The following is a 115,343-nucleotide window of genomic DNA, read 5'->3' as shown; positions in this document are numbered from 1 at the left end:
CATAGGGAAAGCTGTTTTCTTATCCGCCCTTGCTTTAAAAAAGTTATTCTTAGGGTATGAGCGTCAAAATCCATTACTGCCATGTCGGGTACGCCCCAGCTGAATCAAAAACTTTTCTGATAGCCTTTTCTGAAGGTGACGTATTGACCGTTGGTAAATCTGCCGTATCGGTTCGGTTTAAAATATTGGATTTTGAATCGTGCGTGGTCTACGAGGGCCTTGCCGAAAAAATTGGTACGCCCGAATATACGGGTGAACTTTTGTACAAAGGCGATTTTTCGCCGGTGAAAAATCCTGGGCAATATCGGATCGTCCTGGATGATTTTAATTCCGAATCGCATTTGTTTGAAATCTCGGACGAGTGGCTCAAACGCGAAGTCAAGGCGAACATCAAGTCGTTCTATTATCAGCGGAGCGGCGTTGAGCTGCCTGCAAAATATGCTGGCGCCTGGGCTCGCCCGGCAGCGCATTTGGATGATGCGCTTGAGTTTCATCCGACGATGAACCGTCCTGGCGTCTGGAATGCACATGGCGGTTGGTACGATGCCGGCGATTACGGCAAGTATATTGTGAATGGCGGCGTAAGTGTTGCAACTTTGATGCTTGCCTGCGAATTGCGTAAGGATTCTGGATTTGTTGGTGGCGCCTCGTTTAAGGAATCGTTTGAACAGCCGGTGAGCTTGCTTGACGAAGTCCGCTTTGAGCTGGAATTTTTCTTGCGTATGCAAGATGACGATGGCGGCGTTTTCTTCAAGGTGACTCCTTACCGCTGGGATGGCTTTGTGACTCCGTCTGAATCGGATGCATCGCAGAAGCGCTACATTCTTGGCAAGTCAACGTCTTCCGCGCTCAACTTTGCCGGGGCCTTGGCGCAGGCGCATCATGTCTATGCAGATGTCGATAGTGAATTTGCGGAGAAGTGCTTGTTTGCAAGCATTCGCGCATACCTCTGGGCCGAAAAGAATCCTGAAGTCGAATGGCCGCACAATACCGAAGGCAGCGGCGGCTATGGGGACCCTGATCTGGGCGATGACTTTTTCTGGGCGCGCGCGATGCTGTACCGGGAACTGAAGAATGTCGAAAGCATTGCCGATGTCGGAGTTGCGGGCTTGCTGGAACGATTGGAATTCCAAATCCCTGTTGATATGGATTTGTACTTGCCGACGTACGGAATGCAGTGGCGTTCGACGCAGAACTTGGCTTGGTATGCTCTTGCGACTATGGACTGCAAGTGGTGTGACCGTGCGCGGATGGCTTTTAAATACACCGCTGACGAAATCTTGCATTTGCAAAATGAAGATCCTTATCGCCTTTCGATCCGCAAATTTATTTGGGGGAGCAATGGCGATATTGCAAACCATGCGCTTACTTTGTATTTGGCGTATGAATGGCTTCACGATTCGAAGTACCGCAATGCTGCAATGGAGCAGATTGAATTTGTTTACGGTAAAAATCCGGTTGACGTGTGCTTTGTAACGGGTTCTGCATGGAGTTCCCCGAAGTTCCCGCACCACCGCATTAGCCATTCTGATGGGGTTCTTGAACCTGTGCCAGGGCTTGTTGTTGGCGGCATTAACGAGGACCGCCAGGACATGCACAGAAATCCGCATTACTTGGGCGAGGCCCGCGGTATGTCGTATGCTGATGAACAGAGTTCTTTTGCAAGTAACGAAGTCGCGATCAACTGGAGTGCGCCATTGACCGCAGCACTGTTGCTGCTCAGCGTTTAATTGAAGTTGACGCATCCTGCGCCGCTTCTCCGTCATGGGGCTTTGCCCCATCCAGTTAAGTCTTGTCGCTGCAACACTTGATTTTACTGGGTTCTTCCACCTTCGGTGTCAGAACGACGCTATAGTGTTTCGCTATTTGCGCTTCTTGGCTTCTGCCTTCTTGTCTTTCGGCGTTTCTTTAGCCGAAGCTTTTGCCGGAGCTTTTTCTTGCGTCTTGCTCGAATCTTTTACAGCCGTTGCGACGGAATCCTTGATGATCTCTTTCTCCGATTCCGCTTTTATCTTTTCTTCGATCTTGGGAAGAATCTTTTGCAAGTTCACCTTGGGGCGCCATTCTTTTTTGTATTCCGCGTAAGAACGGATGGGCTTGTAGTAAGAAGAATCCGCAACGCTTAGCGTGTCGATATTGAAAAGGTCTATGTACGATGCAAACAAAGCCGCCCAGCTGCGGAGCCAGTCCTTGCGCGATTCTCGGTTGTTGTACCAGCATGCAGGATCGTATGTGATGTGGTGGATATTTTTTGTGAGGTAAACAGGGCTGTTCCCGGAAAGCTTTTGGAAAATTCTTTTGACACGGTACGTTGAAGTTGCGCCCGTTAGCAAAAGGACCGTATCGATGTTTCGGCTCTTTAGCCATGGGATAAGCGTGTAGGCTTCGGCGATTGTGGACGGATCGTTGTGCGGAACGAGATAAATGGCTTTTTCGTCAAAAGCGCCAAGCTTCATGAAGTCTTCGGCGTAAAATTCGGAATTGCTGCGATCGCGGTAGGCACGGCGTCCGAGGATGAGCACGGAATCCACGACCCCTTCTTTTAAAAGGTTGGCGGCGTAGTCGCTGCGTTCCAGGTCGGGCGTTTGTCCATCAAGAATGGCTACCCACTTCACGTGCTCGAGATCGTCATCTTCGACAAGCCAGAGTCCGCTTTTTTCAAAAATGACATAAGTCAAAACGGCTATAGCCAGTAAAATCAGCAATGCCAAACCGATGCTGAAGCTTTTTTTCTTATGGTCAATTTTTTCTGTTTTTAGGATTTTTGACAACGTTTTTACCTGCTGAACTTGTACAATGCGGCGTCTTCGCCATCGGAATAATATTTCTTGCGGACGCTATACAACTTGAATCCGTGCTTCTCGTAAAAGGCTCGAGCCTTGGCGTTCCCGTCGCGGACTTCCAAAAAGCATTGGTCGCCGCTTTCGGTGAGTTTGTCTAAACCCGCTTTCAAAAGCTGACTGCCGATGCCCTTGCGCTGTTCAGATGTGCGTGTCGCAATGCTCAACAGTTCGGAATCGGGGCCGAGCAAATGGAATATTGCGTAGCCTAAAAGCTTGTCGGCTTCTTCACAAACAACGCAGTACGCGTAACTTGCGCGGATTTCCGACAGAAACTGCTTTTCGTTCCAATCCTGAAACGCAAGTTCCCGTTGCAGTTCGAGAACTTGTGGCAAATCGTTTTCATTCATCTGTCGTAACTGCATTTAAAAGTCCTTTTACTCCGGCTTCTCCGTCATTCCGAACGAAGTGAGGAATCCAGTTAAGTTTCATTATTGCAATCTCAAGACTTTACTGGATCCTTCGTCGCTTCGCTTCTCAGGATGACGCTTTCATCCTACAGCCAACATTCTTCTGTCTACTTCCTACCGCCTACTACACCTTCAGCTTCTCGAAGTACGAGGGCTGGATGTAGTTCGCTTCTTGAATGAGCGAGGGCTTCACCGTATCAAAAAGCGGGGTCCACATGTCGAGCTTCTTGTCGGTGTCGAGAGTCGTTGCGATTCCCTTGTCCTTGAAAACGGCGACGAGTGTTTCGTCTGCAAGTGCGGCTGCATCGACAACGGCGTTCTTCACGGAGCTTGCCTGGAGTCGAGCCACAACGTCTGCAGTTTCGATAAAGCTCTCTTCGTTGTTCAAACGCAAGTACCAGAATTCATTGCGAGCGCGAATCACGACGGCAACGGATTCATCGGGAACGCCGGCAAAGCAGGCGAGTGCTTGCAATGTCGTCACGCCGTACAAATTGCGCTTGCCGCTAAAGCAAAGCCCCTGGCAGAATGCGACGCCCGTGCGCAGTCCGCTGAACGAACCCGGCCCTACTGTCACCATGACGCGCTTCACGTCGTCGAGTGTGGCACCGACCTTAGCCAAAAGATTGTCGAGGCTTGCGCTCAGGATTTCGCCCTTGGCAGACGGATCGACCATTTCCTCGTACACGGAGTCCGCGCACAGCGCCATTGCAATACCCTTTCGGGAAGTGTCTACTATTAAGTTATAGTTCATAGTTACTAATTTATAGTTACTAGTTCGTAGTTACTAGTTACTAGTGATGCTAGAATTTATCTAGTAACTAGTAACTTTTAACTCAGAACTGCCGCGAAGCGGCCTACCGCTTAATCTCCAAGCTCTTGTCGATGATGAGGTCGATGAGCTGGCTGTAGGTGATGCCAATGCAGGCTGCTTGTTGCGGTAACAGCGATGTCGGGGTCATGCCCGGGAGCGTATTCGTCTCGATCGCAAAGAGTTCGCCATCCTTCGTGATGCGCACATCCGTGCGGCTGTAGCCGGCGCCACCCAAAGCGTAGTGGGCGTTTTTCACAAGTTCCTGGATGCGGGCCGTGAGTTCCGGTGCAAATTCGGCCGGCGTGACTTCCTGGCATTCGCCGTTGTACTTCGCTTCGAAGTCGAAATATTCGCGGGTCGTCATGCGCATTTCCGTCGGCGGCAAGGGCTTTTCACCTTCGATGTAACCGCAGCTGGCTTCGCCACCGGCGATGAACTTTTCGCAGAGCAGACGGTTGGAATCTTTGAACAAGTCCTGGGCAATCTTGCCGGCTTCGTCAATGTTCTTCGCGATGCCGATACCGATAGAAGAGCCTCCCAGCGGGTCCTTGATCACAAGCGGGAATCCGAGTTCGTCGGCAACGCTTACGAGCGTGTCGCCGGTAAAGTTGTGTTTCCAGATCACGCGGTAAGGCGGAGTCGGGATACCATTTGCACGGTAGATTTCTTTGGACTTGATCTTGTCCATGGCGAGAGCAGATGCCAAAAGGCCGCAACCCGTGTACGGAATGTTCCAGTTTTCGAGCATGGCCTGGATGTGGCCGTCTTCGCCCCACTTGCCATGGAGGGCGAGGAATGCGATGTCCGCTGACGGGAGCTCCGAAAGTGCCGGGGATTTCTTCTTGTTCGCTGCCGTGCCTTCGAGGCTGTGGAAATAGTTTTCTGAGAAATTTGCCTTCTGGTACGGAGAAAGTTCACGGGAAGACCAGTGCCAGGTGCCGTCCTTGTCGATGAGCACCGGGTGGATATTGTACTTTTCCGGATCCATGGCGCGCACAACGCCAGTACCGCTAACGACAGAAACATCATGTTCGGTAGATGGACCGCCCATCAATACCAAAACGCGTAAACGGGACATAAAAACCTCACTAGAATTTTTCCGTGATTTAATCTAGTAAATTAGTTATTGGTCAATAGTTGTTGGTCAATAGTTATTAGTTGATAGCTGGTAGAAATCGCAATGTTAAAATCCTTAAAAACTACCTGAAAAGCTCCCTAAATCAGCAAATAAATTTTTATGAATCTTGCCGAATTGAGGTGACAAAATCTATATTGAAAAAAATAGGTGTTAAAAAGGAGTTCTTATGCGAGTCTTTGTAACGGGTGGAACCGGCTTTATTGGTCATTATGTGGTCAAGGCCCTCTTGGAAAAGGGGCATGAAGTTGTTGTTGCAACGCGCCACCCGAACAAGGTGCCGACATTAAGGGCTAATCCGAATGTGTCGTTTGTCGAAGCCGCTCTGACAGATTTCGAAAAAATGGGCGAAGGCTTGATTGGCTGCGATGCATGCATTCACGTAGCTCTTGGCTGGGGCGATACGCCGAGCGCCATGCTCATGAACGATACCCGTGCAACGATTGCGCTTCTGGAAATGTCCGCCCGTGCAGGCTGTGAAAAGTTCATCATGACGAGCAGCACTTCGGCTATGGGCCGTGTGCGTTCCGAAATGCGCGAAACCACGAGCAATTTGCCGATTGATTTGTACGGCGCCACAAAGGCTGCGGGCGAAGCTTACGTGCTTGGCTTTAGCCACGGCTATGGGAGCCAGTTCCCCGAAGTCAAGATGAAGCGCAATATCATTCGTCCGGGCTACACGTTCGGTAATCCGGCGTTCCCCGATGGCTGCTCGCAGCCGGACCGCCGCTTCTTTGAAATGGCATACGCCGTCAAGGAAAACCGCGATATCAATATCATCAAGAACGACGGTACACAGTTTATCCATGCTTCGCAGCAGGCTGAAATTTATATGAAATTGCTGGAGTCCGACTACAACGAAGAAATCTTCTTGGGTCTCGGCTCTGAATGGATCAGCTGGAAGGAAATCGCGCAGAAGATGATTGCCCTCAAGCCGGGTTGCACATCCAAGATTGTTGAAGCGGACATGGGCTGGGGTGAAGAACCGATGCTCTATGACGTTCAGAAAATCAGGGATTGCTTTGGCCTTGCGTTTGACGCGCACGACCTCCTTGATGACCATATCCGCTGGACTTTCGAAAACGCATAAAAAAACGCCCTTCGGGGCGTTTTTTTTGTTGCTGTCATGCCGGAATCCGCTTCTCCGTCACCCTGACGCCGTAGGCGGAAGGGTCCAGTCAAATTTTTCGTCTATCCGCATCTCGTCTTTTCGGCGTGGGCGCCGATGTAGTCGGGGTAGCAGTTGTCAAAGCAGGCGGCGCAGTAGTTTTCGCCTTCGCCGGTGCAGTTCTTCATGCCTTCGACGCTCAGGTAACCGAGGCTTTCTACGCCGAGCATCTTGGCGATTTCGTCGGGAGTCATGGAGCTTGCGGCAAGTTCGCCCTGGCTCGGGAAGTCCATCCCGAAGAAGCACGGGTGTGCGACCGGAGGCGATGCAATGCGGATGTGCACTTCGAGGGCGCCCGCATCGCGGAGCATTCTGGAGAGGATGCGAAGCGTTGTGCCACGGACGATGGAGTCTTCGACAACGCAAACGCGTTTGTTCTTAAGCACACCTTCAATCGGGTTGAACTTTAAGCGGACTTTCTGTTCGCGCACGTTTTGCGTCGGGTCAATGAATGTACGGCCCACGTAATGGTTTCTCAAAAGTCCAATTTCAAAACGGATGCCGCTAGCTTGTGCGTAACCGAGCGCGGCTGTGGTCGCGCTATCTGGCACAGAAATAACGATGTCGGCATCGACGGGGCATTCCTTGGCGAGCTGCTTGCCCATCTTGCGGCGAATCTTGTCGCAGCTCTGCTCGAAAATCTTGGAGTCCGGACGGCTGAAGTAGATGTATTCGAAAATGCAGTGGGCGAGGCGGTCTTTTTGCGTAAAGCGTTCGGAATGGAGACCGTTCTTGGTAATGGTCAGGAATTCGCCGGGCTGGATGTCGCGAACGTAGTTTGCGCCGAGCAAGTCGAATGCGCAGGTTTCGCTGGCGACGCACCAGGATTTCCCCATGCGGGCAATTGAGAGAGGCCTAAAGCCGTAACCGTCGCGGGCGACGTACATCGTGTCTTTGCTTAAGAATACGAGGCAGAAGCTGCCGGTAAATTTAGTAATGGCGATCTTGATGGCTTCGCCTAGAGTGTCCGCCTTGGTGCGGGCGATTTCGTGCAGGAGAATTTCAGAATCGGATGTGGTCTGGAAAATGTGGCCGTCGGCTTCCATCTCGGCGCGGAGTTCGGGAGCGTTTGTGATGTTCCCGTTGTGGGCGACTGCGATTTGTCCCCACTTGCAGCTGATCAAAATCGGCTGAGCGTTCGCGAGGGTGGAGGCACCTGTGGTGCTGTAACGCACATGGCCAATGCCTGCAAAACCTTGCAGTTCGTCGATGTTGTAATCTCTTAAAAGGGTGGAAACCAGACCCATGGACTTGCGGACTCGGACTTTGTCTCCGTCAGAAACAGCGAACCCGGCACTTTCCTGGCCGCGGTGCTGCAATGCGTAAAGTCCCATGGCTACATTGCGGGCAACATTGTCACCGTTATAAATACTGATGACGCCGCATTCTTCATGCAATTCTTCGAGCATAACGCCTCTTTGAAGTGGAGCCTCCCTTGCCTCGAGGGCCTTAGCTCACCGAAACGGGTGCAAGCCGGGAAGCGGACGCCGCGGATTAGCAAAATATGTGCCAATGGCGAAAATTGCGGTTTTTGCCAGGTGTATTACAGGAATTGTAAAACTAAAAATGTAAAGATTTACATAAAATGTAAATCTAGGATGGAAGCAGAATGCAAATCATCAGTGCCAAAAGCCCGAGGAACATTGCAATCTTTGTAACGGATTGTGCCCGACGGTAATTCTTGCGGTGGGCGCTCAAGATGGCGACGACAAAGCATGGGGTTAGTGTCACCAGCGTTATGGCAAGGAAAACCGGCGGATAATTGTGCCCAAAGAGCTTGTCCAGGAAGAACACGGGAACCGGGAGCGATATCCACGTGAATATGATGATGTTTGCGGCAAGCCGTCTGGCGACATTGTCTCCGGCGACGAGCGGGAACGTCATGATGCCTGCTTTGAGGTCTCCAGTCGTGTCTTCGAGATCCTTGTAAATTTCCCGTGCTGTGGTCAGCAGGAATGCAAACGGAATGGCGGGGATGATGGCCCACATGTATTCTTCTGGGTTTGCGGTCAGTGAAAAATTGAAGAAGTGCTGCACGGCGTAAAGCAGGGGCGTTGTGCAAAGGAATGCTACGGTTATGTTCTTGAATATGGGGGAGCGTTTGAGCTTGCGGTTGTAGGCGATGAGGAGTGCGCCGAGTAATGCGAAAAACCACACCGGGAACGACAGGATGACTGTACCCATCCATCCGAATTCCTGCGCGAGTGCTGGGTCTTTGACGATTTCGATGAACTGTATGTTCTGAAAGATGCTGTCGCCAATTCCGCAGAGGAGCATGATGACGGCGAGAGCGTAGCAAGCTCTACGAGCGGTCTTTACGGAGACCTTGCCTGTTACGAGAGGGCGTTCTGGACGGTTCAGCTTGTCGCTTTCGAAATCAAGGATGTCGTTTTGGATGTTGGCAAAGCCAATAGCTGTTGCAAACCCGAGCATCTGCAAAATCAAAACTGGAACGGCAGGGTAATGCTGTAAAAGCATGTAGCCTACAACAAGCGTGATTGCTGCAATCACGATGTTTACCGGACGGGTCATTTTAACGAGCATGCTGAATGTGGAAATCATTGATTTTCCCTTCGATTACGACTGAATAATAGACAAATAATGCGTTTGCGAAAAGAGTCTTGTCTTTAAAATGTCCTTAAATGTGCGGAAAAGTACATCTGTTGGTTCCATACCTTGCCAATATCTTTCTTCTTCCTACTTCCAACTTCCTACCGTCTACTAATTTCTATCTTTATACTATGCCTTTTTTTACGAAGAGTAATCTGGAAGATTTGAGGAAGGAAGCGGAACAGCTTTCTATTTGCGTCGAACATTTTCTGTACGCCTCGGAACATATTCCCGAAAGTGACTGGAAAACGAAAGGTTTTTACGACAATTGCATCGAAAAGTGCAATGGCCGCCTGAAGGCGATTCATTTCTTGATGGAATCGATTCGCCGTGGCCGCCCTGTGACTGAAGAGGAATTGGAAGAAGCGCGGGAACTCGAAGTCGAAAAACTTTCTAAATTGAAGAAAGATGCGAAATAACGATTTTGATTCCGACGAAAATGAAGCTCCATTGAAGAGTGTCCGCACGTCAAGGCGCGAACACAGAAGCCGCCGTATCGACGTGATGCGTGAATTGGAATCGGGAGTCGTTGATGAACGCCCAATCAAGGAACGTTTCAGCCGCGAATTTAAAAAGGCAAAAATCAAGCGCATCAAGAATCCGGTCGAAAACATCGGCGAAGAAAATTGCGTGGAAGGGCTTGTGCTCGAAGTCCACCGCCGCACCTGCGAAGTGAGATTAGACGAGAAGGAGGTGCCCTCCCCATACGCGGATCATGCTCACATAAGTGCTAAAGCACTAAGTGATCAAAGAGCTCAAGGCGGGCATGACAACCTTCCTACTTCCGACTTCCTACCGTCTACTGTTACAGCCATGTACCGTGCGACGACGTCCAAAACACTCGGGGAATTCCCGGCCGTGGGCGACCGCGTTTTGCTCGGGCTAGTGAACGATGGCGATGACGAAGGCGACGGTGTCGGTTCGCAGAAGTATTGCGTTGTGCGTGTGCTCCCGCGAAAGAGCGAACTCAAGCGCCCGGGCCCGCGTGACAGCTTCTACAAGCAGCAGACGCTTGCCGCAAACATCGACCAGGTCGTGATTGTCGCGAGCGTGACGCAGCCGGAATTCAACTACGGATTCATGGACCGCTTTTTGCTTGCTGCAAACTTGAACGACTTGCCGTTTGTGCTCGTGCTCACCAAGATGGACTTGCTGCCGAACGGCGAAGCCGATCTTTCGAGCGATATCCGCGACTTCATGAAAATCGTGGACAAGGTGATTCCCGTGAGCGTTAAAAGTGGGGATGGTCTCGAGGTCTTGCGCAATGAACTCGTCGGAAAGTCTTCTGTCTTTAGCGGCATGAGCGGCGTCGGAAAGTCAACGCTTATCAATGAGCTTGTGCCCCATGCTGAACTGCGTACGGGAGATGTCCGCGAACGCGATGGCAAGGGCCGCCATACGACGACTTCTTCGAGCTTGTTCGATTTTCCGGGTGGTGGCTATGTGATCGACACGCCGGGGATCCGTAGCATCGGCCTTATGGACATGGAACCCGAAACGCTCGCCAAGATTTTCCCGGGATTTTTTGAAGATGACCATTTTACGTGCAAGTTTAGCAACTGCAAGCACCTCAAGGAGCCGGGTTGCGCCGTGCGCGCCGCTGTTGAATCGGGAAAAATATCTGAAGCGCGCTATGCTAGTTATGTGCGAATTTTGAATTCAGGAAAGTAAATTTATGTCTGATTACGTTGTGAAAATTGCGCTCATCGCATCGATTGTCATGATGGGCTATAACATTTCCGAATTTTGTGCAAGCTTTAAAACGGTCTCCGAAAAAGCGGGCGAGTTTTTGAGGCTGGCTAAGGACAATGCTGCAACAGACGCTGATTTGAGAAGGTCCAATCTTCTATTGTCCAGTGTGCTGTCTATTGGCTATTCCGTTCTGATCTATCTTTCGGATATTGTGGTTTGGCTTGTGGCCTTGCTCGTGATCAAGTTGCTCTTGACTTTGTTTCTTTCCGATAAAATGTTGATTGAGCTTTTGCACGACAGGTCGCTTTCTAAAAGGAACTATCTGATTTCAAAATACGATGCTCTTTTTAATGCGGTTATGGGTGTTGCTTTTGCCTTGATCCTGGTTTTCTAATATGAAGAATATTTTTTTGAATCGTTTCCTGCTTGTCGCTGTGGTCGTGCTGTTGAGCGTGACGGCCTCTTTTGCTCAAAGAGTCCCGGCTGCGAATACGCCTACGATTTCCAATCCGCTAGGGCAAAGCTCTGCTGGAACAGGGCCGAGTATGCAATGGCCGCTCTTTTTGGGCGGTTCTTTGGGGATCGGCTCCGGGGCTGGAGTTGGTGATGGTCACGGTGTTGGCGTTTGCCAGATCAAGCCGATGATCGGGGCCTGGATGCCGGGACTTGCCTTTGTACGCTTGGGTTATGGATTTTCGAGCTACGAAGAAAAGGATAGTGATGACAATAAAAACGAAGTGAAAACTTCTGACTTTAGTGTCGATATCGGCGCACATCTTTTGAGCGAATTTTATTTGACGGGGTCGTATTCCAGAGTGAGCGCTTTGAGCGAAAATGGCGATATTGCCTGGAATGAATGGAGTGCCGGCTTTGGTACTTTCTGGGTTGTTTTTTCAAGGACCTTCTTGACGCTCGATATCGGTTATCACTGGGTGCTTGAACATTATGATCCGTTCCTTGATAAGGATGTTTCGGGCGGGCGCTGGCAGATGAATCTTGGATTCTCCGTGTTCGTCTATTAATCTGTAATTGCTTGTGAGTTGCGTAATGAAGAATGTTGCTGTTTTGGGTGGTGCGTTTGATCCGGTCCATAAAGACCACATGCGTGTGGCGAGAACTTGTTTGGACCGTGGTTTCTGTGATGAAGTCTGGTTTATGCCGAGTCCTGACCGCTGGGACAAGCAGCTGAACGCTTCGCCAGAAGACCGCTTTGCGATGCTCGAACTTGCATTCTCGGGCGACAAGCGCTTGTTCCTTTCGGACTTGGAAATTGAACAGGGCGATTACCGCGGTTCGTACGTGTTCTTGATGAGCCTCAAGGAAAAATTCCCGGATATCAATTTCCGCTTGCTCACGGGTGCCGATACCTACGAAGGCATCCCGCATTGGCGCGACCCCTTGAACTTTTACGGCACGAACTACAACGGCCATTTGCTGCTCCGCGATATCGAACTGATTGTCTTTGCCCGCAACGGCTACCCGCAGCCGGATATGGAACAGCATAAGCGAAACGGTTATGCACCGCTTTACTGGCTTGGGCCGGAGCAGGGATTTAACGGCGTTTATTCTAGCACTGCCATTCGCAGGTCGCTTTTGCTGAACCGCAGTGTGTGTCCGCAGGGGCTGGAACAGTCCGTTTACGATTACATCATCAAGCACGATTTGTACAGGGAATAAAATGGGCAAGGCTCCGTCAGATATGTTCTTTGAAAGCGAGGTGCGACCGGAATACGAAGGTCGCCTTTTGCTCGATTCCCTCTGTGACCGCTTCACGTACCACAGCCGAGAAGACTGGGTGGACCGCCTGACGCGCGGGCTTGTGACGATTAACGGGGCTACGGCCAATGTGGAGACTGTCGCGCATCGTGGCGACAAGGTCGTTTACCATGTCGAAAACTACAGCGAACCTGAAGTGCCGACCGATTTTGAAACGGTCTTTGAAGACGATGAATTTATTCTAGTCGCAAAGCCGGCAGGCGTACCTGTGCACCATACGGGCCGCATTTTCTACAACACTTTTGCGGCGATTATCCGCCGAGAATTTGATTCCGAGACGGCGACGCCGATGCACCGCCTGGACCGCGATACGGGCGGACTTATCTTGTTTGCAAGGTATGGCGAAACGGCGGCCCGCTTCCAGAAGAATCTCGACCGCATTTTGCTCCGCAAGTTCTACCTCGCGGTCGTGCGTGGAAAGTTCCCGGAAGGCGATGTGGAATGCCACATGCCTTTGCGCGAAGACCCGGAAGACATGATCCGTTTGCGCATGCACCACCGCGAAGATGGCAAGGAGTGCTTTACGCGCTTTAAGCTTTTGCGCCATCTGGATTGCCCGGAAATTGCTCCGGAACTTTCGCTAGTCGAAGCAGAACTCATCACGGGGCGTAAGCACCAGATTCGTGCGCATCTTGCCGAGATGGGCTTCCCGATCGTGGGGGACCGCCTGTATTACCGCGATGGTGAATTTTACCAGAAGCTTGCGCAGGGCGGAGAACTCACCGACGAAGATATCAAGGTGCTTGGCGCCCACAACCAGATGCTTTTTGCATACAAGGTTGAACTCCAGCTCCCGTACTGGAAAGAACCCCGCACCTTCGAAAGCCACGCATACCCCGCTGACATGAAACGACTGCTGAATGGCGATTAAGTAGTTTTTTATTCTGTGAAAGCGGGATTATTATTCAAAAAAAGATAATAGGAAGTCGTTGAGAGAATAAAGCGTCGGCCAAGGATGGGGAGGGTGCAGGGAGGGGCCCGTGCGGCCTTCGCAACTCCGAGCTGGGGCCCCGCCCGCATGAAGTTTTCGTTGCTTTTTAAAGCTTTAAATATTGATTATATGCTAAAAATCTCGATTTTACGTTGTTTTTGACAAAATCCTAAATTTTTTAGTCAAACATCTTTGTATTTTATGCACATGAAATTTTCATTCCTTCCTAAAGTATTGTTGTGTCTGGGGCTTTCTGGCGTTTTTGCCGTGGCCCAGGAAACGGTAGAAAGCGTTCGTCGCCAAATCAAGACGGTCGAGGCCGAAACCGCTCGCGAAAAATCTATGCACGAAGCCGAAAAGAAGCGCCATGCCGAATTCGTTGAAGTCGGTCGCAAAAAGGTGCAGAACCTCTCGGCCCAGAACAAGTCCTTGAAAGCCGAAATCGATTCGCTCAAGGTCGAACTCAAGAAAATTTCAGCGGCCCGCGCGAAGACGAACGGTTCGATCCGCTACTTCGAAAACCGCAAGACGAAGTACGCTGATTCTCTTGCGACGGTCATCGATTCTCTCGTGCCGTTCTTTGAATCGGATTTCCCGTACCGCACGGACGAAGCCGTCAAGAATATCCAGGAAATCGCAAGCATGTTGCACAAGGGCCTAATCGAAACGGACGATGCTTTGAACCGCACGATGGAAGTCTTTTACGACCGCATCCGCCTGGGTTACACCACCGAAGTTTGGAAGGGCTTCTTGCAGGTGGACGCTCGCAACGTGGCTGGAACGTATTTGCGCTACGGTGCTGTTGCCTCGATTTTTGTCAGCAATGACGGTAACGATGTTTTGTTCCTCACTCGTAACGGCCTCGGCTACTCCTGGAAGAACGTCTCCGAAGACCTCACGATGCGCACGGTCCTCAAGGACGTGATGAAGGTCGCCGAAGGCAAGACCGCTCCAAGACTTGTGACTATCCCAGTATCTTTCCCGAAGGAGGCTAACTAATGTTTAGACGAAAGAACGGTGCTTCGCCCCTTCAGACGAAAGACGAAAGAGTGTCTTCTAGTAGCGGTTTTTTGAGGCGTTTATCTCTCGTCTCTCGTCTCTCGCCTCTCGTCTTAGTTTTGCTTCTCGCTCCTTCTTCTCATGCTCAGCAGAACGTAACCGTCGATGCCGTCAAGAAACGCGCCGAACTCAACAGCGCTAAGGCTGACCTCGAAGAAGCCCGCCGCAAGCGCGACATGGCTGTCGCCGCCCGCTGGAAGGACCGCGAAACGTTCAACAAGGAACGTGAACTCTTCAATGAAAAGTATCAGCTCGGCAAGGAACGCGTAGACGCCTTGATGTCCGAACGCACCCGCTTGCTCGAAGACGTGCGTGTCGCCCGTGAAGACTTGGCCCAGGTCAAGCTCCAGGCCGAAAAGGCCCGTGCCGAATACCTCTCGCTCGCTGCAGGTCCGGAACGCTTGGAAATGCTAGCCAAGTTCCAGGAACAGGGCGTGCCGTTCAAGGTTGCCGATCGCGTCGAAGCGCAGAACAAGGTCAAGAAGGAAATGGGCCTTTACCGCGATGACCCGCTCCGCATTGCCCGCTCGATGCTCGAAGTCGCCAAGAAAGAGATGAAGTTTACGCGTGAAGTCCGCACCGAAAAGGCGGACCTCATGTTCGGTAGCTCGGTTGCCGAAGGCGATCGCATGCGCTTGGGCGGCCTCTTTGCTATGCAGATGGCGAAGGTTACCGACGTGAACGGTTTCCACCCCTCGGCTTTGATGCTCCCGGTGGCAGGCGAAAAGAAGCGCGTCTATAGCTGGCAAGAAAATCTCTCTCCCGAAACGCGCAAGGACGTGGCGAAGGCTTTTGCTAGCGCTAACGATTCTGCTTTCGTGATGGTGCCGGTCGATGTCCTCCTCAGCACCGAACTTTCGAGTGAACTTGCAAACCATCAGGAAACCACGTGGAAAGAAGACTTTGCTGAATTCTTCCATAACGGCGGCATCCTGATGTACCCGATCGCAACGCTCTTTATCCTCGGCCTTATCATTTTCCTCGTGCGCCTCGTTTGGCTCCTTGTCCTCGGCTTTGGTGGCCGTGGTGCTCGCAATGCGGTAAAGGCTCTCGCGAATCGCGACCTCCGTCTTGCAACTGCTGAATCCCAGAGGGCTCATGGCGAAGTGGGCAAGGTGTTGCGCTCCGTGCTTGGCAAGAATTTCAAGGACCGTGCGAGTGCCGAAAAGTCTCTCGAAGTCCTGTTCGCAGGCGAAGTGCCCAAGCTCGAAATGGGACTCAGCTGGATTTCCGTGTTTGCCTCGACGGCTCCGCTCCTCGGTCTCTTGGGTACCGTTATGGGTATGATTGAACTTTTCAATGTCATCACCATGCATGGCACGAGCGACCCGAAGCTTTTGGCTGGCGGTATTTCCATCGCCCTCGTGACGACGGAAGCTGGCCTTATCGTGGCTATCCCGCTCCAGCTCTTGCACACGCTCCTCGTGAACATCTCGGATTCTGTCCGTACCCGCATGGAAAAGACGGGCCTTGCCGTCCTCAACGCTATCTGGATTAAGGAAAAGTAATGGACGAATATTCCGTCATCGAAGCGACCATGAGCATCCTGCTGCGCGGCGGTTGGGTGTTGCTCCCGCTATTCCTGATTGGGTGGCTGGGCTGGTTCTTGATGTTTGAACGATACGGCTATTATTTTATGCTGAAGGGCACTTCGACCTCGAAGTTTTTCAAGGACTTGGACACGGTGGGCGAGGAGGCTGCTTTTGCAAAACTCCGCAAGCGCCGCTTTGGCTACTTCTTGGCTCTGGTCGAAAACGTGCGGAAGTACCGTAAAGATGGCCCTGTGGCTGTGCGCAATGCGATGCTCGCGACGCGTCACGAACTGGACGTAAGCCTTTCCAAGTCGCTCAAGACGATTGTAACTTGTGCCTCGATTGCTCCGCTCCTCGGACTTCTGGGAACGGTCTCTGGCATGGTGCATACGTTCGAGACGATTAAGCAATTTGGCTTTGGAAATCCGGTGCTCTTGGCGGACGGTATTTCCGAAGCGCTCCTCACGACGCAGGCGGGCTTGCTTGTTGCGTTCCCGCTGATGCTCGTTTATAACTATCTCGAAAGACGAGTAGATTCTATTGGTGATTTTGCCTGGAGCGAAGCGCTCAAGTTCGAAGAACGTTGCTTTGCCAAGGAGGTTGAATGAGTTTTATCCGTAAACGTTCGAGAAGCGGTGGAGGCATTGATGTCTCTCCGATGCTCGACATGGTGTTCATCCTTTTGATCTTCTTCATCGTGACCTCGACGTTCACGCGCGAAACGGGCGTGGATGTGACGAAGCCGAAGGCGAGTACCGCAAAGGAACTTGCGAAGGAAAGCATTTTGATTGGTGTTACCCGTCAGGGGACCATCCACATCAACGAGACGCAGGTGAACCTCTCGACTTTGCAGACCGTGCTCCGCCAGATGATGGCCGAAGCGCCGGACCGCCCGGTGATTATCGTGAGCGACCGTGACGCCCCCAACGGAGTCGTGGTTGATATCCTCGATGAATGTAATTTGGCGAAGGTGAGAAAAGTCTCCATCTCCGCGAATAAGGAGGAGTGAATTTAGTAGACAGTAGACGGTAGGCAGTAGACAGTGAGTCTTACTTCCTACTTCCGACTTCTAACTTCCTACTGCTTATGCTTGATTTTTGTGCGAAATATTTCCGATTCCCGGTGGCGTTTGTGCTCTCGTTTGTCGTGGGCGCTGTGTTCTTCCTTGCGATCCCGGTCATCAACGTGTTGTTCTTCGATAAAGGCGAAAAGTCCGAAAAAGTTCTCGAAGAAGTGACCGAAGTTGAAGTCCTCGTGAGTGAGAAAAAGCCCGAAGTGAAGCAGAAAGTCATTCGTACGGTGGCGACTCCGAACACGTTCAAGGTTTCGGCGCACATGGGTGTATCCCGTAGCCAGAATTTCCAGATGGATTTGTCGCTTGCTCGTGGTGCCGCTGGCGATGGCGTTGCCGTGGATGCTGGTTCGATGGAAAACGTAATTTACGAGGCTGGCGAAGTGGATGAACAGGCGCAGGTGTTGCGTGAAATCCAGCCGAAGTTCCCGGACCGCGCCAAGAAAATGGGCGTCTCGGGTTACGTGAAAGTGTTTATTGTGATTGATGTGAACGGTGACGTGGCTCAGGCTCAGGTGCTGACGCAGGACCCGGCAGGCTATGGCTTTGATATCGAAGCGCTCAAGGCTATTCGCCAGTGGAAGTTCTCTCCGGCGCAGTTACGCGGCTTCCCAGTAGCACAAAAAGCTACAAAGGAGTTCCGTTTTGTTAAGTAATTTTAATTACAAATTTGGGAACTCTTTGTGTGACTGTCATTCCCGACTCGATCGGGAATCTCCTATTTCTTTCGCAAAGAAGCTCTTCCTACTTCCTACTGTCTACTTCCTACTGCTCTTTTTCCTTGCACTCCCGTTGCATGCTGCGGATGATTTCTTCTTCAAGGCGAACGAGCTTTACGACCAGGGGCGTTACAAGGAATCGGTGAAGTATTACCGTGCCGCTATTGACGATGGCCGTTACGAGCCGTTCGCGTGGTTCAACTTGGGCAATGCCCTTGTGCAACTTGGCAAAAAAGAAGTCGCGATGGTTGCGTACAAGCGCACCGTTGAACTCCTCCCGGACTTTGTGAAGGCTTGGATGCTTCTCGGCGATTTGTACTACCTCGCTGAATCTCCGAGCGATGCGATTGTCGCCTACAACCGTGCGATTGAACTCGGGACGGAAACGGACCACATCCATTTTGCCCTTGCGGAATGTTATATGAAAGGCAGCGACTGGACGCTTGCGCAAAAGCATTTTGAACGTGCGCTAGCGCTAAACCCGGATCGCATGGATGCTTGGTACGGCCTTGCCGAAGTTTATGAAAAGCTTGGCGATTACGAATACGCCGTGAAGACGCTCAAAAACGCGCTCCAGATGACAGCGACTGCTGGCGCTGACGTGCATTACACGCTCTCGTATTACTACCGCAGCATGGATTCTACGCGGCTCGCCTTGAACGAAATGGAAAACGGCATCATGATGGATCCCGAAAACGTTTCCGCTCGCCGTTATCTTGCGCAGATGTATGTCAAGAATGAATCCCCGTGGATGGCAATTTTCACGCTTGAAGAAGGCCTCCGCCACAAGAAAGGGATTGCTGACTTGAATCTCGACTTGGGACAAATTTACTTTACGCAAAAGCGCTATGACGAAGCGTTTGAATGTTACATGAAGGCTTGGCGTGCTGGTAATTCTCAGGGCCGCATCGGTGCTGAAAACGTTGGCCACATATTCTCGAACGCAGGCGATACCGAAAAAGCTGAAGCCCTCTACGCCCGCATCCGTGACAAGAAATAATTTTTACATTGTCATCCTCGCGAATTTATCTCGTCATCCTCGCGAAGGCGAGGATCTTAAGGCATTGTCATCCTGAAGCCAACGGCTGAAGGATCTATGCTGCCAGAAGTGTCATCCTGAGCGTAGTCGAAGGAGCCTGTGGCATTTCTACTACAGACTCGTTATATGAAAAATTTCGCATTTTGCGTTACGCATTTTGCGAAATTTGATTATATTTAGAGTATGAATATTAATCCGTTCCTTCTTTATGGGTATAATGGTCCTGAATACTTCTGTGACCGTGTCGAAGAGACCAAGTACATTCTGTCGGCTCTCCGTAATGGGCGTAATATTACATTGCTTTCTCCACGACGTATGGGCAAAACAGGGCTGATATACCATATTTTCAATGTTATACAGAAAGATGAAAAAGATGCAGCTTGCTTCTATATCGACATTTTCCCGACGAAATCGCTGGATGATTTCGTTCACAACTTAGGTACGGCTGTTGTCGGAAAATTAGATTCGTTTGGAAAGAAGGCTGCAAAAACGGCCTTGTCGCTATTCAAAAGTTTTAAAGTAGTTCTGTCAACAGATCCGGTTTCTGGCAATCCGCAGCCGTCTATTGAATTTGCTCCGCAAGAAACAAAGAATACATTGGCAGAAATTTTTGCCTACCTTAAGCAATCGAAGCAAGAATGTTACATCGCCATTGATGAATTCCAGCAGATTGCAGAATATAAGGATGAAGGCGTTGAAGCACTGCTTCGTTCGTACATCCAGTTTTGCCCGAACGTCCATTTTATTTTCTCTGGTAGCAAACAGCACTTGATGACGGAAATGTTTGGCTCAGTGTCACATCCGTTTTACCGCAGTACGGAGATTTTCAATTTAACGGCGATTTCCGAAGACCATTACTATGCATTTGCAAAAAAATGGATGTCGAAAAACTCCATCAAATTGTCCAAAGAAATCTTCGGCGAACTCTATCATAAATTTGATGGGCATACTTGGTATATGCAACGCGTGTTGAATCGCCTGTACGAAACTGCACTTGCAACTATAGAAATTGCAGATGTGGAACTGTGTATCGCAGCTATTGTCGAATCAGAAAAGGAAATTTATCAGAGGCTGATCGCCTTGCTTACACGCAATCAATGCCAGTTGCTCATCGCGATTGCGAAAGAAGGCTGTGCTAAGGCTATAAATTCATCAGCCTTTGTGCAAAAGTATCACCTGAAAAATGTTAGCAGTATTAGCCGTGCCATTGATATGCTTTTGTCGCAAGAATTCGTGATGAAAACTCAAGAGGGCTACATCGTTTATGACCGTTTTATGGCGTTGTATTTGAAAGGACTGTAGGGTAGAATAATGCGATTGAATTAGAATGGCTAAAGCTTTTATGAAAACGAGAAACATCGTCATTACAATTTTCGTTACACCATTCTTTGTCTTGATGCTGCTTGGCGTCGTTTTTTTCGCTTATGCGTCATATAAGGATTCCTCTTCGAAGGCCTTTCGCGAAAAGACGGTCTATCCTGCGGAATTCGAGGACTTTCATATTGAAGAAATGGTTGTGCGGGGACCCGATTCGCTTTTTTTATTCGGTTCGTATGGTATCATAGAGCAACTCCCCGCAGTTCTTGGAACATACGATGGGGGTGCCACCTGGACAAAAAGCGAAATCAGGAGCTTGACGTCGATTGCAATGTTCTATTCCATGGATGACCATATGATTCTCGAGTCCTACGAACGTGATGCCGACTTCAATGCGGTTTATGTGTCGGGTGAGGACTATATGACGTGGGATTCCATTGGTAAATATCGGGATTATCGCAAGGTTCGTATTGTTCGCGTGAACGATTCGGTTCCGGATGGGGGACCGAAATACAAGTTGGAAAATGGGGAAAGGGTGTTTGCGGGTGATTTCGTGGAAAGTACTCTTCCGATTTTTGCCCGGAATGACAAAAGCTGGATACTCGGTTCTTCGGGAAACCGGGTGCTCGTTTATCGGATAGAAGACGGGAAGGCTCAACAGCGGCACGAAACGAGCTATGGCAGCAAGGGTACGCAATGTCTTTGGATGCAGGATTTCCTTGTAAAAGGCGATGTCTTTGCAACTGTCGTTAGTGATGGAGTCTGGTTTACCGATAATTTTGCCCTGCTTTATAGTACCGATGGTGGACAAACGTGGAAACAGGAACGCGTGTCTGCGGAAGCGAGTGTGTACCGTCTTGACATAAGGGACGGAAAAATCTTTTTGGCTTATTACCATGTGGGGCGTAAGTCCGTTTCTATCTTGACCCTGCCCGTGGAATAGGCTGGTTTTTGGGCTCCCTTCTACCCCGTTTGGTTGTACAAACGAAAAGAATAGAGTATATTCTCTTATGCAAAATTGGGTGTATGACAACATAGTCAATCTCAAAGGATGCGGATCGAAATCTTTCTTTTACCTGTGCAATTGTTGTTAAAATGGTGAACGTGAATGAACAAAAAAGCAAAGAAGAAAATAAGTAAAAACCCATTCAGAATTGCCTTTGGGATAATAATGCTGATAATAATCGCGATAAAAGCGTTTTTCTTTGATTGGATAATCGAATGGTTATTCAGTAAAAAAAGTCAATATCTAATATTGAAAAATTTTGACAAATCCTTTGAAATTTCAATTGATTTATTTAATGCGATTTGTGCATATCCAACAATTGCGTTAAAGCCTCGTCGATATCACTGTCTTACCAAGATATACTATGGATATAAAAAATTTGCTGCAAAATCCATCTCGAAAGCAAATTTAAAATCAATGGTCAGTGCTTGGATAGAAAATCCTAATGATCCTTGGAATCCTCTGATAAGCATTTTCAACGGGGCTCCTTCTACTTACAATAGTTTAACGATTCGCTTTGAAGACTCCGAAATTCCAAAATTCGTCAATTATTTGAAGAATACGTTCATTGTTGATTACGGCTATGTTTGTGAAGTTTGGAATTGTCAGAGCAAGTGTATCCATGCATCGCGAGGAAGCTCTGCTTGGCAAACCGGCGACTCTAAAAAAGTTTGTGAAGGTTTCTTGAAGGATGTCTATACAGTCAATATTTTGAATTCCGCCCATGTCCAAGACTCTCTGATTAGTAAAATCAAAGAAGATGAACGGATGGGTAAAATAGATTCATCCGTTGATGGATATATTATATGGAACGTTGACCCATCAAACATCCGCTACGCCCGCCGCGTCTGCAAGAAAATGGGATTGTTGATATGAATAGGCCTACAGTCATAAAAATTTTTTTCGGTGTCCTTGCAGTTGCCTCCTCTTTGAGTTCTCTTGTTCTCACGTCTCTAGCGTTGCTTATTCCGCTGCGCCCGTATGACTGGGGCCCTCCTGACGCTCTCTCTTTGCAGACTGATGACGATTGTGCCTGCTTTATTTTTGTGTCATGTTTTTTAAGTACATTCCTATTGGGAATCTCTTTGATAAGTTTGAAATTCGCGAAAATTGGCATCTCCAAGAAAATGGCGACTAAAATCGTGTATATGTTTTGGATTGTAGTTACTATGGCAAGAATGTTTTACGTACTCCCTTATTATCATGGTTGATTATGAATGAAAAAGAAACTTACCCAACCCAACGGAAGTGGATTAAAATCCTTCTTCTGCTTGCGCCGTTGTGCCTTGTCGTGCTGTTGGCAACTCTGTCTAATTGTAGCGACAATTCAACTACGATAAAAGCTCTTGCCAGAGATGTCATCGAAAAGGAATGCAAGGACTCCCTGAATTGCATCATATCTATTCCGATGTTGACTCCTTATGAATGGGATAGGATGTATGTTTTTGAATATAATATGACAGATGAAGAAATTAATCAAGTAATTCATCAAAAGTTTAGAAGACATCTTGAACTTACAAAAGTATGGCTCTTTATGCGGGGGGACAGTATTGTTTATTTTGAAGAACATGAAATAGACTTTGAACGCCCGACAAAGAGAGATCTTATTTTCCCAAAAGGTAGCGAAAAATTTGCCGAGTTTACTCCATCGTCAGCAGTATTCAATGTAAGTACAAAATGGTGGAAGGAATATGGTTATTCTTACTACGTATTATCATCCATATTGTATGACAAAATTGAACAAATTAAATATAGGGATACGACCGTCATCTATGCGGAATTCCTAGATGATGACCACGCACTCTTATATCGTTCAATCTTTCCTGACGTGCTGTTCTTTGTCAGATTATCAGATTCAGTTTTATATGAAGTCGATAGCATTGTAGATTTCAATCATGATTTTGTTGTGTATCGAACAGAAGCAGAATTGATAAAAGAGATGGGAAATTTTACGGCAAAAGATATCAATAAAAAAGATTTCAAAAAACTTGTAGATTATGAGTTAAATCGAAAAAATTATTTAAGAAATCATTTTCACAAACCCACAATGGGGCGTTTTGCGGGTGATTTATTTATGCTGGATGATGGTGGTGTTTATAAGCTGTCTTTATCTAAAAGATTGTTTGATAAAGTAATTTATTATAGCATAGCTTTGAATATACCAGATAGTTGTGACGACAACATTCTTCGCAAACCTTATCCGAATCCCCAAAAAAGTATTTCATCATCAGTCATTAAGGTTTCGTTTGATGATGGAAGCTTTTTTGAACTTACGCCGAATGGCTCATTGAACATACAAGTCGTTGATCGTAATACTTGCCTAATAATTGAAAGTGATTTTAATAATGAACTTGTGAAATACAAAGAAGGCAAAAAATGCGATAAAGCATTTATGATATGCGAATAACGCCCGCTGTGTTTGCAAGATAATTGGACTGCTGATATAAGTGAATATGGAGATTCTTAAAATGGTTGAAGTGAAATACAAATCCTTCTTTGAAATGTCGTTCCTTTTCATGACCATATTTTCGCTTTTGGGCTTTGTTGTTGTGCCCATTTTGGGGATGCTTAAAGCTCTTTGGGATGTCTTCAATGTAGGTATGGACATTGAATCTATAAAATTGTTTGTTCTGTGTGCTATCATACTTATCGCTTTTGGAATAGCTGTTGCTTCGTTCAAGCCGAATATAAAATGGGTTTTTGACGATACCGGAATTACAATGAAATGTTCAGTGAAACTATTCTCGAAGACTTTGCTCGATAAAGTCCAATGTTTTCGTTGGGATGAAATTGACGAACTGGATTTTTACCCGTTCGGCGTTTTTTCTTTTTATAAATTAGAGAATAAATTGTTACGCATGGTTTCTTTAAGCTATTTTCACACAAATAAAAAAGAAGCTTTGGAGTTTGCTGTCCCGAAACTACCATACTATAAGATTTCCGATGTAGCTCGCCAAAAACTGCAAAAGAAATATGGGATTGTTGTAAAAGAATATTCAGCTAACGATGGCTCCAACAAAAATGCAGAAGCCCATCTTAACCACTAATCACTGTTTACTTCCGACTAATCACACCCTTTCTTTCTGTCTTGCCAGACGCTTTGGTTGAACAGTTGGCCTTCGGAGAGTCCGTACTTTTCTTCGACGCCGGCCTTTGAAATGGCTGTGTCGATGTCGAGCTTGCCGCGGATGGCTTGCGTGTAAATGTCAATTTTGCGGCGGACGGATTCGGGTTCTTCGTCCAAGAGTTCCAGGCGGTAGCTGCTTACGTTTTGGGCGATGAGCCTTGGCAATAGCTTGAGGGCGGATTGCGGCTTGCCGACAAAGAGCGTGTTGCGGCATTCGGCATCGGATTGCAAGAAGTGGCGTTCGCCTTTATGGTCCAAGATTTCGACTTTGTGCTGTGTGCAAATCTTTTTGCATTCGGGGAAGCGGCGGCCTGTTGTGAGGGCACGTGCGAAGGCGCAGTATTCCGAGTGGAATGCTGGCATGTACTGGTGCAGAGCGAGTTCGAGCTTGCTTCCGTCAATGTTCTTGAGCAAGTCAAAAAGCTGTGTGCTGTTGAGGTCCCACGACGGGTGCAATTTTTCGAGGCCTTGAGCCAAGAGCCAATCGTAGCTTGCGCTGTTGGTGGCGTTCAAGCTGTAGTCGCCGACCATCGGGATTCCGGAATCCTTGAGGAGAGCGAGCGAACCGAGGTTACGCACCAGTGCAAATTCTGGCATGAGCGTGAGAATTTGCTTGATGTAATGGTTCTCGCCGGGCTTGTGGATGCGGAGGGTCGCGATGCCTGCTTCGAATCCGAGCTTGTGAATGCGCTCGAGCGGTTCGTCGTATTTCACGCCCCAGTCAAAATCCATGACGACTTTATCGATGTCGAGGCCTTGGAGTGCGTCGATTTGTTCAGGACGGCGAACGAGAACAGTGATGTTCATGCGGCGGGGTGTCGCGCGGTTTTCTGTTGCTATTGCGGCGTTGTCGCTGTTGGATTTGCTCGCGACTTTAACGATGCTGTGTAGGAATGCGCGACCATTGTCCGCAGAAGGTGCGAGTTCCTTCCACTGCAAGCGTTTTTCGTCCAAGGCTTGAACAGCTTCTTGGCGGAGCGTACGCAAAACTTTGCCGGGGAGGAATGCGTTTGGCGGGAGCTTGATTTCTAGCTTGTCGAGAACGTAGGCCGTAGCAGAAAGTGCCGAAAGTTCTTTCTTGGCGATTGTCTGGAGTGTGTCTGGTGCGACTTCGTTGCGGGAGGCTTCGAGGATGGCGCCTTCGACGGTGACCGCGCGCGTCTCGGCGGCGACATTCGAGTTTTCGCAAATCGTGAGCTTGAGCGGTTCGCCGATTTTGCCTTCGAGTGTCATGCAAACAGGAATGTGCTTGGCGAAACTCTTGTCGGTAAAAGTCTTGTGGAGTTCTTTTTCGAGAGCGGGGGAGTCGTTGCGGTACGCCTTCATGCCGTAGGTGACTTTGCGCAAATTGAATTCGCGACCGAATTCCAGGCGAACTTTCGATTTTGCGGGCGTCTCGGAACGCATGTTGTTTCCGCGCGCATTTTCCCTTGCGCTCCCGGCGCATCTCGAATTATGCGAAAACATTTCCGATTTTGCGGAATGTCTCGAATTTTGCGTCGAGGCACTTTCGCTGTGCGAATTTCGGGCGAACGTTGCCTTGTACAGTCGGCTTCCCGTTTGACGCGGTTCGGGCTCTGCCCTATATTCCTCAAATAAAATCCCGTCGCCAGGCAACAATGTGCACGGAACAGGTTTGTCTTCAAGTTCTACAATCACGCCGCCGCGTTCCACCTGAACGACGGTTCCGATAAATTCACCATGGTGGTTCGAGAACGAGCCATCGACGAGTTCCTGGTGGTTTACGCCATCGAGCCAGCCGGTGTTGAGTCCGCGCGAGAACAAAACTTCAAGCGGTTCCAAGTCCTGCGCGGTAAGCTCGGCGGCATTTCCATTCGCACACTCGGCATTTTCTTTATAACCTTTTTCGCTCAGAATTTCCAATGCCTTGCGATACGCGTGCGAAACGGCGGCTACGTATTCTGGGCTTTTCAAACGCCCTTCGACCTTGAGCGATTCCACGCCGATTTCTCTGAGTTCTTCAAGTTTCGGGAGTGCACACAGGTCTCGCGTACTGAACAGATAACGCGCTTTCGGGTCTTTCCATTCCTTGCCGTCCACAAAAATGCGGTAGGGGAGGCGGCAGCTTTGGGCGCACTGCCCGCGGTTTGCGCTGCGACCGCCAAAGTTTTCGCTGGTGAGGCACTGGCCCGAGTACGAGACGCAAAGCGCCCCGTGGATGAAAACTTCCAGTTCCAAGTCGGTGAGGCTCTTGATTTGTGCAATCTGCTTTGCGGAAAGTTCGCGTGCCAAGACCGCTCTTGAAAATCCGATGTCCTTGACCAAGTTCACGGCTTCGGAACTCGCGAGTGTCATTTGCGTACTTGCATGGATTTCCTGTTCCGGGCTAATCGCCTTGATGAGCCTTGCAAGCCCGATGTCCTGGATGATGAACGCGTCCGGCTTTAACGCAATCAAGCGTTCCAAAAATTCCGGCAACTCCTGAATTTCACGCTCGAAGATGAGGATGTTCATTGCAAGGTACGTCTTTACACCGCGAAGCCTTGCGTAGCGGATCATTTCTTCGACATCTTCAAATGAAAAATCTTCGGTTCGACCGCGTGCGTTCCAGTGTGGCACACCATAGTAAACCGCGTCCGCCCCGTTGTTGATAGCGGATTCCAGCATGTCGCGCGTACCGACAGGCAAAAGAAGTTCAGAATTGTTCATACCCGCAAAAATAGAATTTATTGAATGACTTTAAAAAAGTCTGAAGAATAACTTTAGAAAAGTACGTCATGCGGGCGGGGCCCCAGCTCGGAGTTGCGAAGGCCGCACGGGCCCCTCCCTGCACCCTCCCCATCCTTGGCCGACGCTTTTATTCTCTCGACGAAATTATATGCGTTACAATTGTTTTTTTGTCACGCTGTTTTCATTAGGAAATGTTAATTAAATGTCTTCTAGCTTGTAGCCGAATTGCACAATGGCGCCGGTATTGGCTTCACGGAAAATGCGCAAGTGGGCAAGCCCTTCGAGGATGGCGTTGTCGAGCGTGTCTTGGTTTTGCGTCGCATCGTACCCAAGTCCAATAGTAGGTATGTCAAGCGAACCCTTGTAACCCTCGTGGATGACCTTCACGTAAGTGTATTCCGGGTCCATCTCAAGGACTGCATCGTGGATATGCTTGTCGTTATAGCCCGGATCGCTCTCGAATGATTGTTCGGAACGGTTACGGATCGTAAGAGAACCGCAATAGCCATCCTGTTTAAATTTCAACCATTTTTGTCCGACTGTCATAATTCCCCCAAAAAATAATCTAATTTTGCGGTATGTTCAAGAAATCCCTTATTTTGTCGTCTTTAGTTTGCTTTTCGATGTTTGGTTTCTCGGGCTGCTCCAACCAGGAGGCTGAGTACAAAATTGCAACTCTGACCGAAGAAAACGCCCGTCTGGCACGTCAAGTCCTTGTTCTCAAGGCTACTTTGGATTCATTGAACGCCCACAACAAGGCCGTGGATCACTCGCTCAAGTCCTTGGACATGAAATAAGAGAAACTTTGGGCGCATGTGCTCAAAAAAACATACAATTTTCTCTCATTTTCTTACAATAAACCGAATTTCTGCACGAAAAATTTGTTAAATTTGCGCTCGTGACTGGCCCCGGTTTGTCGCCACGGCGAAAACCATTTTTGCTTCCCACGTGAAGCCTTGCGACCGTCAAGTCTCCAAGGAGGCGCTAGTAAGATGGTCTTTAATTAACCCACACATTCCAGTCACCCCGCCTGCAGGTTATTTTCCAGCCTGCTCGTGTGGTTCAACCCTTACTTTATGAGGTGCCCAGATGGAAATAATCGCTCTCGCACTTTCACTCCTCGCAGTGATTCTGTGCATTGTTATCCTTGTTAAGGTTAATAAGCTTCTCACGATGCTTCGTACCCCGATTTTCAAGAAGCTCACCCCGGACATGAACTTGAAGCCGTCCGCCCGTCGCCCGATCAGCGCACAGGAAATGGCTCAGCGTGGTGGCAACAATAAGGAAAATCGCCAGAACAAGGAACGTCCGAACAACAATAATAAGGACAACCGCAATCAGCAGCAGGCTCAGGCTCATGCCCCTGCAACGCGTGATCGCAATGAACAGCAACAGCGTCCGGAACGTGGCCCGCGCCGCGAACGCCGCCCGGAACGCCCGCATCGTGAAGCTAACGCTGAAGCTCCTGTTGCAGAACAGGCTGCTCCGGTTGCACCGGCTGCTGAAGCTCCGGTCGCCGAAGCTCGTCGCCCGCTCGCTCCGCGCATTCCGGTTGAAACTCCGGCAGCTCCGGCTGTCGAAGCTGCCCCGGTCGCTCCGGTTGCTGAAGCCCCGGCTGAAGCTGCTGCAGAAAACGCTTTTGATCCGTCCAAGGTCCGCTATGGCCGCCGCAACGTGATCAAGAAGGCTCCGGAACTCTCCGAAGAAGCTTAATTCTCACGAGAATTTGCAAAAAAATCCCAGTCCAACCGGACTGGGATTTTTTTGATGTTTTCGTAATCTTTCAAAGCATCAGGCTTGCCGATACCCTCGAAATGGTTGCGTTCGATATATTTTACAAGTAGGTTAACTCTTTTGAGTTTTTTTGTGAAAAGTTCTTTCGCTGTTTTTACTGGTGGACGCAGTAGCCTTCTTTGTATTCAACAGGTAAGCAGGAAATCAGCATATTTGATGGTACTAAATTGAAAACTTTGTCTTTGAATTTGACGTATTTATATTCTGTTTTATTAGGAACTTTGAAGGTGAGGCTTCTGTAGCAGGTGCATTCGGACTTTGATTGTATGTTCGCGTATGATATAAACAGGGTATCTTGGGTTATGTTTAAGGCTACATCGGCAGAGATTTCGCAAAAATCGCGAATCGAAAGTGTTAAGTTTGTGCAACCGGCGCAATCACCGATATATACCGCATCATTCGGATTGTTGCGATCAAGATATATTTTAGAATCTTTGGCGGTTTCTAAAGAGTCTTTGCATTGCATTCGGGTGACTGAAGAGTATAAAGTTGGATTTTTTTCTTCTGACGTTGTTGGCGCGGATGAGGTTGATTCATTACATCCGGCAACGAATAAAATTGATGCCCAAAGACAAAATTTGCTAATTGTGGCCTTCGTTATAATCATAAGCTTATCAAATTTGTAGATAAATTGTGTTTGTATAAATTTAATATATATAAATTCTGTATTAAAATTCTGTAAACGCAAATAATCCCGCCTCGATGGGCGGGATTTTTTTACCTCATTTCAGGAGTGAATTTGGACTATTTTTCCGGCGTTTTCAATTGGGAATCGTCGGGCATAACACCATATTCGGCTACGGGCATGTATGGAATCGAGCTGGAGCTGAAATCCTCGGAACTGCTGGAGCTTAAGGATGGAACGCCGTATTCACATTCTGGGCATTCGTTCACGCTGCTGGAGCTTTCGTTTGGAACTTGGACGACTCCATACACGGGCTGGGCGTTGTCGGTGCATCCCGCCCAGAAGAACGAGGCTAGGGCAAATGTCAAATGCCCCCAATGCTTGCGGATGAAAGATTTCATAAATAAATTCCTCCTTTTTTTCAAGATTTAACTGTATGGATCCTCCTAACGGAGGATGACCGTGGACGCGCGCGACTCTCGCCTTACGCATTTGTCATCACGCCCCAGCAGCCTCCAATCTCGCTACATGGCAGTAAGCCAGTTCTTTTGTTTTCTGTACTTTCGCTTCGCGAAAGTACCAAATGCTAGGCTCGGTCATATCCATACAAGTATGGCTGCGACGCTCGCCTTACGCATTTGTCATCACGCGCCGGCGGCTTCGAGGCGATGCACGTGGCAGTAGGCGAGTTCCTTCGTTTTTTCATCTCTCAAGTGCAGGCTGGAGCCTTCGCAGTAGCGCCAGTACTTGCACGTTTTGCAGTCGCCGATTTTGGCCCAGCTGCGGTCGCGCATCACTTGGTAGCGGTTCTGCCACACGTCCCAGAGGTCGTCCTTGTAGATGTTCCCCTGGATGTAGTCGCCGCGCAAGCTCGGGCAAGCCGAGATGCTTCCGTCGCAAAGCACGGAAGAGACGTTTACGCCGGCGCGGCAGAAGAACGGGTAGTTGCGCGCGTCTTTCTCGTAGCTACCGAGGAACCCTTCGCAGCCGTAATTCACGTTGATGACGTTCAGCTTCTTTACTTCGCGGATGAAATCGAACACCTGGCGGAATTCCTGGTTCGTGAGCTGGAACAGCGGATTGTCTTTTGCGCGGCCCTTCGGGAACACGGTCGCAATGCGCCAGCGCTTCACGCCGATTTTCAAAAGCAGGTCGAGAATCTTCGGGAGTTCTTTGAGGTTTTCGCGGTTCACGCAAGTCATCACGTCGAAGGTGAGACCTTTCGTGTGGGCCGCCATGTCAATAGCGCGGAGCGCGCGTTCAAAGCTATGCGGGTCGCCACGGAAATGGTTGTGGTTTGCTTCGAGGCCGTCAAGGCTGATCGTGAGCGAGCGGAGGCCTGCGTTCAAAAGGCGCGAGTATCGTTCGGGAGTCATCGCAAGCCCGTTCGTGACCATTCCCCAGGGGTAACCGCGCTTCTTGATTTCTTGGCCGCATTCTTCGAGGTCCGGGCGCATCAAGGGTTCGCCGCCGGTAATGACCACGATAAAGTGCTTCGGATCGATGTGCGGGGCGAGCTTGTCGAGTACGTTCATAAAGTCTTCGCGGGGCATGTCGGGGATGGCGTCCTTGACGCAGTCGCTACCGCAGTGCAGACAGTGCAAGTTGCAGCGGAGTGTGCATTCCCAGAAAAAGTACGTGAGCGGGTGTGCCTTGATTTCGTTGTGGCGGTAAAGACGGTAAGCTTCGAGAGCGAGTTTCTTTTTAAGCGAAAGTTGCATAATAGTAGTAGACAGTAGGAAGTAGGCGGTAGGAAGTATAGAGTTGAGAGTGAAAAGTTAAAAGTTGGCGGGTGATAGGGTTAGTGTTTCTCGGGGCAGTCGATGGTCGGAATGCAATAATCATATTCTCGCACAGTTCCTTCCAAAGTTGTATAGGATTCCTTGATGCAGTAATCGGGACCTTTGTTAGTGCAATTAGTTGCACCGCATGAACCTGCTGGAGGCGTCGTTGCTTCAACACCCTTAGGTAAATTATCTTGCAATTCTGGATGCTCGTAATAAAATCCTGGCTGTCTCAGGTATTTATATCCATCTTCACATTCGATGATGTCAAAGACTTCACCCAAATCGTTTGTGGCCGTGGCGTTGTGGCAGATTGTCGAGAAACAGCCGTAGGTGGCGGCGACTTCGTCTTCGTTTTCACAACCGCTCCAGAAAAGAGCGAGTACCGAAAGTAAAAATTTTTTCCAGTGTTTGTAGAACATTGTAATGAGTTGATTATGTTTAGGGCTTTGGTTCTTTTTCAGGACAGTCGATAGTGGGGTAACAGCCTCCGATGGGCTTGAGATTCCCGTATTCGTCTTCTTCGACTCCGTCAATGCAGGTGTCAGGGACTCTTTGACAGTTCGATGCTAATCCGCCTTGACCGGGGATCGGGGCGTTGACCTGGACGCCTTCCGGGAGTTCCGATCTAGATTCGGGGAGGTCGTTGTAGAGTTGAGGAGTCCTTAGGAACTTTTCGCCATTTTCGCAACTGATCGTTTCAAAAACCTTGCCGGAACTGTTTACGGCCGTGTCGTTGTAGCAAAAGACCGTAGGCGGAGCGTATACAGCTGAAAAACTGGAACTGAACTTGTCCATTTCGCTGCTTGAGCTGGATTCGCCGATGCTGCTAGAGCTTTGATCGATGGTTTCGGACGAACTGCTCAGCAATGGCACCCCGTAACTGGGCGTTTCTATATAGATTTCTGATGCGTCCGCTGAATTGTCGCAAGCGCTCCACAAAAATGCGGTCAGCGAGACCAGGAATTTTTTCCAATGATAAAGAATGCTTGTTTTCATAATTTATTTCTCAGATTCTTCGCGATCCAGAATGCCCGTTTCTATGCATTTCTTGATTCGCTGTTCGATTTTACTTAGTTTCTCGTCGTGGATCCTTTTGCATTCTTCGTCCAGGGCGGGCTTGTTTCTTTCCCATTCCTCTTTCATTTTCAGGTAGTCGAGGTATTCCTGGGTCGGGCGTGTCGTGCCGTCGCTACAGACTTCGTCGAAATGCAGATTGACTGGGGCGCCATACAGCACGGGAAAATTGCCAAGCTCGTTGCTCAAGTCGTCAAGGCATTGCGGCTTTTCTTGCAGGGTTTGCTTGATGCTGTCGATCTTGCCTAAGGCATCGCGTTTTGCTCTTCCTTCGGCATTCATCTTGGCGACATCCGCCGAATAAGAGGGGCTATAGTAACTGACGATGGAATCTCCGGGAGTGCATGTGACTTCGGCGGAGCTGGCGTTTGCCTGGCTGCTGGACGAGGCTTGTTCCGTTGAACTGGACGAGACCGCTTCGCTGGAACTTGTGCCTTGAGTTTCCGTGCTGCTGGAGTACTGGGGAGGCGCTCCGTAAAGGGGAGGCTCTGTAGTGGTTGTTTCACAGCTGGCCCAGAATAATCCGGTCAGTGCAAGTGATATCTTTTTCCAGTGTTTGTAAAACATTTTTAACTCCTAACGACCTTCGGTACATCCTCTTTTTTCAAATATATACAAAATAACCCCTGAAAGTCTATGAAACGCGCATAATACAGCTGCTTTGAAATTTTTTTGTTGCATCTGTTTCATATAGGCATGCAATAATAAGTTTTGGTCAAAAATTCTTTAATGATTGGTTGAAATTTGCGTATAAAAGTTATATTTAAGGCACTATGAAAAAAGAAAAGTTAGGAAGGGTTGATGTGAAGCGTAAGTCTTTACGTCAGTCTTTGATGGAATGGAAGGATTCTCTTCATTGGGATAAACCTCAGAATGTCATGTTGGCGGTTACGCTGTTTGTGCTCGTCTCCGCTTTCCTCATTTTTAACAATTTATCCGTGTCTTATGCGCGCCATTGGGATATCGAGTGGGGGTATTATTCGATCCTCCTCACGTTCCTCTTGCTTGTGGCGGGTGTCGTTGTCAACGCGCCATTTATCGCAAAGCATTTTCGCGGGTTTATGCCGAGTGGCAAGAGCTTCTGCGGGCTTACGCTTTTGCTCATTGTGTTTTCTGTATTCATCTTTGGAAACATCGGCAATACGCACCGCGTCCTGAGCGACGAGACGAGCTGGGAATCGATGGGCCTCCAGATGTATTTCCAGCATACGGGCGGTGTCTGTAACGAGGGCGTCTGGACGGATGGCGTTCTCGACTGCAAGACCGAGGTGAACAACTTCAAGGGCAAGGCGCTTGGCTTTGTCTACTCGCTCGTGTTCAACTTCATGGAACCGAACCGCGATTCAGCGTTGATGGTGAACTACCCGTTCTACATCTTGAGCTTGATAGCTTTCTTCCTTGCGCTTTCCAAGTGGTTCAAGAGCGATAAGCTTGCGCTTGCGGCGACGGCGTTCCTGGGCGGCATGCCGATTTACCTGTTGCAGTCGCGCTCGGCATCGACTGAAGTCCTGTATATTCTTTTGCTTGCTGTTCTCATGGCGTGGTATGCTTTTGTGCCGACGAACAAGGTCACGTGGAAGCATTTCCTTTTGACGGTCCCGCTGCTTGGATTCTTTGCGCAGACTCGCCAGGAAACCGTGTTTGCATTTATCCCGTTTGCGCTTTACTATTACCGTTACTTCCTTGAAAAGCCGTACCGCTTGCCTGCTTTTGTCGCGTCCGTGATTGCGGTAAGCTGGCCCTCGGTCAACACGATGGCCGCGTATCGCGGGTATGATTTCCAGGGCGGTACGCATGCGGCGCACTCGCTTGAAAACTTCTGGTTTAACCTGAAGACAAACATCGATGTCATGATGAACCTCAATACGGATTCCGCGTTTGGCGGCATTATGGAAAATCCGTTCTATACGACGTTTACCGTGATCTTGCTTTTGGCGACGGTCTGGCTCCTGTTCCGCATGATCTATTCCCGCCGTTACGTGCGCGGGTTCATCTTGGGCATCACGTTCTGTGTGCAGATTTTCGTGATTCTCCTGAACGTGTCGGGAACGTTTACGATTGACATCAACCAGCGTTATGTGCTTGTGGCGCTCCCGATGTTTGCGCTTTTGATGGCGCTTGGGCTTTACGATGCGCTTGTGTTTACGACGAAAATGCAAAAAGACGCTGCGGCAAAAATCGTCGCGGGTGTAGCATGCCTCCTGTCTGTAGGGTTGATGGTTTACCATGCCCCGAGCTACAAGGCGAACATGCTCTACTACAAGAACAAGCTCCTTATCGAAGAGGACTTCTTGAATACGGAACTTGCCAAGTATCCGAAGAACTCCGTGTTCATTTATGCAAGACCGTGGCAGATGCTTGCTTCGGGCCATACGTCATTTAGCGAAAATACGTTTAAGAGCTGGAGTACCGAACAGTTTGCGGAATGGATGCAGAAGTCTGGCGGAAACATTTATCTTGTTCGTGGTCAGGATGGCTACGGAAAGGTTAACCGCAATAGCCGCGTGGTCGGATTCAAGACGACCGACCAGATTGACGATATTCTCAGCAATTACAAAAATGAACGCGTATTGATGGAAGCTCGTCTGTTCGGCTATGGACTTGCAATTTACAAGATTATTTCGAAGAAGGGCGTGTCGCATTACGCACAGAACTTCATGGTGACCGAAGAATCGAACGGCATGATTGTCGTGAACAAGCGCTTTCCGGAATCAATCGCTTGCGATTACACGTTGAACGACAAGAAACAGGGTGAAATCCTCGTCTCGAACAGCGCCGATACGCTTATTCTGGATGCGGCAAAGATCCGTGCCGGCTTGAACCGCGTTGTGCTGAGCTGCTACATGCCTGACGAAGATACGCTTGTCACGTACCGCGACTTCTTTGTTGACGCTCCGAATGTGGCGCTTTTGTCAAAACTTAAAGTGAGCAAGTTCTTCCAGGAATGGGGCGAGCCGCAAATTGATGCAACGGTGGACCATCACAAGATTACGATTGACGGCGAACCGTTCCGCTATGGCATTGGTAGCCATGCAAATTCATCGATTGAGTATTCGCTTGCTCGCGGTTACGATTGGTTGAATGTTGTTATTGGCCTTGATGACGAAAGTGCTTGTGGCGATGGCGCCTTCTTTATTGTTGAAGCTGATGGTCGTGAAATTTACCATTCCAAGAAGCTTTATACGACGGACAAGGAACGCTTGAGACTTGACATCAAGGGCGCAAAGTCGATAAACCTGCGCGTCACGATGGGTGACAACAAGGACTGCGACCATGGAGACTGGGCGCATGCCTGGTTTGAGGCTGAAAAGTGAAAGTCCTTGTAGCGCCGCTTGATTGGGGACTTGGGCATGCGACTCGCTGTGTGCCCGTAGTCCGCGAGTTCTTGCGGGCGGGTGCCGAGGTCGAACTTGCCGTAGTCAAGGCGAATGCAAATTTTTTCCGTGAAGTTTTCCCGGAACTGCGGCAGCGCTTGGCGCCGAGCTACAACATTGTCTATCCGAAGCACGGCTACAATATGGCGCTCTGGCTTTTAAAGAACAGCATGCACCTGAATGCCGTGATGCGTTACGAACACCACTTTGCCGAAGAAATGGTGGAACGCCACGGTTACGATGTGCTGTTTTCGGACAACCGTTTTGCGTTTTATTCCAAGAAGGCTCTTAGCATTTACATGACGCACCAGCGGCGCATTGCGTTCCCGCGGGCGTTTGCTGCATTTGAACGCATTGGCGTGATGTGGCATGCGAACATCATGCGCAAGTTCGATGAAGTCTGGGTGCCGGATTTGGAAATTTATCCGGGCTATGCGGGGTCGCTTTCGCATTCGGGGGCGACACCTGGCGATAAGCCGATGCGTTATGTCGGAGTGCTTTCGAGATTTTCAGAGTGGAATGCGAAGGCTGGCGAGAATGCTTCGAATTTAGCGGGAAGTGCGCCGAGTTCTGTTGAAAATGCTGAAAATGCGCCGAATCTCGAACGGGACGTGGACTTGATGAGCGTGTCGGAATTCATGGCGCACTCGGCGAGCGTGGAATGGAATGTCGCTTCCGAGCCTTCCGAAAAGCGAACTCTTGGAATGCGCTCTTCCGTGATGCGCTCGGCCTACAAGGTCGTTGCGGTCGTATCGGGGGTGGAACCTGCACGTACGCAGTTTGAACTCCAGTTGCGCGAAGCGCTTTTGAAAATCCCGGGGCATCACATGATGATTCTCGGGAAACCTTCAGCAGAGCAAAAAACGTGGACCGAAGGGAATATCGAGTTCCATACGCACTTGGCGACGGATGATTTTGCGGAAGCCGTGAAGCGGGCCGATTTTGTGGTGAGCCGTGGCGGCTACAGCACGGTGATGGACATGGCGGAACTTGGTGCAAAATGTATCTTTGTACCGACGCCAGGGCAGTTTGAGCAGATTGTGCTGGCTCGCGATCTGTCAAAGGCCGGCTACGCGGTTGAAATCCCGGCAGATGAACTTTCTGCCGAAACGCTCGCAAACGCTTTTGAAAAGTCCGTGAAAATGCCGAAGGTCGAAGAGCAGAACTTGCTTCATGACGCGGTTTATGATGTTGTTCGAAAAATAAAAGAGAGGTCAATATGAACCAGTTTGTTCTAGCTTTCCCGATTCCCGTTGCTGTTGATGAACCGTTTTCCATTACCGAAAATGTTCAGGTGAAGGCCGATACCAAGACTCTGATGATTCCTGGTTGCAGTGTGCAGTTCAACGTGGTTCGCCAGGGCGCTTCTGCCGACCTCCTGGAAATTTTCAAGGAACGTGATGAAATTTCCGCTGAAGAAGAAGCGGCGATTGTAGGCCACAAGTCGCTCTTGTTCTTGCTCGGGAACGTAAAGACGATGGACGATGTCGAAATGGTGAATTCCGCCATTGTGAAAGTGCTTAACGCAAAGGCTGCGGGCGTTTATATGCAGCAGTCTGGCACGGCCTGGACCGCGAAGGCTTTCGAAGAACAGTTTGGCGATTGCGATTACCCGATGGATCCGTGGATCAACATTCTCGATTCGGGCGACTCGCTTTACACGCTTGGCCTGGCTGTGTTTACGCTGCCGGATTTGTGCATCTCGAATACGATCGAAGACCCGGAAGAGGCTCTCTTGATGGCCGCTGATAGCTTGTTTGGCGACGGCATTCCGGCAAAGTCGGGGAGTGTCATTGACTGGGGCGAGGGCGAAAAATACGTGCTCCGTCAAGAAACGAAGACGCTCTTCTCCAAGGATGCTCCTGAATACAACAAGCAGGGCGTTCTGAGAATCGTGAAGAAGTGACGCGCTTTGGCCGAGTAGGGAGGCCAAGTGCGTCATCCTGAGGGCGTAAGCCCGAAGGATCCAGTCAAGTTTTACTGGATTCTTCATTCCACTGCGTTTCATTCAGAATGACGTTTGTGAAATTTCATATATTGAAGTGTAGGAAAGGGAGCTTATGGCGAATGTTTTAAAGTTCGAGTCGATTGACAATGCACGACAGCTCGGCGGGATTCCGGCCGGCGGCTCTCATGTCAAGCACAATTTGCTTTTCCGCAGTAGCAACTTGTCCAAGGCGACGGAGCATGATTTGCACCGACTGCGCGATGATTTTGGCGTACATCTGGTGATTGATTTGCGCTCCGACTTTGAATACATGCAAAAGCCGGACAAACTTCTCGATGGAATGGAATCTGTGTTGATTCCTGTCCTGGATGATTCCATGCACGGTGATGCGTTTAACAAGGACCAGGTGGTGCCTGCGACGGGCGTGGACTTTATGGAATTTCTTTTTGGTATTGCCCGCCATCCGATTGCTGGACTGTTAAAGGATAAACTCTATAATTACTTTGTCGATAGCGATTATGCGGGCGCTCAGTATGCGAAAGTCTTTGAAACTGTTCTTGCGCAAAAGGGGGCGCCTGTGCTGTGGCACTGTACTTCGGGCAAGGACCGCTGTGGTTTTTGCTCGGCTTTGATGCTTGCTGCTCTCGGTGCCGCTGACAACGCCATTCTAGATGATTATGCGGAATCCGAAAACTCGTACCGCAAGCCGCTCGAAGCGATGACTGCCAAGGGCCGCCAATCGGGAATGACGGAGACGCAGCTCGACATTCTGCATTTCTTGGTGAGCGTCAAACGCGAGTATCTTGAAATTCCGCTCAAGCGCATCAATGCGGAATATGGCTCGCTTTTGAACTTTATCACGCAGCGGATGCACGTGCCCACCGCGACCATTGACGCACTCCGGGAATATTATTTGGAGTAATTGTTGCATCTTCGTCATTCCGAACATTCCGCACTCTCGTCACCCTGAGCGTTCCGCATTCTCGTCATTCCGAACGAAGTGAGGAATCCAGTCATTGCGTCTTCGTCATTCCGAACGAAGTGAGGAATCCAGTTATTTCTTGTTTCACAACACTAGACTTAACTGGATGGGGCTACGCCCCAACTCTTTGGCTCGGTTATGCCCATGCAAGCATGGTTGCAACACTCGCCTTCTGAGTTGTCTTCCGTCGTTGGCGTCAGGATGACGTTGAACAATTCGTCGTCCAGAGGAACAACGTGACGAAGGACCCAGTTATTTCTTGTTACGCAATACAAGACTTTACTGGATGTTTCGCGACATTGTCGCTCAACATGACGCAAAAAGAAAAACGCAGGCCCGAAGGTCTGCGCGTTTTTAATATCACATTCTTGCTTATGCGATAGAGCTGTGCGGTCTCCGTGAGCAACAAACGCCTCGTATTGCGATTTCATTGCATAAACCGGCGCCTCAACAATAGAAACAAGCAAGCTTGTTTCTGCTGTATTCGGCTTGGATTTATTTAACGAGGCGTGGTTGCGAGAGCGAGGCGGAATCACATTCTTGTTTATGCGATAGAGCCGAGTGGTCTCTTACAGCTCGGGCTGCTTGCCGGTGAGGCGCACGAAGATTTCTTCGTACTTGGCGAGCGTGTTCTTCACGACTTCAGGCGGAATTTCCGGACCCGGGTAGGTCTTGCCCCAGTCGAGCGTTTCGAGCCAGTCGCGGACGTACTGCTTGTCGAAGCTTTCCTGGTTCTTGCCAACCTGGTACTTGTCTGCCGGCCAGTAACGGCTGGAGTCCGGAGTAAGCACTTCGTCGATGAGGATGGTTTCGCCGTCGATTTCACCGAATTCGAACTTGGTGTCAGCGAGGATGATGCCCTTGCTTGCTGCGTAGTCGCGAGCCTTCGTGTAGATGTCGAGGGACATGTCACGGAGAGTCGTTGCAACCTTTTCGCCAACGATATCGAAAGTCTGTTCGAAGCTGATGTTTTCGTCGTGGCCTACGTCCGGCTTGGTGCTCGGCGTGTAGAGCGGCTTTTCGAGCTTCTGGCAGAGCTGGAGACCCTGCGGGAGAACGTGACCGCAGATCTTACCGGTCTTCTGGTAGTCCTTCCAGCCAGAACCGACGATGTATCCGCGCACGATGCATTCCACAGAATGGCGGTTAGCCTTCTTCACGATCATGGAACGGCCGCGGAGGTAATCAGCATGCTTCTTGAGCACTGCCGGATATTCGTTCACGTCGGCGGTGATGAGATGGTTCTTCATGCCAAGGTGCTTGAACCAGAAAAGGGAAAGCTGGTTCAGGATCTTGCCCTTGCCCGGAATCGGGGTCGGGAGAACCACGTCAAAAGCGGAAAGACGGTCGCTAGCGACCATCAGGAAGCTGTCGCCGAGGTCGTACATGTCACGTACTTTACCCTGGTGGAACAGCGGAACTTCGGTAATGGGGGTTTCGAATTTTAAGCTCATAGTACTCCAAATTTAGCAATTTAGTGGCTGCTGGCTAGGGGTGGAATGTGCCCCAGGACGGTGTGGACAAATATGTCAACGATTCTAGAAAAAAAATGATAAAGCAGGCGTCAAAAAATTGGAAATTTTATGGGAAAAACCTATTTTTGATTCAGGTAGCCTATGCTTGCCAGAAACCGCATCAATATCTATGACTATTCCGATTATCGCAAGTTCCTTTTGGACTTTTACGAAATCGAGAAATCGCTGGACCCGACGTTCAGCTATCGTGTGTTTGCTACGGCTGTGGAAATGGATGCGAGCTTGCTTTTGAAAATCTTGCAGGGCAAACGCCACGTTTCTCCCAAGTGCGTTGAATCGTTTGTGCAGTTTTTCCGTTTTAAAGAAGCGAAGGCCGAGTATTTCCGTGAAATGGTCGCCTATGGCAAGGCGAAAAATGATGAACAGGTTCGCAAGCATTTTGAATCTTTGCAAAAAATGCGTCCAGCGGCAAGCCGTGAACTCGACGAGGCGCGCTACCGCTATTTCCAGCAGTGGTATTACCCGATGATCCGCTCGGCGCTAGATGTTTTTGACTATCACGGTTCGGACGATGCCGCATCCCTCGGTGAATCCTGCGTTCCGAAACTCACGGCGACACAGGTGCAGAATGCCGTAGACGCTCTCTTGCAGCTCGGGCTTGCTGAACAGCGCAAGGACGGGCGCATTGTTCCGACCGATGCGCACTTGAAGACTAAAGAGCATTGGCTGAGTGCGTCCATCAGCGATTACCAGGGGAGCCTTGCAGAACTGGCGCGTAAATCCATTGCCGAAACGCCCAAGGAAAAACGTGATATCAGTACGCTTACGATGGCGCTCGATTCCAAACAAATTGACAAAATCCGTGAGATCCTTGCTGAAACTCGCCGTGCGATTGTGAATGTGGTGAATGCGATGCCATCTGAAATTTGTGATAGCGTTTACCAGTTGAATTTTCAGTTGTTTCCAATGATGAAAAAGGAAGAACGATGAAAAATATTTTGGAACTTTGCGCCCTGCTTTGCCTGCTTTTGGCTGGATGTACCGAAAACAATCCAGGCTTATCTGGTGCGACTAGCGAAACGACTAATGGAATTGCCGTAGTCGTTCTAGACGATGCAAACCGGCCTCTTGCTCAAGCGAGTGTGACGTTGTACACAAAGACGAGCCTGTCTGCGGTCGAAACGTCTATTTCGGATTCGGCAGGAACGGCAAAGTTTGAAAAGTCGAGTGAAACGTGTGCCGGCGGAAATTGCTTTGTCGAAGGCATTGCGGGTGCTGATTCTTCGCTGATGAGCTGGTCTTCGCTTAGCCTGACTGAAAATTCTGCGCCTTCTAAAATTTCATTGTTGCCTTCGTCCTCTTTGATGCTGCGTACAGGCGCGGGTGATTCGAGTCTTGAAAACTTGTTTGCAAATCTCCGGTTGGAATCGACTCCGTATATTGCAAATCGTTCTGGAGATGAATACGTTTTTGCACATGTACCTGCGGGACTTTTTAATGTGATCGCTGGTGATTCTATGGTTGCCGAGGTCTCTCTTGAACCGGGCGCCGTTGCTGATACGCTTGTTCGCTTGCCCGGCGTTACACGTGAATTTGTATTCGAAGATTTTGAAGATGGTGATAGCTTGAATAACATTGCGAAAGTTTATTCAAACTATGGATGGTACTATATTGCAAAGGATGGCGCAACGCTTTTGAAACCTGATTCCACAAAGGGTTTTGCGGCTGCAATTGAATCGGAGCCTGGACATGGCAAGGCTCTTTCGTTGCAGTTTGTGCCGGGCGATTCAGGCTATGTGCTGCTCGGGACTCATCTTGGGCTTGATACGGGCTATTATGACTTGAGTGGACTCACGGCTATTCGCTTGACCGTGAACGGCGACTGCGAATTTGATGTGGCTCTGGAACATTATCGCGAAGTTCTCGACAACAATTTCCACAAGTCTCTTTGGAACGTGAAAGTTGCGGAGGGCTGGCGCGAAGTGGTGCTCCGTCCGGGCAAAGAAATGCTAGATGACAATAGCTATCAGGTGGCGTGGAGTGAAATTTCAAAGGAAATAGGCTTCTTCAGCATCTTTATCAAGAGCGGTTCCTATCTGAAAATTGATCAGATTGTTTTTGAAGGCATTGATATCGTCTCTCCATAGACCGTGATTTTTGTGCGTTTAACTCCGACAGGTGTCGGGGTTTTTCTATATCAAACATTTTGTTGCATATGGAAATTAATTTTAAAATATTGTGGTTAAAACTTGCTTAAAATTGAAAATTTCTAATATTTTGTTGCGTATAGTATTGCTTTTTAAGAAGCGGCAATTTATATTTGGTCTTGTGAAAAATTGCTTGGAAGGAGATTTTTTATGAAAAAGTTTAACTTGACAAGAATGGCGTCTGTTTATGTCTCGGCGGCTTTGGTAACTTCTCTCTCGTTTGCGCTTTTCGCATGCGGCGATAATCCTTCTCCTGTAGCTCCGAATACGCATTCTGGTGAATCTTCCTCTTCTATAGTTGGATCCTCTTCAGCCGTTTCTGATCCGTCCCGCGTGATTGTTACAGATGCCGTTATTCAGTGCGATGCGCGACGAACTGTGGATGACCCGATGCTTGATGCCGCGGTTCCGCCAGAGGTGTATCGTTATGTAACACTTGAAAATGTTGGTTTTACCATCAAAAATATTTCAATGACTTGCGATGTCGTTATTGACAGCCTGGAAGTTTCAGCTTCGGATTCTACGCTTTACGTAAATGTGAAATATGATTACGAAAACGCCAAGAGATGTCTCTGCAAATCGGAAATCTTTTTCAAAGTGAATACGGATCCCGTTTATTATAGTGCAAAGGAACTTGTTCTCAATGATGGTGGAAATATCAATTTTGACAATAAGATGATGATTGTGGATCTTGATGTGGTGCGTGTCGAAGATGTTCCAAAAGCCTACGATGATTAAAAAACAGGAGCTCCGCTTGGAACACCTGTTTAAAGTTTATGGATACAAAAACGTAGCTTTCAAGTAATTGCATTAATCCGTAAGAGAATAAGTCGCAAAGCGAACAATTCCGCACCGAAGGGAGGACCTGTGAGCGTGCGAGCTTATTCTCTGGAGCCTTGCCTTTCCTTACTTATAAAGCAGGGCGAAAACCATGCCCGGACGGAAGTACTTACCAGCGGTGTACTTGAGTGCCGTGCTGTGGAGGAGCGTGAAGAGTTCGTTCACATCGACCTTGTTGCTCTTGGCAATGGCGCCGAAAGATTTCGTGAAGGCGGCGAGATTGCGCGGGAGCTTCGGGCTGATGCGGGAGTCGGCGAGGAGAGCGCCCTTCTTCAAAAGTTCCTTGTGCATCTTGTCGGCGGCGGTTGCGCTGAGGCCGAACTTTGCAACGAGAGCTTCCGGGTGGAGGCGGCAAGAGCCGTTGAATCCTTCCGGTGCTGCAAACGGAACGCGTGCTTCGTCATAGAGGTTTCCGATCATGGAATCAGCGAGCACGGAGGCTTCCTTTTCCAAACCGTGGAACATCATGGCTGTCATGATGCTGTACTGAATACCAATCCAAACGTCGTGAGCCTGGAAGTTGAATTCGTCGAGCGGAGAACCGTCCTTATGAACAAGGTTTGCAGCACCGATGAGCGGGCTGTTGGCCTTATAGTTCGTATTGAAAATTCTGAGCAAGTTAGACTTGGCCTTTGCGCTGTCGGTGATCGGTTCGAGGTCGAGCAAGCGGAGGTAGGTATCGGCAAGCATCGTATCGGCGAACACGTCGTCGCAGTCGTTGGCAATCTTTGCTTCCCAGCTCTTGGTGTAGGCTTCCTTGCACTGAGCCGTAATCCAAGCCTTCTTGAGACCGCGGAGTTCGTTCTTGGAGAGGTCTTCGCCGTCCGGGATTTCACCTGCGCAGAGCCATTCGTTGATGGCCTTCACGCCAGCGTTCGGATCTTCCGGGAGTTCGAGCGATACCTTCACGGCTTCGCGGAGTTCGGCGTACTTTTCGACGTTCAAGTCCTTCATTTCCATCGGAGTGATGAAGAAGCGGAAGTAGCCTTCGTTTTCGTCCCAAAGGGATTCGGTAAATTCCTTGTTGGCGGCTTCGGACTTTTCGTTCCACTTGGCAGCCTGATCGTTATCGCCGAGGAGTTCAGCGATCTTTGCTGCAGCGCGGAGGCCTGCAATCCAGAGGGAACCGCAGTAAACAGAGATGCCGTAGCTGCAGAGGTTGTCGAACGTATCGTCCGTACCGTGCGTGAGCGGGAAGTTTTCGCCCGGGTTCACCATCTTTTCGAGGTATTCCATGGCGGCATAGACGGCTTCCTTGCAATCGGCGAGGCACTGCATGTCCTTCGTCTTGTGGTAGTGACGGTAGACCATGAGCACGTATTTCGGAGCGAGGTCCTTCCATTCCTTAACGTTGTGCCAGTCGTAGGCATCCGGTTCGGCGTCGAAGGGGCTACCGAGGTCGTGAATCACTGCGCCACGCACAGCGCGCGGGCCTTCAAGCTTCGGATCCGGGAGGTCGGCGTAGGGGAGGTTCACAAATTCGTGGTGACGGCGGCGGTTTTCGTTTACGGCGAGAATGGCATCGCCAAAGCGCTTCATCACAACGCCATCGAGACGCGGCATGAGGGCGAGCAAGCTAAAGCTGCCGTAGAAGTAAACGTCGAGAGAGTTGAAGAACGGATAGTCGGCACATTCGCGAACGAGGAAGCGGTCTTCCTTGTCCCACACGGTGGCTTCGGCGAGGAAGCTGAGCGTGTTGATGGCGAGGCTCTTGAATTCAGCCTGCTTGGCGGCAGTCTTGTAGAGCTTGGCGACCGGCTTCTTCGGAACAAGGTTTTCAAATGCCTTGAGGCGGTCGTCAAAAGTCTTGTCGGCGGCGAGAGCTTCCGTAAGGAGAGCGACCACGCGGCCGTATGCTTCCGGATAGAATGCGGTGTACTTCTTGGCGGAAGTGAGCTTGTTCAGCTTGATTTCCGGGAAGTCGAGCACCATGTTGAACTGGAAGGAGACCTTCTGCTTCGGCTTGAGGACTGCGGTAACGGCGATGGCGCCGGCAATTGTTTCACGGCCGCTGTAAACATTCTTGACCCAGGAGTTTGCAACGCGACCGCTCTGGAGAGCTGCCTTCAAGACGGACTTGGCGTCATCCTGATAGAACATCGGCTTCACGGAAACGTTGAGGTTGTCCTTCTTGTTCCAAGCCACGCTCACGCCCATGCAACCGTTGAAGTCGCTTTCGGCGAGGGCCTTTTCGTTATAAAATTCGATACCGCGAACAGAGCGGCCATCTTCGAGCTCCTTATCGAACTGCACACCCTTCGGGAAACGTGCGGCCGGAACGAGAACAAAGCTGGAGTCCTGAACGCCCTGGCGGTCCTTCTTGGCCATGTAGCCCGTGATGCTGTCCTGAATCTGGACAATGGTCACTTCGCGGGTTTCCTTGGTGTTGTTTTCGAGCGTAAAGACGGTAGCGTTCACTGGGAGGCTGGAGAGGCGTTCGTCGCCCGGAGTCACGTAGCTGGACTGCGTCTTGGTGATGGAAACACCCTTGCCTTCGTAAACGGTTTCGCTGACCGGATAGAGGGCGGTGTACTTCATCTTGGCGGCGTCATAACCCGGCTGGCCGAGGAATTCGCTGTCGTTTGTCCAAGCGGCGGTGAGGGCGCCTTCGCGGGCGGCCTTTTCGCCAACCATGCCGTCGAAGAAGTCGATGAGCACGGCGCGGTTGATGGCGGCAGAGTCCTTGCCTTCGGCAATTAAAGCCTGGGTGCGGTCGCTGAACTGGATGTGCCAGCGTTCAAAAGCGGCCTTGTTCGTTTCGAAGAAAGTCTTGTCGGCGAGAACCTTGTTGAGCTTCGCTTCGGCCTTCTTCTGGTCCTTCATGTCGGCGTCGCCGAAAACGCGTGCGCCGCTCTCGTCGAGGAGCGGGAAGTTGTTGTTGTAAATGCCGAATGCAGCGAAGTTGCCGATCACGAGCGCAGCCTTTGCGCTGAGGACAGCTTCCTTGAAGAAGAAGTTGTTGAAGCGGAGGTCAGATGCCTTTTCGGTGCGAACCTGGACGCCCGGCATCACGTTCATCACGGGAGTCGTGCCTGCAGGCGTTGCGGTAAACGTAGAACCGATACCGCCTACGGCAATACCCGTGGTGGAAGGAGTTGTAGAAAGCGGGGTGTACCACGGCTGAATGAATTCCACAGCGAGACCCGGGGTCATCAGCTTCTGGACGGAGCCGGACATTTTTGCACCGGCAAGATATTCTTTAATGCTCATAATGAGGTCCGATATTTAAAGGTTTATACGGGTGGAAAGATAGTAAATGAGTAGACGGTAGGCAGTAGGCAGTAGGCAGTAGACGGTGGGCTGAATTGTCATCCTGAGCGAAGGGCGTAGCCCGAAGACAACCTCGAAAGGCGAGTGTTGCAGCCATGCTTGCATGGATATAACCGAGCCGAAGAGGTTGGGGCTTGCCCCATCTAGTAAAGTCTTGTATTTTGCAGTCTTTTTACATGAAATGTTTTTGATTTGAATTATCTTTAGGGTATGACTAAGTTGATTGCACATATGCTCCCCGGCGTTTTCCTCATCGTCGTGTTTTCCCTGTTGAAAGCTTACGTTATCCCAGCCCACGTGACTTTTGAATCGTGGTTTGTCTACGTCAATTTTTTAGTCTGGGTTGTCTGCATAACAGTCCCGTGCGTCATCTATTACCTCCGCACTCCGCCAGGAATTGATCATAAGTAGATTGGTTTTTAGTCTTTGGTCTATAGTCATTAGTTGTTGTAGTTGTAAAAAGTAAAAAAAATACAACAAACTAATAATTTTGCCTGAGTATGGAGTTGCTGGACCTTTTTATCATGCAAATTTCTAATGACTAAAGACTAATAACTAATAACTAAACTATATTTGGCGCATGTTTAAAATTGGCGTCATGGCTTCCGGCGGTGGAAGCAACTTCAAAGCGATTATTGATCACATTGGCGAGGGTGACCTCGAAGCCCAGTGCAAGTTTTTGATTACGAACAACGCGGGTTGTGGTGCAGTGCATCATGCCGAAGAATTCGGAATCCCGGTTCGCCACATTTCGGGTAAGACTCATCCGGATCAGGCTGTGTTCGAAGCCGCGATGCTCGAAGTTCTCGACAAGTACGATGTAGACCTTTTGATTTTGGCGGGTTACATGAAGGCGCTCCCGCTTTGCATGCTCAAGCGCATGCCGGATCGCATTTTGAACATTCATCCGTCGCTGTTGCCGAAGTTTGGCGGTAAAGGTTTCTTTGGCCATCACGTTCACGAAGCTGTGCTTGCCGCGCACGAAACGGAATCTGGCCCGACGGTGCATCTCGTCAGTGAAGAAATTGACCGCGGTCGCATCTTGGCGCAGACCAAAGTTCCTGTGATGCCAGACGACACTGCTGATACGCTTGCCGCCCGCGTCCTCGTGCAAGAACACGCTTTGTACTGGAGGACTATTCGCGACTACGCCAAGTCGCTGGGTTTGCACTAACGTCATCCTGAGAGCTTCTTGAACCGCGTCATGTTGAGAGGCTAAGCCTCGAAACATCCAGTGAAGTCTTGTACTGCGTCATTCTGACGCCGAAGGCGGAAGACAACTCAGAAGGCGAGTGTTGCGACCATGCTTGCATGGGCATAACCGAGCCAAAGAGTTGGGGCATAGCCCCATCCAGTGAAGTCTTGTATTGCGAAACGAAAAATGACTGGATTTCTCACTTCGTTCGAAATGACAGAGAAGCGGAATGTAACTGGCCCCTTCGCTATGCTCAGGGTGACGAGTGCGAGATGCTCAGAATGACGAATGCTAATCGCAGAAAATGACGATGAAGCGTTTTGTGTTGCTCCTACATTATCTAATTTTTGGCTTATGAAATTTAAACTGCCCGCATTTTTGGAAAACATTGAATCCCCGGTAGAAGGGGAGGTGGCGCTGCGCAGGTTCGCGGCTAATCCTCTCGCCTTTGGCGGTGACTTGGACTTGTTTTCTGCGGGTGCGAATGGAGCGCTTTCTGGAAACGCGTCGGAAAATTCCGCGATTGTCGTGGGCATTGACGAAGTTGGGCGTGGACCGCTCGCGGGTCCTGTTGTCGCTTGTGCTGCCGTGCTCAAGTCGCCCGATGCGCTCTTGACGCTGAACGATTCCAAAAAGCTTTCTCGCCCCAAGCGCGAAGCGATGTTTGATGCGGTCAAGGACGCTTGTGCATGCTATGCGATTGCAAGTGCTAGCGTCGAAGAAATTGACGAAATCAACATTCTTGAAGCGGACTTCTTGGCGATGCGTCGTGCATTGCAAGCGCTCGGATTCCCAGGTCTCAACGAAACTGCTCCTGAAATCCCCATCGAAGTCAAAGGTTCTTTGAAAGACGCCGCAAATGTCATCCTGAATGAAGCGCAGCGAAATGAAGGATCCAGTAACGGTTTCCCTAACATCCTCATTGCTGTCGATGGTAATCTCAAGATTCGCGGCGTTCCTGCCGAAAAACAGATGCCCATCGTCAAAGGCGATGGTCGCATCGCAAGCATCTCGGCCGCCTCGATTCTTGCGAAAGTCTTCCGTGACCGTTATATGGATAAATTAGAAGAACTTTATCCGGGTTACGGTTTTGACAAGCACGCCGGTTACGGCACCAAGGCTCACCTCGACGCCATCCGCCGCCAAGGCTTCACGCCTGCCCACCGCAAAAGCTTCCACCCAAAAAGCTTGTGAGGCTTTTATCTTAATGCAGTCACCCCGGACTTTGTTCCGGGGCTTTTTGTTGTGATTCCGGCTCGGAGGCCGGAATCACGAGTGCGTCGCGCATTTTCTTAGTAAACAAAAACAGAAAAGGCTAGTCTTGCGACTAACCTTTTCTTCTGCGGGTGCCAGGACTCGAACCTGGAGCCTTTTGGTTCGTAGCCAAACGCTCTATCCAGTTGGGCTACATCCGCGTTTTGTTTTGTTGTCTTCTCTCGTTGACGGGTCCAAATATAGAATAATCGAAAATAATGTCAAGGGTAAAGTGCAAAAAAAATGATTTTTTTTGAAAAATTTTTCGCGTACTTCCCGCGCACTCCTGTTTTTGCGGCTTTTATTCCTGTTTTGACCATTTTTGTTCTTGTTTTGACTACTTGCATTCCCGTTTTGATTGTATGTATGTCCGAATTAACCCCTATTTAACCCCTAATTGCGCTCCCGTATAACTAATAGGTCGCCCGGATTAGCTATTTTTGTCCCCAAACTTTTTTAGTGTGACTTAAAATGGATAAGTTCAAATCATTCATGAAGATTTTAGGTGCGGCCATCGTCAAGTATGGTTCCCTCGTTTGGCAGAAAATTTGGAGCGTGGTGAAGATTGCCTTTGCCAACAAGATTTTCCGTTGGTTCTTTATTTTCATGTGCCCGATTTTCGTGGCGTTTATCGCTGCGCTGGCCGTCTACATTCATTATTCGCCGGAACTGCCGTCGCTTTCGCAGCTCGAGCAGATTAATCCGCGACTCGTGACGAACATTTACGACAAGGATGGCCAAATTGCGCACGAATACTTCGTGGAACGTCGCGAATGGACTTCCATCGACTCGATTCCGGTGAATGCGATCCATGCCGTGATGGCGACCGAAGACCGTGCGTTCTACAAGCACTGGGGCATGAACGTTTGGGCGATTCCGTCTGCGCTTATCGAAAGTGCCGTCTCGGGCAACAAGCTCCGCGGTGCATCGACCTTGACGCAGCAGCTCACCAAGCTCCTCTTCCTCACGCCGGAACGCTCGCTTTCCCGTAAGATCAAGGAAATGATGACGGCTATCCGCATCGAACAGACCTACACGAAGGAAGAAATTCTCGAATTCTACATGAACGAAGTTTACCTCGCTGGCGGTAACTACGGTTTCCAGGCGGCAGGCAAGTTCTACTTCGGCAAGCCGCTCGATAGCCTTTCTATCCCGGAATACGCTGTGCTCGCGGGCATGTTGCAGCGCCCCGAAACGTACCGCCCCGACCGTCATCCGAAGGCTTCCAAGCGCCGCCGTAACACTGTGCTCTATGCCATGCGCGATGCCGGCTACATCACGAACGAGGAATACCGCAAGTATATTGAAGAGCCGATTGTGCTCGCCAAGAAAGAAGACGTGACCGGAACGGGCCTTTATTTCTTCGAAGAAATACGCAAGTACATGGAAAAGAAGTACGGTGAAAATTCGCTCTATGCCGATGGCGTGTCCGTCTATAGTACGATTGATCCGGAAATCCAGGCGTTCCTTGACAGTGTCGCCTATGCACAGGTTGAACGTGTCCGTCGCCGCATCAAGTACCGCGCTACTCGCAGACTCCAGCTCACCAAGAAGTATGACATGCCTGAAGACAGCGTCGTTGCGCACTTCGATAGCGTCTATACGCTCTTCAAGAAGGAATATCTCGCGGCTGATACTGTCCGCAACAAGCGTGGCCAGTATGCCCGTTTCCCGGACAGTATCCGTTATCATCACGCAGAAGTAGCCGCAATTATAATTGAGAATGAGACTGGTGCAATCCGTGCCATGGTGGGCGGTAGCGACTTCAACAAGTCCAAGTGGAACCGTGCCGTGCAGTCCTTACGCCAGCCGGGTTCTTCGTTCAAGCCGATTGTCTATTCGACCGCAATGGACAACGGCGCTAGCCCCTGCGACTCCGTGAACGACCAGCCGGTGACGATTCCGGATCCGGATGACAAGAACCCGAACAAGGTCTGGCGCCCGGGTAACTTCGAACATGACTTCGAAGGCATGATGACGCTTCGTCGCGCTCTGTACAAGTCCAAGAACCTTCCTGCCATTTTGACCGGTATGAAGTACGGTCTCAGCAACGTGGTGAACTACGCTCGCAAGTTCGGCATCAAGCGTGCTCCGTTGCAGGCGGTCCCGAGCTTGGCGCTTGGTTCCGTGGGTGCAACGCTTATGGAAATGACGTCTGCTTACACCGTGTTCCCGAACGGTGGTAACCGCATCGAACCGTACATGATTGAATCCATCGTGGACCGCAATGGCGAAATTGTCGAAAAGAATTCTAAGGTCGAACATGAAGTCTTGCGCCCGGCTTCGGCATACCTGATGGTCGATATGCTCAAGGACGTGAACGTTCGTGGTACGGCTGCCCGCGTCTGGAACTCCGGTTTCCGCCACCCGAGCGGTGGTAAGACGGGAACGACGAACGATTACACGGATACGTGGTACATCGGCTTTACGAAGCAGTACACGATGGGCGTGTGGGTCGGTTCCGATACGCCGGGGACCATGGGTGCCGGTCATACGGGTACCGAAGACGCTCTCCCGATTTGGATGGCCACGATGACTAAGTTGCACAAGGATTTGCCGAAGCTCCCGTTCCCGGTTCCGCCTGGAGTGATTAGCCGTGGCATCTGCAACCACACGGGTCTTATCGCAGGTGAGTTCTGCTCTGAAAAGACTTACTGCCTCTACACGGCGGGCTACGGCCCGACGGAACGTTGCGATGGCAACCACTTCTCGTCGCAGACAAAGTCTGCTGATAACGCAACGCTGTTTAGCAACAAAAGCGTTGTCGAAAACAACCGCTACGAAGCCCCGCAGCCCAAGAAGAAAGGGAAGGGCAATGACGCGGCCCCTGCTCCCAAGCGCAACACGAGAAAGATGTTCTAGCGATTGGCTATTGGTCGTTAGTCATTGGCTATTAGATGAAATTTAAAGGAGCCTGCGCGGGCTCCTTTTTTGCGTATAATTGTTTTTCTTTGCTTCGCTTTTTACTTATTTTGTAAGTATGAATTTAAAGCGTGCTCTTTTTCCGGTATTTTGCTCTTTGTTTGCTCTAGTCTCTACGGGGTGTATCAATACGCATTTTCAAAAGCTGCATATGACGGCTTCTGAAGCGCCCGAAGTCCATGGGGCAAATACTTATCAACAACCACATTCCGCTTCTTGGCGTGTTACGGGTAAAATTAATAGTAATACGCGAAGAGATGTAAAGATTACTCCAGAAACGTCAAATTCAAAAAATAAGTCAAAAGAGAGTGTGGAACCGGATTGGCTTTATAAAATGGGCGGTGTCGAATTTACGGGCAAGGCTGACTTCTTTTACAAGGCTAATAGTGCCTTTTGGGGGACAGGCTTAGGGTACAACAACGGCATATACCACCACTTCTCATTTGGTGGCAACTTTTCACACGTTGAATTTGGATTTTTCATTGGGGTTTACCTCCAAAACTTCGATGCCGATTATGTGGGGGAGCATTGCGAAGTTGTTTTATTTAGCGATGATAAATGTGATTCTTTTTCAAATGAAAGTCACGGCCTTAGCACGTCTTTATTTGGTGGTGGATTTGCCGGTTTGATATTTGGCGATTTCTTTTTAAACTATAGCCTGAGCATCTATGCGCCAAGTCCCGAAATTGAAGGGGGGAGTCCGGACCTTTCTGGAATTCATTCGAACTATTTTACGATGGGGTATAGGTTCTATTGGGTTGAAGTGAGTGCTGGTTTCGTAATGTCGCTTGTTGAAGGTAGTATTGCTAGTTATGGCTTTACAGGCGGATTAAGTTTTTATTTGAACTAAGCGAATGAATTAATCGAAAAAAAAATCCCGAACTCGTGAGAGTCGGGATTTCAGTGGAGTTAGAATATGAAATTCTAGGTCGCGCGCACTTGTCGTTTGACATTTGCGCGCATTCTGCGGTTGATTACATCATGCCGCCCATGCCCATGGACGGATCCATAGCAGGAGCTGCCGGAGCCTTCGGTTCCTTCTTTTCGGTGATCACGCAGTCAGTCGTGAGGATCATCGAAGCGATGGAGGAGGCGTTCTTGAGAGCCGTGCGGGTCACCTTAGCCGGGTCAATGACACCAGCCTTGATGAGGTCTTCGTAAGTGTCGGTCTTAGCATTGTAGCCAAAGCCGTCCTTGCCTTCCTTGACCTTGTTCACAACCACAGAACCTTCGAGGCCAGCGTTCTGGACAATCTGGCGGAGCGGTTCTTCGATAGCGCGGCGGATGATTGCAGCACCAGTCTTCTGGTCGGCATTGTCGAACGTGAGAGCGTCGATAGCCTTTTCAGCGCGGATGAGAGCAACGCCACCACCCGGAACGATACCTTCTTCGACAGCAGCGCGAGTTGCGTGCATAGCGTCGTCAACGCGGTCCTTCTTTTCCTTCATTTCAACTTCGGTAGCAGCACCGACCTTGATCACAGCAACGCCACCGGCGAGCTTTGCCAAGCGTTCCTGGAGCTTTTCACGGTCATAGTCGCTCGTGGTAGCTTCAATCTGCTTCTTGATCTGAGCGATACGGCCCTTGATAGAAGCGGCGTCGCCAGCACCTTCGACGATCGTGGTGTTGTCCTTCGTGATGGTGATGGACTTTGCCTTACCGAGAACGGTGACCGGAGCATCTTCGAGCTTTGCTCCCGTGTCTTCAGAGACGAGCATACCGCCAGTGAGGATAGCGATATCTTCGAGCATGGCCTTACGACGGTCGCCAAAGCCCGGAGCCTTAACGGCAGCAACCTTCAAAGTGCCGCGCATCTTGTTCACAACGAGCGTTGCGAGAGCTTCGCCATCGACGTCTTCGGCGATGATGAGGAGAGACTTGCCCTGCTTTGCAACGTGTTCGAGCATCGGGAGCAAATCCTTCATGGTAGAAATCTTCTTGTCGTACAAGAGAATGTACGGATTTTCGAGAGCGACTTCCATGCTGTCCGTGTTCGTGACGAAGTACGGAGAGAGGTAACCACGGTCGAACTGCATACCTTCGACAACGTCGAGGACGGTTTCAGCAGTCTTGGATTCTTCGATGGTGATGACGCCATCGTTGCCGACCTTTTCCATAGCGTTGGCGAGGAGTTCGCCAATTTCCGGGTCGTTGTTAGCAGAAATCGTTGCAACCTGGGCGATGTGTTCCTTGCCGTTGATCTTGACGGCCATCTTGCCGACTTCCTTGATCACAGCTTCGACAGCAGCGTCCATACCGCGCTTGATGTCCATCGGGTTTGCACCAGCAGCGACGTTCTTCAAGCCTTCACGAGTGATTGCCTGAGCGAGAACGGTTGCAGTCGTGGTACCGTCACCAGCAGCGTCAGAAGTCTTGTTGGCGACTTCCTTAGCCATCTGTGCGCCGAGATTTTCGTATGCGTCTTCGAGTTCGACTTCCTTAGCGACAGAAACGCCGTCCTTAGTGACGTTCGGAGCACCGAAGGAACGAGCGATCATCACATTACGGCCCTTAGGACCGAGAGTAACCTTAACTGCATTGGCGAGCTTGTCAACGCCCTTCATGAGGGATTCGCGAGCTGCTACATCAAACTTCAATTGCTTTGCCATTTTTGTTTTCCTTTTTAAAATTTTTGATTTAGTTAGAAGTCGGAAGTAGGAAGTTAGAAGTGAAATTTTCGCGGCTTCGCCGCCCGTTTTAGATGTGCCTACGGCACCATTTTTTATCCTGTCTACTGCCTACTGTCTACTGTCTACTACAAAGTAGCGATAACGTCGGATTCCTTGACGATGAGGAAGTTTTCTCCGTCGACGGTAACTTCAGTACCGCTATATTTGCCGTAAAGCACCACGTCGCCAACCTTGACTTCCATAGCGACGACTTCGCCCTTGTCGTTCTTGCGACCCGGACCTACGGCCACGACCTTACCCTGCATCGGCTTTTCTTTTGCATTATCCGGAATGAAGAGACCGGAGGAGGTCTTCTGTTCGGCTTCAGCCGGCTTGACAACGATTCGATCTGCTAAAGGCTTGATCATTATTTTTATCCTCTTTTGGGCTTTTGCCCAGTTAAATTGCTTGGCCCAATTGATTGTTGGAGCTGTTCCAAATTGGACCATTTTCTTGTTCGACCCTTTTAAAGCAATTTCCGTGCCAAAACCGGTTTCCCCGCGCAAGAACGCAAATCAAGGGTGATTTTTGGGTGTAGTGTATTGAAATGAAACTCGAATGTTTAAAAATGAAACTGCGTTCTTTGCTGCAGCCCATTCTTTACACTTTTGGGTGTGTGTATGTTGCATAAAATAGTTGTTTAAACTATATTAACTTGTAATGCGAAATTTTTCGCATCGAAAATTTTCGCATAGAGTGGAATTGAATTTTAAGGAGCAGCTTATGAACCCGTTTAAGTTTGGTACCATCGTCGAAGACGAATATTTCACGGATCGCGTGAATGAGCTGGAACAAATCAAGCAGATGCTGGATAGCGAAAACCACCTAGTTTTGATATCTCCCCGTAGGTTTGGTAAGAGCAGCTTGGTGGCTAAGGCTCTACAGCAGATTGGTCGCCCGTCCATAACCATCGATTTCATGAAAGTGCTAAATGTGGAGGACTTGGCCTCTCAGATCTTGCGTCAGGTGTTCCGGATACATAAGTTCGAAAAAATCAAGCATCTTATGAAGTTTTTCCGTGTTGTGCCTACGCTCTCTTATAACCCGATGACTGAAGGTATGGATGTGAGTTTTGTCCCTTCGGTGGGCAAGTCTTCCGCCATGCTGGAGGATTCTTTGGATCTGTTGGAGAAGGTGTCTTCTGTGAAGAACCGGCTTATTGTTGTGTTCGATGAATTCCAGGAAGTGAACTCCATCGACAAGACCTTGGCAAGACAGCTGCGTGCCATTATGCAACGGCAAAAGGGGCTGAACTACATTTTTATGGGTAGCCAGGAATCTATGATGGAAGAAATCTTCGAAAAGAAAAAGTCCCCGTTTTTCCATTTTGGTGAACGTATGAACCTGAAAAAAATCCCGTATGGGGACTTCTATGCCTACATTGAAAGCCGCTTGCCTGATATGCCCGCTCCACAGAAGGCCTCCATTACCGAAGAAATTCTGAAGTTTACGGATGTGCACCCTTACTACACGCAGCAGCTCTCGGCTGCGGTCTATAACGCTATCGAGTATGGCAAGATAAAGGAAAATCCAGTGGCGTATGCCATAAAGAAGCAGGTGGAGGAACATTCTCTGGACTATGAGCGCCTGTGGGCGAATATGAATCGCACCGACCGCAAGGTGATGATCGCACTTGCCAATAGGAGTAACCCTATGGCAGACCGGTCGGTGGCGTCCAGTACCTTGTTCAGCTCCATCAAGCGCCTGCTGAAGCAGGGATATGTCATCAAGACAACTGGCTATGGACTCGAAGATCCGTTCTTTGGCGAATGGATATTGGGGGAGTAATCTCCTCCCGCAACTCAAAAAAGTAAGATTTCTGTCATTAAATTGGTAGTAAACCTTCAAAATTACAATAATATTACTATAATTTGCTGCAAATAGTTCCACGTCCGGCCGGACAAGGGATAGCGGTGGTCGCTATACACAAATGTTGGCCGGAATATCCCGAGGTTGCGGTAATCCATGACGCGTTTCGAGAAGAAGGTCTGGCTCTCTAGCCCCACGATGCACGGCGACGAAATTAGGTACGTCACCGAGGCTTACGAAACCAACTGGATGAGCACCGTCGGCGCGAACATCAACGAGGTCGAACGCCTCGCCGCCGAGAAGGTCGGCTGCAAGTACGCCGTCGCTCTCTCCGCAGGCACGGCCGCGCTCCACCTCTGCACTAAGCTCGCTGGCGAAGCGCTCTACGGCATGCCCAAGGCCGGCACCGGAGCGCTCCAGAATCACAAGGTGTTCTGCAGCGACATGACGTTCGATGCCACCGTGAACCCCATCGCCTACGAGAATGGCGAGGCCGTGTTCATCGACACCGAATACAAAACCTGGAACATGGACCCGGTCGCCCTCGAGAAAGCCTTCGAAATTTATCCGGACGTGCGCCTGGTGGTACTCGTGCACCTCTACGGAACCCCGGCTCGCGTTGACGAAATCCGCGCCATCTGCAAAAAGCATAACGCCCTCCTCATCGAAGACGCCGCTGAAAGCTTCGGCGCAAGCTACAAGGGCAAGCAGACCGGCAACTTTGGCGACTACAGCGCCATCAGCTTTAACGGCAACAAGATCATCACCGGTTCTAGTGGCGGCATGTTCCTCACCGACAGCAAGGAAGACGCCGAGAAGGTGCGCAAGTGGAGCACTCAGAGCCGTGAGGCCGCCCCGTGGTATCAGCACGAAGAAATCGGCTACAACTACCGAATGAGCAACGTGATCGCGGGCGTGGTGCGCGGCCAGATGCCCTACCTCGAAGAACACATCGCCCAGAAAAAGGCCATCTACATGCGCTACAAGGAAGGCCTGAAGGGACTCCCGGTGCAGATGAACCCCTACGACGCCGAACACAGTGAACCGAACTTCTGGCTCAGTTGCCTGATCATCGACAAGAACGCCATGTGCAAGCAGGTGCGCGGCGAAACCGAAGCCTTGTACATCCACGAAAAAGGCAAGAGCTGCCCGACGGAGATTCTCGAGCGCATTGCCGCCATGAACGCCGAAGGCCGCCCCATCTGGAAACCGATGCACATGCAGCCCATGTACATGAGCCACGCGTTCATCACCGCGAACGGAAACGGACGCGCCCGCACCAACGCCTACATCGCAGGCGAGTGCCAGGACAACGGCGCCGACATCTTTGCCCGTGGACTCTGCCTCCCGAGCGACAACAAGATGACCCCCGAACAGCAAGACTCCATCATCCAGACCATCAAGGAATGCTTTGAATGATTATGAACACAATACGTCATTGCGAGCAAAGCGAAGCAATCCATGCATCACTTCGTCGTCCTGAGCGAAGCCGAATAATCTGGGCTGTCCGCGGCTTTATCCGTGTCATTCCTGCTTTGATTGGGGAACTCCAGGGTGTTTCTTTGCAGAAGGCTTGTTTTTCTGTGGATAATTTGTTATATTATATATGTCATACTCACCGGGCTTCAATGCGGCAACGCATAGCTTACTTCGGTGAGTTTTTTTGTTTGTAGGTTTGTGAGGGGCGTGATGTTGTATACAAAGACCTACAAGACAGTTGAAGAACAGGCTGACTTGCTGATACGGCGGGGGCTTGTTTGCAATCGTGATACTTTGATAGAACGCCTGAATTGGATAAATTATTATCGTTTGTCTGGATACCTTTTCCCTTTTCGAAAACCTGATTCTGATGACTTTGTCGAGGGGACGAATCTTGATCAGGTTTGGGAACGCTATTGTGTTGTTGCTTTTAAAACAAAATACGGTGATAGTGAAGAAAGTCTGCCTTTATGGATGGCTATAGAGCTTATGACTTTTGGTTCTATGCTCAAGTTTTATGAAGGTATGCATAAAAACTTGCAGAATGAAATCTCGATGGCGTTCTCGCAACAGAAAGGTGCGTTCATTTCATGGATGAAGTCGTTAAACGTGGTCCGCAATATTTGTGCTCACCATGAGCGCGTTTGGAATCGTGTATTGGGCGTAACGCCTGTTCTATACCCTAAAAACAAGTCGAAAAAACGTCTGCTTAAACTTCTCGAGAGCTATCCAAACGTTCCGCTTTGTGAAATGGGGTTCCCCGAAGATTGGAAAAAAACACCGTTTTTTGCGGAGGTCGCTTAATGTACGCTCGTTTTTTCAAGCGCCCTCTCGATTTCTTCTGTGCTTTGGCTGCCATCATCTGCCTGAGTCCGGTCCTCGTCGTGCTCACCGTCCTCGGCGCAATCAAGATGAAGGGCAACCCGTTCTTTACGCAACCGCGCCCGGGCCTCAACGAGAAAATCTTCAAGCTCGTCAAATTCCGCACGATGACGAACGAAAAGGACGCCAACGGAAACTTGCTCTCTGACGACAAGCGCCTGAACGCTTACGGCAAGTTTCTCCGCTCCACCAGCCTCGATGAACTCCCGGAACTGTTCAATATTCTCAAGGGTGATATGGCTGTGATTGGACCGAGACCACTTTTGGTTGAATATCTGCCGCGTTACAATTCCGAGCAGAAACATCGTCACGATGTGCGCCCAGGCCTCAGCGGACTTGCGCAGGTAAACGGTCGCAACGCCATCACCTGGGAACAGAAATTCAAATACGACGTAGAATACGTGAACAACGTGACCTTCATGGGTGATGTAAAAATCATCCTCATGACGCTTTTGAAAACGGTAAAACGAGAAGGTATAAGCCAGCAAGGCGAAGCCACGATGGAAGTATTCATGGGGTCTAAATGAGTCAGATTCGTATTCTTTTTACAAGCGTTGGTCGCCGAGTAGAGTTAATGCAGGCCTTTAAGAAGGCTGCTACGGATTTGAACGCCGATGTCGTGATTTATGGCGCTGACATTGTTGACAACGCACCTGCACTTTTTTATTGCGACAAGAAGATTATTGTTCCGCGAATTAAGGCTCCCGAATACATTCCCGAACTTTTGCGCATATGCGAACAAGAGAAAATTAACGCGCTGATTCCGACAATAGACACTGATCTTTTGCTTTTGGCTAAAAACAAAGCAAAATTTACGGCCATCGGTACAGAAGTCTTAATTGCTGCCGAAGATAAGGTTCAACTTTGTCGCGACAAACGCTTTACGGCAGATTATTTTATCAAATGTGGTCTAAAATCACCCAAGCCGATTGACGATTATACTCAATATAAAGGTGGTTTTCCTGCCTTTATCAAGCCCAAGGACGGTAGCAGTAGCATTAACGCCTACAAGGTTCACAATGCGGAAGAACTAAAGTCCTACGCTTCAATGATTGACGATTACATCATCCAGCCTTTTATTGAGGGAACTGAATTCACGATTGACGCATTCTGCGATTTTAAGGGAAATCCGATATTTATTACCCCCCGTGAACGAGTTGCTGTGCGCAGTGGCGAAGTTTTGAAGACCCGCATTGCCCAGGATAATGTAATGATTGCGGAATGCAAGCACCTACTTGCCGATTACAGGCCGAGTGGGGCAATTACAGTTCAGCTTATTAAGCAGAATTCGACTGGTGACAATTACTACATCGAAATCAACCCCCGTTTTGGTGGTGGTGCGCCGCTAAGTATTAAGGCGGGCGCAGATAGCGCAAAGGCATGTATTGAACTTTTAATGGGTAAAAAGGTTGAATATCAGCCCAAGGCGGCCAAGGACAACGCTGTTTACAGTCGCTTTGATCAAAGCATTTGTGTAAGTGAAGACAATGCTCCGGTAGTCGTTAATTCCTTGAACGAGGTTGAATCCCGTTTGGCGGGAATACAAGCTGTTATATTCGATTTAGATGACACCTTGTACGGCGAGAAGGAATATATCAAAAGCGGATTTGAAGCCGTGGCAGCAAAATACCCTGAAATAGAGAATTTGGATGAAAAATTGTGGAACGCCTTTGAAAATGGCAAGCCGGCTTTTGATGAAGTCTTTGGCGATAATGATGCATTGAAAAAGGAATGTTTGGCTATCTACCGAAATCATGCTCCGAACATTCATTTTTATGACAGCGCAGAATCGCTAATCAAGAAACTTCGTGAAAGAAACATCAAAATCGGTGTAATTACCGATGGTCGCCCTGAAGGTCAACGGGCTAAAATTGCAGCATTGGGCCTTGAAAATTTGGTCGATGAATTTATAATCACCGATGAGTTGGGGGGCGCCCAATTCCGTAAACCTTGCGATATCGCTTTCCGGATTATGCAAAAAAGGTTGAATGTCCCGTTTGAACAAATGGTATATGTTGGTGATAATCCGAAAAAAGATTTTATTGCTCCGCGTGAATTGGGCATGAAATCGATCTGTTTTATGAATGGTGACGGATTGTATTCGAAGTAAAGGGTGATGATGAATATACTTTTTCTTACCCTTGTAAAAATCTTAAATCCTGTTGAGCATGGCATCTACACAGACCTCATGCGCAAGTTCCGTGATGAGGGACATTCGGTGTATATTGTAACGCCTCTCGAACGGCGATTTGGTAAAAAAACAGAATTGATTGAATCGGGTGGCGTGAAAATTTTGGGTGTTAAAACGTTGAACATCCAAAAGACCAATGTCGTTGAAAAGGGAATTGGAACACTCCTTATAGAATCGCAGTATAAGTCTGCAATAAAAAAGTACCTAAAAGGTGTAAAATTTGATCTGGTACTTTATTCAACGCCTCCCATCACTTTTACCAAGGTCATTAAATTCCTTAAAAAAGAAAATCCCCATATCATTTCGTACCTATTGCTGAAGGATATATTTCCGCAGAATGCGGTTGATATCGGAATGTTTGGCAAGAATAGTTTATTCTACAAGATGTTCCGCAAGAAAGAAATTGAACTCTACAAGAACAGCGACTATATCGGCTGTATGTCGCCTGCGAATGTTAAGTTCGTGCTGGATCACAACGACTTTGTTGACCCGAGACGTGTCGAAGTTGCTCCGAATTCTATTGATGTTGTGCCGGAAACTAGAAGTCCTGAAGAGATTGTACGGGAACGAACGGCTATTCGTGAAAAGTACAAACTTCCTTTAGACAGACCAATATTTATTTATGGCGGAAACCTTGGAAAACCTCAAGGAATACCATTCTTAATAGATTGTCTGGATGCACTCAAAAATCGAAATGAGGTCTATTTTGCTATCGCAGGCGATGGAACTGAATTTGGCAAAATTCAGAATTGGATAGATTCTGCTAACCCGAAAAATGTAACGCTATTTAATCGCTTGCCGAGAGACGATTATGAAACGCTTGCTCAAAATTGTGATGTCGGCTTGATATTTTTAGATCATCGCTTTACTATACCTAATTATCCGTCGCGTTTGCTTTCATACCTTGCCGCAAAAATGCCAATAATTGCAGCGACTGACCCGAATACAGATATTGGTTTTATCGCTCAAGAAAATGGCTACGGTTATTGGTGCGAAAGTAATGATGTAAAAGCATTTGTTGCATGCGTTGACAGAATGCTTGCAAGTAATCGTGAGGTTATGGGCAATGCGGGATATCAGTATCTGTTGGAGAATTATCAGATTGATAGAACATATCGTGCTATTTTGTCGCATGTGAGGACAGCATGAAAATTCTCCAGATAAACAGTGTTTGCGGAATTCGCAGTACGGGAAGGATTTGTACCGATTTAGCCGAGATTATGGAGCAGAATGGGCACGAATGTAAAATCGCGTATGGTCGTGAAACTGTCCCTGAAAAATATCGGAAGTATGCGATCCACATTGGTAGCGATTTTGATGTGAAACTCCATGCATTGCAGAGCAGAATCTTTGACAATGCCGGTTTTAGTTCTAGGCGTGATACTGAAAAGTTTATTGAATGGGTTAAAGAATATAACCCCGATTTGATTCACTTACATAATATCCATGGCTATTACATTAATATCGAAGTCTTGTTCAATTATCTAGCCAAAGCCGATAAGCCTGTTGTTTGGACGTTGCATGATTGCTGGGCGTTTACTGGGCATTGTGCGTATTATAGCTATGTAAAGTGTGATAAATGGAAAACGGGATGTTTTAATTGCCCGCAAAAGAAACGTTATCCGTCAAGTTGCTTGTGGGATGCTTCAAAGCAGAATTGGCTAAAAAAGAAAGCTTTGTTCACAAGTGTAAAAAAAATGACTCTTGTAACTCCTTCAAATTGGCTTGCAAACGAGGTTAATCAATCTTTTTTGAACAAATATCCTGTAAAGGTGATACCTAATGGAATTGATTTGAATGTTTTTAAACCGACTTCCAGTGATTTCAAGGAAAAAAATGGGCTTGTCGGTAAAATTGTTATCCTGGGAGTTGCAAGTACATGGGAAGCTCGTAAGGGGGTGAAAGATTTTGTTGAACTATCAAAGATTCTTGACGATAGTTATAAAATTGTTCTTGTTGGACTTACGGAACCGCAAAAAAAAGAATTGCCTTCAAATATTCTAAAAATTACAAGAACAAATAATGTTCGAGAACTGGCTGAAATTTACACGGCTGCAGATGTTTTTTTTAATCCGACTTACGAAGATAATTACCCTACTGTAAACCTTGAAGCTCAAGCCTGTGGAACACCTGTTATCACTTACAAAACAGGCGGTAGTATGGAATCTGTTCCTGATGGTAACGTTGTTGAACAGGGTAGGTATAAGGATGTTCTTTATGTTCATCCGAATTTATCGAATAACATAATGGATAAACAAAAAGCATCACAGTGCTATGTTGAACTTTATAAGGATGTCATTAAATGAAAATTCTTTATTTGACAAACTTACCATCGCCTTATCGCGTAGAGTTTTTTAATGAACTTGTTCGTTGCGGGATTGATGTTACGGTGTTATTTGAAAGAAATAATGCTCAAGATAGAGATGAAAAATGGCGTTCTGACGAAAAGATTCTATTCCAAGAAAATTATTTAAAGAGCATAAAAATTGGTAATGAAAGTTCTTTGGCGTTAGATGCTATAAAGTATATAAAGAAAAAAAATTTCGATTTGATTGTAATCGGGGGGTATTCTACTTTTACATCCATGATTTGCATTGAATATATGAGGTTAAAAAAAATCCCATTTGTATTGAATGCTGATGGTGGGAGAATTTCGCAAGATTCTTGGTCGAAAAGGAAGGTAAAAGGACATTTCATCGGTGCTGCGTCGGCTTGGCTTAGTTCTGGTTCTGTGACAACAAATTATCTTGTTCATTATGGTGCAAAACGAGATCAAGTGTACGAGTATCCTTTTTCTTCTATAAAAAATGCTGATATTGAAAATCCATTAAACGAAGCTAATAAAGATAATCTTAGAAAAAAATTAAATGTAAAAGAGCGGTTTGTTGTTCTTTCTGTAGGTCGTTTTTCGTATGATCGGGGATATGGAAAGGGCTTTGATGTTCTTTTGAAAATAGCTTCTGTCTTGAAAAATTTGGATATCGCTTTTGTTATTGTTGGGGACGAGCCTACCCGTGAATTTGTAGAATTAAAAGAAAAAAATGGACTTGACAATGTTTATTACATTGGCTTTAAATCTAAAAGTGAATTAGCTGATTATTATAGAATGTCCGATTTGTTTATATTGATGACTCGTGGTGATGTTTGGGGATTGGTCATTAATGAAGCTATGTCATATGGTCTTCCCATAATATCATCTGATAAATGTGTTGCTGGATTGGAACTTGTTGATGATAATAATGGTTTTATCGTTAATCCAGAAGATTTTTTGCAAGCATCGAAAGATATTCAATTATTGTATAATGACAAATCTTTATTGAAAAAATTCTCGGAATCTAGTTTGAAAAAGATATCAAAGTATACAATAGAAAATATGGCTAAGGTTCATTTGAATATATTTAGTAAGCTGATAAAAATGTTTTGATGAGGGTGTGAAGTATGCTCGATATTGTTGTTAATGCCGATGATTTTGGATGGGATAAATCTTGCTCTTTGGCCATTCTTGAAGCTTATGAAAAAAAATACATCACGACTACAACGATGATGAGTACGGGTGCTTTTTTTGACGATGCTGTTAAATTAGTAAAAGAGAGCGGATTAAAAGATTTTGTTGGAATCCATTTTGATTTGACGGAGGGGTACCCCCTTACTTCTGAGATAAGAAAAGATCCATTTTTCTGCGGTTCAAATGGAGCTTTTCATATGCATGTTAACCGTTATAGACCATTAAGTAGTAAGCAAAAAAAATGTGTGTATGAAGAGTTGAAAACTCAACTTAACCGTTTTGTTAAAACTGGTTTAAATATTCATCATGTGGATTCTCATCACCACATTCATACGGCTCCGTTTATTTATCCGATTTTCAAAAAGGTTATGGATGCGTATGGAATCAAGAAAATTCGTATTTCAAGAAATATTGGAACGATGTCGGTAAAAAAAAATGTTGCAAAATGTTTTTTTAATAAATTTCTCATCGGAAAAACTAACTCATATTCTGATTTTTTTGGTAGCTTTGACGATTTCTTTGAGACGAAGATAGAGGGTAAATCTGGTTTAGTAGAAATAATGTGTCATCCAGATTATGATATTCAAGGACGCCTTGTTGATAGATGCGGAGAAACTCCTTATGATGGCCCGTTTGGAATAACGTTGAAAGATTTGCTGGAGAAAATAAATGAGAAAAGAAGTGCTTAGTAAAGAAACCCTTTTTCTTTGTATAGCTTGTGTTCTTTCCAATGTATCTTATTACCCAGCTTTAGTTAGCAGTGGCATGGGTAGAATTTTTGCAATTGCTATTTGGATTTTTTTAGCAATAACACTTCTTTTCCGAGGTGTTTGTTTTGCCAGTAGTTCGTTCTTTCATGCTCATCTGCTTTTATATTTTATAGTTACTTTAAATACCGTAATAACAAGTGTTGTAAATGACGTTAATGCTTTCTATAATCATTTCTTTCCGGTTGTAACAATATCAACAATCATTTTGATTGTAGCAATAAGGTATGGACTGAATTTTAAAACGGTAGACTTGAAACGAATTTGTGTTTCGTATTATATTACCACGTCCATAATGGCAATTCTTTTGTTTGCCTTTTATCTTAGAGGTAGCGATTTAAGTTCAAGTGTTTATGGCTATGTTTTTGGGAAAAATGAAATAGCTGTTATGCTTGTGAGTTCTTTGATTATTGGTTCTATTTTGTATGAACCCGATAATAGATTAAAAAGAGTATTTAAAATTGTGTCGATTCTTTTTTTGCTTACTGATATTCTGTATTTAAGGTGTAGGTCATCTTTTTTAGGAGTAATTTTTCTTTTGGGAACACTTTCGATATATTCAAACAGGATGACTCAAAAACTTCGAATTACTGTCATATTAGGCCTTTTTGCGGTAACTGTGTATTTCTTTGCAAATCCCGATTCTTTTGATACGTTTCTAAATCAAATTGTTTATGCAGGCAGAGATGCTTCTGATATTTCAGATTTGTCTTCGGGAAGAGATGTGGAAGTTTCAATGGGATTAAAGCTGTTTAGGAATTCTCCTTTATTTGGTTTGGGGAGGATGAGCACTGTGGATTGTTTTTATGTATCAGCTTTAGCTAATTACGGATTGTTGGCTTGGCCATTAATTGCGATGGCTTTATTGCCTGTAATATGGGCTTGCACTAATTTAAAAAAAGGTAAAAAAGAAGATTTATGCTTCTTCATACTTGCCTTTTCGATGTTTTTTATAAGTTTGTTTGAAGAGCAAGCTCCGTTTGGCCCTGGTTCGAGATGTTATATATTGTGGCTAATGTGGGGAATTCTTCTACAAATTAATAGTAGGGAAAGTATAGTTCAAATCATCACAAAAAAATGAGGTAATCGCTATATGAAGTCTGGTACACCAATAACTCTTGCAGAACATAAACAGATTATGCTGGAAATTCTCCAAGCGTTTGCCTCTTTTTGCGAAGAAAATGGACTTAAGTATTATTTAGATGCGGGTACATTGCTCGGCGCTGTTCGCCATAAAGGTTTTATCCCGTGGGATAATGATATGGATATTTGCTTGATGCGTCCAGATTATGATCGCATGGTAGAGATTCTTCGTGAGCGTCAATACAAACTTAACGATCATATCATTCTGGAGCGCCCTGAAAATTCTCTTTTTTGTTTTAGTAAGCTGAGTGATACGAGAACAAAACTTATTGAGTATCCAGATTCCTGGCCTGAAGAAAACTATATATACATAGACGTTTTCCCTAAGGATGGGCTAAAAGATCTTTCTTTCAAAACTAAAATGGTTTGTAAGATAACGGAACTTTTGGGCTTGCTGCTTTGGTTTAATAAGCACTCGATTCCGTATTGGAAAGAAAAGAAAAAGGGCTTGAAAAAGTGGATTGCGACTATTGCCGGAGTATTTGTAAAAGATAAAAATAAGCCGTACAGGTTACAGCAAAAATTTATCAAATGGTATGCTAAGAGACATCCTTTAGAATCTTGCGAGTTTGCGAATACTCTTGTTAATGGAGAATTTAATCGCATTTGCCATCGGAATTGCTTTGATGAGAGAATTTTGATGGATTTTGAAGACAAAAAATTTTATGGCCCTAAAGGCTATGATGAATGGTTAAGGGTATTATATGGCGATGATTATATGACACCGCCTCCTCCAGAGAAACAAGGTGTACATGATATTGTTGTAACATGGAGATGAACATTGGTATATGAGGAATAATATGAAATCTGTTGCGTTTCAGGAAGATTTGTGTGTCATATCGGCTTATTTAAAGGAAAAACAGTTTTCCGGTTCAACCATAATGGTTACTGGTGCTACTGGGCTAATTGGTTCGATAATAATAAAAGGTATCGTTGAATACAATAAAGAAAATGATGAAAAGATTTTTTGCATAGGGCTTGCGAGAAATCCTGAAAAAGTCAATTCTGTTTTTCAAGAAGAACTTGATGCAAACGGACTTGTTCCGAATGTGAGTTTCTTATATCAGGATATTGAAAAATCGATTCCTGAAACTGTCAAATGTGATTTTGTTATACATACGGCGAATTCAACGACTTCTAAATTTTTTATGACAAATCCCGTAGAAGTTATTGATAGCATATATACCGGTTCAAAGAATGTATTTGAATTTGCTCGAAAATCTAATGCAAAAGGTATAGTTTATCTTTCTTCTATGGAAGTTTTTGGTCAGGTATTTGAAGAAAAAAGAGTCGGCGAAAACGACCTTGGATATATTGATTTGCAGAATGTTCGCAGTTGCTACTCCGAAGGAAAACGTTTAGTCGAATGCTTGGCTGCCTCTTATGCACATGAATACGGCTTGCCTGTGAAGGTGGCGCGCTTGGCACAGACTTTTGGAGCGGGTGTGCCAAGTACGGAGAATCGAGTCTTTGCACAATTTGCAAAATCGGCGATAAAGGGGGAAGATATTGTATTACATACGAATGGTCTCTCTTGCGGCAATTATTGCTATACAACGGATGTGATTCGGGCTATCTTTTTGCTGCTGAAAGCCGGGAAAAACGGCGACGCGTATACGATAGTCAATGAAGAAACTTCACGGTCTATTTACGATATGGCAAGCATGGTAGCGGAAAATTTTTCGGATGGAAAGTCGAAGGTTGTCTTTGATATTCCGGAAGGGAATGAATTTGGATATGCGCCACAAACAAAGCTTAAGCTGAGTTCTGCTAAAATGAATTCGCTGGGTTGGAACGCGAAGTACAACTTGAAAGAAATGTTTGAACGCATGATGCCTGATTTGAAGGAGTAAAGTCTATGATTTCGATAATTGTCCCTGTTTATAATGTAAAAAATTATGTTGTTAATTGCTTAGACAGCATTAACAACCAAACTTACAAAGATTATGAGGTTATTGTAGTAGACGATGGATCAAACGATGGTAGTGAAAAAATTGTAGAAGAGTATTGTAAGGGCAAGTCGCGTTTTAGAGTATTTCATAAGCAGAATGGTGGACCAACCTCTGCGTGTAAGTTGGGACTAGAAAAAGCGAATGGAAATTATATCGGTTTTGTTGATAGCGATGATTGTATTGCTCCTACGATGTACGAAGAACTGGTGAATGCTGCTTTTAAATATGATGCAGAAATAGTTCTTTGCAATCATTATTATGTTAATGAAAATGGAACTTCAAAAATTCTTCATCGAAATCCTATAAAAGAAGGTTTTTATACTAGTGAAAAATTGGCGATAATAAAAAAAAATACTTTACCTCTTCTTGGGAAAGATTATATCTCACCGTCTAGATGTAATAAGCTTATTAAGAAGGAATTGCTTCAAAGTTGTTTAAAATATACAGACGATAGAATTTTTAGTGCTGACGATGTCAATATGTTCGTTCCATGTTTGCTGAAATGTGAACGTTTTTGCTATGTAGACAAACCCCTATATTATTACATTAATAGAGAAAAGAGTGTTAGCAAGGTTTTTAGGGAAAATATTTTGAATGCTTATGAAATCTTATTGTCTAATCTTTTGCAATGTATAAAAGATTTTAATCTTGAAAAAAAATTAGAATGGGAAATTTGTGGTCTTCGTAATTTTTATGGTGTACTTTGGTCCATCTATGTGGCGAATTCAACATTAAGCCTAAGACAAAAAATATCTCAGCTAAAACGACTGACTGCTGATAAGGCGTATAAAACATCCTCTGCCTTAATTCGTCATCAAGATGGGAAAATGGCTTATGCGTATAAGTTAATGATTCGTTTTAAAATGTATTTTTTGTTTTTATTCGCGAATCATCTTTTGAATTTGAAGAAAAAGAGGGCTGCTGGATGATTAGTATAATTGTTCCTCTTTATAATGCAGAAAGATATCTGTCGGAATGTATCGATTCTATTTTAAAACAAACCTATAAAGATTTTGAATTGATTCTTGTGGATGACGGTTCGACGGATTCTTCTTTAACGATTTGTAGAAAATATCAAACAGCGGATCAAAGGGTAAAAGTTTTTACTAAAGAAAATGGTGGGCAAATGTCTGCCTGGATTTTAGGGGTTAAGGAAAGCACTGGCGAATTTATTGGATTTGTCGATAGCGACGATTTTATTGAACCTGAAATGTATCAGGAAATGCTGGCGGCTCAGCAACAGTATGAAGCAGATGTTGTAATGTGCGGTAGGACGATTTTTGACAGGTTTTCCGAAAATACTTCGAGTATAAAGCTAAAACCCTTGTATGCTGGCAAAGATATGGAGGAAATATATCGCATGGTGTTCCCAAGTTTGAGTAACTGCATATCTCAAGCACGCTGGGACAAATTGTTTAAAAGAGATCTTCTTGTTGATAATATGAATCGTTATTGCACAAAATGCGTAAGAACGATGGAAGATCGATTTATTGTTTCGTCGGTTTTGTTAAGCACAAGTATATTAGCTACGGTTGATAAACCTTTTTACCATTGTCGATTAGTGAAAAATTCGTCAAGCAAAAAGCCGCGGTTGGAATTATATGATATTGCAGAATTTCTTTATGAAACTCAAGAGAAAATGCTTATAGACAAGGGCTTATATGACCAGTATAAAAAGTATCTGGAGCTTTCTCGACTGGACTATCTTCACATGATTGCTGTGAGAAACATTGCGCGAAAGAACGGGTTGAATTTTAGAAAAAAAGTGCAGATATCTAAACAAATGCTCAACGATTCTAATTATTCAAACACGGTTTTGAATAACAAGGTGTATTGCATCGGTAAGTTTGGAAAATTTATCTATTGGGCCTATAAAATCAAAAGTTCTATTCTGTTGACATTGGTTCTGTTGTTTTATGGAACATTTGTTGAAAAAGAAAATACAAACGGATTTTAATTGAGTGGACAATTCTATGACTCGTGTTATCACATACGGTACATACGACCTTTTGCATCAAGGACACATCAATTTGCTTAAACGAGCAAAAGCGTTGGGCGATTACTTGATTGTCGGAGTTACTAACGATAATTTTGACCGAGATCGTGGTAAGTTGAATGTTCGCAATAATGTGCTAGAACGAGTGGATGCTGTCAAAGCAACTGGTTTTGCGGATAAAGTTATTATTGAAGATTATGTCGGACAAAAAATTGATGACATTCAAAAATATAATGTTGATATTTTTGCAATTGGCAGTGACTGGGAAGGAAAATTTGATTACCTGAATGAGTTCTGCAAGGTGGTGTACCTCCCGCGAACGGAGGGAATAAGCTCTACGATGCTGCGAGATAACTCCCAAGAAACCGTCAAAGTTGGAATTTTGGGCTGTGGTCGCGTTGCAAGAAGATTCCCGTCAGAAGCGTCTGTTGTGAGTGGCGTGGATGTGTGTGCTGCCTATGATATTGATGCGAAGGCTGCTTCATCCATAATTGATGAAAATGGAAACTCAATAAAGATGTTTGACTCACTAAGCGACTTCTACGACGCTGTCGATGCTGTTTATGTGGCGACTCCGCATCTGGCTCATTACCGCTGCATCAAAGAATCGCTACTTGCCAAAAAGCATGTGCTTTGTGAAACGCCGATGGTTCTTGATGGAAGTGAAGCGAAGGAACTTTATAAATTGGCCGAAACTCAAGGCGATGTCTTGATGGAGGCCAACAAGACTGCCCATTGCCCAGCGTTCAATCATCTAATGGTCATGATAAAGTCCGGCGTCATCGGCAAAGTTGTTGATGTGGAGGCTTCTCTTTCGCAGCTGCTCGATAAGTCAGGCCGCGAATTTGACTCGGAACAAGCTGGCGGAGCCATGTTCGAACAGGGTTCGTACCCATTGCTGCCTATTTTAAAGCTTTTGGGCGTCAATTACGAAAAGATTGAATTTTTCCCCCGGATTGAAAATGGCGTTGACGTTTATACGAAGGGACTTATTAAATATCCTGACGCTGTTAGCTCTTTTAAAGTCGGTCTGGATGTGAAAACTGAAGGTGACCTGGTTATTTCGGGAACGAAAGGCTATGCCTATGTTCCCTCGCCTTGGTGGAAGACTGATTATTTTGAGCTGCGCTACGAAGACCAGAATGAAAACAAAAAATTCTTTTATAAGTGGGACGGTTACGGACTGCGCTACGAGATTCAAGAATTTATGAGTTGCATAGTCAACAAGCGATTCTCGTCGGCAAGGCTACGCCGTCGTGAAAGTATCTGCATGGCAGAAATCATGCAACAATTTAGGGAATGCAAAAATTACTTTAAAATTTGATTGGAGATGCGTATATGATTAACTTTACCGTAGGTCCGGTGCAATCTAGCGATGCTGTCCGCGCTATTGGTGCGGAGCAGGTTCCGTATTTCCGTACAGCTGAATTTTCGGAGTTGATGTTTGAGAACGAACGCTTGATAAAAAAATTTGCAAATGCGACCGAGGATTCTCGAGTTGTGTTCATTACAGGTTCGGGATCTGCTGGAATGGAAACCGCTATCATGAACACGCTCACTCCGAAGGACAAGGCTATCGTGGTGAACGGGGGCAGTTTCGGTCACCGTTTTGTGGAACTTTGCGAGCTTCACGGAATTCCTTTCGATGAAATCAAGCTCCAGCCGGGCAAGGCTCTCAAGGCAGAACATCTTGCCGTTTACGAAGGCAAGGGGTATACAACTTTTATTGTGAACAAGCACGAAACTTCCACCGGTGTTCACTACGATATGCAGCTTATTAGCGACTTCTGCAAGAGGAACAATCTGTTCCAGATTGTTGATTGCATCAGTACTTTTTTGGCAGATCCGTTTGATATGACCGCTCTCGGTGCCGACGTGATGATTACGGGTTCCCAGAAGGCTCTAGCCTGCCCGCCGGGCATCTCGGTGATGGCTCTGTCGCCAAAGGCTTTGAACCGTATAGAAAGTACTAAATGCTGCTGCCAGTATCTTGATTTGAAAATCGCTTTGAAAAATGCGGAACGCGGACAGACTCCTTGGACTCCCGCAGTCAGCATCTTGCGTCAAATCAATGTGCGTTTGAAAGAAATTGATGCGAATGGGGGCGTCAATGCTGAAATTAAGCGGACTGCTGGTTTGGCTGAATATTTCCGCAAAAAAATCAAGGGCTTGCCGTTTGAAATTTACTCCGAGTCGCTTTCGAATGCTGTCACCCCGCTCCACCCGACGACAGCATCCGCTTACGATATCTTCCTAAAAATCAAAGATGAATACGGCATGTGGATTTGTCCGAACGGCGGTGACATGAAGGATTCTGTTTTCCGCGTGGGACATATAGGATGCCTTACAAAATCTGATTATGATAAACTTATTGATGCTTTTGTTGATCTTAAAAAAAAAGGTTTAATATAGATGAACGTCGTTGTAAAAAAACGTGAAGAAACCGATATTACTTACGATCAAATTGTAAACTTAATGCATGATGCTTTTGAGGAGCGTTTGCAACAAGGGCTAAATTTCAAATGCTCGTCTATGACTGTTGATGAATTTAAAAAATGCACTGAACATTCTGCAATATTTGTTGCAATAAATTTGGAAGATGATTCATTTCTTGGGTTTGGCGTTGTTTCTATAAAGGAAGAAAACCAAAATCAAGATAAATATGCTTTTATTCAAGATTTGTCAATTTCACCCAAAGTTAAACGTTGTGGAATTGGCTCTAAATTACAGCGAGAGATGGTATGTGTGGCTCAAAATTCAGGTTGTAAATATATGGAATGCACAACAGCTGTTGGCGCAAAAAGCTCTGTAAAATATCATTTAAAACAGGGGTATAAAATTATTGGCTTGACCAGTTTTCCTACAACAAATTATTACTCCTATGTTTTTAGAATGTATTTGCAACCATCAATCTGGCAGAATGGTTTATATTGTAAAATAAAATATGCGATATCTTATTTGAAAACTCATTTGACGAAGAAAGAAGATGGCTCATTTACCTTATTCGGTTGTATGCTGAAAAGGTGTCGTTCTTAAGGGATTTTTGTGTTGGAACTTGTTGAATTAGTAGAAATTAAAGTGAGAGGTTGAGAATGTTTATTCGAATTATGAGAAAGCTGTTTCGTGTTAGCAGCAACGCTCTCTTTTTAATGTGTAATCAATTAAAGACGAAAAATAAGAAATCAATTATGTTTTATCCTCATGGAAATTGTAGGTACGATGGATATGACATTTTAAACGGAGAATCGTCAAATGTTCTTTGTTTATTCAATAGTATATTGAATGATGAAAAATTTAAGGATTATGAGCTGTTTGTTGTTTATTATCACCGAGAGCGATTACAGTCGTATTTGACGTACATCCAACAGAATTCTAATAGAAAAGTCAATTTTGTTTTTATTGATGACGAATCTTCTGTTCGGAATGCAGTATATAACAGTTATACTATCTTCACAGATAACGATTACATTCGAATTCAGTATAGGGTGAAGTCGCAAAGAATTATTTGTCTTAATTATTTTGGGGGGCTTATTAAAGGTGAGTTTTATCGATGGATAAACTTTGGTGGTTTCAAAACGATGATTGCAGAACAGAAGGAAACGTATAGACTTTTTGATTATCATCTTTCTATTTCTGATATTTGTTCAAAATTTATCGCATTAGATAATTGCCATTATTACCCTCGTTTTATATCTCTCGGATTTCCTCGTAATGATATCTTTTTTAAAGATAATTCAAAATTACGAAAACAAATAAAGGAAATTGTCGGTTTTAATGTTGAAAAAATTATAACGTATGTACCAACTCATCGAGATTATGAATGTCCAGGAAGAGCTCTTTATGATGCTTCTAAAACGAAAATGCGTTCAATTTGGGGACATGTGGGCAAAGATGAATTGGCTAGTTTAGAAAAAAAATTGGAAGACACAAATACTCTTATCATAGCGAAGGTTCATCCTGTACAACAAGCTAAGTCTCAGGTTATCTCAAAAGATGAATCAAAGCATATTCTTTATTATAGTGATTTAGTAAAAAAGGTGAAAACGAGTCTCAATCCTTTGCTTGCAGTATCCGATGCCATCATTACAGATTATACAACAACAGTTTATGATTTCTTGTACACAAATCGTCCTATAATTTATTATTTCTATGATATTGAGGAGTACCGTGCAACACGGGGATTCTTTATAGAACCGATAGAAAGTATCTGTGCTGGACATATAACATACACTTTAAGCGAATTGTGTTCTGCAATTTCTGATTTAAACGAAGGAAAAGACCCTTATGCCCCAAAAAGAAAATTTTTGCAAGAGCTTTTTATAAGGTATCTTGATGGAAATTCTTGTGAAAGAATAAAAAACTTTTTCTTTGGAGATAGGTAAATGATTGTCTTTCTTTTACTGATTGCTGCTTTATGCTTGTACAAGATCAAAATAGCAAATAACAGATATTTTGATGATTTTCTTGAAAGAGAGCAGACAAATTCTATAAAGGGTTTGTTTATTCTTTTAGTTTTTTTACGACATTCATTGCAGTATGTTGTAAAAAGTGGTTATAAATTTAATTCATTCGGTGATTCAACAGTTCTTTCCATAAATTGGGAGCTAGGTCAGCTTATTGTAGTTTTGTTTCTTTTTTATTCTGGTTATGGAGTTATGGAAGCTATCAAAAACAAGGGTGATGTTTACATAGCAAAAATGCCAAGAAATCGTATTTTGCCAACTCTGTTAAATTTTGATATAGCAGTTCTTTGTTTCATTATAGTTGATTTGTTATTAGATATCCCCATAAATTCTACTCAAGTCTTATTGAGTTTTATTGGATGGGTTAGTGTTGGAAATAGCAACTGGTATATTTTTGTAATTCTAATTTGTTATACAATAACATATTTGTTTATAAGGAAAGAAAAATATTTTTGGGGATTATTTTTAATCATTGTTGTTGCTGCAATTCTAAAATTTTCAGGAAAGGCTGAATGCTGGTATAACACTATATTATCTTATCCCGCAGGAATTTTATTTTCGAGGAATAAGCAAATGATTGTTTGCTTATGGAAAAAACACTATTGGAGTATTTTATTTACTTTCGTTCTATTTTTCTGTGTGTTATTTCCTTTCAAATCAGATTGTATATCGCTAAAGTACAATATTTTATCAGTATTATTTGCTTTTATTGTTGTTCAAATAACGATGAAAATCAAAATTTCTAACAGTATTTTATGCTGGTTAGGAATTAATTTGTTTCCGTTATACATTTATCAAAGAATACCTATGATTTTGCTGAGTAAAAAAAATGTTTACAGTGGAAAATCCGTTGCTATTTATGATGGTGTCTTTAATTGTTACTGTTTTTATGGCTTGGCTATATAGGTATTGGAAGGTAAAATGATTTTTTTTTCTGTTAACATTTTTATAATCAAAAAGATATATAGGGTCTAAGTATGTCAAATTCAAAAGTTATAGCTTTTTATCTACCTCAATTTTATCCTACTCCAGAAAATGATGAATGGTGGGAACCTGGTTTTACTGAATGGACTAATGTTGCGCGAGCAAAGCCACTCTTCAAAGGGCATTACCAACCACGAATTCCTCGGGAATTATCTTTTTATGATTTGCGGGTTCCTGAAACACGAGAGCGTCAGGCTGAATTAGCTCGTGAAGCAGGATTGTACGGCTTTTGCTATTGGCATTATTGGTTTGGTAATGGCAAGAGACTTCTTGATCGTGTTTTCCGTGAAGTTGTTGAAAGTGGCAAGCCAGATTTTCCATTCTGTCTTTGTTGGGCTAATCATAGTTGGTATAAAAAAACATGGGTTGCGGATGCTCCGGATAAAATTCTTGTTGAGCAAACGTATCCGGGGGATGAAGATTATATAGCTCACTTTAAAGAATTATTGCCAGCTTTTAAGGATTCACGTTATATTCGAAATTCAGAGGGTAAACTCGTGTTTGGAATATTCGCTCCAAAATATTTTAAAGATTTTAAAAATTTTAAAAAAATATGGAATTCTCTTGCTGAAGAAAATGGTTTGAACGGATTTGAATTTTTTGCGTATACGTTTGCGAAGAAAACTTTAGATTTTGTAAAACCAATGTGCTATGATCGGGTTGTTTTAGACGCCTTGAAAGATTCTTTTGAAGAGGGGAAAAGGTTTTCATTTAAATGGTTAAAACAGAAAATTAATCAATTAATGCATAAACCTCAGTATTTGATAACATATTCGAGTTATGTTCATTTTGCATTAAAAAGATTTAAGGAAATGTCTGGTGTAACGCCTTGTATATGCCCTATGTTTGATCATTCGCCGAGAAGTAATGGTCGAGGTCTTATTCTTGATAAAAATAATCCTATACTATGGGGTGAATTGTGTTGCAAAACAAAAAAACTAGTTGAATCAAATGCTTGTGATAATGATAAAATGATTTTCGTTAAAGCATGGAATGAGTGGGGGGAGGGAAATTATATGGAGCCAGATTCTCGCTTTGGGAGGGCATACATAGAAGAGGCTGGAAAGGTTTTTGGGAAAAATACTAGGGCTTGAAAATTATGAAAAAAGTTTTGTTTATATTACCGTCTTTTCCATTCCCTCTTTTTTCAGGAGGTGATCAGGCGATGTACAACGGCTTGATGTCTGTAAAAAAAGATGTTGAAGCTTTTTACATATATCAAGAACCCTTTCGTAATAAAACTTTTTTTGAAAAAAAAGCAAAAGAAGCTGGTTTAGATCATATTTTCCTCATTCCTCAAAAAATTAGTTTTGGGAAAAGGTTGTATGTTTTTCTGAAAAGAAAGATATATAGAATCATTAAACAAATTCGCTTAAAATATGAAGGTGTTGATTATGCATATTCTAGCATAGTAAATGTTTTTTCTTTGGACTCGTCGAAAAATCAATACATCCAATTTATAAATGCTTGTATAAAGAAATACAATATTGATGTTGTGCAAATGGAAATGTGTTCGTGTTTGCCTTTTGTTCTTGCATTGCCTGCAAATGTGAAAAAAATTTTTGTACATCATGAAATTAAATTTGTTGTTGATGAATTAAAGCTTCAAACACTTGGTGTTACTCCTTATCGGCATGCTGTTGCAGAAATGTCAAAAATACAAGAGATTGGTCTACTAAATAAATGTGATGCAATAATTACACTATCAGATATTGATAAAAAGAAACTAGAGCAAGAAGGAGTTGAGGTTCCTATTTATTCTTCTGTCGCTGTAGTAAATACAGAAAATAATATAAGAAATTCTTATAAAAGCAGCAACATTTTGTCATTTGTGGGACCGTCAACACATTCCCCCAATTATATAGGTATTAAGTGGTTTCTTGAAAATTGTTGGAATGATTTGTTAGAAAAGGATCCTTCTTATACTTTAAGAATTATTGGCGATTGGTCAGAGGACAAAAGGAATGAAATTTTACAGAAATATAAGAATGTTGAATTTCTAGGTTTTGTTCCTAATCTTGCTGATGCCCTGAACAATACGATAATGATCGTTCCTATTACTGTGGGTAGTGGAATTCGAATGAAAATTCTAGAAGCATCAAGCTTAGGAATTCCTTTTGTTAGTACAACTGTTGGCGCAGAAGGGCTACCGTTTGAAAGTGGTAAGGATTGTTTTTTGAGCAATACTCCTGAAGCATTTGTTGAATCTATTTTAAAATTGAAAGACAAATCCTTACGTGAAAATTTTGCGCAAAAAGCTAATACTATAGTCAAAGAAAAATATTCAATGGAAGCTTTGAGAAAAAATAGACTTGAAATTTATGATAAGGTATTAGGCTTGAAATGAAAATAGCTCTGCTAAATTTGCCTATAGATGACAACTATGGCGGCAATCTGCAAAGATTTGCTCTTGTTAAGGTATTAAAAAATATGGGGCATGAGGTAACGCATTTATTGACGATGCGTAATTTTAGTCTTTCGAAAACGGATTTTATTAAATTTACTATTAAAAGATTAATTCTGCGTTTTGTGTTTCGGAAGAAGGTGCGTGTTTTTGCTGAATTGTATGCTCAAAAACAAAACATCTCTAACTACAAGCGAATTAAGCCCTTCTATGACAGATACATAAAACATACAGAACCAGTAAATGACTGTAATGTCCTAAAACAATACAATTTCTTTGATGCCTACATTGTAGGATCCGATCAGGTTTGGAGAAAACAAATTGTACAGCCGTTTCCTTTAAAAATGTTCCTATGGGATTATTTACCTTCAACTGAAAAAAAAATTGCCTATGCAGCTTCTTTGGGCAATAGTGACCTCGAATTGGATAAAGCAGAAGCAGAATCACTAAGGAAATACTATAATCAATTTTCTGCGGTATCTGTTCGCGAAAAGTCTGCTTTGAATGTGTTGGATAGTTATGGTTGGACAAGCCCAAAGGCTGAATGGCTTGTTGATTCCACATTACTCTTAAAAAAAGAAGACTATCTGGATGTGATAAAAAATGCAGATACAACTCCTATGGATGGAGAAATGTTCTGCTACATATTGGATTCTACGCAAGAAAAAATGGACTTTATTGAGCGAGAAGCAAATTCGCGAAATATGAAGTCTTTTATCACCGGTTTGCACGAAATATCAATAGAGCAATGGCTTCGCAATTTTAATGATGCCAAGTTTATTGTAACCGACTCCTACCATGGTTTTGTTTTTTCATTGATATTTAACAAGCCTGTAAAACTATTCCTTAACGAATTCCGTGGGAACGCTCGCTTTGAATCACTTTTTGAGTTGCTTGGAATTTCCAAAGATCAAGAATCCTTTGATTGGAGCGAAATTAATGCGACTTTAGCAAACGAACGGCAAAAATCATTGAATTGGTTAAAAGGAGCCCTTAATGCTTGATTCTGTAAATGCTTTTTTGAACCATCCTTTATACGACTATGACAAGCAAAAGACTAATATATTAAAAGCTGCATTCCCTTTCCTTATTATCATTCATCATTTAGAAAAATATCATCTTCCTGGTATAGGTATATTTAGTTGGATTGGAATTTGGGTGATGTATCTTTTTTTTGCCATGTCTGGTTATGGACTTGTTATATCGTACATCAAGAAATCTGACTATATTAATGGCTTTCTGAAGCGTTCTATTCCAAAGCTATTTATACCATATTTGATTACTTTCATTTTATTTGTGATTTATAGATTCATTGAAGGAATTGACCAAATTGAGCTATTGAAATCTGTGGGACTTCTTGCGTTCATACCGACATCCTGGTTTATCTACATATTGGCTCTATTTTATGTTTTCTTTTTCATAGTATTCAAATATGTGAAATCAAGTACAATTATAAAGGTATTTTTTTTATCGGCTTTAGTGATTGCCTATTGTGTTATAGCTCCTTATGTTGGATTTGCTCACTGGAGGTATGATAAATGCCCTGCATTTATTGTTGGAATGGTATTTGCATTGGCTAATAGCTCGATAAAAGAAAAATATGTCAGATGGCACGCTTTTGCTGGTGTTGGTATTCTATTGTGCATTATGAATTTGCCCTTAGGACATGGGCTTGATCCCTATTTATATTCATCAATCATGTTTATGTTGATGTTTATTTTGCCATATAGGGAGGGGGGGGGGGTGCTCGTATGAGTACCATTGTAAGTTTCTTCAGTCAAATATCTCTAGAAATGTTCATTATCCAGTATATTCCAATTTATCTAGTTATGGATAACTTGGCTTTTGATAAATCGTACTCATCAACATCGATAATAGTAGCTTTGGTTCTGTTGTTGGATGTCTTTTTTGCGTGCGCTGTACGAAAAATTAAACTTTTTTTGGTAAAATAAAGTAACCATTGATAAAAAATATCTTAAACGTTAAAATTCTATTTTTATTTTGTTATTTTTTTTGTTGCTGGTTTTAGTCTAAAGCCTATTTGGGTAGTATCATTATGGAAGAACAGATTATTAACGTCATTGCTAAAGTTCTTGAAGTTGAACCGTCCTCTATAGAACTCGATTGTGGCATTGGTGATATGCCAGAATGGACTTCAATGAATCACTTGAATATCATTGCAAACCTTGAAAAAGAGTTTTCCATTAAGTTCAGTCAGTCCGACATCATGGATTTAGAAGATATTTCCGATCTTGTCACCCTCACCCAAAAACTCGCCTCAAAATGATTTCGGTTGAGCAGTCCATATTTGAGTTTGCCAAGCAAAATCCTCAAAAAATCGCTTTAAAAAGCGGTAAAACAACAGTATCGTATGGTGAATTGGTAAATCATTGCCTCGATGCAAAAAAATATTTTGAGGGCATGCCAAATTATCAAAATGGCTCATGCGTTATCTTGGCTGCAGGAAAACAGGTTGAATTTGCATACGCTTATTTCGGAGCACATTTGGCAGGACTTAAAGTAGCCCCCATTGACCCAGAAACAAATCCGACCCGCTTTGATTTTATTGCCCAAACACTAAATCCTTTTGTTGTCATCGGTTTTGATAAAATTCGAGGACCTTGGGTAAATAAATCTCTCAAGGATTTTTCCTTCCAAGAAAGCGGACTTCAATCGGAGGTTGCTTTCCCCGATATGGACTCTGTGGCTGACATTCTTTTTACGACAGGTACAACGGGAACACCCAAAGGAGTTCCCCTGACGTTTAAAAACGAAGCGGCAGCAGCTCGAAATATCAATGATTTCATTCGCAATAAAACCGATGATGTTGAGTTGCTAGCACTTCCCATCAGTCATTCCTTTGGACTCGGACGCGTTCGTTGTTGTTTGTCCAATGGGCAAACATTGATTTTGCTCGGAAGTTTTGTGAACGTCAAACGTATTTACAAAAGCTTTGAAGAAGATGGCGTAACAGGTTTTACGATGGTACCTTCAAGCTGGAAATTCCTGCAAAAGATGAGTGGCAACCAGCTAGGCAATTATGCGTCCCAACTCAAGTACATAGAAATGGGCAGTGCCTATTTTTCCGAAAGTGACAAAAAAGAACTAGCTTCGCTTTTACCAAACACCCGCGTAACCATGCACTATGGTCTTACCGAGGCTTCTCGTTCCGCATTTATGGAATTTCACGAAGATGCAAATGCTTTAAACAGTGTTGGCAAGGCCTCTCCAAACACGGATATTCAAGTCTTTGACGAATCAGGCAATATGCTGCCATTAGGAGAAGAAGGTGAGATTTGCGTTAACGGTGAGCATGTAACGCTGGGCTATCTCAACCATCCAAACAGCGATGTTTTCTTCGGAGATTACTTTAGAACCGGTGACTGGGGAACCAAAAACTCTGATGGTTACATATTTCTGAAAAGTCGCAAAAAGGAACTCATCAACGTAGGTGGGAAAAAAGTAAGCCCTATTGAGGTTGAAGAGCAGCTAGCCTTGATTCCCGAAATTGCTGAATCTGCCTGCATTGCTGTACCTGATCCGGGTGAAGTTCTTGGCGAGGTCGTGAAAGCATGTCTTGTGGCTAAACCGAATGTAGTGCGCCCAACGTTTGAAGTAATAGCTTCTGCTCTGTTGGGAAAACTGGAAGGTTATAAGATTCCGACCGTTTATGAGTGGGTTGACGAAATCCCCAAAACATCTAGCGGAAAAGTTCAACGCGGGTTGCTTAAATGATTCAGATAACCAATAAAGAACAATGCTGCGGTTGCAATGCTTGTGGTGATATTTGCCCCAAGGGGGCAATTTCATTCCTACAAGATGAAGAAGGATTCTGGTATCCGAAAGTCGATTTGGAAAAGTGCGTAAACTGCGGCATGTGCAACAATGTTTGCCCGCTCCAGAATATGGACAAAGTTAAATCCGCAGAAAAACTGAATCCGCCCAAAGTTGTTGGTGGATTCCATAAAAACATTGCAATCCGCTTCGATAGCACTTCCGGTGGAATTTTTTCGGCACTAGCCAACGCAATGTACAAAGATGGCGGATATGTAAGTGGCGCTGTCCAAAACGAAGACTTGACTGTATGCAACTTTATATCAAATGACAAAAGCGATTTGGCACGTTTACGCAGCAGCAAATATGTTCAAAGTTCCGCAATCGGCCTTTATAAAGAAATCAAAAGACTCCTTGTTGCTGGTGAAAAGGTTTTGGCTTGTGGTTCGCCTTGCCAAATGGGTGCTTTGCGCAGCTATCTCGGAAAAGATTATGAAAATCTGATTGTTGTTGATTTCCTTTGTCGCGCGACGAATTCACCTAAGGCATACCGTAAATACATGGATATGCTTGAAAAGCAATATGGCGGCAAGGTTGTCTATGTCAAGGCAAAGAACAAAGAACATGGTTGGCATAGTCTAGCGCGTAAAGTGGTTTTTGACAATGGCAAGGAATATTACGGTGAAGGCCACGATGACCATTACCGTCGCGGCTATCATTGGAACATGTTTGAACGCCCATCTTGCTATGATTGTAAATTTAAGGAAATTCCGCGTAATTCAGACATCACACTTGGCGATTTTTGGGGCGTTGAGAAGGTGGCTCCCGACTTGGAGCAGAATCTTGGTACATCGATGGTGATGCTCAATACTCCAAAAGGAGAAGCGTTTTTTGAAAAGATAAGAAGTAAACTCGTTTGTCGCGAGTTTACTGTAAATGATATTTTGCCAGGTAATCGTTCTGCTCTTCTTGAGCCGGTCAAGTATCCTCCAATAGACCGAAATGCTCTGTTCAAAGATATGGATACAATGCCCTTTGATGAAGTTGCAAACAAGTATTTTCCAGGGCATACGCACAAGGTGACTTTCAAGTCTAAAATTAAAAACTTACTTAGATTTTTATATCACAACAAGAAAAAGCCGTTTGATGTATTAAGAACTTTGCATTATTGTTTCCTTAATAAGCATGTCAAGGCGAATATTTTAAATGGCGATATTTTCACAGTCAAGAGCCATTGTGCCATTGATTTACGCGGTTCGGCAAAGATTGTAGTGAACAAAGGCGCGTTTACATTCGGCGAGAAACGGAACTTCAAGACAAAAGAAGAAACGGCTCTTCTGATTGAAGATGGCGGAACGCTCCAAATCGATGGTAAAAACTTCATCAAGACAACAAGCGATATACAAATTTTCAAAAATGCACTTTTGAGGTTTGGACCTGGTGCGACCAATATGGGTTTAAAAATTGTCTGTTCCGAAAAAATTTGGATAGGAGACCACACCCGCATTGGTCGTGATGTCTGGATTCGTGATAATAACGGTGGGCACAAGATTATTCAGGTCGGATACAAGGACAAGGCACCTGTTATTATTGGCAATTATGTTTGGATTTGTTCTGGCTCTCAAATTATGAAGGGCGTGACAATCGGTGATGGTGCTGTGATTTCAGCGAATAGTGTTGTGACAAGCAATGTTCCTGCACATTCAATTGTCGCAGGAAACCCTGCTAAGGTTGTTGCAGAAAATATTTATTGGAGACCGTAGAACCGAATGGCTGAAGAAAGTGCAAATAAGAGAATAGCCAAGAATACGATATTCCTATATTCTAGATCGCTATTAACAATGGCGATTTCGATATTCTCGTCACGGATAATTTTACAGGCTCTTGGTGTTGACGATTATGGACTTTATGGTGCTATTGGTAGCATTGTGACGATGTTTTCCATTATCAATAATACGCTTGCTGTTGGAACAAGTCGCTTTCTAACATTTGAATTAGGCAAAGGTGATGACGAAAAGTTAAAAAAGACCTTTAGCGCAGCATTTGCGATGCATGTTGCAATGGCTGTCGCTTTATTTATCCTGCTAGAAACAATAGGATTATGGTTTTTAAATAATCGGATGCAAATCCCCGAAGGACGTGAATTTGCTGCAAATGTAATTTTTCACTTGTCTATTATTTCGTGCATGTTTGGCTTGACGCAGGTCCCATATAATGCGTTAATTGTAGCGCATGAAAAAATGAAAATCTATGCTTATATCGGTATATTTGAAGTCGTGTTTAAGCTTGCTTTGCTTTTTGTATTACTCTATGTTCCATTTAAAGATAATTTGATTGCTTTTGGAATAATTGTTGCTGCGTGGGGGATTGGTTTGCAAATTTTTTATCGTTTTTATTGTTATAAGCGATTTCCAGAAAGTCATCTTGGAATATGTAGAGATAAATCTATTTACAAGAGTATGCTTTCGTACTCAATGTGGGATTTTGTAGGACAGTTTTGTGCGAGAGGAAATGGTCAAGGCGTCAACATTCTTGTCAATATGTTCTTTGGTGTGACTTTAAATGCGGCAAGAACTGTAGCGTATCAGGTTGAAAATGCGTTAACGACTTTCAGTGGTAATTTTTTAGCAGCGGTAAATCCTCAAATAGTAAAAGCTTATGCCCAAGAAGATTATAAACGTTTTTTTCAGTTGATTTTTGAATCTGGAAAATTTGCATATTATTTATTGTTTATGCTATCTCTTCCTGTTTTTTTAGAAGCTAAATTTATTCTATCAATCTGGTTGGTTGAAGTTCCTGAATATACAGTACTTTTTTTGAGATGTATTATAGCAATAACATTATTTAGAATATTGGTGCGCCCACTAATAAATGGCGTACACGCAACAGGTAACATAAAAACATTGAATTTGACAAGCGGAGTTTACTCTGCATTGACTTTTTTACCTATGACATATTTGTTGTACAAAATGAGTTTTCCTGTTTGGACTTGTTTTGTTGTCCAAGCTTTTAATGGAATAGTGTGTACATATTTGGAAACGAGAGCTTTATACAAGAACATTCAATTTAACATGTGGAAATATTTTCTTAATGTCCATGTTCATTCTATAGCGATTTCGTTACTTGCGACGGTTTTCCCATATGTTATTATAAAAAATATGGAGGAAGGTTGGCTTAGACTTTGTTTCACTACAATATTCAGTGTTTTTTCAACCGGTTTATGTGTGTATTATCTTGGCTTATCAAAAAATGCTCGAATAATGATGAAAGAAAAACTTGTTGAAAGGCTTTGGAAAAGAAATGCATAACATAAAATTTCATAATGGTATTGAATATCCACCAATTATCATGTCCACCAATTGGATGGATTACCCAACTATGAAAAAGGTTGTAACTGCGGGCCTAAAAATTGGCTTTAGAGCCTTTGATACTGCACGTGATTACCATAACGAGCATATTGTGGGTCGTGTTTTAAAAGAATGTCTTGCAGAACAAAATATTGATCGTAGTGAAATTTTTATCACAACGAAAATTGGCAATAGCCAACAACGTCTTGGAAATATAGAGGAACAACTTGAAATATCCCTGAAAAACTTGCAAACGGATTATGTGGATTGCTGGATGATGCATTGGCCTTACCCAAATTTTTTTATCGACACTTACCATAAGATGGAAAAAGTTTATAAAACTGGAAAAGTTCATGCGATTGGAATGGCAAATTATCACGTCCGTCACTTCAACAAGCTGTTTGAGGCAGGAATAGAAATCGTTCCGCATTGCGTACAATTTGAGCATCATCCCATGCGTGTTGCCCAAGACATTCTTGATTTTTGCCAAAAACACAATATTGCAATACAAGCATATTCTCCTTTATGTCGCATGATTCCTAAAATAAAGGAATCTCCTATTTTAAATAGGATTGCAAAGAGGCTCAATAAAACAGTAGGCCAAATTATTTTGCGATGGCATTACCAGCACCAGAGTATACCTTGTTTTAAGTCTACAAAGCCAGAACGCCTTGCGGAAAATTTTAACATTTGGGATTTTGAATTAACCGAAACCGACATGGAGCTGATTAATTCCATGGATGAAGATTACAAGTATCATCTTGAATCGGCTAGTTGCCCAGGATTTTAATATGATAAGAAAGATTTTTCGTAAATTAAAACATATTGCATTGATTCCATTAAAAATACTCAGCAAACCTATTTACGCAACGGAATGGTATAAAGGGTTCTTTGTAGGAATCGACGGCGAAACATACCCAGACAACAACTGGTATCGTAAACATGAAGAACGTAATTTTGACTTAATCAATCTAGGTAGTAGCGGAGGTAAATGGGCTTTTGATTACTCTGGATTTAACATCAAAGCCATGAATTGGGCTCAGCAACCCCAAACACTTTTAGAAGACTTTAATCTGCTGCGCAACTATCATTCTATCCTGAAAAAAGGCGGAATTGTTCTTATCACAATAATGCCGTTTACAGGATTAAACAAAACGACAGGCGTTAGAGATGCCATGAAATATTTAAAGATTGACGCACAAGACCCCATTCAACCAGTTGAAATAAAAAAGGCTCGCCTATATACTCAATATCCTATTTTAATGGGCAAGCCTGCAATTAAATCCGTTATCAAGCATTGGCTAGGTAAAGAACACATTGCATCAAATTCAAAGTCAAAAGAAAATTTGGAAAAAAATCCCATGTCAGGCACTCAATTAGAAGCTGATGCCAAACGTTGGATTGACGGATGGAAAAAACAATTTTCCATTGACGATTTTGAGGCACCTCTAACAGAAGATAATCAGGTAGGTCGCGAATACCGAATCAAACTAATGCGTGAATTGATAGACTTTTGCATAGAAAGAACTTATAAACCTGTTTATGTGATTCCTCCTGTAACAAAGCATTTGTCTCAATACTACACCCCAAGATTTGAAGAAACGTATATATATGGATATCTTCGTTCTGTTGGACGCGATATTCCCTTATTAGATTATAGCAAAGAAGAAACTTTTCAAAAAGATGAATTGTATTTTAATTCCTTCTTCTTGAATAAAAAGGGAAGATGTGTTTTCACGAGAAAAGTGCTGGAAAGATTGCATTTGTGTTCTTGAATTTAAAAATTTTTTATCATAGATTTTAACACTATATGTTTCTTATGTAAACCCAAGCAGTCGTTTTGTCGGAATAAAGTATTTGTTTCAGGACGCAGCGAATAAAATTGTAGGACAAGTATTTGTGATGGATGGAGTGTGTTATAATTAGTATGGAACAAGGGTCAAGGATTTATCTTTGGGATAATCTGAAAGTGGTATTGATGGTAATGGTTGTAATAACCCATTGCGTTAACGTGTATCAGCTTCAAATGGAATATTGGATTCAGTTCTTGTGGATTTTTATAATGACGTTTACAATGCCTTTGTTTACGCTGATTTCAGGTTACTTTTATAAAGAAAGATCTATCAGCTATTTAATAGAACGTTTTTTGTATCCTTGCATTATCTTCTCAATTGTAAATTATTTAGTAGGAATACTTTCGGGAGCGTATCCAAATGGAATATCTCCAAAATCTGGATTCGCGATGTGGTACTTATGGGCTTTGTTTATATATAACATCATTACGCCTGTTTTTTTGAAAAAATATGATGAAAAAAAATTGATTTTTATCGCCATGGCGATGACATTTATTTGTGGCTTTAAATTTATTTCAAATAATATTTTGGATAGCTGTCGCGTTGTATCTTTTTATGTGTTTTTTACTTTAGGAATCTTTTTGAAAAAAATAATTTACGTATAGATAGAAAAATGGGCTATGTGTTAATGTTTTTTTGTTTGCTTGCTTATTTTTTTATTTCGTTGAAATTTTATGGTTTTTCGTACGGCACGGGTTTTACTGAAACACATGGATTTAATTTGCTTGTTTTTGGAATGAGGTGGACTAATTATGCTTTGACTACGGTGATGTCTGTTTCTTTAATTGCAATTATGCCAAATAAAAAATATTGGTTCACTCAGTATGGAACTCGAACAATGAATGTTTACCTACTACATATGTCGATTGTATTCCCTGTATGTTGGTGCTTTTTGAGACCTTTTATGCATTGCTGGTATGGATATGTTTCGTATGCTGTTCTGGTGCCTTTATTTGTTATATTTCTTTGTTTTTCTGATTTTGTAGATAAAGAAATGAAAAAAGTGTTGCTAGTACCCAAAAGGCTGTTTTTAAGGAAATGGTGAAAAATGATTGTTATTTTATTGATTACGTCATTTATAGTGATGGATGTTTGCTTAATTCATTTTTCTACTCCGATGGCGAAACATACTTGTTTACATAAGTGTGTTTTTTTTTGATTGTGTTTATGCTGAAATGGAACGTTGCTTTAAACATCTTGATTACTCTTTTACGCTAATGAATCTGTTGAATAATTTGATTTTGCTAAAGAGTTGTTCTATTGGCTTTAAAATGATTGTACATATTTTATCCCATAACAGGGAACAAATAAAAACAGAAATTATGCAGGTCGAAAAGTGTATTGATAGAGATGATAAACTATCATTTATGTTAAATCGGAAATATTTACAATAGATTTCGATAAATGAAATGTGTATGACGTATATACCCCAAACACTTTTGGCTATAAAATTGACAGCTTTGCTTTGAAGATTAATATTAGAAAAAAGAATGATTAATGATGCTGCTTGTAATATTACAAATATGTTGCAGTATGAAATTACAGCGGGACGGTTTATGAACATTAATAAAAATATTGATAGGGATGAAAAAAGGTAAATGAATAGTGGCTTGTTAATCGATTTGTATTTCATTCTTGCTATATAACTTCCTATGTAATAAAGTAAAATGAAGTTTATTAGGGTGAATCCTCGTCCATTCCCAAATTTTGAAATTGCTGATATTGATGTTGGCTGGTTGTTGTTGAAAAGTGTTGGATATATGTAATCTGTAATAGTTGGGAGTATTGAAAATAGGAATATTAGTAATATGAGAAATGTCCTATTTTTTTTCTGTGTTAGATTGTTTGTGATTAGGTTTAAAAAAGGAGAAAGTAGGAAGACTACACTATATAAATTGGCGTAATAGTTGTTGGGAAAGAAACATAGTATTACTTCTTTTATTTGAAAATTATGATGAACTATAGAAGTTGGTATATAAACAAATATTCTAAATGCAAAAAATATAAGGAATAAATGGATAATCTTGCTAATGTTTATTTTACTTTTGCCGGATAAGAAAAATCCTGATAAACATACGAACGCATTAACAGCGCATAATGAAAAGGATTCAATGCTGTATAGAAAAGCTTTGTTTATGAAGGACGCTTCGTTAATAAATGAAAATGCTATGCTAGAATTGTAATGTAAAGCTATTACGAATATTATTAGTATAATTCTCAATAATTCAAAATTTGATTGTCTTTCCATCTTTTGTCCTTGTTTTTTTTTGAAGGTAGTTCTTTCTCACTTAATCTTTACCACTGTTTTTGCAATTTTTCGATTAATTTCTCTGATTTGTTTGATGCGAATTTCCTTGCAATTAACTTAAATTGACTAAAACCACCCCAATATACAGGGAATCTCTTTTCTAGGTACGTTAAAGATTGGTTGTCAGCATGGAATTCGGGGCAAATTTGTAAAAAAGAACTTATATCTACTTTTTTATCAACATGAATGAAAAAATGTGAACCGTCCCCTTGTAGTGCGTTAATAAGTCTTTTTAGCTGAGCGGGATCTTTATATACTGATATGAGAAAAGCGATGTTCATTTTTGCATTTTAAGTTTTTTGATGTAAGTTTTGTAATAAAAAGGTATTTTTTTTTAGTAAAAATGTAAAGAGGTGCTTTTGTTTTTTTAGATAAGACTGACCTCGAAGGTCTGAAGTGTAAGATACTGTTTATGGGTTGGTTTGGGGCGTAAACCTCTTGGTTACTTAAGATGCTTTGATTATTTTTCTAAAACTCCTCTTATTTTTACTACATTTTTCTTGCAAAAATTATAAGAAGGACTTTTTATGTCAAATTCCATCTTCTGTGGTAAGACGCTCTTGATTACTGGTGGTACAGGTAGTTTCGGCAATGCCGTTCTTAACCGCTTCCTCCAGACCGATATTGGGGAAATCCGTATTTTCAGCCGTGATGAAAAAAAACAGGATGACATGCGTCACGAGTTTCAGGCGAAAATGTCGGAAGTAGCAGACAAAATCAAGTTTTACATTGGTGACGTGCGCGACCTCCAGAGTGTCAAGAATGCCATGCACGGGGTGGACTACATTTTCCACGCGGCGGCCCTCAAGCAGGTGCCGAGCTGCGAATTTTTCCCGCTCGAAGCTGTTAAGACCAACGTGTTCGGTACGGACAACGTGTTGACCGCCGCCATCGAAGAAGGAGTCAAAAATGTGGTTTGCTTGAGCACGGACAAGGCCGCTTATCCGGTAAATGCGATGGGTACGAGCAAGGCAATGATGGAAAAGGTCATTGTGGCCAAGTCCCGCACGGTGAGCCCGGAAAAGACAAAAATTTGTTGCACACGTTATGGTAACGTGATGTGCAGCCGTGGTTCCGTGATTCCGCTGTGGATCGACCAGATTCGCAATGGCCAGCCGATTACCATAACCGAAGGTTCTATGACGCGCTTTATCATGAGTCTTGACGAAGCGGTGGACTTGGTGCTGTTCGCTTTTGAAAACGGCGTCTCGGGCGATATCTTGGTGCAAAAGGCTCCGGCTTGCACAATCCAGACTCAGGCAGAAGCTGTGTGTGAGCTTTTCGGTGGCGACAAGAATGCCATCAAGGTCATCGGTATCCGTCACGGCGAAAAGATGTACGAAACGCTCCTCACGAACGAAGAATGTGCCCATGCGATTGACCTCGGAAACTTCTACCGTGTGCCCTGCGACAAGCGTGGCCTGAACTACGACAAGTACTTCAGCAAGGGCGATACGGAACGCAACACGCTCACTGAATTCAACTCCAGCAATACCAAGCTCTTGAATGTTGAACAAGTTAAGGAAAAACTACTCTCGCTCCAGTACATCCGCGAAGAACTCGCCAAGGCGGAGAAATAATCCCTCCAACGTCATCCTGAGCGAAGCGCAAGCGGAGTCGAAGGATCCAGTAACGGTGTTGAACTAAAAAAGGTTTATTATGAATATATTGGTGACTGGCGCAAAGGGCTTTGTGGGCCGCAACTTGGTGGCTGCGCTCAAGAATATCCGTGATGGCAAGGACCGCACGCGTGGTGATTTGGTCATTGGCGATATCTACGAATACGATATCGATTCGACCTTGGCAGAGCTTGATGAAGCCTGCATGCATGCGGACTTTGTGTTCAACCTTGCTGGAGTGAACCGTCCGAAGGATAACAGCGAGTTTATGGCGGGTAACTTCGGTTTTGCTAGCGACCTTCTGGAAACGCTCAAGCGCCACAAAAATTTGTGTCCGGTGATGCTCAGCAGTAGCATCCAGGCGACGCTTGCGGGCCGTTTTGGCAATAGCGAATATGGCCGCAGTAAAAAAGCGGGCGAGGAGCTGTTCTTTGAATACAGCCGTGAAACTAGCGCGAAGGTTTTGGTGTACCGTTTCCCGAACTTGTTCGGTAAGTGGTGCCGCCCGAACTACAACAGCGCGGTGGCGACTTTCTGCAATAACATCGCGAACGACTTGCCGATTCAGGTGAACGACCCGAATGTCGATATGGAACTCCTCTACATCGATGACCTTGTTGAAGAAATGATTGCCGCTTTGCAAGGTGGGGAACACTATTGCGCATTTGACGGAATTAATGTTGTGCCTTGCGAACGGGACTCCGCCGAAAGTGTCTATTGCCATGTGCCGACGGTCCATAAAATCAAGCTCGGTGCCATTGTGGATTTGCTCAACAAGTTCCACGACCAGCCGAATACGCTCGTGATGCCGGAAATCCCGAACAACAGTTTCGAGAAAAAGCTATACTCCACCTACTTGAGCTACTTGCCCAAGGAAAAGGTCTCGTTCCCGCTCAAGATGAACGTGGATGCCCGCGGTAGCTTTACCGAACTTTTGAAGACGGTAAATTGCGGCCAGTTCAGCGTGAATGTGTCCAAGCCGGGAATCACCAAGGGTGAACACTGGCACCACAGCAAGTGGGAATTCTTCATTGTGGTGAGCGGTCGTGCTCTGATTCAGGAACGCAAGATTGGAACGGACGAAGTGATGAAATTCGAAGTGAGTGGCGACAAGATCGAGGCTGTGCATATGCTCCCGGGCTATACGCACAACATTATCAATCTTTCGCAGACCGAAAACCTGGTGACGCTCATGTGGGCGAACGAACAATTTAACCCGAACCATCCCGATACTTTTGGGGAGAAGGTGGTAAAATGAATACTGTATCAACAGAAAATAATAGTGGTGGTCTTGTTAAAAAGAATAGTGGTATTCTTTTGTCTGTGATTGTACCCGTATATAATTGTGAGAAATATCTTGACGAATGTTTAAGCTCTTTGACCAGACAGGGACTTAACGATAAAGAATATGAAGTTCTTATTGTAAATGATGGATCAACGGATAAATCTGCGGAAATTGCGTTATCATATTGCGAAAAATATCACAATTTTCATTTGTTGAATCAAAAGAATCAAGGAGTGTCTGCTGCGAGAAATAAGGGACTCGATTCGGCTTGCGGTAAATATATTGCATTCGTTGATTCGGATGATTATTTGACCGATAATTTATACTTAAGTGTTGTCAGTCTTGTAGAAAAAAAGAATTTTAAATGTTTTTATTTTGGAACGACACTAAATCAAGATAAACTTGAATCTTTTAATGGAGAATATTATATACAGTCAAAAGAAAAGTCCTGTAAAATGGCTGTTTGGAGATATTTATTCTTAACTGAAATAATTCAAAGATACAATTTGAGATTTAGCGTTGGTGTGAAATTTAATGAAGATTTTTTATTTAACTATAAATACATACAGTTGACAAATAGCGAGGTGGCTGCTACAGCACAGGGCTTGTATTATGTTCGAACGCATGATGATTCGACGACAGCAAAGATTCGCTTAAGAGAAGATTCTGCTTGGAGACGTTATTATAATAGTTTGCTGTTTGTGGTTGGTGACATAAAACGTTTTACGCTCAAAAATCAAATACCTTTTGACGGTTTATACTATAACTCTATTTCTGCTGTAATGCAAGAAATACTTTGGAGTTGCGTGATTTATAAAAAGTCGCCTCTAAAGGCTATTGCAGAATTAAAAGATGAAGGCGTTTCTTTAGATGATAATAAGTTTAAGCGTCCTTATGGGGATTCGTTTAAATATAAATTCAAAACTTGGCTAACGTATAATTTTAGACATAAATTTGTTTTTATATTTACGTGTTTTATTTATAGGCTCATTGTAAAATAGGTAGCTTTTTTTGTGTTTTTTTTTTGAACGAATCCTTTGACCCGAATCACCCGGATACCTTTGGGGAGAATGTGGTAAAATGACAAATAAATCAAAAAGTCAAGCCTTCGTCTTTTGTGCTATCGCATCAAAAGATGGCTTTGTTGGTTCGGTTAATATCAAAGATACTAACAATTCGCTACATACATATTTATGTAATGCTTTTGTTGCTTTGAAAACCACCAAAAAACATAATCCTGAAATCAACGTCGGAATTGTCACAAACGCTAGTGTAGATTCTGAAACCATTGCTCTGTTTGAATCAGAGGGCATAAGAGTTTATCGTGCTCCTTTTGATGAATTTCTTTTTCCAAAAGAAAATCAATGGTCTTTAGCGTTTTTTAAATTGTCTTCATATAATTGGGCAATAAGAAATCTAGAATATGACTATTATATTCAATTAGATTGCGATGTCGTATGCAATGGTGACTTGTCTGATTTGATAGAAGAATCAAAGAAATCTGTTGTAATGCTTTCTGGCCCTTTTACTTTTAATCATCCAATTAGAACGCAATTTTTGAATGCTTATAAATTGCTATATGAAGATGAACCTGTAATCGTAAAATATGGCTCTGGTCTTATTTGTGGCAGTAAGGATAAATTGCTGAGATTCTTTGATTATTGTTTGAATTTATACGAAAAAATAAAAGAGAAAAATTATTGCAATGATAATTTATTGGGCGATGAATTTATTACTTCAATTGCCGCAATAAAGTCTGGAGTTCCTATTGTCGATGGAAGACCCTATATGAATGTTTATTGGACACATCGGTTTTATTTGGTAAGCACTGATTATTACTATGATAAGATGGTTTTTCTACATTTGCCGGGCGAAAAAGAATATGGAATGATGTTGTTGTATAAATACTATGTTAAGCACAAGAAATTTCCCGAAGAAAAGAAAATCTATTCGCTGTTGAATTTGCCTAGTAGACATTTCCCAATTGTTAGAGTATTCTTCAATTGGTTGAAAAATAAGTTAATATAATAAATGTATTTACACTTTGAAAAAAATATGATGACTTTATCGGATACTTATACAATGCCTGGAAAATTAGATAGTGGAGATCTTTCTGATAGACAGATTAGCCAATTGGTATATGTTATTCGATGTATTGCTATTTTAGCGGTTGTTGCAGCTCATGTTAATATTATGGATAATAGTAATTACTTGTCAAGTTTGATTACTCATGTATGGGCTGTTTTTGCGCAATTTGGTGTTCCGGCTTTTTTTATAATTGGTGGTTATTATTATCATAGAGATGAAAATGATAGCAAAATTTTTTGGCAAAAAAAACTGCATTCGGTGATAATTCCTTGGGTGATTGCATCTATTGTTACTTACTTTGGTGCTGTTGTCTGTGGAGATCCTTTAACTGTTGTAGGTTATTTTAAATGGTTTATTGGTCTTGGATCTATTCATTATTATATGACCATTTATTTGAGTATGCTTGTTATATTTAAATTTGTCAGAAAAACTCCATATTTATTGACTTTAATCGTTATAATGTTTGGCTCGTTATTTTTAGAACAGGTACATTTTTGGGGTGATTATGGTGGCTTTGGTATGACAAAATATCTGAATATTTTTAATTGGGCTGGATATTTTGCATTTGGTGTTTTGATAAAAAAGTATAGAATGGAAAAAAAAGTGAATAATTGGGTCATGATAGCTTCTTTTGTTGCTTTTCTTTTTTTCATTGTTGTTAGATATCATTTGAATAAACTATCGTATTTTACTTTGCTTACTCCTTTTACGCAAGTGTCTTTTTTGATTCTGATTTATGGGTTGATAAAAGATGTACTTAAGCTAAAATTTATGCAAAGAAGAATTGTGGCTTTTGTTGGTTGTAATTCGTTGATAATCTACCTTTACCACATCCAAATCGTTCCGTTTCTTCTAAATCGTTTGCCGAGGTTTTGCTTAACCCAGTTGATTAAACCTTTTTTGGGCTTGATTATAATGGTTTTATTGGTGTATGTTGCTAGCGCATTTTTGCAACGTTATTCTTGGGGGTGTAACATAATGAAGTGTGTTGGTTTAAAAAATCCGGTTTTTGAGAAAAAAATATGAACATTAAAACAGACTACACTGACGTAAAGTTTGCCGATAACGGCAAGCTGAAACTCTTGATTATCGTGGGTACGCGCCCGGAAATCATCCGCCTTGCGGCAGTCATCGACAAGTGCCGCAAGTACTTTGATTGCGTTCTCGCGCACACTGGCCAGAACTACGATTACAACTTGAACGGCGTGTTCTTCAAGGACTTAAGCCTCAAGGATCCCGAAGTTTACATGGATGCCGTGGGTGACGATCTCGGTGCAACTGTGGGAAACATCATCAACTGCAGTTACAAGCTCATGGTCGCTTGCAAACCGGATGCTTTGCTGATTCTCGGTGACACCAACAGCTGCCTTTCTGCCATCGCCGCTAAGCGCCTGCACATCCCGATTTTCCACATGGAAGCGGGCAACCGCTGCAAGGACGAATGCCTGCCCGAAGAGACCAACCGCCGCATCGTGGACATCATCAGCGATGTGAACATGGCCTACTCCGAACACGCTCGCCGCTACCTCGCTGACTGCGGCCTGCCCAAGGAACGCACGTACGTGACCGGCAGCCCCATGGCCGAAGTTCTGCACAAGAACCTCGCGCAAATCGAAGCTAGCGACATTCACAAACGTCTTGGCCTCGAAAAAGGTAAGTACATTCTGCTCAGCGCCCATCGCGAAGAGAATATCGATACCGAGAAGAACTTTACGAGCCTCTTTACCGCCATCAACAAGATGGCCGAAAAGTACGACATGCCGATTCTGTACAGCTGCCACCCGCGCAGCCGTAACCGCCTTGCCGCCTCGGGCTTCAAGCTCGACAAGCGCGTGATTCAGCACGAACCGCTCGGATTCCACGATTACAATTGCTTGCAGATGAACGCTTTCGCCGTCGTGAGTGACAGCGGCACGCTCCCCGAAGAAAGCTCCTTCTTCACAAGCATCGGCCATCCGTTCCCGGCAATCTGCATTCGCACCAGCACGGAACGCCCCGAAGCTCTTGACAAGGCCTGCTTCTTCATCGCGGGCATCGACGAAAAGTCGCTCTTGCAGGCGGTCGATACGGCCGTCACGATGAACGCTAACGGCGACTACGGCATCCCCGTGCCTGACTACATCGAAGAAAACGTCTCGACCAAAGTCGTGAAGATTATCCAGAGCAACACCGGCATCGTCAACAAGATGGTGTGGAGGAAGGGGTAAGAGCGGTAGGAATCTTATACTCGTTTTTCGCTTGAGTCGGCTTCAAAAGAGGCCGACTTTTTGTTTGTTGGGTGACGCAGGTCCATCGAAAGATTGCTCATTACAATCTCGATGTCATCATCGCTATTGGCTACCGTGTTCAATCACCTGTAGCCACAAGGTTTAGACGGTGGGCCACGGCTAGGTTGCACGAATTCATTCAGAAGGGGTTTGCTCTTGACGATGAAAGGCTGAAAAACGGTCGGAATCGCTATTTCAAGGAACTTTTGCAGCGAATTCGCGACATTCGCTCGTCTGAGCGTAATTTTTACCAGCAAGTCACGGATATCTACGCAACATCCGTAGACTACGATCCCCGCAAAAAGATTACGAAGGATTTCTTTGCTACTGTCCAGAACAAATTGCATTACGCAGTCCACGAGCACACCGCAGCGGAACTTGTATATGAACGCGTCGATAGCGAAAAACCTTTCGTTGGCATGACAAATTAGCGAATGTCTGAAAAGCTTTTTGAGTGGAATGAACATTGCCGAAGCTATCGGTGTCTCTTTGGCGGTAGCGGCGGTTCTCTATTTCTTTGGTCACTTTGTTGGGTGTATTGTATAAAAATGGCCACCGTAAAAATAAAATGCAATGATTCCAAAGAAAAAGTGCGGACCAAAGAGAAAAATTCAGGGGGGGAAAAGAAAATTTGTGGTCTGCTTTTTGCACAAAGGCTGTATCCCTTTTCAGGGATTCTACGGCGACTTCGTCAAAAGTAAGTGCCGATGTAAAAAAGCCTTTTTCGAAAAATTGAAAAAAAGAACGGGCCTGACGGAAGACTCCTTTGGTGATTACAATTCTGACATTTACTGGATTGCGAATTCGTATTTTGTAAAAGACGAAAATTCGGTTCATTGCAAAAAGCTCAATAATTGGCTGGATATGTTTGGATGCCTCAGGAATTATGCTTATTATTCCAAGTATATAATCCGTATGTATGCCTTGGAAAAGGACCCAGAAAAGAATTCTTCTGAGAAAAGGTAAAAGTACGTGTCAACATGTGTTTGCTAAATAATGTTGTTTGCTAACGGTTGTTTGCAAAATTTACAAGGTTGCGCTTTTCGAAAATTCTTTGTTGTAGATTATATCCTCTAAACTTAATGGAGGTATAATTGTGACTCGAGATGAATTTTTCGCCATGGTCAAGGATCTTCACGAACATCCTGAACATTTGGCAGAATATCGAAAAAACTACACTAACGTTTACCCCTTCAGCGACGGCATTTTCAAGATGCTTATGGCAAACGAAGCGAAGCCCGAACGCACCGTAAAATTCCTAAACGCCATGCTAGATTTGAACGGAGAAAACGCCATCAAATCCTTTACCTTTGGTGTTCCAGAGAATCCTGGGGTTCTTAATGACAAGACCGCAATTTTCGACATTTACGGAACTACAGAAGCTGGCAACCCAGTTCTTATCGAAGTTCAGCAGAATTTCAACACCCTGTTCGTTGATAGGCTTATCTACTACACATCCCGCGTAATTTCGCGAACCGTTAAAAAATCGCAAGATTACAATTTGCCTCACATCTACGTGCTTTCGCTTTTGACAGAAAATCAGTTTCCATTGGAGAGAAATACTTACCTGCATCATTCGCAGCTTGCGCGTAATCGGCATTTCTTTTACGAAAAATTGGATGTTTACTTTGTGGAGGTGGAAAAGTTTTTCGCCATCGATGACCGAACCGAGCCTGAAAAGCGAGAAAAAACAAACCGGGCTGAAATGCTTCGTATTTTTCGAGCCGTTCTTGAAGAAAAGGAGATTCCTGCCGAAAAACTGAAGAGACTGCTTGACAAGGACTTTGCCAAGGATGTATCTTTGACTGGGTACACTGACGAAACGCTTTTGAACGAGGTTGACGGAATGACGGATTTGCTTTACGAGAAACAAGGGTCTTACTTGCAAGGGAAAGGCGATGGAATTCTTGAATCTGCACAGCTCATGGTTGATTCCGGCATTTTGACGCCAGAAAAAGCGGCCGAACTCTTCAAAGTTCGTAAAGAAGACTTACACCCCAAAAACAGCAAATAAAGAATCAACCTTAAATCCGCTGTTTGAATATTCCCAAAGTTCTCTTATTCATTGCTGATTCTCGGTGACACCAACAGCTGCCACCCGCGCAGCCGTAACCGCCTTGCCGCTCCTGTGTAACGCGTAATTTGCTTGAAAAAAAAGCCTAGCTTGCGTATGCAAACTAGGCAAATTTTATGTGATCGTTCAGCGAGGGGGGGGCGACTTAATTTACTTTTCGCACTTCTTGAAGAAGCAGCTACGGGCGCCTGTGTGGCAAGCGACTTGCGGGCCTTGCATGCGCACCTTGAAAAGCAACGCGTCGGAATCGCAGTCGGCAGCCCATTCGACGACCGTCATCACGTTTCCGCTCGTGTCGCCCTTGTGCCAGTATTCCTTGCGGCTGCGGCTCCAGAAAACCATTTCACCGCATTCGTGCGTACGGCGGAGGGCTTCTTCGTTCATCCATGCCATCATCAGCACGTCGCCCTTATCGGCGTCCTGGACGATTGCCGGTGCGAGCTTCACGCCACCGAATTCCACTTCGAACTTTACTTCTTTGATCAAATCTTCAAACTTCATTTTTAGATCCTTCGACTTCGCTCAGGATGACACATTCGTGTCGCTTCCTACTGTCTACCGTCTACTTCCTACTTCCGACTATCCTCTTACCTGTCCATTGCCACGGAGAATCCACTTGTAGCTGCAGAGGCTTTCGACACCCATCGGGCCACGAGCATGGAGCTTGTCCGTAGAAATGCCTACTTCGGCACCGAGACCGTATTCGCCACCGTCTGCAAAGCGTGTGCTGGCGTTCACCATGACGCTGCTGCTATCAACGTTTGCGACAAAGTAATCTTGCACGGCGGCATCTTCTGCAACGACGGCTTCCGTGTGGCGGCTGCTGTTCTTTTCGATGTGGTCGCAGGCTTCTTCGACGTTATCGACGAACTTGACGCTTGCCTTGAGGGCGAGGTATTCGTGATGGTAGTTGCTGTCGTCGCCGATGTCCTTGATGCGGCTGTCGTGTGATTGGGCGTCCTTGTTGCCAAAGAGTTCCACACCGCGGTCGGCGAGGCAATCAATGAGCTTCTTGACGTTTGCATCATCGATATGTCGGTCGATAATCACGCATTCCATGGCGTTGCATACGCCGGTACGCTGCGTCTTCGCGTTAATGAGAATGTTCACTGCCTTTTCCATGTCGGCGGACTTGTCCACATACACATGGCAGATGCCGTTGAAGTGCTTGATGACAGGAATCTTGCTCTGTTCTACGACGGCGCGGATCAAGCGTTCGCCACCGCGGGGAATCACGAGGTCGAGGCAATCGTTGCGCTGCAAGAGCATGCCCACGAGGTCATGGCTCGTTTCGGTCACGAGCTGCACGGCATCCTTGTCAACGCCATTTTCTTCAAGCGCCTGGTGGAAAATCCCGGCGAGGCACTTTGCGGAGTTGAGCGATTCCTTACCGCCACGGAGAATCACGGCATTGCCCGCCTTGAAGCAAAGGCAAGCTCCATCAATCGTCACGTTCGGGCGGCTTTCAAAAATAAAGAACACAGAACCTATCGGCACAGCGACACGGCTTATCTTGATGCCGTTCTTGAGTTCACGGGATTCGAGAATGCGGCCGAGCGGGTCGGTAAATGCAGCGATTTCTTCGGCGCCCTTGGCCATCGATTCGATGCGGGCATCATTCAAAGTCAGGCGATCCATCTTGGAATCGTCGAGCTTGCCGGCGGCAGCTTCGAGGTCAAGCTTGTTGGCGGCGAGAATTTCCGGCTTCTTTGCACGGAGAATTTCTGCAACACGTGCGAGCACGGCTGCGCGCTTTTCGGCGCTCAATGTGCGAATTTTCTTGCTCGCGTTCTTTGCGTTGTTGGCGAGCTCGTCAGAGTATTTTTCCAAATTAACGTTATTCTGTGTCATAAAAGCAAATATAGAAATTTAATATGTATTGCACTGGATCCTTCGGGCTGTCGCCCTCAGGATGACGGATTGTAAAAGTATTGCACTGGATCCTTCGTCCCTTCGGTCCTCAGGATGACGTATTGTAACGAAAAAGTCCCGCGCAGGGCGGGACTCTTGAAAATTCAAAGCTTGTCGGCTAGACTTTACTGGATGTTTCGAGGCAGAGCCTCTCAACATGAAGAAGAGCCTGCCGAACCAATTACAGCAAGTTCACGATGGCCGTGAACAGCGCATCCGAAAGGGCGTTCGTTTCCAAACCTTCAATCACGCTGAACTGGTTGAACATGATCTGGCCCTTGCCAAACGGCACGAGCTGCAAGTCCACACCCGTCTTGATTTCGCCATCCTTGAGCGTCACGGAACGTGCGTAAACCTTAGCGCCAGCGAGTTCGTTCAACGAAATGCCCGGCATTGCCGATGCGGAGTTGTGGTCGAGAACGCCGTTGCCGCCGAACACAGCAAGGAGCGGGGAATCCTTCGGCAAGTAGTGCAAGCTGAATTCATTTGCGCCTGTGGTCCAGTGGGCTTCGATCTTGTTTTCAAAGTTGTGGCTCTGGTTCAAGAGGTCGATATCTTCAGTCGTCATGTCGGAGAGCAACAGCGTCTTGCCGCCATTCTTCGTGACATCGATAATCTTTTCCAAGATTTCATCCGGCCAAGAACTCAAGTTTGCAGTAAAGATAATTTGTTCAGAACCGTCGAGGGCGGCGAGCACATCGCTTGATTCATCGTAGTTGTCGAGGAAGCAAACCTTGCTCATGGCGTCCTTCACGTCGGCCTGGTCGATCACGATCAAGTCTTCGTAGCTGGAGTGGACTTCCTTGCCGCAATCCTTGAGCGTAAGCTTTATCTTGTACAAACCGGTGGCGCGCGGGGCCATCAATGTGCAAATGCCAAGCTGCGTGAGCGTCTTCTTGTCAGCCGGTTCTTCGGGCATGACCTTTTGCGTATTGATGACTTTGTCCTTAGCATCGAGGAGCGAAACTTCGATTTCCACGTCTTCCAGACGGCTGTTGTTCAAAAGCGTAAGCTGGAAGCTGACTTCGCTCTGCGGAGTGACAACGTGTTCCAGTTCGCTGATGAGCACACGGCTCGGAGCCGTGATTTCGCGGGCAAAATTCTGGATGCCCTTGGACTTTCTGTTTTCATCGGTGAAACCGCTGAAGTCAGTTCCGTTGTCGGCCCACTGGTCAATGAAGAAACCTGCAATCTGCGGGTTGCTCTGGAATGCGGTAATCTGGTCGTATTTGCTCTTGAGGGCGATGCGGTAGACATCGGCGTTGAACGATTCGAAGTTCGGCCAAATGGAGAGCTTGTTGTCGGCGACGAATGTTTCCACGGACTTGAATTCGTTCTTGATCGCCTTCTGGCTCTTGACGCTGCGAGGACCGGCAATGGTGGTTGCGCGCTTCGGGAAGAGCGTGTTGTTCTTGAGCGTCACCAGGACCTTGTTTTCGATGTCGTTCAAAATCGGTTCTTCTTCATCCTGGAAGTGGCTGTCGCCAAGACCCGTATCCGGCACCATGAGTTCCACGTCTTCCTTGTCCAGCATGTGGGCGAGGTAGTGCGTGTAGGCGGCGCTCGGGTTTAAACGCGGGTTCACGCGCATCGTGGCGTACTGAGAAATGCGGTCGATGGAGACCGGGATGATCTTGCCCGTATCCTTGTGGAAGTTTGCTTCGTTGTCGAGGTAAATGCTGTTGAAGTTGCTGATAGCCGGGCGGCAGGTGTCGATTGGGCTGATCGCGTTCAAGAGCTTGTTGCCGTTCTGGAGCATGAACGTTCCGTTTTCGGAACCGAGAATCCAGGCGGCGATACACGGATGGTTGTGCTGGTCACGCACCATGTCGTTGATGAGCTTCTTCGTGATTTCGAGGCCCTGGGCGGTAGAACGCATCGTGTGGATCGGGAATTCCTGGAAAACGAACAAACCAATCTTGTCGCAGATGTCGAGAGCCGTGCTGCTGAGCGGAGCGCCACAGGAACGGATGACGTTGAAGCCTGCGGCCTTCACTGCGTTCAGGTCTTTTTCGAGAGCCGGGTTCTGGTCTGTCCAGAGGCCGCCTTCGCTCCACTGCTGGTTGTAGCTTACGCCCATGAGCTTCACGATGGAGTCGTTGATGTAGTAGTCGCCCTTGAGGCAGTCGAACTTGCGGAAGCCGAAAGTCTTCACGACAGGGAAGGTGTATTCAGGAGCCTTGCCCTTAGCGCCCTTGATTTCAAGCTGCATTTCGATCGCAAACAGGTTCGGACGTTCCGGACTCCAGACGCACTTGTCCTTCTTCCAGTCCTTGATGCCTAGCAGGAACTTCTGCGTGGCGTTTTCCTTTTCGAGCTTGATGTCCTTGAAGTATTCGTAAACGTCGCCGTTCGGGTTCTTCATGAGGATGCGGAGGCGGGACTGGTAACCGCGCGGATTGTTGAAGAACGCTTCGACAGAAACGCGTTCCTGGTCCATGTCCGGTTCGACGTGAATATCGGAAATAAATGCAGCGTTACCGAGAATCAAGTCCACGTGACCACAGATACCGCCGTACGGATACTGCGACCAGGGGAGGCCAACCGGCATTTCGCCCGGGTGGGCATAGCGGTCGTTTGCGCCTTCCTTGCTTTCGCGACCGAAGTCGATGCGGCTGTTTGTGGCACCCATGTTTGCAACGCGGATGCAGAGAATGTTTTCTTCGCCGAGCTTGATCGCCTTCTGCGTTTCAATGACAAAGGACGTGTAAGCGCCAAAGTGGTCGCCCAAAAGCTTACCGTTAAGCCAGATGGTGGCGTGCGTTGCGATCTTTTCGAAGCGGAGGAAAATGCGCTTCGTGACCTGCTTTTCGTCGTCAATCGTGAATCTCTTGAAATAGAATGCGCAGTCCTGGGCCATCAAAAGCTTGTCAAAAGCTCTTTCCCAGATGTGGGGAACGCTAACAGTCTGTGTTTTTTCAGGATACGTTGCATACCAACGATTGGAGATGCCTGTGTCTTCCGTGTCCCAGATCATCTGCCAGTCGCCATCAAGGCTGATAATTTTGCTCATTAGGGAATCCTTTATAAAATTCAGCGATAATTTAGCAAATTAGCCCTTGGTTGTTTGTCGTTAGTCATTAGAAAATACCTCGTTTTTCACACGCTAGTCATCCTGACATTCCGTTCTTGCCTCACTCTCGTCATCCTGGCTAGCCTTCTCGTCATCCTGACGCCGAAGGCGGAAGGATCCAGTTATTTCTCGAAAATGCACTTTTTTATCATTTTTCACTTCTGTGCCCCTTTGATTTTCTGTGCACTATTACTAAATTTGTGGTCCCAATAGCAAACTAAAAAGGATTACAAAATGTATTCTATTGTTGAAGCAGGTGGTTTCCAGTATAAAGTCGAGCTCGGCAAGGCCTACAAGCTCCCGTTGATCGACGCCGCTGTTGGTTCCGAACTGGAGCTCAAGTCCGTCCTTCTTTTCTCCGGAAAAGAAGTGCAAGTCGGCACCCCTGTCCTGAATGATGCTTCTGTCAAGGTCGAAATTCTCGCCCATGGCAAGGAAGACACGATCATCGTGTTCAAGAAGAAGCGTCGTACTCGTTACGAACGTCGTAACGGTCATCGTCAGGGCTATACCGAGGTGCTCGTCACGGAACTCCGCTCTGGCGCTGAATCTGCAGTCGTAGACCCTCAAGTTATTACCCGCAACCGCGCTCGCGTGGCTGCCCTTGCTAAGCAGAAGGCTCAGAACAAGCCGCTCACTCGCAAGGAAAAGATCGCTCAGGGACTTCCGAAGCCGGCTAAGGTCAAGAAGAACTCTCTGCGTAAGGCTAAGGAGGCTTAATCCATGGCACATAAGAAAGGTCAAGGTTCAGTACGTAACGGCCGCGACAGTAACGCCAAGTACCTTGGTGTTAAGAAGTATGCGGGCGAATCCGTCAAGGCTGGCAACATCATCGTTCGTCAGCGCGGTTCTCACTTCCACAAGGGCAACAATGTCGGCATGGGCAAGGACTTTACCTTGTTCTCCCTCGTTGATGGCACTGTGAAGTTCGAACGCCTCGATGCAAAGCGCCAGAAGGTCTCTGTCTATCCTGAAGAAGCCTAATAACTTTGGTTAGCTTTTAAAAGCCGGACGCGAAAGCGCCCGGTTTTTGCTTTTTATGGCATTTTCATACTACGTTTTTTCTAAATTAATAGCGTGAATTCTATGCGCTATTTAAAACTTTATCTCTTATCTGCTCTAGCTCTGTTCTTCTTGGCCTGCTCCGACGATGACGACGGAACTGAATTCAAGTTCGACAGAGAAATCTACGAATATTCCATTATTGAAGGCTGCGGTCCTGGCGCACCCGAGGACAGCATTTGCTATAAGATCCGTTACCATTACCCAATACGCACTGAAGATTATTCTGGCTTGTGCGTCTGGCTTGACGATGCCGTCATCGACGATACTTCGAAATCTGTTTCGAACAAGCAGATTGAAAAAGCTCATGACAATATCGACAATTCTTTTTTCCGCAAATATCAGAAAAAGAGTAGCGAATACGATACGCTTGATCTTACGGAATCCATTGCCAAATTCGTCAAGATGGGTTATGATAGCCTTCAGGTTGTGATGTTCTGTGAATATTCCGACGGTGGCGATCCGGGATCTGTGCAACGCGTATTTTTGCCTTTTAAAGATGTCCTGCCTCCGACCGATGTGGAACCGTTGTCGGATTCCCTGTGGGCTACGGGCGCCTGGTTTGAATGGTACCGCCCGACCGATAGGACCAAGGTTCTTTCGCCGAATGATGTTTCTGGTAAAATTCTCGGCTACAATGTAGTCATCTATTCCAACGATCCTGATGAAGATGTCGGTAAGCTTGAAGTGACGATTCAGTCCCCGGCTGGTGTCGATAATAAGGGAACCCGCTTGTACAAGCGCAATGCCTACATCCATAAGAGAAACGACTCCGTTCTTGTCGATGCAATAAAGGTGAACGAAAAAAACAAGAACTATCTCCGTCTCGTTGTATACGATGGTGAAGGCTACAATTCCGAAGACATTTCGAAAAATCATTTCCGCCTGATTGTTGATGGTCTCCGTACTCAATCTGGAGAAGATGATCCTGGTTATAGGATTGCAATTTCGTCTTGGGATATGGTTGGTAATGCTAGCGGGTCCGAAATCAACAGCTCCGTTGATTTTTGGCGCCAGTTCAACACGACAGATTCCATTGCTCCTTTGATGGCAAGGAAAATATTTACGGCAGAAGATTCTCTATTCCCGGGCTATACAAAGCTCGATAGCAACAATCGGGTCGGTATCTTGTGGAGCCGTAGCGTAGATCCGCTCAAGTTTGATCATGGAATTGAAGTCGATTCGGTTCTTGTATTCCCGAGGGGCTGCAACGAAAATACTTGCTATAAAAATGTCTCGAACTACGAGATCGAGTATTATGACAAATTAGACAAGTCCTGGCATAAGTATTCTTCGAACAAAGAAAAAAACTACACGGACCGTTATAGCATGGATGAAAAGGGCCGGTTCAGTATTGACTATTCTGGCACGGGCCGCTTCGTGTCGGATACAATTCAATACGTTGCCCCCGGCGATACTTTGATCCTTCGCATCCGCTCTATTGACAATTCAGAATATAAGTCGGCGGCGCTGGTGGATACCATTTTCGTTTCGCCTGGCGAACTTGCAGATAAACTTAAATGCCCTAAAGGCTTTATTGCAGTATCAACCTCCGATACGACTTCTCTTTGCATGGAAAAATTCGAACATCGAGGTGCGGATGGAAAATTCATGACGAATGTCCTGCATTCCGAGGCTGCTGCGGCTTGCGAGGCCATGTCTGCGAGCGGTTTTGAAATTTCTCTTTGCCGTGAACGAGACTGGGAGCTTGTCTGCCTGTCGGGCGGTTCTCTGCAGTATGGCGTTGTCGAAGAAAGTGATTCTAAGGCTTCTGATTACTTGTTTAAGGTCTGCAATGTCAGCACCAATGATTCTACCATTGCTGCAGATATCAGAAAACGCGATCCGCATTGCATGAATCCGATGGGCGTGAGGGATTTGCCGGGCCAGTATCAGGAGTGGGTGATGGGACGGTCTGAAGATACTGCCGCAGTATTGAAGGGCGCGAGCTACATGGTTTATGAAGGTCTTGATCGTGAATCTATTGCTTACTGCACGAATCGTGCGTTCCCGTACTATACGCGTCCTGGGTATACGCAAGATACTGTTTACCTTTACCGTGAAGGTACTCTGGTGGATACGGTTTATGCGGCCGATACAACGAGAAATTTGCATAAGAAGATTACGCCAAAGGACTTTAAGGACACGATCCAGTTCTACGATGTCGTCGATAAGAATGGAAAGGTAATCGGTAAGGATTTTTCGCTTTATTCCGAATACAAGAAGGGTGGCAAGGCTTGGCTTGATTCTCTTGGGAATGGACTTACGTATAAGCCTACAAAGAAAGAGGCTGTGTTCCTTACAGGAGAAAAATCCTATTACCGTCAAGCGGCGTCATTCTACAAGTCTCCTACGATCGGTTTCCGCTGTTGCGCGTATAAGAAATAGACGAGAAAACGCCGCAATGCGGCTACAGACTAGAGACGAGAGTTGTTATTTATTGTCATTCCCGCGTAGGCGGGAATCTCCTTTTTATGTAAAAACGAGAATGAAATGAATACAGAAGATTTTTTGAACGTCGCCAAAGACCTTGCCCGCAAGGCGGGCGACCTTTGCCTTGCACTCCAGAATAACCTTGGCGATGTCCGCTACAAGACTGTCAAGGACGTTGTGACTATTGCCGATGTTTCTAGCGAAAAGCTTATTGTCAAGGGGCTTCGCGCTGCGTTCCCGACGCATTCCATCCGCACTGAAGAAGCGGGCGTTATCGAAGGCTCGGACCCGCGCTACCGTTGGATTATCGACCCGGTCGATGGAACGGTGAACTTTAGCCGTGGCATTCCGCTGTGGGGAATTTCTATTGCCTTGCATTTCGAAGGCAAACCGCTGGTGGCGGTTGTTAATTTGCCCAAACTCGGTGAACTCTACACTGCTGCTAAAGGCATGGGCGCGTTCATGAATGATAAACAAATTCATGTGAGCCGCGAGTCGAACCCGGCACATGCGATTGTTTCGAATGGCGATTTCAACGTGGGCGATGCAGCAAAAATCAATGCGCAGAATTCGCACAACTTTGCCCGCGAAGCTGAAACGTTTGAACGCGTGAAGTGCTTGGGCTCTGCTGTGATTGAAGGCTGTTTCACGGCTTGCGGTCGCATTGACTGTTTTGTGATGACCATGAGCTATCCGTGGGACATTGCTGCTATCGCGCTCCTCGTCGAAGAAGCGGGCGGCAAGTCTACACACATTGACGGTACTCCCATGCAGTTCGTCGATGCCGAACAGGTCATTTTCACCAATGGCCTTTTGCACGAAACGCTTGTAAAAACGTTGCTGTAACAGAACCTTTACTGGATTTTAGAGTCGTCGTCCTGAACGGCGAAGCCGGAAGGATCCAGTCAAGTCTTGTATAAAAAAATCCCGATTCCGCGATGGAACCGGGACATTTCAATTGCTTTATGCATTAGCCAATAGCTATGAACTAGCCACTGTCTACTGCCTACTGTCTACTGCCGAAGGCTACAGCGGAATATTTCCGTGCTTCTTCCAGAGCACAGCCTTCTTCTTGTTCTTCAAGTTTTCGAAGGCGGAAACAAGGCGGTCGCGAACGCTCTTCGGTTCGATGACTTCGTCAATGAATCCGTTGCCAGCGGCGATATACGGGTTCAAGTACTTTTCTTCGTACTGAGCGATGTACTGTTCGCGGACCTTGGCCGGTTCAGCAGAAGCGGCGATTTCCTTTCTGCGGAGAATGTCGACAGCGCCTTCAGCACCCATAACGGCGATCTGAGCGATCGGGAGGGCGAACACGCAGTCAGCACCGAGGTTCTTGCTGTTCATGGCGATGTAAGCACCACCGTATGCCTTGCGGAGAATGAGCGTCACGCGCGGTACTGTTGCTTCGGCGTATGCAAAGAGGAGCTTTGCACCGTGGCGGATAATGCCGTTGTGTTCCTGCTTCGTGCCCGGCATGTAACCCGGAACGTCTTCGAGCGTAAGGATAGGAATGTTGAAGCTGTCGCAGAAGCGGACAAAGCGTGCAGCCTTATCGCTAGCGTCCACGTCCAAAGAACCGGCGAGGTACTTCGGCTGGTTAGCGACAACGCCAATCACGTTACCGTCGAGACGGATAAAGCCGATGACGACGTTCTTTGCAAAGTCCGGCTGGATTTCGAGGAAGGAATCCTTGTCGGCAAAGCAGTTGAGCACGTCGCGAACATCGTAAGCGCGCTTGAAGTTGTCCGGAATGATTTCTTCGATGTCGGCAGACTTGTCCACGATCGTACCGGCCTGAGCGACGGACTTGTCCACGTTGCTCTGCGGGAGGTACTTGAGCAAGTTACGCACACCTTCGAGGCATTCCTTGTCGTCCTTGTAGACAAAGTGTGCAACACCGGACTTGGAGGAATGAACGCCTGCGCCACCGAGCTGGTCCGGGGTCACGACTTCAGCAGTCACAGCCTTCACGACAGCCGGGCCTGTGATGAACATCTGGCTCGTCTTTTCGGTCATGAAGATAAAGTCTGTGATAGCCGGGGAGTAGCAAGCACCACCTGCGCACGGTCCGAGAATCACGGAAATCTGCGGAATCACGCCGCTTGCCCAAGTGTTACGGGCAAAGATGCCACTGTAACCGTCGAGGGAGCTAACGCCTTCTTCGATACGGGCGCCACCGCCATCGTTGATGCTGATGAACGGCACCATGGAATCAAGGGCGAGGTCCATCACGTGGCAGATCTTTTTGGCGTGTGCGGAACCGAGAGAACCGCCGCTCACCGTGAAGTCCTGGGAGCAAGCGTAAACCGGGCGGCCATTGATCTTGCCGTAACCCGTTACGACACCGTCACCGTAAATGCGCTTGGATTCCGGGAGTTCGATGCTCTGGGAAAGGCGCATGGCACCGATTTCCTTGAACGTGCCCTTGTCAAAAAGGATTTCAAGGCGTTCGCGAGCCGTGAGCTTACCCTGGGAATGTTGCTTTTCTACACGAGCGGCGCCGCCACCGGCCTGAGCCTTGGCGTTGCGTTCGCTCAACTTTTCTAAATACGATTTATCCCACATAGTATTCCTGTGTGTTTGCGCTTACTTCTGAATGCGCTTGATAAGGTTGGTAAGAACTTCGCCGGGGCCAAGTTCCTTAAATTCTGTGGCGCCGTCTGCAATCATGTTCTTGACCGTCTGTGTCCAGCGGACGGGGGAGGTGAGCTGAGTGAGAAGGTTAGCCTTAATTTCGTTCGGATCCGTGTGCGGCTTGGCGTCTACGTTCTGGTAGACCGGGCAGACCGGAGTCGAAAATTCAGTTTCTTCGATAGCCTTTGCAAGTTCTGCACGGGCGCTTTCCATGAGCGGGGAGTGGAATGCACCACCGACCTGCAGCGGAACGACGCGCTTCACCTTGCCGGTGAGGTAAGCGGCAACTTCGTCAATGCCCTTCTTTTCGCCAGAGATAACGACCTGTCCCGGGCTGTTGAAGTTTGCCGGAACAACGGCTGCGTCCTTGACCTGTGCGCAAGCTTCTTCGACGAGTTCATCAGAACCGCCGAGAACAGCGGCCATCGTACCCGGGCGGAGTTCGCAAGCCTTCTGCATGGCTTCTGCACGCTTTGCAACGAGCTTGAGGCCTGCTTCAAATGTGATGGCGCCCGTGGCCGTGAGTGCGGAGAATTCGCCAAGCGAATGCCCTGCGGCCATATCCGGCTTGCCACCCTGGACCTTAGCCATAGCAACAGAGAGCAGGAACACTGCTGGCTGCGTGACTTTCGTCTGCTTGAGGTCTTCTGCGGTGCCATTGAACATCACGTCAGTGATGTTGAAGCCGAGAATTTCGTTTGCCTTGAGGAACATCGACTTTACGTCGGCGTTCGATTCGAATAAATCTTTGCCCATTCCTGGGAACTGAGAACCCTGACCGGGAAATACGTATGAAATCATGCGCCATAATTTAGTAAATAATGTTTCTGTTAATGATATTTAAATGTGTCAGAATGCTTTCTTTTTGAAAAAGTTTACAATACGAGTTTCGAACGAGTTCCCGCTTTATTGTTAACTGTAACCTATTTATAATATCCATTACCGCTTATCGGCTAAAACTGCATTTTATACGTTTTTCGAAAAAGGGGCGGTTTTGGAAAGAATAATTTTCTATCTTTGTGCTAAAATTTTATCAAAAGAGGATACAAAAATATGGCAAACGAAGAAATCAAGAGCAAACTCAAGGCATTCTTTATGTCCGATCTCGGCGTAGATGGTGATGTCCTGAATTACGATACTCCGCTTTTCGGCGAAGAAATCGGTCTTGACTCCGTGGACTCCCTTGAAATCATCTCCTTCGTCGATGACAACTTCGGCGTTTCCATGACTGGCGTTGCAAAGGAAAACTTCCAGAGCATCGATACCATCGCCGCTTTCATCGAAAAGAACAAGGCTTAATCAAGCCTTTTTATTTGAGTATTGTTTGGAATTTCTATGACATCTAATAATCGTCGCTGTGTTGTTTCTGGCCTTGGCGTTATCTGCGCTGTAGGCAACAATGTTGAAGAAACCTGGAAAAACGCCCTGAATTCCGTCTCCGGCATTCACAAGACCACTTCTCTCGATACCAAGAACTGCTATGCAGACCTCGCTGCCGAAGTGAACTGTGATACGCTGGACGATATTGAATGCCCGGACGAAAAGGACCGCGCCTCCAAGCTCTGCATCAAGGCTATGAAAGAAGCCCTGAACGATGCTGGTCTCGGTGACTTTGCCGATAGCAGCCGCGTAAGCGTCATCATCGGTAGCTGCGTGGGTGGCGTCCTCAGCATTGAACAGTACCATCGCCACGGTAAGAATGTCAACGAAATTCCGAAGATGCCCATTGCCGCAATCGCCTCCCAGGTGGCAGAAGCTTGCCATGCGGGCGGCATTGTCACAAACGTGGGTAACGCTTGCGCTGCCGGTACGATTTCCATTGCTCTTGCTTGCGACCTTATCCGCGCAGGCAAAGCCGATGTCGTGATCGCCGGTGGCTCTGACTCCTTTGCTTCTGTTCCGTATTCCGGCTTCCTTTCGCTCCATGCCTTGGACGAAAACGGTTGCTCTCCGTTCAACCACTGCAACGGCATCACCCTCGGTGAAGGTGCCGGCATCGTGATTGTCGAATCTCTGGAACACGCCGAAAAGCGTAACGCCAAGCGTTATTGCGAAGTTCTCGGCGCAGGTGTTACAAGCGACGCCCACCACATTACTGCTCCTCGCGAAGATGGCGTCTGCCTCCTCGAAGCGATGAACCGCGCTGTCAAGAATTCTGGCATCAAGAAGTCTGACATCGGTTACCTGAACGCTCACGGTACGGGTACGGGCAAGAACGACAATGCAGAAATCAATGCATTCCACAAGTTCTTCGACGAAGAAAATCCGACCTTGAGTGTCAGTTCGACCAAGGTAATGACGGGCCACTGCCTCGGCGCTGCCGGTGCAATCGAAGCCGTGTTCAGCATCAAGGCTCTCACGACGAACACCGTTTTGCCGACGCTCCATTACTCTGCCGAAGATTCCGAAGCCCTCAAGGCCAAGGTCGGCACAATGGACTACGTGCAGAACACCCCGCGTACTAAGGAACTCGAATGCGTCATGAGCAACAACGTCGCTTTCGGCGGCACGAACGCAAGTATCGTGTTCAGCAAGAAGCCGGGCGATGTGCAGAGCCAGGTCGCTAAGGATAAGAAGATTGCTGTGACAGGTATTGGCATTGTTAGCCCAATCGGAAACAGCAAGGAAATTTACCTTGACGCCGTCAAGAACGGTAAGCTCCCGGAATCCGCTTCCATTTGCTCTACCGTCACGAACGACGATTACAAGGAACTCGGCATCAAGATGGCCTTCTACCGCAAGCTCGACAATCTGGGACAGCTCCAGACTGTGTCCGGCATGCGCGCCCTCAAGGATGCAAACTTTACGGTCACTGAAGATAACGCCAAGCAGATCGGTATCATCGTGGGTACCAGCGAAGGCGGCCTCGGTGCCACTTACGATTTCGAGGAACTCATTGCCGAAGCCGGTAATGCAGGCGGTAGCGCCTTCAAGTTCCCTCACACAGTTTATAATGCCGCCGGTGGCTATCTCTCGATCCTCTCTGGAATCAAGGGCTACGGCGTCACCATCACGACGGGTCCGCTCTCCGGTCTCGATAGCATCGGCTACTCCATGAACGTCATCCACGACGGTCAGGAAGAGGCTATGATGGCTACGGGTACGGACGAAAATCTCCCGATCATCACCGAACTCTGCCAGAAGATGAACGTCGCTGCCGACAAGGTGGTGGAACCGTATTCCAACTCCAATGGCTTTGTGGTGGGCGATGGCTCCGTTTCTATCATCATGGAAACCGAAGACTACGCCAAGTCCCGTGGTGCAAAGGTTTACTGCTACGCCCTCGGTTACGGCAATGGCCGCAAGAACGTGAAGTTCGGTCACATCTCCGGTTCTGACGAAGCTCTCGACATCGCTATCAAGGATGCCCTCAACGATGCAGGCGTCAGCATTGACGAAATTGACGCTGTCTGCGGTTTTGCAAACGGCTTCAAGAAGATTGACGATATCGAAAAGGGCGCATACGCTCGCGTGTTTGGCGACAAGCTCGCAAGCCTCCCGCTCTTCCAGGTGAAGGAACGCGTGGGCGAAGGCCGTGCCGCTTCTGCGACACTCGCCGCTGCCGAAGCCGCTCTCATGCTCGGTGGTGAACTTGCCGAAGAAAACGCCTACTTTATTGCAAATGGCGAAGTGTCCAAGAAGAAGGTCGCAACAGCGGGCTTCAAGAAGATCCTGGTCACGTCTTTTGCTACGGGCGGTTCTTACAGCGCCGTCGTTCTCGGTAAATAATTTTTTGAAGGAGAATTTATAATGAAAGTTGCAATCGTTACTGGTTCTTCTAAGGGGATTGGCAAGGCTTGTGCCCTCCGCCTCGCTCGTGACGGCTACACGGTCGTCGTAAACTACTCCAGCTCTGATGACGCTGCACTCCAGACGCTTGAACAAATTAAGGCCGAAGGTGGCGATGGCATGGTCTACAAGGCAAACGTCGCCGTGCTTTCCGAAGTCAAGCAGATGGTGCGCGATGTTTTCAAGGCTTATGGCCGTATCGACGTGCTCGTGAACAACGCAGGCATTGTCCGTGACGAATATCTTTTGATGATGAACCCAGATACGCTCGACAAGTGCTTTGACTTGAACGTGAAGGGCTACTTCTACTGCGCACAGCAGGTCGCTGTCAAGATGTACAAGCAGAAGTCTGGCGTGATCATCAACATGTCTTCTGTTTCTTCCAAGTTCGCTCTCGCTGGCCAGGCTGTTTACAGTGCCACGAAGGGCGCCGTGAACTCCTTTACGCAGACGCTTGCCAAGGAACTTGGCGGTTACGGTATCCGCGTGAACGCTGTCGCTCCGGGCTTTGTCGCTACAGAAATGATCGAAGCCATCCCGGAAGAAACCCGCAAGGGCTACCTCGAAAAGGTGCCTCTCAAGCGCTTTGCTTCTGCTGACGAAGTCGCAAACGTCGTTTCTGCACTTGCTTCTGACCAGTTCGCTTATGTGACGGGGCAGGTCATCGTTTTGGATGGAGGTCTTTCCCTGTGATGAACATTTACCAGATCAGCGAAAAGATTGCCCAGCGTCCGCCTTTCCAGATGATCGAAAAGGTCACGGAACTCGTTCCGAACGAATCTGCAACGGGCATTAAGAATGTTTCCGTGAACGAACCGTACTTCATGGGCCACTTCCCGGGCACCCCGATTATGCCGGGCGTCCTCATTTGCGAAGCCTGCGCCCAGCTCTGCTCTCTCGTTATCGAGAAGCCGGCCGAAGACCTCGAAAAGAACTTGTACGTTCTTTTGAAGATTGACGGTTTCAAGTTCGTGAAGCCTGTGATTCCGGGCGACCAGCTCGAAATCTCCGTCAACAAGACGAAGGGCGGTGGAGTTATCGTCGGCTTTGACTGCGTTGTCAAGGTGAACGGCAATGTCCACGCCAAGGGTTCCCTTACGTTTACGTCCATTCCTAAGGAAAGCCTCGGAAAGTGATTTAGATGGCGGATCTAGTCCGCCATGACGCTGGTATAACGTTGCAGTGACGAAACGTCATTTAGCAACGTCATTCCGGCCCCCGAGCCGGAACCTAGCCGGAATCTTCAAATAGAAAAATACGTTTGCGGATGATTGAAAAATCGAAAAAAATAATTGCTGATTTGTTCTGGAAGTTTGTGCTCTTCCTGGTTGTTCACTTGGTGCGCACTTACTTGTTAGTATTTTATCGTCCCAAGATGAAGTTCTTAGGGTCGGTCAAGTCGACTGACCTTAAGGAGCCGATGATTATCATTGTAAATCACACGAGTATGCTTGACCCGTTGTTGGTGCAGTCTTTGTTCTTCCATAAGCGCAGTATCGTTGTCGCCAAGGACCAGGTCGAAGACCCGCATTTTCATTGGGCTCTATCCCGCTTTAAGAATGTTATTCCTTGCGATCGCTTTAATCTCGATACCGAATGGGCCTTGATTGCAAAGAAGGAACTTGAAAAGGGCAATTCCGTTATTATTTTCCCGGAAGGCAAGTGCCGCTATGACGGCTTGTTGAACGAGTTCAAGACGGGATTTGCGTTCCTCGCCCGCAGTACGGGCGCACCGGTTCTTTCTGTTGGCATTGATGGCATTTACAAGATTGGGCACCGCACGCAGATTGTGGTGGACGAACCCGAAAAGATTGAACGAGTCAAGGGGATCCCGTCATCCAAGCATCTGGCAGAACGCAGCGAATACTTCCGCCAGAAGGTCTGGAACCTGAAG

Annotated in this window: 106 protein-coding genes, 1 tRNA gene and 1 pseudogene (1 of these 108 only partly in view); 81 read left to right on the top strand and 27 right to left on the bottom strand. The window is 45.7% G+C overall.

The genetic code is table 11. The annotated features are described in order from the left end of the window. The first annotated feature begins 56 nt into the window (after positions 1-56). On the top strand, positions 57-1,730 hold the full coding sequence (locus B7990_RS12255) for a glycoside hydrolase family 9 protein (RefSeq protein WP_088641206.1): 1,674 nt from the start codon (positions 57-59) through the stop codon (positions 1,728-1,730). 132 nt (positions 1,731-1,862) lie between these two features. On the opposite strand, the gene B7990_RS12250 is transcribed toward B7990_RS12255, so the two are convergent. The 4 genes from B7990_RS12250 to B7990_RS12235 all read right to left on the bottom strand — a co-directional run bounded on the left by B7990_RS12250 (position 1,863) and on the right by B7990_RS12235 (position 5,142). Then, on the bottom strand, positions 1,863-2,771 hold the full coding sequence (locus B7990_RS12250) for a YdcF family protein (protein ID WP_176407321.1): 909 nt from the start codon (positions 2,769-2,771) through the stop codon (positions 1,863-1,865). Between the two features lie 5 nt (positions 2,772-2,776). Beyond that, a complete protein-coding gene (rimI, locus tag B7990_RS12245) occupies positions 2,777-3,205 on the bottom strand; it encodes a ribosomal protein S18-alanine N-acetyltransferase (protein WP_088641204.1) in 429 nt (142 codons plus the stop codon). A gap of 169 nt (positions 3,206-3,374) precedes the next feature. Next, a complete protein-coding gene (tsaB, locus tag B7990_RS12240; protein WP_088641203.1) occupies positions 3,375-4,004 on the bottom strand; it encodes a tRNA (adenosine(37)-N6)-threonylcarbamoyltransferase complex dimerization subunit type 1 TsaB in 630 nt (209 codons plus the stop codon). A 103-nt stretch (positions 4,005-4,107) separates the two neighbouring features. After that, positions 4,108-5,142 (bottom strand): D-alanine--D-alanine ligase, encoded by a 1,035-nt coding sequence (locus B7990_RS12235; protein WP_088641202.1) that lies wholly within the window; start codon positions 5,140-5,142, stop codon positions 4,108-4,110. 226 nt (positions 5,143-5,368) lie between these two features. Here B7990_RS12235 and B7990_RS12230 point away from each other — a divergent pair, with 226 nt between their 5' ends. After that, positions 5,369-6,289 (top strand): NAD(P)-dependent oxidoreductase, encoded by a 921-nt coding sequence (locus B7990_RS12230; RefSeq protein WP_088641201.1) that lies wholly within the window; start codon positions 5,369-5,371, stop codon positions 6,287-6,289. A 101-nt stretch (positions 6,290-6,390) separates the two neighbouring features. On the opposite strand, the gene purF is transcribed toward B7990_RS12230, so the two are convergent. Both purF and B7990_RS12220 read right to left on the bottom strand, forming a co-directional pair. Next, on the bottom strand, positions 6,391-7,776 hold the full coding sequence (gene purF / locus B7990_RS12225) for an amidophosphoribosyltransferase (protein WP_088641200.1): 1,386 nt from the start codon (positions 7,774-7,776) through the stop codon (positions 6,391-6,393). Positions 7,777-7,960: 184 nt separating this feature from the next. After that, positions 7,961-8,929 (bottom strand): geranylgeranylglycerol-phosphate geranylgeranyltransferase, encoded by a 969-nt coding sequence (locus B7990_RS12220; protein WP_088641199.1) that lies wholly within the window; start codon positions 8,927-8,929, stop codon positions 7,961-7,963. A gap of 179 nt (positions 8,930-9,108) precedes the next feature. On the opposite strand from B7990_RS12220, the gene B7990_RS12215 reads away from it, so the two are divergent. The 17 genes from B7990_RS12215 (at position 9,109) to B7990_RS12130 (ending at position 24,167) form a co-directional block, all read left to right on the top strand. Continuing rightward, positions 9,109-9,396: a hypothetical protein gene (locus tag B7990_RS12215; RefSeq protein ID WP_088641198.1), complete on the top strand. Its 288-nt coding sequence runs from the start codon at positions 9,109-9,111 to the stop codon at positions 9,394-9,396. Then, positions 9,386-10,648, top strand: coding sequence for a ribosome small subunit-dependent GTPase A (gene rsgA / locus B7990_RS12210; protein WP_088641197.1), 1,263 nt, complete (start codon positions 9,386-9,388; stop codon positions 10,646-10,648). Before B7990_RS12215 ends, rsgA begins: the two co-directional genes overlap by 11 nt. 4 nt (positions 10,649-10,652) lie before the next feature. Next, positions 10,653-11,063, top strand: coding sequence for a hypothetical protein (locus tag B7990_RS12205; protein ID WP_088641196.1), 411 nt, complete (start codon positions 10,653-10,655; stop codon positions 11,061-11,063). Position 11,064: 1 nt separating this feature from the next. Continuing rightward, complete coding sequence (locus B7990_RS12200; protein ID WP_254917518.1) at positions 11,065-11,691, top strand: hypothetical protein; 627 nt, start codon at positions 11,065-11,067, stop codon at positions 11,689-11,691. 25 nt (positions 11,692-11,716) lie between these two features. Continuing rightward, positions 11,717-12,346, top strand: a complete 630-nt coding sequence (locus B7990_RS12195) for a nicotinate-nicotinamide nucleotide adenylyltransferase (protein ID WP_088641195.1) — start codon at positions 11,717-11,719, stop codon at positions 12,344-12,346. 1 nt (position 12,347) lies between these two features. Next, complete coding sequence (locus B7990_RS12190) at positions 12,348-13,316, top strand: RluA family pseudouridine synthase (RefSeq protein WP_088641194.1); 969 nt, start codon at positions 12,348-12,350, stop codon at positions 13,314-13,316. A gap of 267 nt (positions 13,317-13,583) precedes the next feature. Next, a complete protein-coding gene (locus B7990_RS12185) occupies positions 13,584-14,375 on the top strand; it encodes a DUF3450 family protein (protein ID WP_254917517.1) in 792 nt (263 codons plus the stop codon). Further along, on the top strand, positions 14,375-15,943 hold the full coding sequence (locus B7990_RS12180) for a MotA/TolQ/ExbB proton channel family protein (RefSeq protein WP_088641192.1): 1,569 nt from the start codon (positions 14,375-14,377) through the stop codon (positions 15,941-15,943). Before B7990_RS12185 ends, B7990_RS12180 begins: the two co-directional genes overlap by 1 nt. Then, positions 15,943-16,575 carry a MotA/TolQ/ExbB proton channel family protein gene (locus B7990_RS12175; protein ID WP_088629171.1) on the top strand — a complete coding sequence of 211 codons (633 nt, stop codon included), beginning with the start codon at positions 15,943-15,945 and terminating at the stop codon, positions 16,573-16,575. The genes B7990_RS12180 and B7990_RS12175 overlap by 1 nt, the downstream gene beginning before the upstream one ends. Then, positions 16,572-16,976, top strand: coding sequence for a biopolymer transporter ExbD (locus B7990_RS12170; RefSeq protein ID WP_012819885.1), 405 nt, complete (start codon positions 16,572-16,574; stop codon positions 16,974-16,976). The genes B7990_RS12175 and B7990_RS12170 overlap by 4 nt, the downstream gene beginning before the upstream one ends. Positions 16,977-17,053: 77 nt before the next feature. Continuing rightward, on the top strand, positions 17,054-17,695 hold the full coding sequence (locus B7990_RS12165) for an energy transducer TonB (protein WP_088641191.1): 642 nt from the start codon (positions 17,054-17,056) through the stop codon (positions 17,693-17,695). 136 nt (positions 17,696-17,831) lie between these two features. After that, positions 17,832-18,758: a lipopolysaccharide assembly protein LapB gene (locus B7990_RS12160; protein WP_254917516.1), complete on the top strand. Its 927-nt coding sequence runs from the start codon at positions 17,832-17,834 to the stop codon at positions 18,756-18,758. Positions 18,759-18,980: 222 nt separating this feature from the next. Then, on the top strand, positions 18,981-20,099 hold the full coding sequence (locus B7990_RS12155) for an ATP-binding protein (protein WP_176407319.1): 1,119 nt from the start codon (positions 18,981-18,983) through the stop codon (positions 20,097-20,099). Between the two features lie 40 nt (positions 20,100-20,139). Further along, positions 20,140-21,057 (top strand): hypothetical protein, encoded by a 918-nt coding sequence (locus B7990_RS12150; RefSeq protein ID WP_141099279.1) that lies wholly within the window; start codon positions 20,140-20,142, stop codon positions 21,055-21,057. Between the two features lie 165 nt (positions 21,058-21,222). Beyond that, on the top strand, positions 21,223-21,996 hold the full coding sequence (locus tag B7990_RS12145) for a hypothetical protein (RefSeq protein ID WP_088641188.1): 774 nt from the start codon (positions 21,223-21,225) through the stop codon (positions 21,994-21,996). A 337-nt stretch (positions 21,997-22,333) separates the two neighbouring features. Beyond that, on the top strand, positions 22,334-23,527 hold the full coding sequence (locus B7990_RS12135) for a hypothetical protein (protein ID WP_141099278.1): 1,194 nt from the start codon (positions 22,334-22,336) through the stop codon (positions 23,525-23,527). A gap of 61 nt (positions 23,528-23,588) precedes the next feature. Further along, positions 23,589-24,167: a hypothetical protein gene (locus B7990_RS12130; protein ID WP_088641185.1), complete on the top strand. Its 579-nt coding sequence runs from the start codon at positions 23,589-23,591 to the stop codon at positions 24,165-24,167. A gap of 17 nt (positions 24,168-24,184) precedes the next feature. Here B7990_RS12130 and B7990_RS15145 read toward each other — a convergent pair whose 3' ends face one another. Continuing rightward, positions 24,185-26,917 carry a U32 family peptidase gene (locus B7990_RS15145; protein WP_254917515.1) on the bottom strand — a complete coding sequence of 911 codons (2,733 nt, stop codon included), beginning with the start codon at positions 26,915-26,917 and terminating at the stop codon, positions 24,185-24,187. Positions 26,918-27,136: 219 nt separating this feature from the next. After that, a complete protein-coding gene (locus tag B7990_RS12115) occupies positions 27,137-27,484 on the bottom strand; it encodes a hypothetical protein (RefSeq protein WP_088641184.1) in 348 nt (115 codons plus the stop codon). A 32-nt stretch (positions 27,485-27,516) separates the two neighbouring features. Here B7990_RS12115 and B7990_RS12110 point away from each other — a divergent pair, with 32 nt between their 5' ends. Both B7990_RS12110 and B7990_RS12105 read left to right on the top strand, forming a co-directional pair. Next, entirely contained in the window at positions 27,517-27,735 is a 219-nt protein-coding gene (locus B7990_RS12110) for a hypothetical protein (RefSeq protein ID WP_088641183.1), read from the top strand. Between the two features lie 292 nt (positions 27,736-28,027). Beyond that, positions 28,028-28,651 carry a hypothetical protein gene (locus tag B7990_RS12105; RefSeq protein WP_088641182.1) on the top strand — a complete coding sequence of 208 codons (624 nt, stop codon included), beginning with the start codon at positions 28,028-28,030 and terminating at the stop codon, positions 28,649-28,651. Here the strand turns inward: B7990_RS12105 and B7990_RS12100 are convergent. After that, on the bottom strand, positions 28,648-28,842 hold the full coding sequence (locus tag B7990_RS12100) for a type II toxin-antitoxin system YoeB family toxin (protein ID WP_254917522.1): 195 nt from the start codon (positions 28,840-28,842) through the stop codon (positions 28,648-28,650). The genes B7990_RS12105 and B7990_RS12100 overlap by 4 nt on opposite strands. Positions 28,843-29,034: 192 nt before the next feature. Here B7990_RS12100 and B7990_RS12095 point away from each other — a divergent pair, with 192 nt between their 5' ends. Continuing rightward, entirely contained in the window at positions 29,035-29,358 is a 324-nt protein-coding gene (locus tag B7990_RS12095; RefSeq protein ID WP_141099277.1) for a hypothetical protein, read from the top strand. A gap of 118 nt (positions 29,359-29,476) precedes the next feature. Here the strand turns inward: B7990_RS12095 and B7990_RS14870 are convergent, their stop codons facing one another. The 5 genes from B7990_RS14870 to B7990_RS12070 form a co-directional block, all read right to left on the bottom strand. Beyond that, positions 29,477-29,758 (bottom strand): hypothetical protein, encoded by a 282-nt coding sequence (locus tag B7990_RS14870; protein ID WP_141099276.1) that lies wholly within the window; start codon positions 29,756-29,758, stop codon positions 29,477-29,479. A 243-nt stretch (positions 29,759-30,001) separates the two neighbouring features. Then, positions 30,002-31,078, bottom strand: coding sequence for a TIGR04133 family radical SAM/SPASM protein (locus B7990_RS12085; RefSeq protein WP_088641179.1), 1,077 nt, complete (start codon positions 31,076-31,078; stop codon positions 30,002-30,004). 80 nt (positions 31,079-31,158) lie between these two features. Further along, the gene (locus tag B7990_RS12080) at positions 31,159-31,563 is read right to left on the bottom strand and encodes a hypothetical protein (protein ID WP_088641178.1); all 405 of its coding nucleotides are present in this window, start codon (positions 31,561-31,563) and stop codon (positions 31,159-31,161) included. A 19-nt stretch (positions 31,564-31,582) separates the two neighbouring features. Next, positions 31,583-32,140, bottom strand: coding sequence for a hypothetical protein (locus B7990_RS12075; protein ID WP_088641177.1), 558 nt, complete (start codon positions 32,138-32,140; stop codon positions 31,583-31,585). Positions 32,141-32,143: 3 nt separating this feature from the next. After that, the gene (locus tag B7990_RS12070; protein WP_088641176.1) at positions 32,144-32,785 is read right to left on the bottom strand and encodes a hypothetical protein; all 642 of its coding nucleotides are present in this window, start codon (positions 32,783-32,785) and stop codon (positions 32,144-32,146) included. A gap of 206 nt (positions 32,786-32,991) precedes the next feature. Here B7990_RS12070 and B7990_RS12065 point away from each other — a divergent pair, with 206 nt between their 5' ends. From B7990_RS12065 to B7990_RS12050, 4 genes are all read left to right on the top strand, one after another. Continuing rightward, positions 32,992-35,532: an NPCBM/NEW2 domain-containing protein gene (locus tag B7990_RS12065; RefSeq protein WP_088641175.1), complete on the top strand. Its 2,541-nt coding sequence runs from the start codon at positions 32,992-32,994 to the stop codon at positions 35,530-35,532. Then, positions 35,529-36,815 (top strand): glycosyltransferase, encoded by a 1,287-nt coding sequence (locus B7990_RS12060; protein WP_088641174.1) that lies wholly within the window; start codon positions 35,529-35,531, stop codon positions 36,813-36,815. Before B7990_RS12065 ends, B7990_RS12060 begins: the two co-directional genes overlap by 4 nt. After that, entirely contained in the window at positions 36,812-37,498 is a 687-nt protein-coding gene (locus B7990_RS12055) for a hypothetical protein (protein ID WP_088641173.1), read from the top strand. Before B7990_RS12060 ends, B7990_RS12055 begins: the two co-directional genes overlap by 4 nt. A 154-nt stretch (positions 37,499-37,652) precedes the next feature. Next, positions 37,653-38,462, top strand: coding sequence for a tyrosine-protein phosphatase (locus B7990_RS12050; RefSeq protein ID WP_088641172.1), 810 nt, complete (start codon positions 37,653-37,655; stop codon positions 38,460-38,462). 158 nt (positions 38,463-38,620) lie between these two features. Here the strand turns inward: B7990_RS12050 and B7990_RS14865 are convergent, their stop codons facing one another. Together B7990_RS14865 and B7990_RS12045 are read right to left on the bottom strand one after the other, a co-directional pair. Next, positions 38,621-39,058, bottom strand: coding sequence for a hypothetical protein (locus tag B7990_RS14865; RefSeq protein WP_141099275.1), 438 nt, complete (start codon positions 39,056-39,058; stop codon positions 38,621-38,623). Positions 39,059-39,091: 33 nt separating this feature from the next. Continuing rightward, complete coding sequence (locus tag B7990_RS12045; RefSeq protein ID WP_088641171.1) at positions 39,092-39,976, bottom strand: phosphoribosylaminoimidazolesuccinocarboxamide synthase; 885 nt, start codon at positions 39,974-39,976, stop codon at positions 39,092-39,094. Between the two features lie 162 nt (positions 39,977-40,138). On the opposite strand from B7990_RS12045, the gene B7990_RS12040 reads away from it, so the two are divergent. From B7990_RS12040 to B7990_RS12030, 3 genes are all read left to right on the top strand, one after another. After that, complete coding sequence (locus tag B7990_RS12040) at positions 40,139-40,987, top strand: TIGR02147 family protein (RefSeq protein WP_088641170.1); 849 nt, start codon at positions 40,139-40,141, stop codon at positions 40,985-40,987. Then, a complete protein-coding gene (locus B7990_RS12035) occupies positions 40,984-42,144 on the top strand; it encodes a hypothetical protein (protein ID WP_088641169.1) in 1,161 nt (386 codons plus the stop codon). The genes B7990_RS12040 and B7990_RS12035 overlap by 4 nt, the downstream gene beginning before the upstream one ends. A 210-nt stretch (positions 42,145-42,354) precedes the next feature. Further along, positions 42,355-42,942 (top strand): hypothetical protein, encoded by a 588-nt coding sequence (locus B7990_RS12030; RefSeq protein WP_088641168.1) that lies wholly within the window; start codon positions 42,355-42,357, stop codon positions 42,940-42,942. Between the two features lie 168 nt (positions 42,943-43,110). Here B7990_RS12030 and B7990_RS12025 read toward each other — a convergent pair whose 3' ends face one another. After that, entirely contained in the window at positions 43,111-46,254 is a 3,144-nt protein-coding gene (locus tag B7990_RS12025) for a GH116 family glycosyl hydrolase (protein ID WP_088641167.1), read from the bottom strand. Between the two features lie 270 nt (positions 46,255-46,524). Here B7990_RS12025 and B7990_RS12020 point away from each other — a divergent pair, with 270 nt between their 5' ends. The 3 genes from B7990_RS12020 to B7990_RS12010 all read left to right on the top strand — a co-directional run bounded on the left by B7990_RS12020 (position 46,525) and on the right by B7990_RS12010 (position 48,703). Further along, positions 46,525-46,725 (top strand): hypothetical protein, encoded by a 201-nt coding sequence (locus B7990_RS12020; RefSeq protein ID WP_014547299.1) that lies wholly within the window; start codon positions 46,525-46,527, stop codon positions 46,723-46,725. 169 nt (positions 46,726-46,894) lie between these two features. Beyond that, positions 46,895-47,488, top strand: coding sequence for a phosphoribosylglycinamide formyltransferase (gene purN, locus B7990_RS12015; protein WP_088641166.1), 594 nt, complete (start codon positions 46,895-46,897; stop codon positions 47,486-47,488). Positions 47,489-47,863: 375 nt separating this feature from the next. Beyond that, complete coding sequence (locus B7990_RS12010) at positions 47,864-48,703, top strand: ribonuclease HII (protein ID WP_088641215.1); 840 nt, start codon at positions 47,864-47,866, stop codon at positions 48,701-48,703. A gap of 147 nt (positions 48,704-48,850) precedes the next feature. On the opposite strand, the gene B7990_RS12005 is transcribed toward B7990_RS12010, so the two are convergent. Next, positions 48,851-48,924: transfer RNA gene (locus tag B7990_RS12005), tRNA-Arg, on the bottom strand. A 310-nt stretch (positions 48,925-49,234) separates the two neighbouring features. On the opposite strand from B7990_RS12005, the gene B7990_RS12000 reads away from it, so the two are divergent. Together B7990_RS12000 and B7990_RS11995 are read left to right on the top strand one after the other, a co-directional pair. Continuing rightward, positions 49,235-51,625 carry a penicillin-binding protein 1A gene (locus tag B7990_RS12000; protein WP_088641165.1) on the top strand — a complete coding sequence of 797 codons (2,391 nt, stop codon included), beginning with the start codon at positions 49,235-49,237 and terminating at the stop codon, positions 51,623-51,625. A gap of 118 nt (positions 51,626-51,743) precedes the next feature. Further along, complete coding sequence (locus B7990_RS11995; protein WP_141099274.1) at positions 51,744-52,535, top strand: hypothetical protein; 792 nt, start codon at positions 51,744-51,746, stop codon at positions 52,533-52,535. Positions 52,536-52,659: 124 nt separating this feature from the next. On the opposite strand, the gene groL is transcribed toward B7990_RS11995, so the two are convergent. Together groL and groES are read right to left on the bottom strand one after the other, a co-directional pair. Next, on the bottom strand, positions 52,660-54,294 hold the full coding sequence (gene groL / locus B7990_RS11990) for a chaperonin GroEL (protein ID WP_072828114.1): 1,635 nt from the start codon (positions 54,292-54,294) through the stop codon (positions 52,660-52,662). Positions 54,295-54,440: 146 nt separating this feature from the next. Beyond that, positions 54,441-54,731, bottom strand: coding sequence for a co-chaperone GroES (groES, locus tag B7990_RS11985; protein WP_349680062.1), 291 nt, complete (start codon positions 54,729-54,731; stop codon positions 54,441-54,443). A gap of 346 nt (positions 54,732-55,077) precedes the next feature. Between groES and B7990_RS11980 the strand changes: the two genes are divergently transcribed. The 30 genes from B7990_RS11980 (at position 55,078) to B7990_RS11830 (ending at position 87,508) form a co-directional block, all read left to right on the top strand. Then, positions 55,078-56,142 carry an ATP-binding protein gene (locus B7990_RS11980; RefSeq protein ID WP_217897550.1) on the top strand — a complete coding sequence of 355 codons (1,065 nt, stop codon included), beginning with the start codon at positions 55,078-55,080 and terminating at the stop codon, positions 56,140-56,142. A 177-nt stretch (positions 56,143-56,319) separates the two neighbouring features. Then, positions 56,320-57,582: a DegT/DnrJ/EryC1/StrS aminotransferase family protein gene (locus B7990_RS11975; protein ID WP_088641162.1), complete on the top strand. Its 1,263-nt coding sequence runs from the start codon at positions 56,320-56,322 to the stop codon at positions 57,580-57,582. 270 nt (positions 57,583-57,852) lie between these two features. Continuing rightward, positions 57,853-58,446 carry an Abi family protein gene (locus B7990_RS11970; protein WP_088641161.1) on the top strand — a complete coding sequence of 198 codons (594 nt, stop codon included), beginning with the start codon at positions 57,853-57,855 and terminating at the stop codon, positions 58,444-58,446. Then, on the top strand, positions 58,446-59,051 hold the full coding sequence (locus tag B7990_RS11965) for a sugar transferase (RefSeq protein ID WP_088641160.1): 606 nt from the start codon (positions 58,446-58,448) through the stop codon (positions 59,049-59,051). The genes B7990_RS11970 and B7990_RS11965 overlap by 1 nt, the downstream gene beginning before the upstream one ends. Next, positions 59,048-60,634, top strand: a complete 1,587-nt coding sequence (locus tag B7990_RS11960; protein WP_176407314.1) for an HAD-IA family hydrolase — start codon at positions 59,048-59,050, stop codon at positions 60,632-60,634. The genes B7990_RS11965 and B7990_RS11960 overlap by 4 nt, the downstream gene beginning before the upstream one ends. Positions 60,635-60,643: 9 nt before the next feature. Continuing rightward, positions 60,644-61,864, top strand: a complete 1,221-nt coding sequence (locus B7990_RS11955) for a glycosyltransferase family 4 protein (protein WP_088641159.1) — start codon at positions 60,644-60,646, stop codon at positions 61,862-61,864. After that, a complete protein-coding gene (locus B7990_RS11950) occupies positions 61,861-63,021 on the top strand; it encodes a glycosyltransferase (RefSeq protein WP_088641158.1) in 1,161 nt (386 codons plus the stop codon). Before B7990_RS11955 ends, B7990_RS11950 begins: the two co-directional genes overlap by 4 nt. Further along, positions 63,018-64,139, top strand: a complete 1,122-nt coding sequence (locus B7990_RS11945; RefSeq protein WP_088641157.1) for a glycosyltransferase family 4 protein — start codon at positions 63,018-63,020, stop codon at positions 64,137-64,139. Before B7990_RS11950 ends, B7990_RS11945 begins: the two co-directional genes overlap by 4 nt. Positions 64,140-64,153: 14 nt before the next feature. After that, positions 64,154-64,909 (top strand): ChbG/HpnK family deacetylase, encoded by a 756-nt coding sequence (locus B7990_RS11940; protein WP_088641156.1) that lies wholly within the window; start codon positions 64,154-64,156, stop codon positions 64,907-64,909. After that, positions 64,890-66,068, top strand: a complete 1,179-nt coding sequence (locus tag B7990_RS11935) for a hypothetical protein (RefSeq protein ID WP_088641155.1) — start codon at positions 64,890-64,892, stop codon at positions 66,066-66,068. Before B7990_RS11940 ends, B7990_RS11935 begins: the two co-directional genes overlap by 20 nt. 12 nt (positions 66,069-66,080) lie before the next feature. After that, entirely contained in the window at positions 66,081-66,908 is an 828-nt protein-coding gene (locus B7990_RS11930; RefSeq protein WP_088641154.1) for a phosphorylcholine transferase LicD, read from the top strand. A gap of 22 nt (positions 66,909-66,930) precedes the next feature. Continuing rightward, positions 66,931-67,983 carry an NAD(P)-dependent oxidoreductase gene (locus tag B7990_RS11925; protein ID WP_176407312.1) on the top strand — a complete coding sequence of 351 codons (1,053 nt, stop codon included), beginning with the start codon at positions 66,931-66,933 and terminating at the stop codon, positions 67,981-67,983. A 5-nt stretch (positions 67,984-67,988) separates the two neighbouring features. Then, positions 67,989-69,011: a glycosyltransferase family 2 protein gene (locus B7990_RS11920; RefSeq protein WP_088641152.1), complete on the top strand. Its 1,023-nt coding sequence runs from the start codon at positions 67,989-67,991 to the stop codon at positions 69,009-69,011. After that, on the top strand, positions 69,008-70,039 hold the full coding sequence (locus B7990_RS11915; RefSeq protein WP_088641151.1) for a glycosyltransferase family 2 protein: 1,032 nt from the start codon (positions 69,008-69,010) through the stop codon (positions 70,037-70,039). Before B7990_RS11920 ends, B7990_RS11915 begins: the two co-directional genes overlap by 4 nt. 16 nt (positions 70,040-70,055) lie before the next feature. Next, entirely contained in the window at positions 70,056-71,402 is a 1,347-nt protein-coding gene (locus tag B7990_RS11910) for a Gfo/Idh/MocA family oxidoreductase (protein ID WP_088641150.1), read from the top strand. 14 nt (positions 71,403-71,416) lie between these two features. Continuing rightward, positions 71,417-72,490, top strand: a complete 1,074-nt coding sequence (locus B7990_RS11905) for an alanine--glyoxylate aminotransferase family protein (protein WP_088641149.1) — start codon at positions 71,417-71,419, stop codon at positions 72,488-72,490. Next, positions 72,491-73,114: a GNAT family N-acetyltransferase gene (locus tag B7990_RS11900; RefSeq protein WP_088641148.1), complete on the top strand. Its 624-nt coding sequence runs from the start codon at positions 72,491-72,493 to the stop codon at positions 73,112-73,114. 56 nt (positions 73,115-73,170) lie between these two features. After that, positions 73,171-74,460, top strand: a complete 1,290-nt coding sequence (locus B7990_RS11895) for a CDP-glycerol glycerophosphotransferase family protein (protein ID WP_088641147.1) — start codon at positions 73,171-73,173, stop codon at positions 74,458-74,460. Further along, positions 74,461-75,447: an acyltransferase family protein gene (locus B7990_RS11890; protein WP_088641146.1), complete on the top strand. Its 987-nt coding sequence runs from the start codon at positions 74,461-74,463 to the stop codon at positions 75,445-75,447. 71 nt (positions 75,448-75,518) lie between these two features. Next, a complete protein-coding gene (locus B7990_RS11885; RefSeq protein ID WP_088641145.1) occupies positions 75,519-76,619 on the top strand; it encodes a glycoside hydrolase family 99-like domain-containing protein in 1,101 nt (366 codons plus the stop codon). A gap of 5 nt (positions 76,620-76,624) precedes the next feature. Then, positions 76,625-77,872: a glycosyltransferase family 4 protein gene (locus B7990_RS11880; protein WP_217897548.1), complete on the top strand. Its 1,248-nt coding sequence runs from the start codon at positions 76,625-76,627 to the stop codon at positions 77,870-77,872. Then, entirely contained in the window at positions 77,869-78,933 is a 1,065-nt protein-coding gene (locus tag B7990_RS11875; protein WP_088641144.1) for a polysaccharide pyruvyl transferase family protein, read from the top strand. The genes B7990_RS11880 and B7990_RS11875 overlap by 4 nt, the downstream gene beginning before the upstream one ends. Continuing rightward, positions 78,926-79,684: an acyltransferase family protein gene (locus B7990_RS11870; protein WP_088641143.1), complete on the top strand. Its 759-nt coding sequence runs from the start codon at positions 78,926-78,928 to the stop codon at positions 79,682-79,684. Before B7990_RS11875 ends, B7990_RS11870 begins: the two co-directional genes overlap by 8 nt. Positions 79,685-79,985: 301 nt before the next feature. Further along, the gene (locus tag B7990_RS11860; protein WP_088631029.1) at positions 79,986-80,216 is read left to right on the top strand and encodes an acyl carrier protein; all 231 of its coding nucleotides are present in this window, start codon (positions 79,986-79,988) and stop codon (positions 80,214-80,216) included. Then, the gene (locus tag B7990_RS11855; protein ID WP_088641141.1) at positions 80,213-81,664 is read left to right on the top strand and encodes a class I adenylate-forming enzyme family protein; all 1,452 of its coding nucleotides are present in this window, start codon (positions 80,213-80,215) and stop codon (positions 81,662-81,664) included. The genes B7990_RS11860 and B7990_RS11855 overlap by 4 nt, the downstream gene beginning before the upstream one ends. After that, the gene (locus B7990_RS11850; RefSeq protein WP_088641140.1) at positions 81,661-83,466 is read left to right on the top strand and encodes a Coenzyme F420 hydrogenase/dehydrogenase, beta subunit C-terminal domain; all 1,806 of its coding nucleotides are present in this window, start codon (positions 81,661-81,663) and stop codon (positions 83,464-83,466) included. The genes B7990_RS11855 and B7990_RS11850 overlap by 4 nt, the downstream gene beginning before the upstream one ends. 6 nt (positions 83,467-83,472) lie before the next feature. Continuing rightward, the gene (locus B7990_RS11845; protein WP_088641139.1) at positions 83,473-85,011 is read left to right on the top strand and encodes a lipopolysaccharide biosynthesis protein; all 1,539 of its coding nucleotides are present in this window, start codon (positions 83,473-83,475) and stop codon (positions 85,009-85,011) included. Then, positions 85,004-85,840: an aldo/keto reductase gene (locus B7990_RS11840; RefSeq protein ID WP_088641138.1), complete on the top strand. Its 837-nt coding sequence runs from the start codon at positions 85,004-85,006 to the stop codon at positions 85,838-85,840. Before B7990_RS11845 ends, B7990_RS11840 begins: the two co-directional genes overlap by 8 nt. A gap of 1 nt (position 85,841) precedes the next feature. Continuing rightward, positions 85,842-86,825 carry a hypothetical protein gene (locus B7990_RS11835; protein ID WP_141099273.1) on the top strand — a complete coding sequence of 328 codons (984 nt, stop codon included), beginning with the start codon at positions 85,842-85,844 and terminating at the stop codon, positions 86,823-86,825. 131 nt (positions 86,826-86,956) lie between these two features. Further along, positions 86,957-87,508 carry an acyltransferase family protein gene (locus B7990_RS11830; protein ID WP_088641136.1) on the top strand — a complete coding sequence of 184 codons (552 nt, stop codon included), beginning with the start codon at positions 86,957-86,959 and terminating at the stop codon, positions 87,506-87,508. Positions 87,509-88,104: 596 nt separating this feature from the next. Here B7990_RS11830 and B7990_RS15260 read toward each other — a convergent pair. Continuing rightward, a complete protein-coding gene (locus B7990_RS15260; protein ID WP_088641134.1) occupies positions 88,105-89,151 on the bottom strand; it encodes an acyltransferase family protein in 1,047 nt (348 codons plus the stop codon). Between the two features lie 47 nt (positions 89,152-89,198). Beyond that, positions 89,199-89,492, bottom strand: coding sequence for a hypothetical protein (locus B7990_RS11815; protein WP_088641133.1), 294 nt, complete (start codon positions 89,490-89,492; stop codon positions 89,199-89,201). A gap of 246 nt (positions 89,493-89,738) precedes the next feature. Between B7990_RS11815 and B7990_RS11810 the strand changes: the two genes are divergently transcribed. From B7990_RS11810 to B7990_RS11770, 8 genes and pseudogenes are all read left to right on the top strand, one after another. Next, complete coding sequence (locus tag B7990_RS11810; protein ID WP_088641132.1) at positions 89,739-90,791, top strand: polysaccharide biosynthesis protein; 1,053 nt, start codon at positions 89,739-89,741, stop codon at positions 90,789-90,791. Between the two features lie 79 nt (positions 90,792-90,870). Next, positions 90,871-92,088: a capsular polysaccharide biosynthesis protein CapF gene (locus B7990_RS11805; RefSeq protein WP_088641131.1), complete on the top strand. Its 1,218-nt coding sequence runs from the start codon at positions 90,871-90,873 to the stop codon at positions 92,086-92,088. Beyond that, a complete protein-coding gene (locus B7990_RS11800; protein WP_088641130.1) occupies positions 92,085-93,116 on the top strand; it encodes a glycosyltransferase in 1,032 nt (343 codons plus the stop codon). The genes B7990_RS11805 and B7990_RS11800 overlap by 4 nt, the downstream gene beginning before the upstream one ends. Before the next feature lie 79 nt (positions 93,117-93,195). After that, positions 93,196-94,143, top strand: a complete 948-nt coding sequence (locus B7990_RS11795; protein ID WP_088641129.1) for a hypothetical protein — start codon at positions 93,196-93,198, stop codon at positions 94,141-94,143. A 27-nt stretch (positions 94,144-94,170) separates the two neighbouring features. Beyond that, entirely contained in the window at positions 94,171-95,229 is a 1,059-nt protein-coding gene (locus B7990_RS11790) for an acyltransferase (RefSeq protein ID WP_176407307.1), read from the top strand. After that, complete coding sequence (wecB, locus tag B7990_RS11785; RefSeq protein ID WP_088641127.1) at positions 95,226-96,410, top strand: non-hydrolyzing UDP-N-acetylglucosamine 2-epimerase; 1,185 nt, start codon at positions 95,226-95,228, stop codon at positions 96,408-96,410. Before B7990_RS11790 ends, wecB begins: the two co-directional genes overlap by 4 nt. A 77-nt stretch (positions 96,411-96,487) precedes the next feature. Continuing rightward, positions 96,488-96,898 (top strand): annotated as a pseudogene (rhuM, locus tag B7990_RS11780) (RhuM family protein); the annotation flags it as partial. A gap of 668 nt (positions 96,899-97,566) precedes the next feature. Further along, a complete protein-coding gene (locus B7990_RS11770; RefSeq protein WP_088641125.1) occupies positions 97,567-98,484 on the top strand; it encodes a PD-(D/E)XK nuclease family transposase in 918 nt (305 codons plus the stop codon). Positions 98,485-98,694: 210 nt separating this feature from the next. Here the strand turns inward: B7990_RS11770 and hisI are convergent, their stop codons facing one another. The 3 genes from hisI to B7990_RS11755 all read right to left on the bottom strand — a co-directional run bounded on the left by hisI (position 98,695) and on the right by B7990_RS11755 (position 103,468). After that, a complete protein-coding gene (gene hisI, locus B7990_RS11765; protein ID WP_073424020.1) occupies positions 98,695-99,045 on the bottom strand; it encodes a phosphoribosyl-AMP cyclohydrolase in 351 nt (116 codons plus the stop codon). Between the two features lie 78 nt (positions 99,046-99,123). Next, the gene (locus tag B7990_RS11760) at positions 99,124-100,395 is read right to left on the bottom strand and encodes a glutamate-5-semialdehyde dehydrogenase (protein WP_088641124.1); all 1,272 of its coding nucleotides are present in this window, start codon (positions 100,393-100,395) and stop codon (positions 99,124-99,126) included. Between the two features lie 241 nt (positions 100,396-100,636). Then, complete coding sequence (locus tag B7990_RS11755; RefSeq protein WP_088641123.1) at positions 100,637-103,468, bottom strand: sugar-binding domain-containing protein; 2,832 nt, start codon at positions 103,466-103,468, stop codon at positions 100,637-100,639. 294 nt (positions 103,469-103,762) lie between these two features. Between B7990_RS11755 and rplU the strand changes: the two genes are divergently transcribed. The 4 genes from rplU to B7990_RS11735 all read left to right on the top strand — a co-directional run bounded on the left by rplU (position 103,763) and on the right by B7990_RS11735 (position 107,869). Continuing rightward, on the top strand, positions 103,763-104,248 hold the full coding sequence (gene rplU, locus B7990_RS11750) for a 50S ribosomal protein L21 (protein ID WP_072828036.1): 486 nt from the start codon (positions 103,763-103,765) through the stop codon (positions 104,246-104,248). Between the two features lie 3 nt (positions 104,249-104,251). Beyond that, positions 104,252-104,512 carry a 50S ribosomal protein L27 gene (gene rpmA / locus B7990_RS11745; RefSeq protein ID WP_088641122.1) on the top strand — a complete coding sequence of 87 codons (261 nt, stop codon included), beginning with the start codon at positions 104,252-104,254 and terminating at the stop codon, positions 104,510-104,512. A gap of 102 nt (positions 104,513-104,614) precedes the next feature. Beyond that, complete coding sequence (locus B7990_RS11740) at positions 104,615-106,978, top strand: hypothetical protein (RefSeq protein ID WP_254917511.1); 2,364 nt, start codon at positions 104,615-104,617, stop codon at positions 106,976-106,978. A 105-nt stretch (positions 106,979-107,083) separates the two neighbouring features. Then, positions 107,084-107,869, top strand: a complete 786-nt coding sequence (locus tag B7990_RS11735; protein ID WP_088641120.1) for an inositol monophosphatase family protein — start codon at positions 107,084-107,086, stop codon at positions 107,867-107,869. Positions 107,870-108,049: 180 nt separating this feature from the next. Here B7990_RS11735 and B7990_RS11730 read toward each other — a convergent pair whose 3' ends face one another. After that, the gene (locus tag B7990_RS11730; protein WP_088641119.1) at positions 108,050-109,591 is read right to left on the bottom strand and encodes an acyl-CoA carboxylase subunit beta; all 1,542 of its coding nucleotides are present in this window, start codon (positions 109,589-109,591) and stop codon (positions 108,050-108,052) included. A 21-nt stretch (positions 109,592-109,612) separates the two neighbouring features. Further along, positions 109,613-110,461 carry an ACP S-malonyltransferase gene (gene fabD, locus B7990_RS11725; protein WP_088641118.1) on the bottom strand — a complete coding sequence of 283 codons (849 nt, stop codon included), beginning with the start codon at positions 110,459-110,461 and terminating at the stop codon, positions 109,613-109,615. A 252-nt stretch (positions 110,462-110,713) separates the two neighbouring features. On the opposite strand from fabD, the gene B7990_RS11720 reads away from it, so the two are divergent. The 5 genes from B7990_RS11720 to B7990_RS11700 form a co-directional block, all read left to right on the top strand. Continuing rightward, positions 110,714-110,959, top strand: a complete 246-nt coding sequence (locus B7990_RS11720) for an acyl carrier protein (protein ID WP_014544921.1) — start codon at positions 110,714-110,716, stop codon at positions 110,957-110,959. 36 nt (positions 110,960-110,995) lie between these two features. Next, on the top strand, positions 110,996-113,389 hold the full coding sequence (locus B7990_RS11715) for a beta-ketoacyl-[acyl-carrier-protein] synthase family protein (RefSeq protein WP_088641117.1): 2,394 nt from the start codon (positions 110,996-110,998) through the stop codon (positions 113,387-113,389). Positions 113,390-113,410: 21 nt separating this feature from the next. Continuing rightward, a complete protein-coding gene (locus B7990_RS11710) occupies positions 113,411-114,142 on the top strand; it encodes an SDR family NAD(P)-dependent oxidoreductase (protein ID WP_088641116.1) in 732 nt (243 codons plus the stop codon). Further along, positions 114,142-114,585, top strand: a complete 444-nt coding sequence (gene fabZ, locus B7990_RS11705; protein ID WP_015732419.1) for a 3-hydroxyacyl-ACP dehydratase FabZ — start codon at positions 114,142-114,144, stop codon at positions 114,583-114,585. Before B7990_RS11710 ends, fabZ begins: the two co-directional genes overlap by 1 nt. A 131-nt stretch (positions 114,586-114,716) precedes the next feature. Beyond that, positions 114,717-115,343, top strand: the 5' portion of a protein-coding gene (locus tag B7990_RS11700) for a 1-acyl-sn-glycerol-3-phosphate acyltransferase (protein ID WP_088641115.1). Its footprint extends 84 nt past the window's final position; the window shows 627 of its 711 coding nt (coding positions 1-627); it begins with the start codon at positions 114,717-114,719; its stop codon lies beyond the right edge, outside the window.

Source organism: Fibrobacter sp. UWB4, from assembly GCF_002210345.1.
Classification (GTDB): domain Bacteria; phylum Fibrobacterota; class Fibrobacteria; order Fibrobacterales; family Fibrobacteraceae; genus Fibrobacter.
The sequence above is the reverse complement of the archived record's forward strand: the minus strand, read 5'-3'. Positions and strand labels throughout refer to the sequence as shown.

What these genes read in the sequence shown, in the direction of transcription:
- B7990_RS12255 (WP_088641206.1), top strand. Translation starts at nt 57, where the DNA reads ATGAGCGTCAAAATCCATTACTGCCATGTCGGGTACGCCCCAGCTGAA.
- rimI (WP_088641204.1), bottom strand. Translation starts at nt 3,205, where the DNA reads ATGCAGTTACGACAGATGAATGAAAACGATTTGCCACAAGTTCTCGAA.
- tsaB (WP_088641203.1), bottom strand. Translation starts at nt 4,004, where the DNA reads ATGAACTATAACTTAATAGTAGACACTTCCCGAAAGGGTATTGCAATG.
- B7990_RS12235 (WP_088641202.1), bottom strand. Translation starts at nt 5,142, where the DNA reads ATGTCCCGTTTACGCGTTTTGGTATTGATGGGCGGTCCATCTACCGAA.
- B7990_RS12230 (WP_088641201.1), top strand. Translation starts at nt 5,369, where the DNA reads ATGCGAGTCTTTGTAACGGGTGGAACCGGCTTTATTGGTCATTATGTG.
- purF (WP_088641200.1), bottom strand. Translation starts at nt 7,776, where the DNA reads ATGCTCGAAGAATTGCATGAAGAATGCGGCGTCATCAGTATTTATAAC.
- B7990_RS12220 (WP_088641199.1), bottom strand. Translation starts at nt 8,929, where the DNA reads ATGATTTCCACATTCAGCATGCTCGTTAAAATGACCCGTCCGGTAAAC.
- B7990_RS12215 (WP_088641198.1), top strand. Translation starts at nt 9,109, where the DNA reads ATGCCTTTTTTTACGAAGAGTAATCTGGAAGATTTGAGGAAGGAAGCG.
- rsgA (WP_088641197.1), top strand. Translation starts at nt 9,386, where the DNA reads ATGCGAAATAACGATTTTGATTCCGACGAAAATGAAGCTCCATTGAAG.
- B7990_RS12205 (WP_088641196.1), top strand. Translation starts at nt 10,653, where the DNA reads ATGTCTGATTACGTTGTGAAAATTGCGCTCATCGCATCGATTGTCATG.
- B7990_RS12200 (WP_254917518.1), top strand. Translation starts at nt 11,065, where the DNA reads ATGAAGAATATTTTTTTGAATCGTTTCCTGCTTGTCGCTGTGGTCGTG.
- B7990_RS12195 (WP_088641195.1), top strand. Translation starts at nt 11,717, where the DNA reads ATGAAGAATGTTGCTGTTTTGGGTGGTGCGTTTGATCCGGTCCATAAA.
- B7990_RS12190 (WP_088641194.1), top strand. Translation starts at nt 12,348, where the DNA reads ATGGGCAAGGCTCCGTCAGATATGTTCTTTGAAAGCGAGGTGCGACCG.
- B7990_RS12185 (WP_254917517.1), top strand. Translation starts at nt 13,584, where the DNA reads ATGAAATTTTCATTCCTTCCTAAAGTATTGTTGTGTCTGGGGCTTTCT.
- B7990_RS12180 (WP_088641192.1), top strand. Translation starts at nt 14,375, where the DNA reads ATGTTTAGACGAAAGAACGGTGCTTCGCCCCTTCAGACGAAAGACGAA.
- B7990_RS12175 (WP_088629171.1), top strand. Translation starts at nt 15,943, where the DNA reads ATGGACGAATATTCCGTCATCGAAGCGACCATGAGCATCCTGCTGCGC.
- B7990_RS12170 (WP_012819885.1), top strand. Translation starts at nt 16,572, where the DNA reads ATGAGTTTTATCCGTAAACGTTCGAGAAGCGGTGGAGGCATTGATGTC.
- B7990_RS12165 (WP_088641191.1), top strand. Translation starts at nt 17,054, where the DNA reads ATGCTTGATTTTTGTGCGAAATATTTCCGATTCCCGGTGGCGTTTGTG.
- B7990_RS12155 (WP_176407319.1), top strand. Translation starts at nt 18,981, where the DNA reads ATGAATATTAATCCGTTCCTTCTTTATGGGTATAATGGTCCTGAATAC.
- B7990_RS12150 (WP_141099279.1), top strand. Translation starts at nt 20,140, where the DNA reads ATGAAAACGAGAAACATCGTCATTACAATTTTCGTTACACCATTCTTT.
- B7990_RS12145 (WP_088641188.1), top strand. Translation starts at nt 21,223, where the DNA reads ATGAACAAAAAAGCAAAGAAGAAAATAAGTAAAAACCCATTCAGAATT.
- B7990_RS12135 (WP_141099278.1), top strand. Translation starts at nt 22,334, where the DNA reads ATGAATGAAAAAGAAACTTACCCAACCCAACGGAAGTGGATTAAAATC.
- B7990_RS12130 (WP_088641185.1), top strand. Translation starts at nt 23,589, where the DNA reads ATGGTTGAAGTGAAATACAAATCCTTCTTTGAAATGTCGTTCCTTTTC.
- B7990_RS15145 (WP_254917515.1), bottom strand. Translation starts at nt 26,917, where the DNA reads ATGAACAATTCTGAACTTCTTTTGCCTGTCGGTACGCGCGACATGCTG.
- B7990_RS12115 (WP_088641184.1), bottom strand. Translation starts at nt 27,484, where the DNA reads ATGACAGTCGGACAAAAATGGTTGAAATTTAAACAGGATGGCTATTGC.
- B7990_RS12110 (WP_088641183.1), top strand. Translation starts at nt 27,517, where the DNA reads ATGTTCAAGAAATCCCTTATTTTGTCGTCTTTAGTTTGCTTTTCGATG.
- B7990_RS12105 (WP_088641182.1), top strand. Translation starts at nt 28,028, where the DNA reads ATGGAAATAATCGCTCTCGCACTTTCACTCCTCGCAGTGATTCTGTGC.
- B7990_RS12095 (WP_141099277.1), top strand. Translation starts at nt 29,035, where the DNA reads ATGTTTAAGGCTACATCGGCAGAGATTTCGCAAAAATCGCGAATCGAA.
- B7990_RS14870 (WP_141099276.1), bottom strand. Translation starts at nt 29,758, where the DNA reads ATGAAATCTTTCATCCGCAAGCATTGGGGGCATTTGACATTTGCCCTA.
- B7990_RS12085 (WP_088641179.1), bottom strand. Translation starts at nt 31,078, where the DNA reads ATGCAACTTTCGCTTAAAAAGAAACTCGCTCTCGAAGCTTACCGTCTT.
- B7990_RS12080 (WP_088641178.1), bottom strand. Translation starts at nt 31,563, where the DNA reads ATGTTCTACAAACACTGGAAAAAATTTTTACTTTCGGTACTCGCTCTT.
- B7990_RS12075 (WP_088641177.1), bottom strand. Translation starts at nt 32,140, where the DNA reads ATGAAAACAAGCATTCTTTATCATTGGAAAAAATTCCTGGTCTCGCTG.
- B7990_RS12070 (WP_088641176.1), bottom strand. Translation starts at nt 32,785, where the DNA reads ATGTTTTACAAACACTGGAAAAAGATATCACTTGCACTGACCGGATTA.
- B7990_RS12065 (WP_088641175.1), top strand. Translation starts at nt 32,992, where the DNA reads ATGAAAAAAGAAAAGTTAGGAAGGGTTGATGTGAAGCGTAAGTCTTTA.
- B7990_RS12055 (WP_088641173.1), top strand. Translation starts at nt 36,812, where the DNA reads ATGAACCAGTTTGTTCTAGCTTTCCCGATTCCCGTTGCTGTTGATGAA.
- B7990_RS12050 (WP_088641172.1), top strand. Translation starts at nt 37,653, where the DNA reads ATGGCGAATGTTTTAAAGTTCGAGTCGATTGACAATGCACGACAGCTC.
- B7990_RS12045 (WP_088641171.1), bottom strand. Translation starts at nt 39,976, where the DNA reads ATGAGCTTAAAATTCGAAACCCCCATTACCGAAGTTCCGCTGTTCCAC.
- B7990_RS12040 (WP_088641170.1), top strand. Translation starts at nt 40,139, where the DNA reads ATGCTTGCCAGAAACCGCATCAATATCTATGACTATTCCGATTATCGC.
- B7990_RS12035 (WP_088641169.1), top strand. Translation starts at nt 40,984, where the DNA reads ATGAAAAATATTTTGGAACTTTGCGCCCTGCTTTGCCTGCTTTTGGCT.
- B7990_RS12030 (WP_088641168.1), top strand. Translation starts at nt 42,355, where the DNA reads ATGAAAAAGTTTAACTTGACAAGAATGGCGTCTGTTTATGTCTCGGCG.
- B7990_RS12025 (WP_088641167.1), bottom strand. Translation starts at nt 46,254, where the DNA reads ATGAGCATTAAAGAATATCTTGCCGGTGCAAAAATGTCCGGCTCCGTC.
- B7990_RS12020 (WP_014547299.1), top strand. Translation starts at nt 46,525, where the DNA reads ATGACTAAGTTGATTGCACATATGCTCCCCGGCGTTTTCCTCATCGTC.
- purN (WP_088641166.1), top strand. Translation starts at nt 46,895, where the DNA reads ATGTTTAAAATTGGCGTCATGGCTTCCGGCGGTGGAAGCAACTTCAAA.
- B7990_RS12010 (WP_088641215.1), top strand. Translation starts at nt 47,864, where the DNA reads ATGAAATTTAAACTGCCCGCATTTTTGGAAAACATTGAATCCCCGGTA.
- B7990_RS12000 (WP_088641165.1), top strand. Translation starts at nt 49,235, where the DNA reads ATGGATAAGTTCAAATCATTCATGAAGATTTTAGGTGCGGCCATCGTC.
- B7990_RS11995 (WP_141099274.1), top strand. Translation starts at nt 51,744, where the DNA reads ATGAATTTAAAGCGTGCTCTTTTTCCGGTATTTTGCTCTTTGTTTGCT.
- groL (WP_072828114.1), bottom strand. Translation starts at nt 54,294, where the DNA reads ATGGCAAAGCAATTGAAGTTTGATGTAGCAGCTCGCGAATCCCTCATG.
- B7990_RS11980 (WP_217897550.1), top strand. Translation starts at nt 55,078, where the DNA reads ATGAACCCGTTTAAGTTTGGTACCATCGTCGAAGACGAATATTTCACG.
- B7990_RS11975 (WP_088641162.1), top strand. Translation starts at nt 56,320, where the DNA reads ATGACGCGTTTCGAGAAGAAGGTCTGGCTCTCTAGCCCCACGATGCAC.
- B7990_RS11970 (WP_088641161.1), top strand. Translation starts at nt 57,853, where the DNA reads ATGTTGTATACAAAGACCTACAAGACAGTTGAAGAACAGGCTGACTTG.
- B7990_RS11965 (WP_088641160.1), top strand. Translation starts at nt 58,446, where the DNA reads ATGTACGCTCGTTTTTTCAAGCGCCCTCTCGATTTCTTCTGTGCTTTG.
- B7990_RS11960 (WP_176407314.1), top strand. Translation starts at nt 59,048, where the DNA reads ATGAGTCAGATTCGTATTCTTTTTACAAGCGTTGGTCGCCGAGTAGAG.
- B7990_RS11955 (WP_088641159.1), top strand. Translation starts at nt 60,644, where the DNA reads ATGAATATACTTTTTCTTACCCTTGTAAAAATCTTAAATCCTGTTGAG.
- B7990_RS11950 (WP_088641158.1), top strand. Translation starts at nt 61,861, where the DNA reads ATGAAAATTCTCCAGATAAACAGTGTTTGCGGAATTCGCAGTACGGGA.
- B7990_RS11945 (WP_088641157.1), top strand. Translation starts at nt 63,018, where the DNA reads ATGAAAATTCTTTATTTGACAAACTTACCATCGCCTTATCGCGTAGAG.
- B7990_RS11940 (WP_088641156.1), top strand. Translation starts at nt 64,154, where the DNA reads ATGCTCGATATTGTTGTTAATGCCGATGATTTTGGATGGGATAAATCT.
- B7990_RS11935 (WP_088641155.1), top strand. Translation starts at nt 64,890, where the DNA reads ATGAGAAAAGAAGTGCTTAGTAAAGAAACCCTTTTTCTTTGTATAGCT.
- B7990_RS11930 (WP_088641154.1), top strand. Translation starts at nt 66,081, where the DNA reads ATGAAGTCTGGTACACCAATAACTCTTGCAGAACATAAACAGATTATG.
- B7990_RS11925 (WP_176407312.1), top strand. Translation starts at nt 66,931, where the DNA reads ATGAAATCTGTTGCGTTTCAGGAAGATTTGTGTGTCATATCGGCTTAT.
- B7990_RS11920 (WP_088641152.1), top strand. Translation starts at nt 67,989, where the DNA reads ATGATTTCGATAATTGTCCCTGTTTATAATGTAAAAAATTATGTTGTT.
- B7990_RS11915 (WP_088641151.1), top strand. Translation starts at nt 69,008, where the DNA reads ATGATTAGTATAATTGTTCCTCTTTATAATGCAGAAAGATATCTGTCG.
- B7990_RS11910 (WP_088641150.1), top strand. Translation starts at nt 70,056, where the DNA reads ATGACTCGTGTTATCACATACGGTACATACGACCTTTTGCATCAAGGA.
- B7990_RS11905 (WP_088641149.1), top strand. Translation starts at nt 71,417, where the DNA reads ATGATTAACTTTACCGTAGGTCCGGTGCAATCTAGCGATGCTGTCCGC.
- B7990_RS11900 (WP_088641148.1), top strand. Translation starts at nt 72,491, where the DNA reads ATGAACGTCGTTGTAAAAAAACGTGAAGAAACCGATATTACTTACGAT.
- B7990_RS11895 (WP_088641147.1), top strand. Translation starts at nt 73,171, where the DNA reads ATGTTTATTCGAATTATGAGAAAGCTGTTTCGTGTTAGCAGCAACGCT.
- B7990_RS11890 (WP_088641146.1), top strand. Translation starts at nt 74,461, where the DNA reads ATGATTGTCTTTCTTTTACTGATTGCTGCTTTATGCTTGTACAAGATC.
- B7990_RS11885 (WP_088641145.1), top strand. Translation starts at nt 75,519, where the DNA reads ATGTCAAATTCAAAAGTTATAGCTTTTTATCTACCTCAATTTTATCCT.
- B7990_RS11880 (WP_217897548.1), top strand. Translation starts at nt 76,625, where the DNA reads ATGAAAAAAGTTTTGTTTATATTACCGTCTTTTCCATTCCCTCTTTTT.
- B7990_RS11875 (WP_088641144.1), top strand. Translation starts at nt 77,869, where the DNA reads ATGAAAATAGCTCTGCTAAATTTGCCTATAGATGACAACTATGGCGGC.
- B7990_RS11870 (WP_088641143.1), top strand. Translation starts at nt 78,926, where the DNA reads ATGCTTGATTCTGTAAATGCTTTTTTGAACCATCCTTTATACGACTAT.
- B7990_RS11860 (WP_088631029.1), top strand. Translation starts at nt 79,986, where the DNA reads ATGGAAGAACAGATTATTAACGTCATTGCTAAAGTTCTTGAAGTTGAA.
- B7990_RS11855 (WP_088641141.1), top strand. Translation starts at nt 80,213, where the DNA reads ATGATTTCGGTTGAGCAGTCCATATTTGAGTTTGCCAAGCAAAATCCT.
- B7990_RS11850 (WP_088641140.1), top strand. Translation starts at nt 81,661, where the DNA reads ATGATTCAGATAACCAATAAAGAACAATGCTGCGGTTGCAATGCTTGT.
- B7990_RS11845 (WP_088641139.1), top strand. Translation starts at nt 83,473, where the DNA reads ATGGCTGAAGAAAGTGCAAATAAGAGAATAGCCAAGAATACGATATTC.
- B7990_RS11840 (WP_088641138.1), top strand. Translation starts at nt 85,004, where the DNA reads ATGCATAACATAAAATTTCATAATGGTATTGAATATCCACCAATTATC.
- B7990_RS11835 (WP_141099273.1), top strand. Translation starts at nt 85,842, where the DNA reads ATGATAAGAAAGATTTTTCGTAAATTAAAACATATTGCATTGATTCCA.
- B7990_RS11830 (WP_088641136.1), top strand. Translation starts at nt 86,957, where the DNA reads ATGGAGTGTGTTATAATTAGTATGGAACAAGGGTCAAGGATTTATCTT.
- B7990_RS15260 (WP_088641134.1), bottom strand. Translation starts at nt 89,151, where the DNA reads ATGGAAAGACAATCAAATTTTGAATTATTGAGAATTATACTAATAATA.
- B7990_RS11815 (WP_088641133.1), bottom strand. Translation starts at nt 89,492, where the DNA reads ATGAACATCGCTTTTCTCATATCAGTATATAAAGATCCCGCTCAGCTA.
- B7990_RS11810 (WP_088641132.1), top strand. Translation starts at nt 89,739, where the DNA reads ATGTCAAATTCCATCTTCTGTGGTAAGACGCTCTTGATTACTGGTGGT.
- B7990_RS11805 (WP_088641131.1), top strand. Translation starts at nt 90,871, where the DNA reads ATGAATATATTGGTGACTGGCGCAAAGGGCTTTGTGGGCCGCAACTTG.
- B7990_RS11800 (WP_088641130.1), top strand. Translation starts at nt 92,085, where the DNA reads ATGAATACTGTATCAACAGAAAATAATAGTGGTGGTCTTGTTAAAAAG.
- B7990_RS11795 (WP_088641129.1), top strand. Translation starts at nt 93,196, where the DNA reads ATGACAAATAAATCAAAAAGTCAAGCCTTCGTCTTTTGTGCTATCGCA.
- B7990_RS11790 (WP_176407307.1), top strand. Translation starts at nt 94,171, where the DNA reads ATGATGACTTTATCGGATACTTATACAATGCCTGGAAAATTAGATAGT.
- wecB (WP_088641127.1), top strand. Translation starts at nt 95,226, where the DNA reads ATGAACATTAAAACAGACTACACTGACGTAAAGTTTGCCGATAACGGC.
- hisI (WP_073424020.1), bottom strand. Translation starts at nt 99,045, where the DNA reads ATGAAGTTTGAAGATTTGATCAAAGAAGTAAAGTTCGAAGTGGAATTC.
- B7990_RS11760 (WP_088641124.1), bottom strand. Translation starts at nt 100,395, where the DNA reads ATGACACAGAATAACGTTAATTTGGAAAAATACTCTGACGAGCTCGCC.
- B7990_RS11755 (WP_088641123.1), bottom strand. Translation starts at nt 103,468, where the DNA reads ATGAGCAAAATTATCAGCCTTGATGGCGACTGGCAGATGATCTGGGAC.
- rplU (WP_072828036.1), top strand. Translation starts at nt 103,763, where the DNA reads ATGTATTCTATTGTTGAAGCAGGTGGTTTCCAGTATAAAGTCGAGCTC.
- rpmA (WP_088641122.1), top strand. Translation starts at nt 104,252, where the DNA reads ATGGCACATAAGAAAGGTCAAGGTTCAGTACGTAACGGCCGCGACAGT.
- B7990_RS11740 (WP_254917511.1), top strand. Translation starts at nt 104,615, where the DNA reads ATGCGCTATTTAAAACTTTATCTCTTATCTGCTCTAGCTCTGTTCTTC.
- B7990_RS11735 (WP_088641120.1), top strand. Translation starts at nt 107,084, where the DNA reads ATGAATACAGAAGATTTTTTGAACGTCGCCAAAGACCTTGCCCGCAAG.
- B7990_RS11730 (WP_088641119.1), bottom strand. Translation starts at nt 109,591, where the DNA reads ATGTGGGATAAATCGTATTTAGAAAAGTTGAGCGAACGCAACGCCAAG.
- fabD (WP_088641118.1), bottom strand. Translation starts at nt 110,461, where the DNA reads ATGATTTCATACGTATTTCCCGGTCAGGGTTCTCAGTTCCCAGGAATG.
- B7990_RS11720 (WP_014544921.1), top strand. Translation starts at nt 110,714, where the DNA reads ATGGCAAACGAAGAAATCAAGAGCAAACTCAAGGCATTCTTTATGTCC.
- B7990_RS11715 (WP_088641117.1), top strand. Translation starts at nt 110,996, where the DNA reads ATGACATCTAATAATCGTCGCTGTGTTGTTTCTGGCCTTGGCGTTATC.
- B7990_RS11710 (WP_088641116.1), top strand. Translation starts at nt 113,411, where the DNA reads ATGAAAGTTGCAATCGTTACTGGTTCTTCTAAGGGGATTGGCAAGGCT.
- fabZ (WP_015732419.1), top strand. Translation starts at nt 114,142, where the DNA reads ATGAACATTTACCAGATCAGCGAAAAGATTGCCCAGCGTCCGCCTTTC.